The sequence below is a fragment of the Streptomyces sp. NPDC043876 genome, assembly GCF_056435825.1.
The window spans coordinates 1-115,343 of the sequence record NZ_JBWKDV010000006.1; the positions used below are offsets into that span (position 1 = coordinate 1).

At 73.1% G+C, this 115,343-nt stretch carries 88 protein-coding genes, 1 tRNA gene, 1 rRNA gene and 1 pseudogene (1 of these 91 running past the window's edge); 62 read left to right on the top strand and 29 right to left on the bottom strand.

The features are described from left to right. From rrf to AC0693_RS19725, 3 genes are all read left to right on the top strand, one after another. Positions 1 to 93 (top strand): 5S ribosomal RNA (gene rrf, locus AC0693_RS19715); the annotation flags it as partial. A 5-nt stretch (positions 94 to 98) separates the two neighbouring features. Further along, a tRNA-Thr gene (locus AC0693_RS19720) sits at positions 99 to 174 on the top strand. A gap of 160 nt (positions 175 to 334) precedes the next feature. Then, entirely contained in the window at positions 335 to 526 is a 192-nt protein-coding gene (locus AC0693_RS19725) for a hypothetical protein (protein ID WP_478742237.1), read from the top strand. 16 nt (positions 527 to 542) lie between these two features. On the opposite strand, the gene AC0693_RS19730 is transcribed toward AC0693_RS19725, so the two are convergent. Beyond that, the gene (locus AC0693_RS19730) at positions 543 to 3,101 is read right to left on the bottom strand and encodes a SpoIIE family protein phosphatase (protein WP_468465150.1); all 2,559 of its coding nucleotides are present in this window, start codon (positions 3,099 to 3,101) and stop codon (positions 543 to 545) included. A gap of 188 nt (positions 3,102 to 3,289) precedes the next feature. Here AC0693_RS19730 and AC0693_RS19735 point away from each other — a divergent pair, with 188 nt between their 5' ends. The 8 genes from AC0693_RS19735 (at position 3,290) to AC0693_RS19770 (ending at position 17,309) form a co-directional block, all read left to right on the top strand. Further along, positions 3,290 to 8,848, top strand: a complete 5,559-nt coding sequence (locus tag AC0693_RS19735) for a HAMP domain-containing protein (protein WP_469318955.1) — start codon at positions 3,290 to 3,292, stop codon at positions 8,846 to 8,848. 274 nt (positions 8,849 to 9,122) lie between these two features. After that, positions 9,123 to 9,803, top strand: coding sequence for a response regulator (locus tag AC0693_RS19740; RefSeq protein WP_356406015.1), 681 nt, complete (start codon positions 9,123 to 9,125; stop codon positions 9,801 to 9,803). Between the two features lie 189 nt (positions 9,804 to 9,992). Beyond that, entirely contained in the window at positions 9,993 to 12,809 is a 2,817-nt protein-coding gene (locus tag AC0693_RS19745) for a DNA translocase FtsK (RefSeq protein WP_469318956.1), read from the top strand. 249 nt (positions 12,810 to 13,058) lie between these two features. Then, the gene (locus AC0693_RS19750) at positions 13,059 to 13,943 is read left to right on the top strand and encodes a helix-turn-helix domain-containing protein (protein ID WP_356406019.1); all 885 of its coding nucleotides are present in this window, start codon (positions 13,059 to 13,061) and stop codon (positions 13,941 to 13,943) included. A 136-nt stretch (positions 13,944 to 14,079) separates the two neighbouring features. Continuing rightward, complete coding sequence (gene rimO / locus AC0693_RS19755) at positions 14,080 to 15,597, top strand: 30S ribosomal protein S12 methylthiotransferase RimO (protein WP_478742240.1); 1,518 nt, start codon at positions 14,080 to 14,082, stop codon at positions 15,595 to 15,597. Continuing rightward, positions 15,594 to 16,250 carry a CDP-diacylglycerol--glycerol-3-phosphate 3-phosphatidyltransferase gene (gene pgsA, locus AC0693_RS19760; RefSeq protein ID WP_478802415.1) on the top strand — a complete coding sequence of 219 codons (657 nt, stop codon included), beginning with the start codon at positions 15,594 to 15,596 and terminating at the stop codon, positions 16,248 to 16,250. Before rimO ends, pgsA begins: the two co-directional genes overlap by 4 nt. Before the next feature lie 77 nt (positions 16,251 to 16,327). Next, positions 16,328 to 16,816: a CinA family protein gene (locus tag AC0693_RS19765; protein WP_469319013.1), complete on the top strand. Its 489-nt coding sequence runs from the start codon at positions 16,328 to 16,330 to the stop codon at positions 16,814 to 16,816. A 109-nt stretch (positions 16,817 to 16,925) separates the two neighbouring features. After that, the gene (locus AC0693_RS19770) at positions 16,926 to 17,309 is read left to right on the top strand and encodes a helix-turn-helix domain-containing protein (protein ID WP_468465111.1); all 384 of its coding nucleotides are present in this window, start codon (positions 16,926 to 16,928) and stop codon (positions 17,307 to 17,309) included. Between the two features lie 353 nt (positions 17,310 to 17,662). Here AC0693_RS19770 and AC0693_RS19775 read toward each other — a convergent pair whose 3' ends face one another. From AC0693_RS19775 to AC0693_RS19790, 4 genes are all read right to left on the bottom strand, one after another. Next, positions 17,663 to 18,538, bottom strand: a complete 876-nt coding sequence (locus AC0693_RS19775) for an SDR family NAD(P)-dependent oxidoreductase (RefSeq protein ID WP_478802416.1) — start codon at positions 18,536 to 18,538, stop codon at positions 17,663 to 17,665. 32 nt (positions 18,539 to 18,570) lie between these two features. Further along, positions 18,571 to 19,362: an Fpg/Nei family DNA glycosylase gene (locus AC0693_RS19780; protein ID WP_468465107.1), complete on the bottom strand. Its 792-nt coding sequence runs from the start codon at positions 19,360 to 19,362 to the stop codon at positions 18,571 to 18,573. A gap of 83 nt (positions 19,363 to 19,445) precedes the next feature. Then, positions 19,446 to 20,129, bottom strand: coding sequence for a hypothetical protein (locus AC0693_RS19785; RefSeq protein ID WP_478802417.1), 684 nt, complete (start codon positions 20,127 to 20,129; stop codon positions 19,446 to 19,448). 141 nt (positions 20,130 to 20,270) lie between these two features. Continuing rightward, positions 20,271 to 24,887: an Lhr family helicase gene (locus tag AC0693_RS19790; RefSeq protein WP_478802418.1), complete on the bottom strand. Its 4,617-nt coding sequence runs from the start codon at positions 24,885 to 24,887 to the stop codon at positions 20,271 to 20,273. A 79-nt stretch (positions 24,888 to 24,966) separates the two neighbouring features. Between AC0693_RS19790 and AC0693_RS19795 the strand changes: the two genes are divergently transcribed. From AC0693_RS19795 to AC0693_RS19815, 5 genes and pseudogenes are all read left to right on the top strand, one after another. Next, positions 24,967 to 25,830, top strand: coding sequence for an AraC family transcriptional regulator (locus AC0693_RS19795; protein WP_478802419.1), 864 nt, complete (start codon positions 24,967 to 24,969; stop codon positions 25,828 to 25,830). Between the two features lie 274 nt (positions 25,831 to 26,104). Then, on the top strand, positions 26,105 to 26,911 hold the full coding sequence (locus AC0693_RS19800) for an AzlC family ABC transporter permease (RefSeq protein WP_478802420.1): 807 nt from the start codon (positions 26,105 to 26,107) through the stop codon (positions 26,909 to 26,911). Continuing rightward, positions 26,908 to 27,217, top strand: a pseudogene (locus AC0693_RS19805) (AzlD domain-containing protein). The gene AC0693_RS19800 and the pseudogene AC0693_RS19805 overlap by 4 nt, the downstream one beginning before the upstream one ends. A gap of 59 nt (positions 27,218 to 27,276) precedes the next feature. After that, positions 27,277 to 27,471, top strand: a complete 195-nt coding sequence (locus AC0693_RS19810) for a DUF3046 domain-containing protein (RefSeq protein WP_478802421.1) — start codon at positions 27,277 to 27,279, stop codon at positions 27,469 to 27,471. A gap of 157 nt (positions 27,472 to 27,628) precedes the next feature. Next, on the top strand, positions 27,629 to 28,783 hold the full coding sequence (locus tag AC0693_RS19815) for an AI-2E family transporter (RefSeq protein WP_468465146.1): 1,155 nt from the start codon (positions 27,629 to 27,631) through the stop codon (positions 28,781 to 28,783). Here AC0693_RS19815 and AC0693_RS19820 read toward each other — a convergent pair. Continuing rightward, positions 28,716 to 29,507 (bottom strand): Clp protease N-terminal domain-containing protein, encoded by a 792-nt coding sequence (locus AC0693_RS19820; protein WP_468465096.1) that lies wholly within the window; start codon positions 29,505 to 29,507, stop codon positions 28,716 to 28,718. The genes AC0693_RS19815 and AC0693_RS19820 overlap by 68 nt on opposite strands. 124 nt (positions 29,508 to 29,631) lie before the next feature. On the opposite strand from AC0693_RS19820, the gene AC0693_RS19825 reads away from it, so the two are divergent. The 3 genes from AC0693_RS19825 to AC0693_RS19835 all read left to right on the top strand — a co-directional run bounded on the left by AC0693_RS19825 (position 29,632) and on the right by AC0693_RS19835 (position 33,273). Then, entirely contained in the window at positions 29,632 to 30,567 is a 936-nt protein-coding gene (locus AC0693_RS19825) for a TIGR04222 domain-containing membrane protein (protein ID WP_478802422.1), read from the top strand. A gap of 72 nt (positions 30,568 to 30,639) precedes the next feature. Further along, a complete protein-coding gene (locus AC0693_RS19830) occupies positions 30,640 to 32,085 on the top strand; it encodes a glyceraldehyde-3-phosphate dehydrogenase (protein ID WP_468465092.1) in 1,446 nt (481 codons plus the stop codon). 342 nt (positions 32,086 to 32,427) lie between these two features. Then, positions 32,428 to 33,273 (top strand): S1 family peptidase, encoded by an 846-nt coding sequence (locus AC0693_RS19835; RefSeq protein ID WP_356406043.1) that lies wholly within the window; start codon positions 32,428 to 32,430, stop codon positions 33,271 to 33,273. 67 nt (positions 33,274 to 33,340) lie between these two features. On the opposite strand, the gene gap is transcribed toward AC0693_RS19835, so the two are convergent. Both gap and AC0693_RS19845 read right to left on the bottom strand, forming a co-directional pair. Next, the gene (gene gap / locus AC0693_RS19840) at positions 33,341 to 34,339 is read right to left on the bottom strand and encodes a type I glyceraldehyde-3-phosphate dehydrogenase (protein ID WP_469318967.1); all 999 of its coding nucleotides are present in this window, start codon (positions 34,337 to 34,339) and stop codon (positions 33,341 to 33,343) included. 101 nt (positions 34,340 to 34,440) lie between these two features. Then, entirely contained in the window at positions 34,441 to 35,406 is a 966-nt protein-coding gene (locus AC0693_RS19845) for a GlxA family transcriptional regulator (RefSeq protein ID WP_356406047.1), read from the bottom strand. A 155-nt stretch (positions 35,407 to 35,561) separates the two neighbouring features. Between AC0693_RS19845 and AC0693_RS19850 the strand changes: the two genes are divergently transcribed. The 3 genes from AC0693_RS19850 to AC0693_RS19860 all read left to right on the top strand — a co-directional run bounded on the left by AC0693_RS19850 (position 35,562) and on the right by AC0693_RS19860 (position 38,374). Continuing rightward, the gene (locus tag AC0693_RS19850) at positions 35,562 to 36,755 is read left to right on the top strand and encodes an NAD(P)/FAD-dependent oxidoreductase (RefSeq protein WP_469337793.1); all 1,194 of its coding nucleotides are present in this window, start codon (positions 35,562 to 35,564) and stop codon (positions 36,753 to 36,755) included. Beyond that, entirely contained in the window at positions 36,752 to 37,672 is a 921-nt protein-coding gene (locus AC0693_RS19855; RefSeq protein ID WP_478802423.1) for an RNA polymerase sigma-70 factor, read from the top strand. Before AC0693_RS19850 ends, AC0693_RS19855 begins: the two co-directional genes overlap by 4 nt. 84 nt (positions 37,673 to 37,756) lie before the next feature. Beyond that, complete coding sequence (locus AC0693_RS19860) at positions 37,757 to 38,374, top strand: TOPRIM nucleotidyl transferase/hydrolase domain-containing protein (RefSeq protein ID WP_478802424.1); 618 nt, start codon at positions 37,757 to 37,759, stop codon at positions 38,372 to 38,374. A gap of 83 nt (positions 38,375 to 38,457) precedes the next feature. Here the strand turns inward: AC0693_RS19860 and AC0693_RS19865 are convergent, their stop codons facing one another. Both AC0693_RS19865 and AC0693_RS19870 read right to left on the bottom strand, forming a co-directional pair. Next, positions 38,458 to 38,892, bottom strand: coding sequence for a hypothetical protein (locus AC0693_RS19865; RefSeq protein ID WP_478802425.1), 435 nt, complete (start codon positions 38,890 to 38,892; stop codon positions 38,458 to 38,460). Positions 38,893 to 38,965: 73 nt separating this feature from the next. Beyond that, on the bottom strand, positions 38,966 to 39,253 hold the full coding sequence (locus AC0693_RS19870; protein WP_469318972.1) for a hypothetical protein: 288 nt from the start codon (positions 39,251 to 39,253) through the stop codon (positions 38,966 to 38,968). 275 nt (positions 39,254 to 39,528) lie between these two features. Between AC0693_RS19870 and recA the strand changes: the two genes are divergently transcribed. After that, positions 39,529 to 40,665, top strand: coding sequence for a recombinase RecA (gene recA, locus AC0693_RS19875; RefSeq protein ID WP_356406057.1), 1,137 nt, complete (start codon positions 39,529 to 39,531; stop codon positions 40,663 to 40,665). A 2-nt stretch (positions 40,666 to 40,667) separates the two neighbouring features. Next, positions 40,668 to 41,240 (top strand): recombination regulator RecX, encoded by a 573-nt coding sequence (recX, locus tag AC0693_RS19880; protein ID WP_478802426.1) that lies wholly within the window; start codon positions 40,668 to 40,670, stop codon positions 41,238 to 41,240. Positions 41,241 to 41,319: 79 nt separating this feature from the next. Here recX and AC0693_RS19885 read toward each other — a convergent pair whose 3' ends face one another. The 8 genes from AC0693_RS19885 to AC0693_RS19920 form a co-directional block, all read right to left on the bottom strand. Continuing rightward, positions 41,320 to 41,733 (bottom strand): rhodanese-like domain-containing protein, encoded by a 414-nt coding sequence (locus tag AC0693_RS19885; protein ID WP_469337850.1) that lies wholly within the window; start codon positions 41,731 to 41,733, stop codon positions 41,320 to 41,322. Then, positions 41,724 to 42,278: a cupin domain-containing protein gene (locus AC0693_RS19890; RefSeq protein WP_469318979.1), complete on the bottom strand. Its 555-nt coding sequence runs from the start codon at positions 42,276 to 42,278 to the stop codon at positions 41,724 to 41,726. The genes AC0693_RS19885 and AC0693_RS19890 overlap by 10 nt, the downstream gene beginning before the upstream one ends. 63 nt (positions 42,279 to 42,341) lie before the next feature. Beyond that, positions 42,342 to 42,428 carry a putative leader peptide gene (locus AC0693_RS19895; RefSeq protein ID WP_311318651.1) on the bottom strand — a complete coding sequence of 29 codons (87 nt, stop codon included), beginning with the start codon at positions 42,426 to 42,428 and terminating at the stop codon, positions 42,342 to 42,344. Between the two features lie 40 nt (positions 42,429 to 42,468). After that, positions 42,469 to 44,076 carry an FAD-dependent oxidoreductase gene (locus AC0693_RS19900; RefSeq protein WP_469318980.1) on the bottom strand — a complete coding sequence of 536 codons (1,608 nt, stop codon included), beginning with the start codon at positions 44,074 to 44,076 and terminating at the stop codon, positions 42,469 to 42,471. Between the two features lie 164 nt (positions 44,077 to 44,240). Next, positions 44,241 to 45,137: an amino acid ABC transporter permease gene (locus AC0693_RS19905; protein WP_478802427.1), complete on the bottom strand. Its 897-nt coding sequence runs from the start codon at positions 45,135 to 45,137 to the stop codon at positions 44,241 to 44,243. Next, positions 45,134 to 45,808: an amino acid ABC transporter permease gene (locus AC0693_RS19910; protein WP_469318982.1), complete on the bottom strand. Its 675-nt coding sequence runs from the start codon at positions 45,806 to 45,808 to the stop codon at positions 45,134 to 45,136. Before AC0693_RS19910 ends, AC0693_RS19905 begins: the two co-directional genes overlap by 4 nt. Positions 45,809 to 45,891: 83 nt before the next feature. After that, positions 45,892 to 46,749 carry a glutamate ABC transporter substrate-binding protein gene (locus AC0693_RS19915; protein WP_468465070.1) on the bottom strand — a complete coding sequence of 286 codons (858 nt, stop codon included), beginning with the start codon at positions 46,747 to 46,749 and terminating at the stop codon, positions 45,892 to 45,894. Positions 46,750 to 46,831: 82 nt separating this feature from the next. Then, the gene (locus tag AC0693_RS19920) at positions 46,832 to 47,617 is read right to left on the bottom strand and encodes an amino acid ABC transporter ATP-binding protein (protein WP_356406070.1); all 786 of its coding nucleotides are present in this window, start codon (positions 47,615 to 47,617) and stop codon (positions 46,832 to 46,834) included. Between the two features lie 259 nt (positions 47,618 to 47,876). On the opposite strand from AC0693_RS19920, the gene AC0693_RS19925 reads away from it, so the two are divergent. After that, positions 47,877 to 48,593, top strand: coding sequence for a response regulator transcription factor (locus tag AC0693_RS19925; protein WP_469318983.1), 717 nt, complete (start codon positions 47,877 to 47,879; stop codon positions 48,591 to 48,593). Positions 48,594 to 48,604: 11 nt separating this feature from the next. Continuing rightward, positions 48,605 to 50,017 carry a sensor histidine kinase gene (locus AC0693_RS19930; RefSeq protein ID WP_356406074.1) on the top strand — a complete coding sequence of 471 codons (1,413 nt, stop codon included), beginning with the start codon at positions 48,605 to 48,607 and terminating at the stop codon, positions 50,015 to 50,017. A gap of 69 nt (positions 50,018 to 50,086) precedes the next feature. Here AC0693_RS19930 and AC0693_RS19935 read toward each other — a convergent pair whose 3' ends face one another. Both AC0693_RS19935 and AC0693_RS19940 read right to left on the bottom strand, forming a co-directional pair. Then, a complete protein-coding gene (locus AC0693_RS19935) occupies positions 50,087 to 52,201 on the bottom strand; it encodes an endo-beta-N-acetylglucosaminidase (RefSeq protein WP_478802428.1) in 2,115 nt (704 codons plus the stop codon). A 52-nt stretch (positions 52,202 to 52,253) separates the two neighbouring features. Then, positions 52,254 to 53,504 (bottom strand): glycoside hydrolase 5 family protein, encoded by a 1,251-nt coding sequence (locus tag AC0693_RS19940; RefSeq protein ID WP_478802602.1) that lies wholly within the window; start codon positions 53,502 to 53,504, stop codon positions 52,254 to 52,256. 356 nt (positions 53,505 to 53,860) lie between these two features. On the opposite strand from AC0693_RS19940, the gene AC0693_RS19945 reads away from it, so the two are divergent. The 3 genes from AC0693_RS19945 to AC0693_RS19955 all read left to right on the top strand — a co-directional run bounded on the left by AC0693_RS19945 (position 53,861) and on the right by AC0693_RS19955 (position 60,242). Then, positions 53,861 to 58,168: a glycoside hydrolase family 38 N-terminal domain-containing protein gene (locus tag AC0693_RS19945; protein ID WP_478802429.1), complete on the top strand. Its 4,308-nt coding sequence runs from the start codon at positions 53,861 to 53,863 to the stop codon at positions 58,166 to 58,168. Between the two features lie 11 nt (positions 58,169 to 58,179). Continuing rightward, positions 58,180 to 59,217 (top strand): LacI family DNA-binding transcriptional regulator, encoded by a 1,038-nt coding sequence (locus tag AC0693_RS19950; protein ID WP_356406080.1) that lies wholly within the window; start codon positions 58,180 to 58,182, stop codon positions 59,215 to 59,217. 101 nt (positions 59,218 to 59,318) lie between these two features. Then, a complete protein-coding gene (locus AC0693_RS19955; protein ID WP_356406303.1) occupies positions 59,319 to 60,242 on the top strand; it encodes an ROK family protein in 924 nt (307 codons plus the stop codon). A gap of 9 nt (positions 60,243 to 60,251) precedes the next feature. Here the strand turns inward: AC0693_RS19955 and AC0693_RS19960 are convergent, their stop codons facing one another. Further along, positions 60,252 to 61,247 carry a TAXI family TRAP transporter solute-binding subunit gene (locus AC0693_RS19960; protein ID WP_478802430.1) on the bottom strand — a complete coding sequence of 332 codons (996 nt, stop codon included), beginning with the start codon at positions 61,245 to 61,247 and terminating at the stop codon, positions 60,252 to 60,254. 99 nt (positions 61,248 to 61,346) lie between these two features. Between AC0693_RS19960 and miaB the strand changes: the two genes are divergently transcribed. Together miaB and AC0693_RS19970 are read left to right on the top strand one after the other, a co-directional pair. Then, the gene (miaB, locus tag AC0693_RS19965) at positions 61,347 to 62,840 is read left to right on the top strand and encodes a tRNA (N6-isopentenyl adenosine(37)-C2)-methylthiotransferase MiaB (protein WP_478802603.1); all 1,494 of its coding nucleotides are present in this window, start codon (positions 61,347 to 61,349) and stop codon (positions 62,838 to 62,840) included. Between the two features lie 653 nt (positions 62,841 to 63,493). Next, complete coding sequence (locus tag AC0693_RS19970; RefSeq protein ID WP_478802431.1) at positions 63,494 to 64,213, top strand: class III extradiol ring-cleavage dioxygenase family protein; 720 nt, start codon at positions 63,494 to 63,496, stop codon at positions 64,211 to 64,213. A gap of 87 nt (positions 64,214 to 64,300) precedes the next feature. On the opposite strand, the gene AC0693_RS19975 is transcribed toward AC0693_RS19970, so the two are convergent. Together AC0693_RS19975 and AC0693_RS19980 are read right to left on the bottom strand one after the other, a co-directional pair. Continuing rightward, on the bottom strand, positions 64,301 to 64,546 hold the full coding sequence (locus AC0693_RS19975; protein ID WP_356406086.1) for an antitoxin: 246 nt from the start codon (positions 64,544 to 64,546) through the stop codon (positions 64,301 to 64,303). 26 nt (positions 64,547 to 64,572) lie between these two features. After that, complete coding sequence (locus tag AC0693_RS19980) at positions 64,573 to 64,695, bottom strand: hypothetical protein (RefSeq protein WP_356406088.1); 123 nt, start codon at positions 64,693 to 64,695, stop codon at positions 64,573 to 64,575. Between the two features lie 259 nt (positions 64,696 to 64,954). On the opposite strand from AC0693_RS19980, the gene miaA reads away from it, so the two are divergent. The 6 genes from miaA to hflX all read left to right on the top strand — a co-directional run bounded on the left by miaA (position 64,955) and on the right by hflX (position 73,106). Further along, positions 64,955 to 65,893, top strand: coding sequence for a tRNA (adenosine(37)-N6)-dimethylallyltransferase MiaA (gene miaA / locus AC0693_RS19985; protein ID WP_356406090.1), 939 nt, complete (start codon positions 64,955 to 64,957; stop codon positions 65,891 to 65,893). Between the two features lie 126 nt (positions 65,894 to 66,019). After that, positions 66,020 to 66,604, top strand: a complete 585-nt coding sequence (locus tag AC0693_RS19990; protein WP_468465056.1) for a hypothetical protein — start codon at positions 66,020 to 66,022, stop codon at positions 66,602 to 66,604. Positions 66,605 to 66,638: 34 nt separating this feature from the next. Continuing rightward, positions 66,639 to 67,520: a diaminopimelate epimerase gene (dapF, locus tag AC0693_RS19995; protein WP_478802432.1), complete on the top strand. Its 882-nt coding sequence runs from the start codon at positions 66,639 to 66,641 to the stop codon at positions 67,518 to 67,520. Positions 67,521 to 67,661: 141 nt separating this feature from the next. Then, positions 67,662 to 69,767, top strand: coding sequence for a RelA/SpoT family protein (locus AC0693_RS20000; protein ID WP_478802433.1), 2,106 nt, complete (start codon positions 67,662 to 67,664; stop codon positions 69,765 to 69,767). Between the two features lie 199 nt (positions 69,768 to 69,966). Beyond that, positions 69,967 to 71,409 (top strand): M1 family metallopeptidase, encoded by a 1,443-nt coding sequence (locus tag AC0693_RS20005; RefSeq protein WP_478802434.1) that lies wholly within the window; start codon positions 69,967 to 69,969, stop codon positions 71,407 to 71,409. Positions 71,410 to 71,600: 191 nt separating this feature from the next. Next, the gene (hflX, locus tag AC0693_RS20010) at positions 71,601 to 73,106 is read left to right on the top strand and encodes a GTPase HflX (RefSeq protein WP_478802435.1); all 1,506 of its coding nucleotides are present in this window, start codon (positions 71,601 to 71,603) and stop codon (positions 73,104 to 73,106) included. A 120-nt stretch (positions 73,107 to 73,226) separates the two neighbouring features. Here the strand turns inward: hflX and AC0693_RS20015 are convergent, their stop codons facing one another. Continuing rightward, a complete protein-coding gene (locus AC0693_RS20015) occupies positions 73,227 to 74,408 on the bottom strand; it encodes a trypsin-like serine peptidase (RefSeq protein ID WP_469318989.1) in 1,182 nt (393 codons plus the stop codon). Between the two features lie 644 nt (positions 74,409 to 75,052). Here AC0693_RS20015 and AC0693_RS20020 point away from each other — a divergent pair. The 4 genes from AC0693_RS20020 (at position 75,053) to AC0693_RS20035 (ending at position 81,613) form a co-directional block, all read left to right on the top strand. After that, positions 75,053 to 76,600, top strand: a complete 1,548-nt coding sequence (locus AC0693_RS20020) for a diaminobutyrate--2-oxoglutarate transaminase family protein (protein WP_478802604.1) — start codon at positions 75,053 to 75,055, stop codon at positions 76,598 to 76,600. 23 nt (positions 76,601 to 76,623) lie between these two features. Further along, positions 76,624 to 78,633: an IucA/IucC family protein gene (locus AC0693_RS20025; protein WP_478802436.1), complete on the top strand. Its 2,010-nt coding sequence runs from the start codon at positions 76,624 to 76,626 to the stop codon at positions 78,631 to 78,633. A 105-nt stretch (positions 78,634 to 78,738) separates the two neighbouring features. Further along, positions 78,739 to 79,395 carry a GNAT family N-acetyltransferase gene (locus AC0693_RS20030; RefSeq protein WP_356406103.1) on the top strand — a complete coding sequence of 219 codons (657 nt, stop codon included), beginning with the start codon at positions 78,739 to 78,741 and terminating at the stop codon, positions 79,393 to 79,395. A gap of 247 nt (positions 79,396 to 79,642) precedes the next feature. After that, the gene (locus AC0693_RS20035) at positions 79,643 to 81,613 is read left to right on the top strand and encodes an ATP-dependent DNA helicase (protein ID WP_468465045.1); all 1,971 of its coding nucleotides are present in this window, start codon (positions 79,643 to 79,645) and stop codon (positions 81,611 to 81,613) included. Positions 81,614 to 81,733: 120 nt separating this feature from the next. On the opposite strand, the gene lexA is transcribed toward AC0693_RS20035, so the two are convergent. After that, positions 81,734 to 82,525, bottom strand: a complete 792-nt coding sequence (gene lexA, locus AC0693_RS20040) for a transcriptional repressor LexA (protein ID WP_478802437.1) — start codon at positions 82,523 to 82,525, stop codon at positions 81,734 to 81,736. 484 nt (positions 82,526 to 83,009) lie between these two features. Between lexA and nrdR the strand changes: the two genes are divergently transcribed. From nrdR to AC0693_RS20080, 8 genes are all read left to right on the top strand, one after another. Continuing rightward, on the top strand, positions 83,010 to 83,522 hold the full coding sequence (gene nrdR, locus AC0693_RS20045) for a transcriptional regulator NrdR (RefSeq protein ID WP_356406109.1): 513 nt from the start codon (positions 83,010 to 83,012) through the stop codon (positions 83,520 to 83,522). A gap of 116 nt (positions 83,523 to 83,638) precedes the next feature. Continuing rightward, the gene (locus tag AC0693_RS20050; RefSeq protein WP_478742266.1) at positions 83,639 to 86,524 is read left to right on the top strand and encodes a vitamin B12-dependent ribonucleotide reductase; all 2,886 of its coding nucleotides are present in this window, start codon (positions 83,639 to 83,641) and stop codon (positions 86,522 to 86,524) included. 175 nt (positions 86,525 to 86,699) lie between these two features. Continuing rightward, positions 86,700 to 87,392, top strand: coding sequence for a DUF6215 domain-containing protein (locus AC0693_RS20055; protein ID WP_478802438.1), 693 nt, complete (start codon positions 86,700 to 86,702; stop codon positions 87,390 to 87,392). Between the two features lie 78 nt (positions 87,393 to 87,470). Then, positions 87,471 to 88,301: an arylamine N-acetyltransferase family protein gene (locus AC0693_RS20060; protein ID WP_478802439.1), complete on the top strand. Its 831-nt coding sequence runs from the start codon at positions 87,471 to 87,473 to the stop codon at positions 88,299 to 88,301. A 33-nt stretch (positions 88,302 to 88,334) separates the two neighbouring features. Next, positions 88,335 to 88,940, top strand: coding sequence for a YdbC family protein (locus AC0693_RS20065; RefSeq protein ID WP_356406116.1), 606 nt, complete (start codon positions 88,335 to 88,337; stop codon positions 88,938 to 88,940). A 150-nt stretch (positions 88,941 to 89,090) separates the two neighbouring features. Continuing rightward, positions 89,091 to 89,750: a histidine phosphatase family protein gene (locus tag AC0693_RS20070; RefSeq protein WP_468465037.1), complete on the top strand. Its 660-nt coding sequence runs from the start codon at positions 89,091 to 89,093 to the stop codon at positions 89,748 to 89,750. 11 nt (positions 89,751 to 89,761) lie between these two features. Continuing rightward, entirely contained in the window at positions 89,762 to 90,676 is a 915-nt protein-coding gene (locus AC0693_RS20075) for an ADP-ribosylglycohydrolase family protein (RefSeq protein WP_356406120.1), read from the top strand. Between the two features lie 429 nt (positions 90,677 to 91,105). Next, the gene (locus tag AC0693_RS20080) at positions 91,106 to 92,680 is read left to right on the top strand and encodes a DUF4153 domain-containing protein (protein ID WP_478802440.1); all 1,575 of its coding nucleotides are present in this window, start codon (positions 91,106 to 91,108) and stop codon (positions 92,678 to 92,680) included. Positions 92,681 to 92,771: 91 nt separating this feature from the next. On the opposite strand, the gene AC0693_RS20085 is transcribed toward AC0693_RS20080, so the two are convergent. After that, positions 92,772 to 94,325: an MFS transporter gene (locus AC0693_RS20085; RefSeq protein WP_478802441.1), complete on the bottom strand. Its 1,554-nt coding sequence runs from the start codon at positions 94,323 to 94,325 to the stop codon at positions 92,772 to 92,774. 142 nt (positions 94,326 to 94,467) lie between these two features. On the opposite strand from AC0693_RS20085, the gene AC0693_RS20090 reads away from it, so the two are divergent. Genes AC0693_RS20090 through AC0693_RS20100 form a run of 3 tightly spaced genes read left to right on the top strand, consistent with a single transcriptional unit; the run spans position 94,468 to position 96,545 of the window. After that, positions 94,468 to 95,070 (top strand): TetR/AcrR family transcriptional regulator, encoded by a 603-nt coding sequence (locus AC0693_RS20090; protein WP_478802442.1) that lies wholly within the window; start codon positions 94,468 to 94,470, stop codon positions 95,068 to 95,070. Between the two features lie 57 nt (positions 95,071 to 95,127). After that, positions 95,128 to 95,838: a ribonuclease HII gene (locus AC0693_RS20095; RefSeq protein ID WP_469318999.1), complete on the top strand. Its 711-nt coding sequence runs from the start codon at positions 95,128 to 95,130 to the stop codon at positions 95,836 to 95,838. Positions 95,839 to 95,897: 59 nt separating this feature from the next. Then, complete coding sequence (locus AC0693_RS20100) at positions 95,898 to 96,545, top strand: hypothetical protein (protein ID WP_469338553.1); 648 nt, start codon at positions 95,898 to 95,900, stop codon at positions 96,543 to 96,545. A gap of 160 nt (positions 96,546 to 96,705) precedes the next feature. On the opposite strand, the gene AC0693_RS20105 is transcribed toward AC0693_RS20100, so the two are convergent. Continuing rightward, complete coding sequence (locus tag AC0693_RS20105) at positions 96,706 to 97,335, bottom strand: hypothetical protein (RefSeq protein WP_478802443.1); 630 nt, start codon at positions 97,333 to 97,335, stop codon at positions 96,706 to 96,708. A gap of 216 nt (positions 97,336 to 97,551) precedes the next feature. Beyond that, positions 97,552 to 99,711 (bottom strand): RecQ family ATP-dependent DNA helicase, encoded by a 2,160-nt coding sequence (locus AC0693_RS20110; protein ID WP_478802444.1) that lies wholly within the window; start codon positions 99,709 to 99,711, stop codon positions 97,552 to 97,554. A 111-nt stretch (positions 99,712 to 99,822) separates the two neighbouring features. Between AC0693_RS20110 and AC0693_RS20115 the strand changes: the two genes are divergently transcribed. From AC0693_RS20115 to AC0693_RS20145, 7 genes are all read left to right on the top strand, one after another. Next, a complete protein-coding gene (locus AC0693_RS20115) occupies positions 99,823 to 101,181 on the top strand; it encodes a DUF4192 domain-containing protein (RefSeq protein WP_478802445.1) in 1,359 nt (452 codons plus the stop codon). A 251-nt stretch (positions 101,182 to 101,432) separates the two neighbouring features. Then, the gene (locus tag AC0693_RS20120) at positions 101,433 to 103,400 is read left to right on the top strand and encodes a glycogen debranching N-terminal domain-containing protein (RefSeq protein ID WP_478802446.1); all 1,968 of its coding nucleotides are present in this window, start codon (positions 101,433 to 101,435) and stop codon (positions 103,398 to 103,400) included. A gap of 132 nt (positions 103,401 to 103,532) precedes the next feature. Beyond that, complete coding sequence (locus AC0693_RS20125; RefSeq protein ID WP_356406139.1) at positions 103,533 to 104,282, top strand: NUDIX hydrolase; 750 nt, start codon at positions 103,533 to 103,535, stop codon at positions 104,280 to 104,282. Positions 104,283 to 104,527: 245 nt separating this feature from the next. Then, positions 104,528 to 106,360, top strand: coding sequence for an ATP-binding cassette domain-containing protein (locus AC0693_RS20130; RefSeq protein WP_478802447.1), 1,833 nt, complete (start codon positions 104,528 to 104,530; stop codon positions 106,358 to 106,360). A 137-nt stretch (positions 106,361 to 106,497) separates the two neighbouring features. After that, complete coding sequence (locus AC0693_RS20135; RefSeq protein ID WP_469319006.1) at positions 106,498 to 107,439, top strand: FadR/GntR family transcriptional regulator; 942 nt, start codon at positions 106,498 to 106,500, stop codon at positions 107,437 to 107,439. Positions 107,440 to 107,804: 365 nt separating this feature from the next. Beyond that, a complete protein-coding gene (locus tag AC0693_RS20140; RefSeq protein WP_478802448.1) occupies positions 107,805 to 109,415 on the top strand; it encodes an RNA polymerase sigma factor in 1,611 nt (536 codons plus the stop codon). Between the two features lie 102 nt (positions 109,416 to 109,517). Next, entirely contained in the window at positions 109,518 to 110,357 is an 840-nt protein-coding gene (locus AC0693_RS20145) for a S1 family peptidase (RefSeq protein WP_478742503.1), read from the top strand. 160 nt (positions 110,358 to 110,517) lie between these two features. On the opposite strand, the gene AC0693_RS20150 is transcribed toward AC0693_RS20145, so the two are convergent. After that, a complete protein-coding gene (locus AC0693_RS20150; protein WP_330333066.1) occupies positions 110,518 to 110,751 on the bottom strand; it encodes a DUF7455 domain-containing protein in 234 nt (77 codons plus the stop codon). 444 nt (positions 110,752 to 111,195) lie between these two features. On the opposite strand from AC0693_RS20150, the gene AC0693_RS20155 reads away from it, so the two are divergent. From AC0693_RS20155 to AC0693_RS20165, 3 genes are all read left to right on the top strand, one after another. After that, positions 111,196 to 113,316: a DNA gyrase/topoisomerase IV subunit B gene (locus tag AC0693_RS20155; protein WP_356406151.1), complete on the top strand. Its 2,121-nt coding sequence runs from the start codon at positions 111,196 to 111,198 to the stop codon at positions 113,314 to 113,316. Positions 113,317 to 113,570: 254 nt separating this feature from the next. Further along, entirely contained in the window at positions 113,571 to 114,086 is a 516-nt protein-coding gene (locus AC0693_RS20160; protein ID WP_356406153.1) for a DUF485 domain-containing protein, read from the top strand. After that, positions 114,083 to 115,343, top strand: partial view of a solute symporter family protein gene (locus AC0693_RS20165; RefSeq protein WP_478802449.1) — the 5' portion only. It continues 332 nt past the right edge of the window; 1,261 of the gene's 1,593 nt are visible here — the first part of the coding sequence; its start codon is at positions 114,083 to 114,085; the stop codon falls past the right edge of the window. Before AC0693_RS20160 ends, AC0693_RS20165 begins: the two co-directional genes overlap by 4 nt.

A 115,343-nucleotide genomic window follows, 5' to 3' on the forward strand; every position in this document is an offset into this window, starting at 1 on the left:
ACGCCCGGTTACATTTCGAACCCGGAAGCTAAGCCTTTCAGCGCCGATGGTACTGCAGGGGGGACCCTGTGGGAGAGTAGGACGCCGCCGAACAACCCGCCCTTTTAGCTCAGTCGGTAGAGCGTCTCCATGGTAAGGAGAAGGTCAACGGTTCGATTCCGTTAAAGGGCTCCAACAAAGAAGGCCCCCGCCATTGGCGGGGGCCTTCTTGCGTTTCAGGCAGTATCCGTCCCGCGTGTCAAGCCCCGAACCTTCGGGCCGTGACGTGGGCCGGCGTTCGGGGCGCAATGGGAGCAGAGCAGCTCGCGTTCACCGAACCACGGAAGGACTCCCCATGAGCGTCGAACCGATCCGCCGACCCGTCCGTACGGCGATGACCGTCCACGCCGTCGCAGGCGCCTCCCCGCTGCCCACCGGGCCCGGCGGAGGGTCCGTCCACCACGTCGCCGTCAGGGGCAGTGAGCCCCGGTCGTGGCAGATGGCGGCGCCGTCCTTCATGATCCTGTCGACTCTGCCCCGGAGATAGCTGCCCGGGGGCGTGCTCAGTCGCCCTCGCGGGGCTGCGGGACGCGGAAGGCGAGGATGGCCATGTCGTCCGAGGCGGGTTCGGCGGCGAAGCGTTCCACCGCGCGCAGGACGCGGGCGGCCACCGCGCCCGCGGTGAGGCCGGTGCAGGTCGTGAGGACTTCGGCGAGGCCGTCGTCGCCCAGCATCCGGGTGCCCTCGCGGCGCTCGGTCACGCCGTCCGTGACGCAGAGCAGGACATCGCCCGGGTCCAGGGTGACGGTCTCCTCGTAGAGGTCCAGGTCGTCGATCACTCCGAGCAGGGGCTGCGGTTCCGCGGCCGGGACCACCTCGCCGTTCGGGCGCAGGCGCAGCGGGAGCGGGTGGCCCGCGCAGACGACCTTCATCAGGGCGCTGCCGTCGGGCTGCGGGTGCAGTTCGCCGTACAGCAGGGTGAGGAAGCGGCTGCGGGCGCCCTCGTCGAGGATGGCCGCGTTGAGGCGCTCCAGGACCGCCGGGCCGCCGAGGCCCTCGCGGGCCAGCAGGCGCAGCGCGTGCCGGGCGAGGCCGGTGACCGCCGCCGCCTCGGGGCCCGTACCGCAGACATCGCCGATGGCGAAGCCGTACACCCCGGTGCGGATCGGGAAGACGTCGTAGAAGTCGCCGCCCACCTCGTTGCCCTCGCCGGCCGCGCGGTAGATGACCTCGACCTCCATGCCGGGGATGGCGGGGGAGCCGGGCGGCAGGAGGCTGCGCTGGAGGGAGCGGCTGATCGCGGTGCGCTCGGAGTAGAGCCGGGCGTTGTCGAGGGCGAGGGCGGCCCGGCGGGAGAGGTCCTCGGCGAGTTCGAGGATCTCCTGGCGGAAGTGCTCCTCGCTGGGCTTGCCCAGGGTGAGCAGGCCGATGACGCGGTTGCGGGCCATCAGCGGCAGGACGACGGTCTCGCCGGCGACGGCGGCCGAAGCCTCGGGCCAGGGACGGGCGCCCGCCTCGCGCAGCGCCTCCGGCGGAGCGACGCGGGACAGCAGGACCTTGAGGTCGTCGATGCGTTCTTCGTCTTCGTGCAGGACGAAGGAGAGGAACGGCTCCGAGGACTGGTCGGCGATGGTGTAGACGGCGCACCAGGTGGCCAGGGTCGGGACGGTCATCTGGGCCATGAGGGCCAGGGTCTGGTCCCGGTCGAGGGTGCCCGCGAGCAGGTCGGAGGCTTCGACGAGGAAGGAGAGCGAGCCGCGGCGCAGGCGTTCCAGCTCGCCGAGGCGGGCGGATTCCACGGCGAGCGCGATCCGGTCGGCCGCGAACTGCAGGCGCAGGGCGTCCTCGTTCGAGTAGCGGCCCGGGCCCTCGGCGGCGATGCCGAGGGAACCGGTGAGGCGGCCCTCCACCTTGAGGGGGACGGTGACCGCGGAGCGCATGCCGGTGGATTCGAGGAGCGGGACGGCTCCGGGGACGGCGGCGAGGTCGTCGTGGACCGCGGGCATCCGGGCGGAGCCGTAGCGGTTGGTGCCCGCCTCGACGGGGACGCGGGCGAAGCGCTGGCGGGTGGAGGGCAGGCCGGTGGTGGCCCGTACCTCCAGTTCGGTCTCGTCGTCGGTGGCGAGCAGCAGGAAGGCGGAGTCGGCGTCCAGGAGGTCGCGGGCGCGTTCGACGGTGCGCTGGAGCAGGCCGTCGAGGTCGTCGGGGGCCGGAGAGCCGATGAAGATCTCGAAGGGGTCGGCGGCGCGAGGTTCGGTGAGCATGCCGCCGTCGGCGGGGATCCGGACCGGGCTCTGGAGCAGGGCCCGCTCGTCGTCATGGACGAGCAGGCAGACGATGGACGGCTCGCCGTGGGCGTCGCGGACGCGCAGGTGGGAGGCGTAGACGGGGATGACGCGGCCGTCGGCGCCGCGGATGCCGTAGCTGCCCTCCCAGCGCGACAAGCGCAGGGCTTCGGCGATGCCGGTGCCGGTGCCGGGGGTCTGCGGCCAGGCGGCGAGCTCGGCGAGGGGGCGGCCCACGGCCTTCTCGGCGGGGTGGCCGAAGATGTGCTCGGCGTCCTCGTTCCAGGCGATGACCTCGTCGGAGGCATCGATCTGGACGACGGCGACGCGGACGCGGCTGTCCGCGAGCGGCAGCAGCTGGTCCGGGACGACGGGGCCCGCCGAGCGGGTACCGACCGGACGGTCCGGGAGGTCCAGGCGGAACCACACGTGCTTGTGGGTGGCGGTGTACTCGACGCCCCAGCGGGTGGCCAGGGCGGCGCACAGCATGAGGCCGCGGCCGCTCTCGCGGTCCGGGTCCGCGTAGGGCCGCTCTCCCGGGTACTCCAGCGGGAGGGCGCGTTCCGGATAGCGGTCGGCTACCTCGACCCGTACGCCGTCCTCGGTGCGCAGGCACAGGACCTCGGCCCGGGTGCCGGCGTGCACCACGGCGTTCGTGACCAGCTCACTGGTGAGCACCACGGCGTCGTCGACGATGTCCGCGAAGCCCCAGCCCTGGAGGGTGTCGCGGACGAAGGCGCGGGCGGTGGCGACGGAGCGCCCGAGCGGATCGAAGCTGGCAGCGGCCCGTGCCGTGATCACAAGTCTCCTCCGACGCGGTTGGACATCGGGTGCCAGGTTACTTACCTTCGCGGTCGGCGCGGTGCGGTCGTCCGGTATTCCCCCCACAGGGTGTGGACCGTGTGCGAAGGTGCCGAAGTGTTATGGCCTGGTTCGGCCGGGGTGAAACACTGGACAGGCTTGGAGAGCCGGGTTGCGTGGAGTCAGGACCCGGCGGTGCGGTCGACCCTTTCGGGAGGGACACGGTGGAGTCTGGCGTAGCAGCGCGCAGGACAGGTGCGCGTGCGAAGGGCGGACGGTCCCGGCGGGGCAGCACGACCGAGGTCGATACCGCCGCGTTGAACCGTCTGGTCACGGCCCTGGTGTCGATGCGGGACGGGAACTTCCGCAAGCGGCTGACGGTGTCCGGCGACGGCGTGATGGCGGAGATCGCCGCCGTCTACAACGAGGTCGCCGACCGAAACCTGCACCTCACCGGTGAGCTGTCGCGGGTCCGGCGGATGGTCGGGCGCGAGGGCAAGCTGAGCGAGCGGCTGGAGACGGGGGCCTGCGAGGGCTCCTGGGCGGCCGCGATCGACGCCTCGAACCAGCTGGTGGACGATCTGGCCCGGCCGGTCTCCGAGGTCGGCCGGGTGCTCTCGGCGGTCGCCGAGGGCGATCTGGACCAGCGGATGGACCTGCGGACCCAGGCGGCCGAGGGGGCCGGGCATCCGCTGCGCGGTGAGTTCCTCAAGATCGGCCGGACGGTCAACAACCTGGTCGACCAGCTCTCGGCGTTCACCGACGAGGTGACCCGGGTGGCGCTGGAAGTCGGCACCGAGGGCAAGCTCGGCGGTCAGGCGCAGGTGCGCGGGATGTCGGGTTCCTGGAAGGACCTGACCGATTCGGTCAACACGATGGCCTACCGGCTCACCGCCCAGGTGCGTGACATCGCTCTCGTCACGACGGCGGTGGCGAAGGGCGACCTGTCGCGCAAGGTCACCGTGCACGTGGCCGGCGAGATGCTCCAGCTGAAGAACACCGTGAACACGATGGTGGACCAGCTGTCGTCGTTCTCCTCCGAAGTGACGCGGGTGGCCCGCGAGGTGGGCACCGAGGGCGAGCTGGGCGGCCAGGCGAAGGTGCCCGGGGTCGCGGGCGTGTGGAAGGACCTGACGGACTCCGTCAACACCATGGCGGGGAACCTGACCGCCCAGGTGCGCGGGATCGCGCAGGTCACGACCGCGGTGGCCAGCGGTGACCTGTCGCAGAAGGTGACGGTGAGCGCGCGCGGCGAGGTGGCCCAGCTCGCCGAAACGATCAATCAGATGACCGAGACGCTGCGGACCTTCGCGGACGAGGTCACGCGGGTGGCGAGCGAGGTCGGCGCCAAGGGGCTGCTCGGCGGCCAGGCGCAGGTGCCGGGGGCCGCGGGGACGTGGAAGGACCTCACCGATTCGGTGAACACGGTCTTCCGCAACCTCACCACGCAGGTGCGCGACATCGCGCAGGTGACCACGGCGGTGGCCAACGGCGACCTGTCGCAGAAGGTCACCGTGGACGTGGCCGGCGAGATGCTGGAGCTGAAGAACACCGTCAACACGATGGTGGACCAGCTCCAGTCCTTCGGTTCCGAGGTGACGCGGGTGGCCCGCGAGGTCGGCGTCGAGGGCGAGCTGGGCGGTCAGGCGCAGGTGCCGGGGGCGGCGGGGACGTGGAAGGACCTCACCGATTCGGTGAACACCGCCTTCCGGAACCTGACCGGCCAGGTCCGCAACATCGCCCAGGTGACCACGGCGGTGGCCAACGGCGACCTGTCGCAGAAGGTCACCGTGGACGTCTCCGGCGAGATGCTCCAGCTGAAGAACACCGTGAACACGATGGTGGACCAGCTGTCGTCCTTCGCCGACCAGGTCACGCGGATGGCGCGGGACGTGGGGACGGAGGGCCGCCTCGGCGGTCAGGCGCGGGTCGAGGGGGTGTCCGGTACCTGGAAGGAGCTGACCGACTCGGTCAACTTCATGGCCGGGAACCTGACGTCCCAGGTGCGCCAGATCGCCCAGGTGACGACGGCGGTGGCGCGCGGCGACCTGTCGCAGAAGATCGACGTGGACGCGCGGGGCGAGATCCTGGAGCTGAAGAACACCATCAACACGATGGTCGACCAGCTCTCCGCCTTCGCCGAGCAGGTGACCCGGGTGGCCCGGGACGTGGGCACGGAGGGCCGCCTGGGCGGTCAGGCGCAGGTGCCCGGCGTGGCCGGCGTATGGCGCGACCTGACCGATTCGGTGAACGGCATGGCCGGGAACCTGACCTCGCAGGTGCGCAACATCGCCCAGGTCGCCACCGCGGTGGCGCGCGGCGACCTGTCGCAGAAGATCGACGTGGACGCGCGCGGCGAGATCCTGGAGCTGAAGAACACCCTCAACACGATGGTGGACCAGCTCTCGAACTTCGCGGAGCAGGTGACGCGGGTGGCCCGCGAGGTGGGCACCGAGGGCATCCTGGGCGGCCAGGCCGAGGTGAAGGGGGTCTCCGGTACCTGGAAGGACCTCACGCAGTCGGTCAACTTCATGGCCAACAACCTGACCTCGCAGGTCCGCAACATCGCGGAGGTGACCACGGCGGTCGCGATGGGCGACCTGTCGAAGAAGATCACGGTCGACGCCAAGGGCGAGATCCTGGAGCTGGTGACGACCGTCAACACCATGGTCGACCAGCTGTCCTCCTTCGCGGAGCAGGTCACGCGGGTGGCGCGCGAGGTGGGCTCCGAGGGCATCCTCGGCGGCCAGGCGCGGGTGCGCGGGGTGACCGGCATCTGGAAGGACCTGACCGACAACGTCAACCTGATGGCCAACAACCTGACGTCGCAGGTGCGCAACATCTCCCAGGTCTCGGCGGCGGTCGCCAACGGCGATCTGACCAAGAAGGTCACGGTCGAGGCGCGCGGCGAGGTCGCGCAGCTCGCGGACACGGTCAACACCATGGTCAAGACGCTGTCGTCGTTCGCCGACGAGGTGACCCGGGTGGCCCGCGAGGTGGGCACCGAGGGCCGCCTCGGCGGTCAGGCGCACGTGCCCGGGGTCTCGGGGACCTGGAAGGACCTCACCGACTCGGTGAACTTCATGGCCTCCAACCTCACCGGTCAGGTGCGGCAGATCGCCATGGTCACGACCGCCATCGCCAAGGGCGACATGACCAAGAAGATCGACATCGACGCCCGGGGCGAGATCCTGGAGCTGAAGACCACCATCAACACCATGGTCGACCAGCTGTCGTCCTTCGCCGACCAGGTCACCCGGGTGGCCCGCGAGGTGGGCACCGAGGGGATCCTGGGCGGTCAGGCCCGGGTCCGGGACGTGGACGGCACCTGGCGCGACCTCACGGAGTCCGTGAACGAGATGGCCGGGAACCTCACCCGGCAGGTACGGGCCATCGCGGCCGTGGCCACGGCGGTGACCCGCGGCGATCTGAACCTGAAGATCGACGTGGACGCGGCGGGCGAGATCCAGGTCCTCCAGGACAACATCAACACGATGATCGCCAACCTGCGCGACACCACCCTGGCCAACAAGGAGCAGGACTGGCTCAAGGGCAACCTGGCCCGGATCTCGGCGCTCATGCAGGGCCGCCGGGAGCTGGACGACGTGGCGTCGCTGATCATGAGCGAGCTGACCCCGGTGGTCTCGGCGCAGCACGGCGCGTTCTTCCTGGCGCTGCCGTCCGGCGGAGCCACCGAGATCGGCGCCGACGGCGTTCACGACGGCCCGTACGAGCTGCGCATGCGCGGCAGCTACGCGTACGCGGGCGGCTCCATGCCGACCTCGTTCCGGCCGGGGGAGGGGCTGATCGGGACGGTCGCCGAGGAGAAGCGGACGATCCTGGTCGAGAACACCCCGCCGGGCTACCTGAAGATCTCCTCGGGGCTGGGCGAGGCGCCGCCGGCCCATGTGATCGTGCTGCCGGTGCTGTTCGAGGGGAACCTGCTCGGCGTCATCGAGCTGGCGTCCTTCCAGCCGTTCACGCAGATCCAGAAGGACTTCCTCAGCCAGATCGCCGAGATGATCGGTACGAGCGTCAACACCATCAGCGTCAACTCCAAGACGGAGATGCTGCTCAAGCAGTCGCAGGAGATGACCGAGCAGCTGCGCGAGCGCTCCGACGAGCTGGAGAACCGGCAGAAGGCGCTCCAGGCCGCCAACGCGGAACTGGAGGAGAAGGCCGAGCTGCTGGCCCAGCAGAACCGGGACATCGAGGTGAAGAACACCGAGATCGAGGAGGCCCGGCAGGTCCTGGAGGAGCGCGCCGAGCAGCTCGCGGTCTCGATGCGCTACAAGTCGGAGTTCCTGGCCAACATGTCGCACGAGCTGCGCACCCCGCTCAACTCGCTGCTGATCCTGGCCAAGCTGCTCGCGGACAACGCGGACGAGAACCTCTCGCCGAAGCAGGTGGAGTTCGCCGAGACGATCCACGGCGCGGGTTCGGACCTGCTCCAGCTGATCAACGACATCCTGGACCTGTCGAAGGTCGAGGCGGGCAAGATGGACGTCTCGCCGACGCGGATCGCGCTGGTCCAGCTCGTGGACTACGTGGAGGCGACCTTCCGGCCGCTGACGGCGGAGAAGGGCCTGGACTTCTCGGTGCGGGTCTCGCCGGAGCTGCCGGCCACCCTGCACACCGACGAGCAGCGGCTGTTGCAGGTGCTGCGCAACCTGCTGTCCAACGCGGTGAAGTTCACCGACGGCGGCGCGGTGGAGCTGGTGATCCGGCCCGCCGGGGCGGACGTACCGCAGGCGATCCGGGAGCAGTTGCTGGAGGCCGGGTCGCTGCGGGAGGCGGACGCGGACCTGATCGCCTTCTCGGTGACCGACACCGGGATCGGGATCGCGGCGAGCAAGATGCTGGTGATCTTCGAGGCGTTCAAGCAGGCGGACGGGACGACGAGCCGCAAGTACGGCGGTACCGGGCTCGGGCTGTCCATCAGCCGGGAGATCGCGCGGCTGCTGGGCGGCGAGATCCACGCGGCCAGTGAGCCGGGACGCGGTTCCACCTTCACGCTGTACCTGCCGCTGCACCCGAGCGAACTGCCGCCGCAGGGGTACTCGCCGCCCGCGCCCGGTGGCCGCGGGGACCTGTACCGCAGGGCGGCCGAGGTCGCGTCCGCGCTTCCGGTGATGCCGTCGCTGCCGGCGGCGCCGACGACTCCGGCGGGGCCGGCCGTGCCCGTACAGCCCGTGGCGGCTGCGCCCTCCGGTACGCCGGGGGCCGGCGGGCAGCACGCGGGGCAGGGGCACGGGGCGGCGACGCTGTTCCGGCGGCGGCGCAAGGCGGCCGGCGACCAGGGAGCGCGGCCGGGGATGCCGGGTGCGCAGAACGGGGCGCAGGGGTCCGAGGACGAGTGGGGCGGCGCGCTGGACGAGCTGCCGGTGGTGCCCCGCACCTACGACTTCCACGGCGAGAAGGTGCTGATCGTCGACGACGACGTGCGCAACGTCTTCGCGCTGACCAGTGTGCTGGAGCAGCACGGCCTTTCGGTGCTGTACGCGGAGAACGGGCGCGAGGGCATCGAAGTCCTGGAGCAGCACGACGACGTGACGGTCGTTCTGATGGACATCATGATGCCGGAGATGGACGGCTACGCGACGACGTCGGCGATCCGGCGGATGCCGCAGTTCGCGGGGCTGCCGATCATCGCGCTGACGGCGAAGGCGATGAAGGGGGACCGGGAGAAGGCGATCGACTCCGGAGCGTCCGACTATGTCACCAAGCCCGTCGATCCCGACTTCCTGCTGTCGGTGATGGAGCAGTGGATGCGCGGGAAGTGATCGATACGGGAACGAAGACGTATCGATTGCTGACGCACTGTGTCCGCATCGGTGTGGGAGGGCGGTATACGGGGAACCTTCTGCTCCCCCACACCGTTTCTGCTTCGTGCACAGTGACATCTTGGTGACAGGGTGTGGCGATCTCGGGACTGGGGCTACGATGACCGGCACAAGGACGGACGGCGCACGGAAGCCGCCTGCTGGGGCGGGCCCCGGGCTGAGCGCTGGAGCCAGGAGCCGGGGAGGCCCCATGCCGGGGCGAGGAGGACAGGGCATGGTGCAGAAGGCCAAGATCCTCCTGGTCGACGACCGGCCGGAGAATCTGCTGGCGCTGGAGGCCATCCTCTCCGCGCTCGATCAGACACTGGTCAGGGCGTCGTCGGGGGAGGAAGCGCTCAAGGCGCTGCTGACAGACGATTTCGCGGTCATCCTGCTGGATGTGCAGATGCCCGGGATGGACGGTTTCGAGACGGCCGCGCACATCAAGCGGCGGGAGCGGACCCGGGACATCCCGATCATCTTCCTGACCGCGATCAACCACGGTCCGCACCACACCTTCCGCGGCTATGCCGCCGGGGCCGTGGACTACATCTCCAAGCCCTTCGACCCGTGGGTGCTGCGGGCCAAGGTCTCGGTCTTCGTCGAGCTGTACACGAAGAACTGCCAGCTGCGGGAGCAGGCGTCGCTGCTGCGGCTCCAGCTGGAGGGCGGCGGGTCCGGCGGCGTCGAGGGCAAGGAGACGGCGGGCCTGCTGGCCGAGCTGTCGGCCCGGCTCGCGGCGGTCGAGGAGCAGGCGGAGGCGCTCACCAAGCAGCTCGGCGAGGAAGCGGCCGATCCCGCGGTGGTGGCGACCGCCGCCCATCTGGAGCGGAAGCTGACCGGTCTGCGCCGGGCGCTGGACGCGCTGGAGCCGGGCACCGGCGGCGGATCGACGATGCTGCCCGCGCAGGCCTGAGCCGGGGCGCACCGCAAGGAGACCGGGCGGGCCGCGACGAGCGGCCCGCCCGGTCTCTTTGCGTGGTAACGGCGCTGAGGGGCTGTCAGCTCTGGCCGTACGTCAAATGACGCACCGGGACGACGACACGAACGGGTGAAGGGGTGGGCACGCGTGTCCACCGGGGTGCGCACCGGTAACCTCGGGGCCATGGCCTCACGTACGTCCGGCAAGGGTTCCCAGAGCGCCGCGGGTGCCGCGAAGGCCCGCACCGGCCGTACGACGGCGCCGGCGAAGAAGGCTGCGTCGCCTGCGGGCAGGCCGCCCGCGAAGAAGGCCGCGGCCGCCAAGCGCGCCCCGGTCCGCAAGACCGCGCCCAAGCCCGCACCGTCCCCGACCGGGGGCGTGGTGCGCCTGGTGCGCGCCGTGTGGCTCGGCCTCGCGCACGCGGTGGGCGCCGTCTTCCGCGGCATGGGACGCGGCGCGAAGAACCTCGACCCGGCCCACCGCAAGGACGGGGTCGGGCTGCTCCTGCTCGCCCTCGCGCTGATCGTCGCCGCCGGAACCTGGTCGAACCTGAGCGGTCCCGTCGGGGATCTGGTCACGATGCTCATCACCGGGGCGTTCGGACGGCTCGACCTGCTGGTGCCGGTCCTCCTCGGGGTCATGGCGGTGCGCTTCATCCGCCACCCCGAGCAGAGCGACGCCAACGGCCGGATCGGCATCGGCCTGACCGCGCTGGTCATCGGAGTCCTGGGGCTGGTCCACATCGCCTGCGGCGCGCCCGGCCGGGACGAGGGCACCACCGCCATGCAGAACGCGGGCGGCCTGATCGGCTGGGGCGCCTCCAAACCCCTCATCTTCACCATGGGCGCGCCCCTGGCCGTGCCGCTGCTCGTGCTGCTCACCGTCTTCGGGCTGCTGGTGGTCACCGCCACCCCGGTCAACGCGATCCCGCAGCGGCTGCGCCGGCTCGGGATCCGGCTCGGGGTGATCGCGCCCAACGAGTACGACACCGCCTACGCCGAGCAGGAGGGCGACCGCCACGACCCCGAGCGGTGGCGGGCCAACGAGCAGGCCGGCGCCGCGGTCCGCCCGGACCCGGCCACTCCCGCGGCCTCCGCCGAGGAGGAAGCCCTCGCCGCCCGGCGGCGCAGGCCCCGGCGCGCTCCGGCGCGGCCCGCCATGGACCGCGGGATGGACGCGGTGGACGTCGCCGCCGCGGCGGCCGCCGCCCTGGACGGGGCGGTGTACGGCGGCATGCCGCCCTCGCCGCTCGTCGCCGACCTGACCCACGGGGTCGCGCCCGCGCGGGAGGACGTCGAGATCACGGCCCCGGTGCCGCCCGCCCGCGAGCAGCGCGGCGAGCCGAAGGAAGCGGGCGCCCCCCAGGGCTCCCCGGCCGCGGCCCCGCCCGTCCCCGCCGCGCCGCCCGCCCCGGCGGCCGCGCCCGCCCCGGCCGCCGGGCCGGTGGGCGTACCCGATCTGACCAAGGCTCCGCCGCGGACCGAGGCGCTGCCGCCGCGCGCCGAGCAGCTCCAGCTGCGCGGGGACATCACGTACGCGCTGCCCTCGCTCGACCTGCTGGAGCGCGGCGGCCCCGGCAAGACCCGCAGCGCCGCCAACGACGCGGTGGTCGCCTCGCTGAGCAACGTCTTCATGGAGTTCAAGGTCGACGCGAGGGTCACCGGCTTCACCCGGGGCCCGACGGTCACCCGCTACGAGGTGGAGCTGGGCCCGGCGGTCAAGGTCGAGCGGATCACGGCCCTGGCCAAGAACATCGCCTACGCCGTGGCCTCGCCCGACGTGCGGATCATCAGCCCGATCCCGGGCAAGTCGGCGGTCGGCATCGAGATCCCGAACACCGACCGCGAGATGGTCAACCTCGGCGACGTCCTGCGTCTCGCGGACGCGGCGGAGGACGACCACCCGATGCTCGTCGCGCTCGGCAAGGACGTCGAGGGCGGCTACGTCATGGCCAACCTCGCCAAGATGCCGCACGTCCTGGTCGCCGGTGCCACCGGTTCCGGCAAGTCCTCCTGCATCAACTGCCTCATCACCTCGGTGATGGTGCGGGCGACCCCGGAGGACGTCCGGATGGTGCTGGTCGACCCCAAGCGGGTCGAGCTGACGGCGTACGAGGGCATCCCGCACCTGATCACGCCGATCATCACCAACCCGAAGCGGGCCGCCGAGGCCCTCCAGTGGGTCGTGCGCGAGATGGACCTGCGCTATGACGACCTGGCCGCCTTCGGCTTCCGGCACATCGACGACTTCAACAAGGCCATCCGGGACGGCAAGATCAAGCTGCCGCCGGGCAGCGAGCGGGAGCTGAGCCCCTATCCGTACCTGCTGGTGATCGTCGACGAGCTGGCCGACCTGATGATGGTCGCCCCGCGCGACGTCGAGGACTCCATCGTCCGCATCACCCAGTTGGCCCGCGCGGCCGGCATCCACCTGGTGCTAGCCACCCAGCGTCCCTCGGTGGACGTGGTGACCGGCCTGATCAAGGCGAACGTGCCCTCGCGGCTCGCCTTCGCCACCTCCTCGCTCGCCGACAGCCGGGTCATCCTCGACCAGCCCGGCGCCGAGAAGCTCATCGGCAAGGGCGACGGGCTGTTCCTGCCGATGGGGGCCAACAAGCCGGTCCGGCTCCAGGGCGCCTTCGTCACCGAGGACGAGATCGCCGGGATCGTCCAGCACTGCAAGGACCAGATGGCGCCCGTCTTCCGGGACGACGTGACGGTCGGCCAGAAGCAGAAGAAGGAGATCGACGAGGAGATCGGGGACGACCTCGACCTGCTGTGCCAGGCCGCCGAACTGGTCGTCACCACGCAGTTCGGCTCGACCTCCATGCTCCAGCGCAAGCTGCGCGTCGGCTTCGCCAAGGCCGGACGGCTGATGGACCTCATGGAGTCACGCGGCATCGTCGGGCCCAGCGAAGGGTCCAAGGCGCGCGACGTGATGGTCAAACCGGACGAGCTGGACGGGGTCCTCGCGGTCATCCGGGGCGAGACCGGACCGTGACCGGGTCGTGAAGAAAACGGGGGCAACCGTTTCCCCCGGCCGCTCGTCAAGTTGAGGAAAGGGGTGGCGCCGTGTGCGCCCGCGCCGCGCGTCCGCAGGGAAACGGGGCGCGTATCCGCGGGGAAGCGGGGCAAGCGTCCGGATGCCATACGGATGGCGTACGGAGGCCACCCTCCGGTTGCTCCACCCTTTCGTCACCCCCCTAGACTGGACATCCAGCAGGTGGCTACACGCTCGAAAGGCGCCCCCGTGTCCATCGGCAACTCCAATTCCCCCGAAGATGACCGGCCTTCGACCGACGACCTGATCGTCGAGCGGCCCGCCGCCGGTCCGTCCATCGGGACGGCCCTCCAGCAGGCCCGGATCGCCGCCGGGCTCACCGTCGACGAGGTCAGTTCCACCACCCGCGTGCGCATCCCGATCGTGCACGCGATCGAGCAGGACGACTTCACGCGCTGCGGCGGCGACGTCTACGCCCGCGGTCACATCCGTACCCTCGCCCGCGCCGTGCACCTCGATCCGGAACCCCTGGTCGAGAGCTACGACGCCGCCCACGGGGGCCGCCCGGCGCCGACCCCCGCCGCTCCGATGTTCGAGGCGGAACGGATCCGTCCCGAGCGGCAGCGGCCCAACTGGACCGCCGCCATGGTCGCGGCGATCGTCGCCGTGATCGGCTTCGTCGGCTTCACCGCGCTCAAGGGCGGCGACGCCGACACCAAGCGGCCGGTGGCGGAAGGTTCCGCCTCCCCGCAGGCCACGCCCAAGCAGTCCGGTGCCAAGCCGGCCAAGCCGGCCGCACCGACCCCGCAGGCACCCAAGCCGGAGCCCTCCGACAGTGCCATCGCCGCGGCCCCGAAGGACCTCGTCACCGTGGTCATGACGGCCACCACCGGTGAGAGCTGGATCTCCGCGAAGGACCACAGTGGTCGCCTGCTCTTCGACGGAACCCTCCAGCCGGGAGAGACCAAGACCTTCACCGACAAGCAGTCCATCGATCTCGTGCTCGGCGACGCCGGGGCCGTCCAGCTGTTCGTGAACGGCAAGGAGATCAAGGGCGGCTTCCAGTCGGGACAGGTGGAGCGCCTCACCTACACCAAGGACGATCAGCGCCAGGGCACCGCGCAGGCGGGCTGACCGGCCGTTTCACCGTCATCCACGCACCCATCCGGCGGACCCCGGGGAGCCCCGCGCACCCCGGGGTCCGCGCTGTCCCGGGCGCGGCGACGGACGGGGGCGGGGGCCGGTGCCGGGACGAAGTAGTCTTGAGTCCATGCCCGAACGCCGTACCGTCGCCCTTGTCACTCTTGGCTGCGCCCGTAACGAGGTGGACTCGGAGGAGCTCGCAGGCCGCTTGGCGGCGGATGGCTGGGAGCTCGTCGAGGACGCCGCCGACGCGGACGTAGCCGTCGTCAACACCTGCGGCTTCGTCGAAGCCGCCAAGAAGGACTCCGTAGACGCCCTGCTGGAAGCCAACGATCTCAAGGATCACGGCCGCACGCAGGCCGTCGTAGCCGTCGGCTGTATGGCCGAGCGCTACGGCAAGGAACTCGCCGAAGCGCTCCCCGAAGCCGACGGAGTCCTCGGTTTCGACGACTACGCCGACATCTCCGACCGCCTCCAGACGATCCTCAACGGCGGCATCCACGCCTCCCACACCCCCCGGGACCGGCGCAAGCTGCTGCCGATCAGCCCGGCCGCCCGCCAGGACACCGACGTCGCCCTGCCCGGGCACGCCCAGGAGCCGGTCGCCGAAGCCCCCGCGGACCTGCCGGACGGGCTCGCGCCCGCCTCCGGGCCGCGCGCGCCCCTGCGCCGCCGCCTCGGCAACAGCCCCGTCGCCTCCGTGAAGCTCGCTTCCGGCTGCGACCGCCGCTGCTCCTTCTGCGCCATCCCGTCCTTCCGCGGCTCCTTCATCTCCCGCCGCCCCAGCGACGTGCTGGGCGAGACGCGCTGGCTCGCGGAGCAGGGCGTCAAGGAGATCATGCTGGTCTCCGAGAACAACACCTCGTACGGCAAGGACCTGGGCGACATCCGCCTGCTGGAGACCCTGCTGCCCGAGCTGGCCGCCGTGGACGGCATCGAGCGCGTCCGCGTCAGCTACCTCCAGCCCGCCGAGATGCGGCCCGGCCTGATCGACGTGCTCACCTCGACCCCCAAGGTCGTCCCGTACTTCGACCTGTCCTTCCAGCACTCCGCGCCCGACGTGCTGCGCGCCATGCGCCGCTTCGGTGACACCGACCGGTTCCTGGAGCTGCTCGACACCATCCGCTCCAAGGCGCCCACGGCCGGCGTGCGGTCCAACTTCATCGTCGGCTTCCCCGGCGAGACGGAAGCGGACTTCGCCGAGCTGGAGCGTTTCCTCACCCACGCCCGCCTCGACGCCATCGGCGTCTTCGGCTACTCGGACGAGGACGGCACCGAAGCCGTCACCTACGAGAACAAGCTGGACGAGGACACCATCGCCGAGCGGCTCGCGCACATGCAGCGGCTGGCGGAGGAGCTGACCTCGCAGCGCGCGGAGGAGCGGATCGGAGAGACCCTGGAGGTACTCGTCGAGACCGTCGTCGCGATGGACGGCGGGCACGACGAGAACGGCGACGACGCGGGTGCCTACGGGCGAGCGGCGCACCAGGCGCCCGAGACCGACGGCCAGGTCGTCTTCACCGACGGCGCGGGCCTGGTGCCCGGGCGGATCGTCACTGCGAAGGTGGTCGGCACGCTGGGCGTGGACCTGGTGGCCGAGCCGCTGGGGATCGGGATCGGGAACCTTGAGGAGGCGGCCGGATGACCGGAGTCCCGGCACCCGCGGCGGGCGGGACCGGCCGCCGGCCGGCGCCCGGCGCGAAGCTGGGGGCGGCGGCCGTCAACCAGGCCAGCCTGTGGAACATCGCCAACATCCTGACGATGATCCGGCTCGTGCTCGTGCCGGGGTTCGTCCTGCTGCTGCTCGCCGACGGAGGCTACGACCCCGTCTGGCGGGCGCTGGCGTGGGGGGCGTTCGCCGTGGCAATGATCACCGACATCTTCGACGGCCACCTGGCCCGGACCTACGACCTGGTCACCGACTTCGGCAAGATCGCCGACCCCATCGCCGACAAGGCGATCATGGGGTCGGCTCTGGTGTGTCTGTCCTGGCTCGGCGACCTGCCCTGGTGGGTCACCGGCGTGATCCTGGGGCGCGAGCTGGGGATCACCCTGCTGCGGTTCTGGGTGATCCGCTACGGGGTGATCCCGGCGAGCCGGGGCGGGAAGCTCAAGACCCTCGCCCAGGGGACGGCGGTCGGCATGTACGTGCTGGCGCTGACCGGGCCGCTGGCGACCTTGCGGTTCTGGGTCATGGCGGTGGCCGTACTTCTCACAGTCGTCACCGGTTTGGACTACATCCGCCAGGCCGTCGTGCTGCGCCGGCAGGGCATCATCGCGGAGCGGACCGCGAGGTGACGCACGCGAGCGCGGGGTCCGCGGGGTCCCCGCAGGGGCCGCAGACGGCGGCGGACGCCGCCGCCACGGCTGCGGAAGTGCTCGGTCTGCTCGCGGAGAGTGACGGGACGCTCGCCGTCGCGGAGTCGCTCACGGGCGGACTGGTCGCCGCCGAGCTGACATCGGTTCCCGGTGCCTCGCGCTCCTTCCGCGGCTCGGTTACGGCGTACGCCACCGAGATCAAAGAGCGGGTGCTCGGCGTCGACGCCGAGCTGCTCGCGGCGCACGGAGCGGTGAACGCGCAGGTCGCGCAGGAGATGGCGGCGGGAGTGCGGCGCCTGCTGGACGCGACCTGGGGGATATCGACCACCGGAGTCGCCGGTCCGGAGCCCCAGGACGGGCAGCCGGTGGGGACGGTTTTCATCGCCGTCGCGGGGCCCGCGGGCAGGAAATCGGCCCGGCTGAGGTTGAACGGCTCACGGGCGGAAATTCGTAGGGAGAGTGTACGGACAGTGCTCGAACTTCTCTCGAGCGAACTCCGCGAGAATCTCCGAAGGCAGGACACGGAACGGAACGGGGGGATTTGATGTTTGCAGCCCTGAGTGAACACGACATCGCTCCCCGCACGGCCGCGGCGCGAGGCGGTACGGTGGGGCGTGAAGGTTACGGCTACACGGTCAGAGGAGGGAGCCACCGATGATTCTGCTCCGTCGCCTGCTGGGTGACGTGCTGCGTCGGCAGCGCCAGCGCCAGGGCCGTACTCTGCGCGAAGTCTCCTCGTCCGCCCGAGTTTCGCTCGGCTATCTCTCCGAGGTGGAGCGGGGGCAGAAGGAGGCATCCTCCGAGCTGCTCTCCGCGATCTGCGACGCGCTGGACGTACGGATGTCCGAGCTGATGCGCGAAGTGAGCGACGAACTGTCGCTCGCCGAACTCGCGCAGTCGGCCGCGGTGAGCGAACCGGTCCCGGCACCGGTGCGCCCGATGCTCAATTCGGTCTCCGTGGCTTCGGTCACGGGTGGCCCGCCGGAGCGGGTGACCATCAAGTCGCCCGTGGAAGCGGTGAACGTCGTCGCCGCTTGATGTTCAGAGCGTGAGTGTGGCCGGAGCCCCGGTCGGCGTGTGATGCGCCGGCCGGGGCTCCGTGCCGTTGCGGACCGCCGGCGCGGTCGGGCGGCTCCGCGGACCGCTTCTGGGTGCGGGCGCGCGGGGGGTGCGGGAGGATGGGGCGAGTCCATCCCGGCCCTGGGAGGCTGCCGTGCGGCGGTTACGGAACCTGTGGATACCCCTGGCCCTGGTCCTGGGCGCGCTGTGGTGGTGGGCGGTGCTCCGGCTCGCGCTGGCGCCCGCGGCCGCCGGGCCGGTCGAGGGGGCGGTGGCCGCGGGCGGCTGGGGGCTGGGGCTGCTGCCGGTGCACTGCGCCCGCCACGGCGCAGCTACCAGGGCATCGCGACGCCGCCGTTCGGACGCAGGATCTGCCCCGTCATGAACGACGAGGCCTCCGAGGCGAGGAAGAGCACCGCCTGCGCGACGTCCTCGGGCTCGCCGACCCGGCGCAGCGGGGACATGCGGACCATCGCCGCCTCCGTCCGCTCCTGGACCTCCCGGCCGTGGCGGGCGGTCATCGGGGTACGGACCCACCCGGGCGCGACCGCGTTGACACGGATGCCGTGCGGGCCCGCCTCGGTCGCCAGGGTCTTGGTCAGCTGGACCACCGCGGCCTTGGCCGCGCTGTAGCAGAGCAGGCCGGGCTGGGCGGCGTCGACCGCTCCGGAGGCCATGGTGACGATCGAACCGGGCCGCCCGGCCGCGATCAGGGCGCGGGCCGCCTCCTGGCAGGTGAACAGGATCCCCTTGAAGTTCACGTTCATCACCCGGTCCAGGTCCTCGTCCCGGGTCTCCAGCACGGTGCTGGTGTGCATGATCCCGGCGACCGCGGCGGTGATGTCCGGTGGTCCGGCGACCTCCACCACGGCGCGCAGGGCGGCGCGGTCGGTGACGTCGAGGACGTGGACGGTGGCGGGCGGGCCCCCGCCCTTGGCCACGAGGGCGGCCGTCTCGTCCAGGCCCCGCGCGTCCAGGTCCACGCAGCGCACGGCCGCGCCCGCCTCGGCGAGGAGCACGGCGGTGGCGCGGCCTATGCCGCCGGCCGCTCCCGTGACCAGCGCGGTGCGGCCGGTGAGGTCGTACGCGGGCAGGGGCGGGGGAGGGGCCGGTGCGGCGGCCGGGGCGGGCACGGGCGGAGGTGCGGGTGCGGGCGCCGGTGCGGCGAGGGGGGCGGCGGGAGCGGGCAGCGGGTGGGGTGAGGACATGCCGGGACCGTACGACCGTATCTGACGGAGCGTCAACTGGTCGGGCCCGATTGGCAGCGCGGGCACCAGTAGGTGGGCCGGCCGTCCTGCGGGGCCTCGCGGATCGGGGTGCCGCAGCGCAGGCAGGGGCGGCGCAGCCGCCCGTACACGAAGAGTTCCTGGCCGCGCCGGGGGCTGCCGGTGGTGTTGCGGGACCGGTCCTTGTTGGCGTCCAGGAGGCGGTGCGCGGCGGCCGCCACGCGCGGCAGGGTGCGCTCCGGTTCGGCCAGGGCGCCGACCGGGGTCCAGGGGGTCACCTGGGCCAGGAAGCACACCTCGGCCTTGAAGATGTTGCCGATCCCGGCGAGGTTGCGCTGGTCGAGCAGGGCCTCGCCGAGGGGGCGGTCCGGGTCGGCGAGCAGGTTGCGGGCGGCGAGCTGCGGATCCCAGTCCGGGCCCAGCAGGTCGGGGCCGAGGTGGCCGACGACGCGGTGCTCGTCGATGGTGCGGAGCAGGTCCAGTACGGGCAGGCGGTAGCCCACGGCCGTTCGCTCCGCCGTGCCGAGGACGGCGCGGATCTCGTACTCGGGGCCGCCGCGCCAGGGGGCGCCGGGCTCGAACACCCGCCAGGAGCCGTCCATCCGCAGGTGGCTGTGCAGGGTGAGGCCGCCCTCGACGCGGTGCAGGAGGTGCTTGCCGCGCGGGACGACGTCCAGGGTGGTGCGGCCGGTGAGGTCGACGGTGGCCAGGCGCGGGACGCGCAGGTCGCTCACGACCAGGGGGTGGCCGGCCAGGGCGGTGCGCAGGCGGTGGGCCGCGCGCCAGATGCTGTCACCTTCGGGCATGGGGCCATTGTGGCCCCGTGCCCGAAGGTGCGCCGGGCGTCGGCGCCGGGCGAATGCGCCGGGCGTCACGGCCGGCTCGCGCCTCACTTCCAGACGAGGCCCTTGCCCAGGGTGAACGGGTCGCCCCAGTATTCGGCGGAGGCGACCTTCGTCTCGGCGGACGGGGCCAGCGCGACCGCGCAGCCCGACATGACCTGCCCGTTGGTGAAGCCCTTGGGCAGGGAGTTGTTCGGGCACTTCTCGAACTTGCCGATGACGGTGAGTTCCTGGGCCTCGCTGTCGTCGCCGAGGTGGCCCTTGATGTGGCCGACCGAGGCGAACGACAGGTCCGTGGTGCCGACGTTCTTGACCTGGTAGCGGATGTAGTACGGAACCATCCCCTTCACCTTGTCGCCGAGCTTGAACGGCGCGAGGTCGGCCGGCTGGCCCTTCTCGATGGCCGTGACGGCGAGCGTGATGGTGCCCTTGGTGCTGCCGGAGGTGAACGGGAACTGCGCCTGCTCGCCGAGGGCGAACTTCTGGCCCGCCGTGGCCGTGGCGCCGCTGCCGCCGGCGGCGGGCGCGCTCGCGGAGGCGCTGGGCGCGGTGCTCGCCCCGGGCTGCTGGGCGGACTGCGACGGCTGGGCGGAAGGCGCGGCCGTCTTCGCCGCGTCCGCCTCCTCGTTGCCGCTCTTGCAGCCGCTCAGGGCCAGGACGGCGACGACCGCCAGGCCCGTGGCCGCCAGGGTGGTTCGGCGCATGCCGGTGGTGCTCACTGTGTCCCCCATGAATGTGACTGTGCATGGTCAATCGGATGATCAGCGAGCAGCGTAAGCGGCCGGGCGGGCCGGATTGCGCCGGCCGCGTCCCAAGACCGTCTCAGCCTGGTACCAGACCCTCCGCTTACGACGGCACACGCCGTGGCCCGCTCACGGCCGCAGCCGCAGCCCCCTCGGGGTCGCGTGGAAGCCCGCGGCCTCCAGGCCCGGGCCCAGCGGCGAGGCCAGCGCCGGGGAGGCGTTGATCCGCTCCACCGTCAGCGGCGCCACCGTGCCGGCCCGGCACGCGGCCGCCAGGACGCCCACCGCCGCCGTCAGCCGTGGATCGTCCACCCCGGGCCACGCCAGCAGGGTCTTGCCGCCCCGCTCCAGATAGAGCGTCAGTTCCCCGTCCACCAGCACCACCAGCGAGCCCGCCTTGCGGCCCGGCTTGTGGGCCGAGCCGGCCGGGGGCTCCGGCCACGGCAGGGCCGCGCCGTACGCGGAGGCCGGATCGGCCGCCGCCAGCACCACCGCCGCCAGCGGGGGCGGGTTCCGCTCGGCGGCCCGCAGCCGGTCCACCGCGCCGTCCATCGCGAACTGGGCCGCCCCCAGCCCCTCCACCACATAGCCGCGCCGGGCCTGCCCGCTGTCCTCGAAGGCCGACAGGATCCGGTAGACCGCGCTGAACCCGCCCTCGACGCCCTCCGCGGCGACCGCCCCCCGCGTCACCACCCCGTGCCGGTCGAGCAGGGTCCGGGCCAGCGCGTGCGCCCGGTGCGTGGGATCGGCCGCGCGGGCGGGCAGCAGCGACCAGCGCCCCGAGACCGTCGGCGGACCGGTCCGCGAGACCTGCGCGCCGAGCGTGCCGTACCGCCCGCGCGGCACCGTCCGCCGGGCGCGGTGGGCGGTCGCGCCCGCCGTCCGGCCCGAACCGAGCAGCGCGCGCAGCGGCGCCAGGCTGTCGTTCGTCAGCCGCCCCGACCAGGCCAGGTCCCACAGGGCCTCGGACAGCTGGACGTCGCTCACCTCGGGCAGCGGGCCGCTCCGCAAGGACTCCGCGATCTGCCGGAAGAACAGGCCGTACCCGCCGGAGAGGGCGTCCAGGACCCCCTGGTGCAGCGGGGACGGATCCAGCGGGTGCGGCGGCGGCAGCAGCAGCGGCGCCGCGTCCGCCAGGTAGAGCGAGACCCAGCCGTCCTTGCCGGGCAGCGCTCCGGCGCCCGCCCAGAGCACCTCGCCGCTGGTCGTCAGCTCGTCCAGCAGCGCGGGGGAGAAGCCGCTGACCCGCGACGGCAGGATCAGCCGCTCCAGCGCCGACGCCGGGACCGGCGCGCCCTGGAGCTGCTCGACCGCCCGGGCCAGGCCGTCGATCCCGCGCAGCGCGCCGCCCAGGTGCTGCCACTGGGGGAGGAAGGTGGCCAGGGCGGTCGGCGGGACCGGTTCCAGCTCCTGGCGCAGCGCGGCCAGCGAGCGGCGGCGCAGCCTGCGCAGCACGGTCGCGTCGCACCACTCCTGGCCGATGCCCGCCGGGTGGAACTCGCCCTGGACCACCCGGCCCGCCGCGGCGAGCCGGTGCAGGGCCCCGTCGGCGGTGGCCGTGCCCAGGCCGAAGCGGGCGGCGACGGCCGCCGTGGTGAAGGGGCCGTGCGTACGGGCGTACCGCGCCAGGAGATCGCCCAGCGGGTCCTTGACCGGCTCGGTGAACGCCTCTGGCACGCCCACCGGCAGCGCGGTCCCCAGCGCGTCCCGCAGCCGCCCCGCGTCCTCGATGGAGGCCCAGTGCTCCGCGCCGCCGATCCGCACCGCGATCACCCGCCGGGCCGTGGCCAGGGACCGCGCCCAGGCCGGCTCGGCGCCCCGCTCGGCCAGCTCCGCCTCCGTGAGGGGGCCCAGCAGCCGCAGCAGGTCGGCCACCGACTCCGCGTCCCGGGCCCGGCGCTCCGCGGTCAGCCACTGCAGCTCCCGCTCCAGCTCGGCCAGTACCTCCGCGTCCAGCAGCTCGCGCAGCTCCGCCTGGCCGAGCAGCTCGGCCAGCAGCCGGGAGTCCAGGGAGAGCGCGGCCGCCCTGCGCTCGGCCAGCGGCGAGTCCCCCTCGTAGAGGAACTGGGCGACGTAACCGAACAGCAGGGAGCGGGCGAAGGGCGAGGGCTCGGCGGTGGTGACCTCCACCAGGCGGACCCGGCGGGACTCGATGTCCCCCATCAGCTCGGTCAGCCCCGGAACGTCGAAGACGTCCTGGAGGCATTCGCGCACCGCCTCCAGGACGATCGGGAACGAACCGAACTCGGAGGCCACCTGGAGGAGTTGCGAGGCCCGCTGACGCTGCTGCCACAGCGGGGTGCGCTTCCCGGGATTGCGCCGCGGCAGCAGCAGGGCGCGCGCCGCGCACTCGCGGAAGCGGGACGCGAACAGCGCCGATCCGCCGACCTGTTCGGTGACGATGCCCTGGACCTCGCCGTGGTCGAAGGTGACGTCGGCCGCGCCCAGCGGGGCCTTCTCGTCGTCGAACTCGAAGGCGGTCGCGGAGCTCGCCGGGGCCGGGTCGTGGTCCAGCAGGTCGAGCGGTTCACCGCCGAGGCCCAACAGGTCGGCGTCCGGCAGGCGCAGCACGATGCCGTCGTCGGCGTGCATGACCTGCGCGTCCATCCCGTAGCGCTCGGCGAGGCGGGCGCTCAGCGCCAGCGCCCACGGCGCGTGCACCTGGGCGCCGAAGGGGGAGTGGACCACCACCCGCCAGTCGCCCAGCTCGTCGCGGAACCGCTCGACCACGATGGTCCGGTCGTCGGGCACGTGCCCGCAGGCCTCGCGCTGCTCGGCGAGGTACGCCAGCACGTTCTGCGCGGCCCAGGCGTCCAGGCCGGCGGCGAGCAGCCGCAGCCGCCCGTCCTCCTCGGACAGGGCGCCGACCTCGCGGACGAACGCGCCCACCGCGCGGCCCAGTTCCAGCGGGCGGCCCAGCTGGTCGCCCTTCCAGAACGGCAGCCGCCCGGGCACCCCGGGCGCCGGGGTCACCAGGACCCGGTCCCGGGTGATGTCCTCGATGCGCCAGGAGGTGGTGCCGAGGGTGAAGACATCGCCCACCCGGGACTCGTAGACCATCTCCTCGTCCAGCTCGCCGACCCGGCCGCCGCCCTTCTTCGGGTCCGAGCCCACCAGGAAGACGCCGAACAGGCCGCGGTCCGGGATGGTGCCCCCGGAGGTGACCGCGAGGCGCTGGGCCCCCGGCCGGCCCGTGACCGTACCCGCCACGCGGTCCCACACCACGCGCGGCCGCAGTTCCGCGAACGCGTCGGAGGGATAGCGCCCGGCCAGCATGTCCAGCACCGCGGTGAACGCCGACTCCGGCAGCGCGGCGAAGGACGCCGCCCGCCGCACCAGGGCGAGCAGGTCGTCCACCTGCCAGGTGTCCATCGAGGTCATGGCGACCAGCTGCTGCGCCAGCACGTCCAGCGGATTGGCGGGGACGCGCAGGGACTCGATGGACCCGCTGCGCATCCGCTCGGTGACCACGGCCGCCTGCACCAGGTCGCCGCGGTACTTCGGGAACACCACGCCGGTGGAGACCGCGCCGACCTGGTGTCCGGCGCGGCCCACGCGCTGGAGGCCGGAGGCCACCGACGGCGGCGACTCCACCTGCACGACCAGGTCCACCGCGCCCATGTCGATGCCCAGTTCGAGACTGGACGTGGCGACGACGGCGGGCAGCCGGCCGGCCTTCAGGTCCTCCTCGACCAGTGCCCGCTGCTCCTTGGACACCGAGCCGTGGTGGGCGCGGGCGAGCAGCGGCGGGGCGCCCTGCGCGGCGCCCGACTGGGCCATGATCTCGGCGGGGGGAGAGCCCGAGGGCAGCGGCTCGCCCATCGCCCGCTCGTAGGCGATCTCGTTGAGCCGGTTGCACAGCCGCTCGGCCAGGCGCCGCGAGTTCGCGAACACGATCGTGGACCGGTGGGCCTGCACGAGGTCCGCGATCCGCTCCTCCACATGCGGCCAGATCGACGGCTTGTCGCCGCCCTCCTTGCCCTCGGTGGCGGGCGAGCCGCCCAGCTCGCCCATGTCCTGCACCGGGACGACCACCGACAGGTCGAACTCCTTGGTCGAGGGCGGCTGGACGATCTCCACCTTGCCGCGCGGGGCCAGATAGCGGGCCACCTCGTCCACCGGCCGGACCGTCGCCGACAGCCCGATCCGGCGGGCCGGGCGGGGCAGCAGTTCGTCGAGCCGCTCCAGGGACAGTGCCAGGTGGGCGCCGCGCTTGGTCGCGGCGACCGCGTGCACCTCGTCGACGATGACCGTCTCGATCCCGGTGAGGGCCTCGCGGGCGGCCGAGGTCAGCATCAGGAACAGGGACTCGGGGGTGGTGATGAGGATGTCCGGCGGGCGGGTCGCCAGCGCCCGGCGCTCCGCGGGCGGGGTGTCACCGGACCGGATCCCGACCCGGATGTCGGGCTCGGGCAGCCCGAGCCGCAGCGACTCCTGCCGGATCCCGGTCAGCGGGCTGCGCAGATTGCGCTCCACGTCCACCGCGAGGGCCTTGAGGGGCGATACGTACAGCACCCGGCAGCGCTTCTTCGGCTCGGCGGGCGGGGGTACGGCCGCCAGCCGGTCCAGCGCGGCGAGGAACGCGGCGAGGGTCTTGCCCGAGCCCGTGGGCGCCACCACGAGGACGTCCGAGCCCTCGCCGATGGCCCGCCAGGCCCCTTCCTGCGCGGCGGTGGGCGTACGGAAGGCCCCCGTGAACCAGGAGCGGGTCGCGGGGGAGAACGAATCGAGCGCGGAGCCGGCCATGCCCCCATCGTGCACCCCGCCACTGACAACGGCCCGGACCTGCGCGAACCCACCCGGAAGGAGGGCGCAGAATGGAGGAATGGCGGCAGCGGAGGGCGGCGCGCGGCGCAGCGCGGGCGGGACCGGCGAGTGGGCCCGGCACTGGCAGTACGCCGAGCTGCCCGGACTGGACCTGCTGCGCGCCCACTACGTGCGCCACACCTTTCCGCGGCACGCGCACGACGGGTACGTGATCGCGGCCGTCACCGGCGGCGTCGAGGAGATAGGGCTGCCCGGCGGGGTCGTGCGGGCGGGCCCGGGCAGCGTGGTCCTGATCAACCCCGAGGTCCCGCACTCCGCGCGCGCCGGGGTACCCGAGGGCTGGGCCTACGCCACCCTCTACCCCTCGCGGGAGCTGATCGCGGAGGTCGCCGAGGACGACGGCGCCCCGCGCGGCACCCCCGGATTCACCCCCGACATGGTCATGGACCCGCGGGCCGCCCGGATGATCGCGGACGTGCACCGGGCGGCCGAGGCGGGCAACCCGCTCGCGGCCGACACGCTGCTGCGGGGCGTGGTGGCGCGGATGCTGCGCCGGCACGCCGGCCCGCTGCCCGCCCGTGCGGCCACCGCCGCGGGGGCCGCCGACGCCGAGCGGGCCCGGGAGGTCCTGGAGGCGCGGATGTGCGAGCCGCCGTCGCTGGAACAGCTCGCGGCGCAGCTCGGCACGAGCCCGTTCGCGCTGCTGCGGGCCTTCCGGGAGCGGTACGGGATGCCGCCGCACACCTGGCTGACGGACGCCCGGGTCCGGCGGGCCCGGCTGCTGCTGGAGGCGGGGACCCCGCCCGCCGAGGCGGCCCTCGCGGTCGGCTTCACGGACCAGCCGCACCTGAACCGGCACTTCACCCGGATCGTGGGGGTGCCGCCGGGGGCGTACCGCCGGGGCCGGGCGGGCGCCGCGTGAGCGCCCGCGGGGCGCGGAGCGTGTCCTGCCGTACCGGGTCCTGCCGTACCGGGTGCCCCGCCGGGGCCGGGCCGCCGGGGCGGGCGCAAGAACGTACAAGACGGGTCGGTGGGCGCCGCCATAGCGTCGCCGGGTGAGAGAGCAGCGGACAGTGGAAGCGGATCCGGCCGGGCCGAGGGCCGACGGCGACGCCCGGGCGGCCGGGCCCGGGGGGCGTGACCGGGGTGACCGTAGGGACCGCAGGGACTGGAGTGACGAGTACGGACCGACCGGCGTGGACGGCCCGAGTGGCCCGGGTGACCCGGGTGGCCAGGACGGACCGGCTCCTGCGGACGGCACGCGCGGCGCGGCCGGCGGGGGCGGCCCGGACGGACCGGGTGACCCGGACGGGCCCGACCGCCGGGCCGGGCGGCGGGCCGTCGTGCGGGACGCGCTCGGCGTCGGGGTGGCCGTGGGGCTGTCCGGCTTCGCCTTCGGCGTGACCGCCGCCGGAGCCGGCATCAGCACCGCGCAGGCCTGCGTGCTGAGCCTGCTGGTCTTCACCGGAGCCTCGCAGTTCGCCCTGGTCGGGGCGCTCGCCGCGGGCGGCAACCCCTTCACGGCCGCCGCCGGGGCCTTCTTCCTCGGGACCCGCAACGCCTTCTACGGGCTGCGGCTGTCCCCGCTCCTGCAGCTGCCTCGCGCCGTGCGCCCGCTCGCCGCGCACTGGGTCATCGACGAGACCACGGCCGTCGCCCTCGCGCAGCGCGGCCGGTCCCACGCCCGCCTCGGCTTCACCGTCACCGGGCTCACCCTCTACCTGCTGTGGAACCTCACCACCCTGCTGGGCGCGCTCGGCGCCGAAGCCATCGGCGACACGAACGCCTGGGGCCTGGACGCGGCCGGGCCCGCCGTCTTCCTCGCGCTGCTCGCGCCGATGCTGCGCACCACCACCGAGCGGGCCGTGGCCCTGCTCGCCCTGGTGCTCGGGCTCGGCTTCCTGCCGGTGCTGCCCGCCGGGGCGCCGGTCCTGGTGGCGGCGCTCGCCGCGCCCGCCGTCCTCTTCCTCACCGGCCGCCGCACGAAGGGACGCCGCTCGTGAACGTCTGGATCGCCATCGGGCTCACCGCCCTCGGCTGCTACGCCGTCAAGCTCGCCGGGCTGCTCGTACCGGCCGGGGTGCTGGAGCGGCCCCTGGTCCGGCGGCTCTCCGCGCTGCTGCCGGTCGCGCTGCTGGCCGCGCTCACCGCGCAGCAGGACCTTCAGCACCGGCTCCGCCCTGGTGGTCGACGCCCGCGCCGCCGGGCTCGTGGGCGCCGGGGTCGCGCTGCTGCTGCGGGCCCCGTTCCTGGTGGTCATCGCCGTCGCCGTCGCCGTCACCGCGGGGGTGCGGGCCCTGGGCGGCTGAGCCCGGCGCGGGCGGCGGGACGGCCGGGGTGCACTCGGCGGGGGCGGGATAATGGACGCATGCGGTTGACGATTTTCTGGGAACGGATGGCGGAGCACTTCGGAGCGGTCTACGCGGAGTCCTTCGCCCGCGACCACGTGATGGCGGAGCTGGGCGGGCGCACGGTGGTCCAGGCGCTGGAAGCGGGCTGGGAAACGAAGGACGTGTGGCGGGCGGTCTGTTCGGCCATGGACGTGCCGGCCTCGCTGCGCTGACCGCGCCGGTCCGCGGCGCCGCCGCCGGTGCGGGAGACTGGTCGGTGTGGCAGCCACTGACCAGTTCGACACCGACCCGACGGATCCGACGCCCCCGCCCGGTGCGCGCCCGCCCGCGGGGTGGCCGGCCGCTTCCGGCGGCGCCGCCCACGAGCGGATGCCGCGCTGGCTGCCGCGCGCGGTGGTCCTCGTCCTCGCGCTGATCGCCTGCTTCCAGCTCGGCAGCTGGGCGTTCCACCAGCTCATCGGGCTGCTCATCAACATCCTGATCGCGTTCTTCCTCGCGCTCGCGATCGAACCGGCGGTGGCCCGGATGGCGGCCCGCGGGATGCGCCGCGGGCTGGCCACCTTCCTGGTCTTCCTCGGGGTCTTCGTCGCGGCCGCCGGTTTCGTCGTCCTGCTCGGCTCGATGCTCGCCGAGCAGATCGTGGCGATGGTGGGCGGTTTCCCCGGCACCCTCGACTCGGTGATCGGCTCGATCAACCGCACCTTCCACACCGACCTGTCCCGCCTGGACATCCAGGACAGCCTGCTGCACTCGGACTGGCTGCAGAAGTACGTGCAGAACAGCGCGTCCGGCGTGCTGGACGTCTCCGCCACGGTGCTCGGCGGGCTCTTCCAACTGCTGACGGTCGGGCTGTTCGCCTTCTACTTCGCCGCCGACGGGCCGCGGCTGCGGCGCGCGCTGTGTTCCGTCCTGCCGCCCGCGAAGCAGTCGGAGGTGCTGCGCGCCTGGGAGATCGCCGTCGCCAAGACCGGCGGCTACCTCTACTCGCGCGGCCTGATGGCGCTGGTCTCCGGGGTCGCGCACTACGTCGTCTTCGTGGTGCTGCACGTGCCGTACGCGCCCGCGCTCGCGGTGTGGGTGGGCCTGGTCTCCCAGTTCATCCCCACCATCGGCACCTACCTGGCGGGCGCGCTGCCGATGCTGCTCGCCTTCACGGTCGACCCCTGGTACGCGCTGTACGTCCTCGGGTTCGTGGTGGTCTACCAGCAGTTCGAGAACTACGTGCTCCAGCCGAAGCTGACCTCGAAGACGGTCGACATCCACCCCGCGGTGGCCTTCGGGTCGGTCATCGCGGGGACGGCCCTGCTCGGCGCGGTCGGCGCGCTGATCGCGATCCCGGCCGTCGCGACACTCCAGGCCTTCCTCGGCGCCTACGTACGGCGGTACGCGGTGGTCGACGAGGAGGGCGAGGGCGAGGACGCCGGGTCCGGCGCGGGACCCGGGCCGTTCGCGGGTGTCACGGGGCGGGCGTCCCGGGCTGCTGCTGCCTGGTCGCGGCGAGTACGGCGTCCACGGCCTCGGTGACGTGCGCCTCGGCGGCGGCCTTGTCGACGCCGAGCCCGCTGAGCACGCCGTCGCCGTCCTCCAGTTCGAGGAGGGCGAGCAGGATGTGCTCGGTGCCGACGTAGTTGTGGCCCAGGCGCAGGGCCTCGCGGAAGCTGAGCTCCAGGGCCTTCTTGGCGTTCGCGTCGAAGGGGATGAGGTCGGGGATCCGGTCCGCGGGAGGCGGCAGGGTGGCGGTGGCGGCGGCCCGTACGGCGTCCGGGTCGATGCCCTGGGCGCTCAGCGCGAGGGCCGCGAGGCCCTCGGGTTCGGCGAGGAGGCCGAGGACGAGGTGCTCGGGGCGGATCTCGGCGCCGCCGGCCGCGCGGGCCTCGCTCTGGGAGGTGACGACGACGTTGCGGGCCCGCGGGGTGAAGCGGGAGAAGCCCTGGCTCGCGTCGAGGTCCCCGTCGCCCTTGGGCACGAAGCGCTTCTGGGCGGCCTGGCGGGTGACGCCCATGCTCCGCCCGATGTCGGTCCAGGAGGCGCCCGAGCGGCGCGCCTGGTCGACGAAGTGGCCGATGAGGTGGTCGGCGACGTCCCCGAGGTGCTCGGCGACGACGACGGCCCCGCTGAGCTGTTCCAGGGCGTCGGGGTGGGTCTGCTTGATGCCCGCGATCAGGTCGTCGAGGCGGACGGGGTTGGTCATGCGTGCGGGGGCCGCGTTCTCTGCGGAGCCCGCCGGAGGGTTCGTCGGGTGCGTCATAGCGCAACCGTAGGTTGACAGCCGAAGGGGTGTCAACCCTGGGTTGTCACTTCGCTGGGAGATTGCCCCGGGTGCTGCGCCGGCCGCACACTCGTCCCCAAGGAGACTGCTGTGGGGGGTAGTTGTGTGGATCTTCCTCTTCGTCGCCGCTGCCGCGCCGCTGCTTGCGGCGGTCGGATGGCGCCTGCGCGCCCACCGGGCGCTCGTCCCGCCCGCCGATCACGAGCCGCTCACGCTGTACGAGGCGGCGTACCTGCGGGGCGGCCGGACCGCCGTCGCCGACGTGGCACTGGTCTCCCTGTACCTGGCCGGGCGGCTGGAGGTGCGGGAGGGCAAGCGGCTGGCCCCGCTGGACGGACCCGCGCCGGGCGACCCGGTCCGGGCGGCGGCGTACGCGGCTGCGGGGGACGCGGGCCGGGGCGAGCCCGCCGCCGAGGTCAGGCGGCGGGCGGCGCTGAGTGCGCCGGTGCGGCGCGTCGAGGAGGTGCTGGGCGGCCGCGGCCTGGCACCGGGAGGCAAACGGGCGCGGCCGGCGGGGCGGCTCGACGACCTGGTGGGCGTGCTCGCGGTGCTCGCCGCCCTGCTGGGCATCGCGGCCCTGGTCACCGACTCGCTGACCGGGCAGGGCAGCGGGCTCGCGCCGCTGATCGCCTTCGGGGTGCTGGGCGTGGTCGCTCTGGGGGGCTGGCTCGCCCCCCGGCGCCTGGTGTGCGCCCCCTCTCCGCACGCGACGCGGGCGGGGTTGCGGCGGCTGCGGGAGGTCGTGCAGGACCGTACCTGGCAGCCGCGGCCGGCGGCCGGGGAGCCGGTCGCGGGCGCGGGGGCGGGCGTACTGGCGGACGTCGCCCGGCACGGCTCCGGCCGCGCGCCCGCGGCGCTCGTACCCCTGCTGACCGCCCCGTGGCCACTGGTCCCGGTGGTCGCCGGCGCGGCCGGGTCCTCGTCCGCGCACGCCTCGGACTCCTCCGCCTCCAAGGCGGCGGGCAGTTGCGGCGGCGGGTGCGGGAGTGGCTGCGGAGGCGGGTGCGGCGGGGGCTGCGGAGGGTGCGGGTGCGGATAGGGGGCACCGTTTGAACGATCAAAAGAGGAGGGGGATAGCATATGAGCGCCCCCTAGCTCGAAAGATAAACCTGTGACTGTCAAAGACGACGCGTTCACCAACTGGAAGAACCGCGAGGAGATCGCGGAGTCGATGATCCCGATCATCGGGAAGCTGCACCGCGAGCGGGACGTGACCGTCCTGCTGCACAGCCGCTCCTTGGTGAACAAGTCGGTGGTCAGCATTCTCAAGATCCACCGATTCGCCCGGCAGATAGCCGGTGAGGAACTCTCGGTCACCGAGACGCTTCCCTTCCTGCAGGCGCTCACCACCCTCGATCTCGGCCCTTCGCAGATCGACCTCGGGATGCTCGCCGCGACGTACAAGGCCGACAGCCGCGGCCTCTCCGTCACGGAGTTCACCGCCGAGGCCGTCGCCGGCGCCACGGGCGAGGACAAGATCGAGCGCCGTGAGGCGCGGGACGTGGTCCTCTACGGCTTCGGCCGCATCGGCCGCCTGGTCGCCCGCCTGCTGATCGAGAAGGCCGGCTCCGGCAACGGCCTGCGGCTGCGCGCCATCGTGGTGCGCCAGGGCGGCGACCAGGACATCGTCAAGCGCGCCTCGCTGCTGCGCCGCGACTCCATCCACGGTCAGTTCCAGGGCACGATCACCGTTGACGAGGCGAACAACAAGATCATCGCCAATGGCAACGAGATCAAGGTGATCTACGCCAACGACCCGTCGGAGATCGACTACACGGCGTACGGCATCAAGGACGCCATCCTCATCGACAACACGGGCAAGTGGCGTGACCGCGCGGGCCTCTCGAAGCACCTGCGCCCCGGCATCGACAAGGTCGTCCTGACGGCTCCGGGCAAGGGCGACGTCCCCAACATCGTGCACGGCGTCAACCACGACACGATCAAGCCGGACGAGCAGATCCTGTCCTGCGCCTCGTGCACCACCAACGCGATCGTCCCGCCGCTGAAGGCGATGGCGGACGAGTACGGCGTCCTGCGCGGCCACGTGGAGACCGTCCACTCGTTCACCAACGACCAGAACCTGCTGGACAATTACCACAGCGCCGACCGCCGCGGCCGCTCCGCGCCGCTCAACATGGTGATGACCGAGACCGGCGCCGCCTCGGCCGTCGCCAAGGCGCTGCCCGACCTCAAGGCGCCGATCAGCGGCAGCTCCATCCGCGTCCCGGTGCCGGACGTCTCGATCGCGATCCTGAGCCTGCGGCTCGGGCGCGAGACCACCCGCGAGGAAGTCCTCGACTACCTGCGGAACGTCTCGCTGACCTCGCCGCTGAAGCGCCAGATCGACTTCACCACCGCCCCCGACGCGGTCTCCAGCGACTTCATCGGCTCGCGGCACGCCTCGATCGTCGACGCGGGCGCCACCAAGGTCGACGGCGACAACGCCATCCTCTACCTCTGGTACGACAACGAGTTCGGCTACTCGTGCCAGGTCATCCGGGTCGTCCAGTACGTCTCCGGCGTGGAGTACCCGACCTACCCGGCTCCGGCGGTCTGATCCGCCCTCCGTCCGGCCCGCTGCCCGTCCGGCCCCCGTCCCGCACCGCGGGACCCGGGCCGGGCGGGCAGCGGTTTTCCGGGGGTTCCCGGGGGGTGTCGCCGCGCGCGATCCGGCCGAGAGGTGACTTGTGCCGGAGCGCGGCGGCGTCCGTACGTCCCTGATCGCGCCCGGTGGCGGCGCGGCCCGCGCGGGCGGCCCGCGCGGCCGGGATGATCATGGCCGGATCGGGTGGTTCCGCAACGCCCGCCGCCCTCTTGCCAGTTGAGGCGGGGGTCCCAACAATGCGCATGACAACCGAAGGATCTTCGGTTGCACCGTCATGCAGAGGGGAACCCCCACATGAAGAAGCCTCTCGTCGGCGCACTGCTCTCGCTGCTCCTGATCGGCGCGGCGGCAGCACCGGCCGTGGCCTCCGGCCCCCGGGCGGACACCGAGAAGGCCGCGCCGGCCGTCACGGTCAACTTCGCGGGAACGGTCGCGCTCAGCAACTGTTCCGGCTCGGTCGTCCGGACGCCCAACTCCCTGGCGAGCGACCCCGCGCTCGTGCTCTCCAACGGCCACTGCCTGGAAACCGGTTTCCCGGCCGCGGGCGAGGTCATCAAGGACCAGCCGTCCAGCCGGTCGTTCTCGCTGCTCAACGGGGCCGGTACCAAGGTCGCGACGCTGCGGGCCAGCAAGGTCGCGTACGCCACGATGACCGACACCGACATCTCGGTCTACCAGCTGACCAAGACGTACGCGCAGATCCAGAGCCAGTACGGCATCGGCGCGCTCACCCTCAACGACGCGCACCCGGTGCAGGGCACCTCGATCAAGGTCGTGTCGGGGTACTGGAAGCGGATCTACACCTGCAACGTGGACGGGTTCGCCTACCGCCTCAAGGAGGGCGACTGGACCTGGAAGGACTCGATCCGCTACACCTCGTCCTGCAACACGATCGGCGGGACCTCCGGCTCGCCGGTGATCGACACCGCGACCGGCCGCGTCGTCGCCGTCAACAACACGGGCAACGAGGACGGCCAGCGCTGCACCGAGAACAACCCGTGCGAGGTCGACCAGAACGGCAACGTGACGGTCCGCCAGGGCATCAACTACGGGCAGGAGACCTACATCATCGTCCCCTGCATAGGTGCCGGCAGCAAGATCGACCTGACCCGCCCCGGCTGCACCCTGCCGCGGCCGTAACCCGCTCCGCGCGCCGGCCGCCCTCTCGCGGGCGGTCGGCGCGCGGTCGGCGCACTCTCCGGCGAGGTCAGCCGGCCGCGAGGAGTTCGAGGGTGTCGATGACGCGGTGCGAGAAGCCCCACTCGTTGTCGTACCAGGCGACCACCTTGACGTGGCGGCCGTCGACGCGGGTGAGCGCCGAGTCGAAGATCGACGATGCCGGGTTGCCGGTGATGTCGGAGGAGACGAGCGGGTCGTCCGAGTACTCCAGGACGCCCGCGAGCGGTCCGTCCGCGGCGGCGCGGTACGCCGCCAGCACGTCCTCGCGCGTCACCTCGCGCGCCACCGTCGTGTTGAGTTCGACGATCGACCCGACCGGTACCGGCACCCGGATCGAGTCGCCCGACAGCTTGCCCGCGAGGTTCGGCAGCACCAGCCCGATCGCCTTCGCGGCGCCCGTCGTGGTCGGCACGATGTTGACGCCCGCGGCGCGGGCGCGCCGCGGGTCGCGGTGCGGGCCGTCCTGCAGGTTCTGCTCCTGCGTGTAGGCGTGCACCGTCGTCATGAAACCGTGCTCGATGCCCGCGAGGTCGTCCAGGACCGAGGCCAGCGGCGCGAGCGCGTTGGTCGTGCACGAGGCGTTCGAGACGATGGTGTGCGCGGCCGGGTCGTAGGCACCGGTGTTCACCCCGTAGGCGAGCGTCACGTCGGCCCCGTCCGCAGGCGCGCTGACCAGCACCTTCTTCGCGCCCGCGGTGATGTGGGCGCGCGCGGCGGTGGCGGACGTGAAACGGCCGGTCGCCTCCAGCACGATGTCGACCCCGAGCTTCTCCCACGGCAGCTGCTCCGGCTCGCGCTCGGCGAGGACGGTGATGCGGCGCCCGTCGACGACGAGGTCGTCCCCGTCGACCCGCACCGGGCGGCCGAGCCGTCCCGCGGTCGTGTCGAAGGCCAGCAGCCGCGCCAGGGTGGCGGGCTCGGTGAGGTCGTTGACGGCCACGACCTCCAGGTCGCTGTCGCGTTCGAGCAGCGCGCGCAGCACGTTGCGTCCGATGCGGCCGAATCCGTTGATGGCGATGCGGGTCATGAGTATCGGTATCCCTTCGGGTTCCCCTCCAGCTTCGCGCGCGGCGCCGCCCGGTGACAGCGGCGTGATCGCCACGGTCCGCAAGGATCGCGCCAGGTGCGCTACTCGCCGCGGGCGAAGGTGCGCCGGTACTCGCTCGGAGTGGTGCGCAGGATCCGCTGGAAGTGCAGCCGCAGGTTCGCCCCAGTGCCCAGGCCCACGTCGGCGGCGATCCGCTCCACACTGCGCTCCGAGCGTTCCAGCAGCTCACGGGCCGTGTCGAGGCGGGCGCGCATGACCCACTGCATCGGCGTGTAGCCGGTGTCCTCGGCGAAGCGCCGCGAGAAGGTGCGCGGCGACACCCCCGCCTGCCGGGCGAGCGCCTCCAGCGTCAGCGGCTCGCCGAGGCGGTGCAGCGCCCACTCGCGGGTGGCGGCGAACCGCTCGCCGAGGGGCTCGGGCACGCTGCGCGGTACGTACTGTGCCTGGCCGCCGCTGCGGTAGGGGGCCGCGACCAGCCGCCGGGCCGTGTGGTTCGAGGCCGCCACCCCGAGGTCGCCGCGCAGGACGTGCAGGCACAGATCGATGCCCGAGGCGGCGCCCGCCGAGGTCAGCAGGCTGCCCTCGTCGACGAACAGCACGTTCTCGTCGACCCGCACCCGCGGCCACTTCGCCGCGAGCGCCCGCGCGTAGTGCCAGTGGGTGGTGGCGCGCTTCCCGTCGAGCAGACCGGTGGCGGCCAGCGCGAAGGCGCCGGTCGAGATGGCGGCGAGCCGCGCGCCCCGCGCGTGCGCCGCGACCAGCGCGTCGACGACGGCCGGCGGCGGATCGTCGCGGTCCGGGAACCGGTAGCCGGGGACGAAGACGATGTCGGCCCACGCCAGCGCGTCGAGACCGTGGGCGACGGCGTACGAGAGCCCGTCGCCGCCGGTCACGAGGCCCGGCGCCGCCCCGCAGACACGGACCTCGTACGGCATGCTCGCCCGGGCCGAGAAGACCTGCGCGGGGATGCCGACGTCGAGCGGCTTGGCCCCTTCGAGGACCAGGACGGCGACGCGGTGCGGACGGGAGGCGGGCGGGACGGGCACGGCCTTGAGCCTACGCGGGGACGGCCGGCCCGCGGTGACCGGCCGGCAAGGACGCGTGACGGGGGTCACACCACACCCGTGTCACGAACGGAGGCCCTGCTCGCGTCTGGTGGTCGTCCGCACGGCGGGAACGGCCCCACGAAAGAGGCAGAGCGATGAACACGACGACAGCGCGGCAGCACGAGGTCCTGGTCCTGGGCGCCGGTTACGCCGGTCTCGCCGCGGCGGTCCAGCTCGCGGCCCGCACCAGGAAGCGTGGGAACCTGCGCGTGACGCTGGTCAACCCCCACGACCACTTCACCGAGCGGCTGCGGCTGCACCTGACCGCCACCGGCCAGCAGACGGCCGAGATGAACATCCCCGAGCTGCTGGAGGGCACCGGCGCCGCCTTCGTCCGCGGCTGGGTCACCGCCGTGGACGCCGGGGCGAAGACCGTCCGGATCGACGACGACCGGGTCCTGCGCTACGACACCCTGGTCTACGGCCTGGGCAGCGTCGCGGACACCGCCACCGTCCCCGGCGCGGACGACCACGCCTACACCCTGGACGGCCCGCAGGACGCCGCCCTCCTCGCCGACCGGCTGGCCCGGCTCGACGGCGGGACCGTCGTGGTCGGCGGCAGCGGCCTCACCGGCGTCGAAGCCGCCGCGGAGATCGCCGAGCGGTACCCGCGGCTCACGGTCGAACTGCTGGGCCGGCAGGCGCCGGGCACCGGCCTCCACCCGAAGGCCAGGGCCCACCTGGACGCGGCGCTCGCCCGGCTCGGCGTACGGGTGCGCGGCGGCGTCGAGGTGACCGAGGTGCTGCCCGACGGTGTCCGGCTCGCGGACGGGACCGCCATCCCCGCCGCCGCGGTGCTGTGGACCAGCGGCACCCGCGTCCCGCCGCTGGCCGCCGCCGCGGGCCTGAGCGTCGACGAGCGCGGCCGTGTGGTCACCGACGGCGCGCTGCGCTCGGTCTCCCACCCGGACGTCTACGCCGTGGGCGACGCGGCGGCGGTCCGCCAGCGCTACGGCGTGATGCACGGGACCTGCCAGGGCGGCATGCCCACCGGGGTGCACGCGGCCCTCTCCATCCTGCGGGTGCTGGCCGGCAAGGAGCCCAGGCCCTTCCGCTTCGGCTACTACCACACCCCCGTCAGCCTGGGCCGCGCCGACGCCGTCGTACAGTTCACCCGCCCCGACGACAGCCCGCGCCGGCTCGTCCTGACGGGCAAGCGGGCCGCGACGTACAAGGAGGCGGTCACGGCCGCTCCGTGGGCCACCTTCGCCCGCATGAAGAAGATGCCCGCCTCGGGCGCGTTCTGGCCGCACGGCGGCCGCCACACCAGGATCCGGAGTGCCAAGTGACCCAGCCGCAGGGACCCGAGCTGCCGGACCAGGCCGCCTTCCAGCAGTACCGCACGCTGCTCTTCTCCGCCGCCTACCGCCTCCTCGGCACCGCCGCCGACGCCGAGGACGTGGTGCAGGACGCCTGGCTCAAGTGGTCGGCGGCGGACCGGTCCCAGGTCGCGGACCCCAAGTCGTACCTGACCCGGATCGTCTCCAACCTGTCGATGGAGCGCCTGCGTTCCACCCGCCGGCAGCGCGAGACCTACGTCGGGCCGTGGCTCCCGGAGCCGGTCCTGACCGCTCCGGACACCGCCGACGGCGTCGCCGCGGCGGACTCGGTCTCCCTGGCGCTGCTGGTCGTCCTGGAGTCGCTGAGCCCGCTGGAGCGCGCGGTGTTCGTCCTGAAGGAGGTCTTCGCCTTCAGCCACGCGGAGATCGCCGAGGCGGTGGAGCGCTCGGAGGCGGCGGTGCGGCAGGCCGCGCACCGCGCCCGCGAGCACGTCCGGGCCCGGCGGCCGCGCTTCCCGGCGGACCGCGCCCGCCAACGCGACGTCACGGAGCGCTTCTTCGGGGCGGTCTCGGGCGGCGACCTCAACGCGCTCATGGAACTGCTCGCCCCGGACGTGACGTTGTGGACGGACGGCGGCGGCAAGGTCCGCCAGGCCTTCAAGCCGGTCATCGGCCAGGAGAGCGTGGCCCGTTGGTTCGCCGCGCTCGGGACCGCGACCTACCAGGGCATCGAGCCCGGGCGGATGCGGGCGGAAGTCACCTGGATCAACGGCGGCCCCGGCGTGGTCTTCCACGGCCCGGACCGCGTGATCGCCACGCTGACCTTCGATTTCGACGTGGAGGGACGCATCACGGCCCTCCACAACGTCGCCAACCCGGACAAGCTCCGCGCCGTCACGGGCGGCACGCGGTACGACCTGTCCTGAGCCGGTCCGGGCCGGGCCGGCCGTCGTCGGGCGCCCCGGCGATATTTCCTGTCGTAGCGGTCCGCGGGCGGGCAGACTCGCTCCATGACGGACATGTGCGCATTCCGGGAGGCGGTCGGCCGCTGGGCGGCCGGGGGTCCCGGCGAACCGGCGGGCGAACTGGCCGGGAGGCTGGGGCTGCGGACGGCCGTCCTGCTCGAAGGGCCCAGCGACCGGGAGGCCGTCGAGGCGGTGGCCGCACGGCGCGGCCGGGACCTGGCCGCCGAAGGGGTGTGCGTCGTCCCGATGGGCGGGGCGATGAGCATCGCCCGCTACGCGGACCTGCTCGGGCCGCCCAGCCTCGGCCTGGATCTGCGGGGCCTGTGCGACGCGGGGGAGCAGGGCTTCTACGACCGCGGGCTGAAGCGGGCCGGGGCTCCGGCGGGCGGTTTCTTCGTGTGTGTCGCGGACCTGGAGGACGAGCTCGTCCGCGCGCTGGGCACGGGAGCCGTCGAGGAGATCATCCGGGACGAGGGCGACCTGCGGTCCTGGCAGACCTTCCTGCGCCAGCCCGCCCAGCACGGCCGGCCGCGCGAGCGCCAGCTGCGGCGCTTCCTCGGCACGAAGAAGGGCCGCAAGATCCGCTACGGCCGCCTCCTGGCGGAGGCCCTGGACCCGGGGCGGGTACCGGCCCCGCTCGACGAGCTCCTCGGGAGCCTGTGAGCCCGGCGTCCGGGGTGCGGCCCGGCGCCCCCGGCCTGGGTACGGCCCAGTGCCCGGGGCGCGGCCCGGTGCCCGCATACGGATCAGCGCCCGGCGGGCGGCGGTCCGGCACCGGCGGACTCCCCGCGGGAGCGCCGCGCGGCGGCCGCCTCCTCGATCAGGGTCCATCCGTCGACCTCCACCGGCCCCCGCACCTCGGGCCGCCAGCCGAGGGCCAGTGCCGCATCGAGCAGGGCCCGGACGGCTCCCGGCTCGTGCAGGTTCAGGGACGCGCCCCGCAGGAGGCCCACGTCCCCCGAGCCCGTGTAGCCCCCGCCCGGGACGAACCGGCCCGGGCCCGCGGCGAAGACGACGCGCAGCGGCCCGCCGGTGCCCGCGGGCTGCGGGGACAGGGTCAGGGTCTGGCGGCAGTCCACGGGCCGGCCGGCGTCGTCCGCGCGGTGGCCGTGGCGCACCGTCCACCGGTACGCGCGTCCGTCGGCGACCAGGCGGCGGGGCGTGTTCTCGCGGCGCGGCATGGGCCGAGGGTACGCGGCGCCGCGGGCGCGCCGGGGTCCTGCCCGGCCCGTCGGCCCGGCAGGGCGCGCCCGGCTACTTGGCGGCCAGCCGGCAGGCGGTCACCGAGGTCGCGTGGGTGACGTGGCTCTCGGCGAGGCCGGACACGCACTCGTCCTGGGCGCCGGCCACCCCGACGTAGCACGCCGCGCGGACGGCCTCCGGAGCCTCGCCGCCCTTCAGTTCGCGCTCGACCTGGTTGATGCAGGAATTGACGTCCGCGTGGGCGGCGGGGGCCGTGAGGGCCGCCCCGCCGAGGGCCAGGGTCAGGCCGGTGAGGACACTCGCGAGACGGACGCTCGCGCTACGGATCGACGTACGCATGGGACGTACCTGCTCTCCGGGATCAGGGGATTTCCTCCCTCTTCCGACGCTAGATCAGCCGCATGCCGCCCGCACCCGCTGGGGGTGCGGCCGGATACTGGAAGGGGAAGCGTGCCGGGCGGGCCCGCTCCCGGGGGGCCGGGCGTGGCGCGCTTGACACGGAAATCGAACATCCATTCTGATGGGTTATCCACAGGCGAACCGTGCGTGGAGGCGCGTTGTCAGTGGCAGGCGTTAGCGTCAATGGCGTGAAGCGATCGACTCAAGCAAATCGGGTGGAACCCATGGCAGGCACCGACCGCGAGAAGGCGCTCGACGCAGCGCTCGCGCAGATTGAACGGCAGTTCGGCAAGGGCGCGGTCATGCGTCTTGGCGACAAGCCGAATGACCCCATCGACGTGATCCCCACGGGGTCGACCGCGCTGGACATCGCCCTCGGTGTCGGCGGGCTGCCGCGCGGCCGCGTGGTGGAGGTGTACGGGCCGGAGTCCTCCGGTAAGACGACCCTGACCCTGCACGCCGTGGCCAACGCGCAGAAGGCCGGCGGCACCGTCGCCTTCGTCGACGCCGAGCACGCCCTCGACCCCGAGTACGCCAAGGCCCTGGGCGTCGACACCGACAACCTCATCCTGTCCCAGCCGGACACCGGTGAGCAGGCGCTGGAAATCGTGGACATGCTCGTCCGCTCCGGCGCCCTCGACCTCATCGTCATCGACTCCGTCGCGGCGCTCGTGCCGCGCGCGGAGATCGAGGGTGAGATGGGCGACTCGCACGTGGGTCTGCAGGCCCGTCTGATGAGCCAGGCCCTCCGCAAGATCACCGGTGCGCTCAACCAGTCCAAGACCACCGCGATCTTCATCAACCAGCTCCGCGAGAAGATCGGTGTGATGTTCGGCTCGCCGGAGACCACCACCGGTGGCCGCGCGCTGAAGTTCTACGCCTCGGTGCGTCTGGACATCCGCCGGATCGAGACCCTGAAGGACGGCACGGACGCGGTCGGCAACCGCACCCGCGTCAAGGTCGTCAAGAACAAGGTCGCGCCGCCCTTCAAGCAGGCCGAGTTCGACATCCTCTACGGCCACGGGATCAGCCGCGAGGGCGGCCTGATCGACATGGGCGTGGAGCACGGCTTCGTCCGCAAGGCCGGTGCCTGGTACACGTACGAGGGCGACCAGCTCGGCCAGGGCAAGGAGAACGCGCGCAAGTTCCTGTGCGACAACCCCGACCTCTCGGACGAGATCGAGAAGAAGATCAAGGAGAAGCTGGGCGTGGGCATCCGCAAGACCCCCGACGCCGAGCCCGGTCCGGACGCGGCGGGCGGCGTGGCCCCGGCGGCCGATGACGCGGCCAAGACGGTTCCCGCCCCGGCGACGAAGGCCAAGACGGCCAAGGCCGCCGTAGCCAAGAGCTGACCGTGCGGGAGCAGCAGGGGGCGGCCGGTTCCGGCCCGCCGAGGGCCGAGCGGGGACTGCCGCCCCAGAGCCCCGAAGAGCAGGCGCGGGCGATCTGCCTGCGCCTGCTCACCGGGTCCCCGCGTACCCGGCAGCAGCTCGCGGACGCCCTGGCCAAGCGGGAGATCCCCGAGGAGGTGTCGCAGCAGGTCCTCTCCCGGTTCGAGGAGGTGGGCCTGATCGACGACGCCGCCTTCGCCGGGGCGTGGGTCGAGTCCCGGCACCACAGCCGCGGCCTCGCCCGCCGGGCGCTCGCCCGCGAACTGCGCACCAAAGGGGTGCACGTCACCCTGGTGGACGAGGCCCTGGAACAGCTGGACTCCGAGCAGGAGGAGCAGACCGCCCGCGAGCTGGTGGAGCGCAAGCTGCGGGCCACCCGCGGCCTGGAGCGGGACAAGCGCATCCGCCGCCTCGCCGGGATGCTGGCCCGCAAGGGCTACGGGGAGGGCATGGCCCTGCGGGTGGTGCGGCGCGCCCTCGAAGCCGAGGGCGAGGACGCGGACGAACTCGACGGGCCGGAGTACCGGGCGTTCTGACCGCCCGGCCGCGCCGCCGGTCCGTCAAGGGCGTCCACCGCCCCACCACCGCGCGGTCGTCCCGCGGGGCGAGGCGGCGTCAGCCGGGGGCGGTCACGGGGAGCCCGGCGGCCTTCCATGCCTGGAAGCCGCCGGTCAGGTCCGTGGCGCCGGTCAGGCCCAGCGCGTGCAGGGAGGCCGCGGCCAGCGTGGAGGCGTACCCCTCGTTGCAGATCACCACGATCCGCAGGTCGTGGGAGGTGGCCTCGGGGACGCGGTGGCTGCCGCGCGGGTCCAGCCGCCACTCCAGTTCGTTGCGCTCGATCACCAGCGCGCCCGGGATCAGTCCGTCGCGCTCCCGCAGCGCCTGGTAGCGGATGTCCACCAGCAGGGCCCCCTCGCGGGAGGCGGCGTGTGCCTCGGCCGCCCCGATCCGCGCGTACGTGGCGCGGACCCGCTCCAGCAGCTCGTCGATCCCGACGGGGACGTCGGCGGCGCCCGCGCTCACTGCCAGTCCGCCGGACGCTCGACCTGCTCCAGCGTCAGCACGGCCCCGCTGCGGCTGAACCGGCGGATCAGCGGGAGCGGCGGATAGTAGGCGTGCACCGAGACGGCGTGCTCGGTCGGGGACCCGTTCAGCACCTCGTGCACGTGGTGTTCGCCGAAGGCGCGCCCCGCGCCCGCCTCCAGGGTCCGGGTGCGGTCCAGGCCGGAGGCCAGGTGCAGGGACCGCCAGCCCTCCGACGGCAGCCGCACGGACAGGGAGTGTTCGGTGAGGCGGCCGCGCGCGGTGGCGAAGGCGCCGCGCGACTCGGCGTGGTCGTGCCAGCCGGTGCCGGTACCCGGCGGCCAGCCGATCAGCCAGGCCTCGCTGCCGCCCGGGCCGTCGAGACGCACCCAGGTGCGGCCCTCGGGGTCGAGGGGCAGGGAGGCGATCAGCGCCGGGTCGGCGGCGGTGCGGAGGGCGAAGTCGAGGAGTTCCGCCGCGTCCGGCCCGGCGGCACGGGAAGGGCCGGAACCGGTCGGGGCAGGGCTCAGCAGGGATGCGGATGCAGACATGGGGGATGACCGTCCTGGAGTCGCGAAGGCGCGGCGCACGGGCGCGCGCGATAGGGAAGCGAGTCAGCAGGAGGGGCGACAGACGCAGCCCGCATAGCGGAGGAGGTCCATATGGACCCTCCGCCACAGGCGCACGTCGTTACCGGTCATGGTCGCGAGTGAACCACGGGCGGACTTGAGGGTCAATCGATCACGGGTGGGGTGTGGCGGACGCCTCGGGCAGGGCCCGCGGCGCGGGCGCCGGCAGTGCGGGCAGTGCGGCGCCGGGCGCGCCCGCCCGCACCGCGTCGGCCGCCTCGTACAGCTCGGCGGGCCGGACGCCCGCGAAGGTGGCCGCGAGGTGGCCGTCCGGGCGCAGCAGCAGCACGGTGTGCGCGGCGGCCCCCGGATAACCGTCGGCGACCAGCAGATCGGCGCGCACCGGCAGGGCGCTGACCGCGGCCGCCAGCCGCGGCATCAGACCGGCGCCGACCCAGTGCCGCCGGTCCCACACCCCGGTCCCCGGAGCGACGAGGAGCACCAGGAGCCGCCCCCGCCCCAGCAGGTCGCGCAGCGGGACGGTCGCCCCGTCCGGTGCGGTCACGGGTACGTTCGCCGCCGCGCCGCCCGGCTCGGTGTCGGTCGGCACCTCCCGTACGGCGACGGGCGGGGCGTACGCCGGGGGCGCGCCCAGCGGCCCGCGCCCCAAGTGCCCGTCCGTGAGCAGCGTTTCGTGGCTGCGCGTGGCGCCCGGGACGTACGTGCGCAGCCCGCCCCCGCCGCGCAGCACGGGCATGGCCTGGTCGGCGGCGCGCAGCCGGGCCGCGACGGCGGTGCGCCGTTCGGCCTCGTACCCGTCGAGGAGGGCTTCGGAGGCGCCCTGGTGCCAGGCCAGCGACAGCCGCCAGGCCAGGTTCTCGGCGTCCCGCAGCCCCTCCTCCACCCCTTGCGTGCCCAGGGCGCCCAGCAGGTGGGCCGCGTCCCCGGCGAGGAAGGCACGGCCGTCGCGCCAGCGCCGGGCCAGCCGGTGGTGCAGCGTGTACACGCCGGTGTCGATCAGGTCGTACGGGGGCGTGCTGCCCCCGCACCAGGCGGCGAGGGTGTCGCGGATCATCCCGATCAGGGCATCGGGCGTGACGAGGTCCCCGCGCGGCGGCAGCAGCCAGTCCAGCCGCCACACCCCGTCGGGCAGCGGCCGCGCCGTCACCTCGGGAGCCTTCGCGGAACGGCCGCGCTGGAGCACGGCCTCGCCGGGCCAGGGGAGTTCGGTGCGCAGCGCGGCCACGGCGTGCCGCTCGACGGCGGTGCGCCCGGGGAAGCGGATGCCCAGCAGCTTGCGGACGGTCGAGCGGGCGCCGTCGCAGCCGACCAGGTGGCTGCCGCGCCACCAGGTGGTGGCGGCGCCCCGGGTGTGCGCGGTGACCCCGAGGGCGTCCTGTTCCAGGGCGTCGAGGCGGCTGTCGGTGACCAGTTGGACGAGCGGGTGCGCCGCGGCGGCGTCGCGCAGGCCCCGGGTGAGGGCGTGCTGCGGCAGGTGCAGCGGGGCGGTGGCGTCCTCGAAGGTGGTCCGGCGGGTGTCCCGGCCGCGCCGCACGGTGCGCCAGGCGGCGAAGTGCGCGCCCTCGTCGCGCAGGGTCGTGCAGCCGAGGCGGTGCGCCATCGCCGCGGTGTCGGCGTGCAGGACGACCGTACGGGCGGGGCGGGACTCCTCCTTGCCCGGACCCTCGTCGAGGACGACGGAGGGCACGCCCGCGCCGGCCAGGGCGAGCGAGAGGGTCAGCCCGACCGGTCCCGCGCCCACGACGATCACCGGGTCCACGGCACGGCTCCCGATGTCCGGTATGTGATCACAGAACGTATGCAACCCACTGAATGCGCATGCGTCAAGTGACACTGGTAGGTGTGACGCCTTGTGGTGCGACGGAAGACTTCCGCCGCACCACAGGGATCACGCCATCATACTGACCGGGCGTCAGGCCGGTGTCAGACCACGCCGCCGCCGGGGCCGGTGGTGCCCATGGTCCCCTCCGTCACGTCGGTGATGTCCACCGTCGCTCCGGTGCTCTTCTTCGACTTGCGCAGTCGCGACTCCAGGGCCGAGGCGGCCGTGGTCAGCGCGAAGTTCAGGGCGATGAAGAGGAGGGCGATCACGACCAGGGACGGGATCGTGTTGCTGTAGTTGGCCGAGATCTGCCGGGCCATCGACAGCAGCTCGGCCAGGCCGAGCAGCGACCCGCCGAGCGCGGTGTCCTTGAGGATCACCACGAGCTGGCTGATCAGCGCCGGGAGCATCGCCGTCACGGCCTGCGGGACCAGCACGTAGAGCATGGTCTGGCCCTTGCGCATGCCGATAGCCTTGGCGGCGTCCGTCTGACCGGAGGGCAGTGAGAGCACGCCCGCCCGGACGATCTCCGCGATGACCGCGGCGTTGTACAGGACCAGTCCGGTCACCACGGCGTAGATGGGCCGCAGTTCCGAGCTGACGTCGCTGAACCGCACGTACAGGGCGGACCCGAAGAGCATCAGCATCAGCACCGGGATGGCGCGGAAGAACTCGACGAACGCGCCGACGGACGTGCGGACCCACGCGTGGTCGGAGAGGCGCCCGATGCCCAGCACCGCGCCCAGCGGGAGCGCGATGACCATCGCGATCAGACCGGCCTTGAGGGTCTCCAGCAGACCCGGAATCAGCCAGGTCGACCAGATGTCGCCCTCGGTGACGAAGGGGGACCACTTGTCGCCGTCGAGCTGGCCCTTGTCCGACATGGTGGACAGGACCCACCACATGCCGAGCCCGAGCAGCACGAGGAAGACGGCGGAGTAGATCCAGTTGCGCGCCTTGGCCTTGGGGCCCGGCGTGTCGTACAGCACGGAGGTCATCGCTTCACCGCCACTCGCTTGGCCACCCAGCCGAGGATCAGGCCGGTCGGCAGGGTCAGCAGGACGAAGCCGAGGGCGAAGATCCCGAAGACCGTGAAGAGGGCCTGCGCCTCGTTCTCGATCATTTCCTTCATCAGCAGGGCCGCTTCGGCCACGCCGATGGCCGCCGCCACCGTGGTGTTCTTGGTGAGGGCGATCAGTACGTTCGTGAGCGGCCCGATGACCGCCCGGAAAGCCTGGGGGAGCACGATCAGGGTGAGCACCTGGAAGAAGCTCAGGCCCAGCGCACGGGCCGCCTCGGCCTGGCCGACCGGCACGGTGTTGATGCCCGAGCGCAGCGCCTCGCAGACGAAGGTGCCGGTGTAGGCGGTCAGCGCGAGGACGGCCAGCCGGAAGCCGATGACCTTGAAGTTGTCGCCGCCGAGCGTGACGCCGAGCGTCTGGTTGAGACCCAGGGAACAGCCGATGATCAGCACGGTCAGCGGCGTGTTGCGCACCACGTTGACGTAAGCGGTGCCGAAGCCCCGCATGAGCGGGACGGGACTGACCCGCATCCCGGCCAGGACGGTGCCCCAGACCAGGGATCCGGCCGCCGAGTAGAGGGTGAGCTGAACCGTCACCCAGAAGGCTCCGAGCAGGTCGTACTGCCCGGAATCAAGAAAATCGAACACGATGCCCTGCGCTCTCCCCAGGATGGCCGGTGAGGCACGGCGCCGCCCGCGGCAGGCGGGCGGCGACGCACCTCACCGATGAATCAGCTGCCTTCGGTGATCTGCGGGGCCGGCTCGTTCTTGTAGTTGGCCGGACCGAAGTTCTTCTTCACGGCCGCTTCCCAGGCACCGTCCGCTTCCATCTTCTTGATCGCGGCGTTGATCTTGGTCTGAAGGTCCTTGTCGCCCTTCTTCAGACCGATGCCGTAGTTCTCGTTGCTCAGGCTCAGCCCGACCAGCTTGAACTTGCCCTTGTTCTTCTCCTGCGAGGCGTAACCGGCCAGGATCGAGTTGTCCGTGGTCAGCGCGTCGAGCGCCTTGCTCTCCAGGCCGGTCAGGCACTCGGAGTAGCCCGGCAGCTGCTGGAGGTCGGCCTTGGGAGCCAGCTTCGTCTTGACGTTCTGCGCCGAGGTGGAGCCGGTGACCGAGCACAGCTTCTTGCTGTTGAGGTCCTCGGGCTTGGTGATGCTGGTGTCGTCGGCGCGGACCAGCAGGTCCTGGTGCGCGAGGAGGTACGGGCCGGCGAAGTCGACCTTCTCCTTGCGCTTGTCGTTGATCGAGTAGCTCGCCACGATGAACTTGACGTCGCCGTTGGAGATCAGGTTCTCGCGCTCGGCGCTGATGGCCTGCTTGAACTGGATCTGGTCGGGCGCGTAGCCCAGTTCCTTGGCGACGTAGGTGGCCACGTCGACGTCGAAGCCCTCGAACTTGCCGTCGGGGGTCTTCAGCCCCAGACCCGGCTGGTCGAACTTGATGCCGATGACGATCTTGTCCTTCTTGGCACCGCCCGAGGCACCCGCGTCGCTCGCGGTGTCGTCCTTCTTGTCGCTGCCGCAGGCGGTCGCGGTGAACGCCAGGGCGACGGCGATGGCGACGGCCGCGCCGGCCTTCAGAACCTTCATGGTGAACTTCCCTCGGATGAGACGTTGTTGTACGACGGGCGACGATGTTCCCCGTCGACCGGATCACTACCAGACGAAGTCGTCAGTGGTGCAGGATCTTCGACAGGAAGTCCTTGGCGCGGTCGCTGCGCGGATTGCTGAAGAACTGGTCCGGCGTGGCCTCTTCGACGATCTTTCCGTCCGCCATGAAGACCACCCGGTTGGCCGCAGAACGGGCGAAGCCCATCTCGTGCGTGACGACGACCATCGTCATGCCCTCACCGGCGAGCTGCTGCATGACCTCCAGCACCTCGTTGATCATCTCCGGGTCGAGCGCCGACGTCGGCTCGTCGAAGAGCATCACCTTCGGGCCCATCGCCAGCGCACGGGCGATCGCCACGCGCTGCTGCTGGCCGCCGGACAGCTGCGCCGGGTACTTGTCGGCCTGCGTGCCGACGCCCACCCGGTCCAGCAGGGCCCGCGCCTTCTCCTCGGCCGCCGCCCGGTCCGTCTTGCGGACCTTCAGCTGGCCGAGCATGACGTTCTCCAGCACCGTCTTGTGCGCGAAGAGGTTGAACGACTGGAACACCATGCCGACGTCGGCGCGCAGCCGGGCCAGCTCCTTGCCCTCGGCGGGCAGCGGGCGGCCGTCGAGCGTGATGGTGCCCGAGTCGATGGTCTCCAGCCGGTTGATCGTCCGGCACAGCGTGGACTTGCCCGACCCGGAGGGGCCGATCACCACGACGACTTCGCCGCGGGCAATGCTCAGATCGATGTCCTGAAGCACGTGCAGCGCGCCGAAGTGCTTGTTGACGTTGCTCAGTACGACCAGGCCGTCCGCGGCCGGCGCCGCGTCCTGCGTGCCTTCGGTCACTGATACTCCGCTCATCGGCCTCTTGCTCCGTCCACCTCGGTTGGGGAGGAGAGTAATGAGGTGATCCGCACACCGTCATCACATCTGAGCGAGAATTGAGGATAACGATACGGCCTCGCCCCGCCACGCTGCGTGTACGGTCTCGACGTGCCCGTACCGGGTGCATAACGGTAGGCGCGCCGGACCGGAACCCCCTTGACGTGGGCCCCCCGCATCCGCGTGGATGCAGGGTGGCCATGTTTGCCCACATCGCGAGACGAGGAAAGGGGGACGCATGAGACTGCTGCTCGTCGAGGACGACGACCACGTCGCCGCGGCCCTGTCCGCGATCCTCGCCCGCCACGGCTTCAAGGTGACCCACGCGCGCAGCGGCGAAGAGGCCCTCCAGGCGCTGCTGCCCGCGGGCGCCCCGCCCAGCGTCTCGCCCTACGGGGTGATCCTGCTGGACCTCGGCCTGCCCGACCAGGACGGCTACGAGGTCTGCGGCAAGATCCGCAAGCGCACCAGCACCCCCGTGATCATGGTGACCGCGCGGGCCGACGTCCGCTCGCGCATCCACGGCCTCAACATGGGCGCCGACGACTACGTCACCAAGCCCTACGACACCGGTGAGCTGCTCGCCCGGATCCACGCCGTGGCCCGCCGCACCGGGGTCTCCGACGACGGCTCGGCGGCCCCCGGCGGCGCGCCCGCCATCGTCCGCTTCGGCCGCGTCAGCATCGAGCTGCCCACCCGGCGCGTCTGCGTGGACGGCACCGACGTACCGCTCACCCGCAAGGAGTTCGACCTGCTCGCCCTCCTCGCGCAGCGCCCCGGCGTGGTCTTCCGGCGCGAGCAGATCATCAGCGAGGTGTGGCGCACCAGCTGGGAAGGCACCGGGCGGACCCTGGAAGTGCACGTCGCCTCGCTGCGCTCCAAGCTCGCGATGCCCGCGCTGATCGAAACCGTCCGCGGGGTGGGCTACCGGCTCGTCACCCCGGCCGCCCCGTAGCGGACCCGGCCGTGCGCACCCGGCTGCTGCCCCTGCTCGTCATCCTGATGGCGGGCACCCTGCTCGCCCTCGGCTTCCCCCTCGCGGTCAGCCTGGCCGCCGCGCAGCAGCAGCGGGTGGTCGTCGACCGGATCGACGACAGCGCCCGCTTCGCCGCCCTCGCCCAGTTCGTCATCGACTCCGAGGGCTCCGGGGACAAGGGCGCAGGCGACCGCCGCGAGACCCTCCAGCTGGAACTCGCCCGCTACCAGGGGCTGTACGGGATCCGGGCCGGCATCTTCTACCGCGACGACAACGCCATGGCCCGCGCCCCCGGCTGGTGGCAGCTCCCGGAGACCGGGGAGGGGCGGCGCGCCTTCGAGGAGGCGCTCGCGGGCCGGCGCAGCCACGACCCGGCCCAGGTCTGGCCCTGGCAGCGCGGCGGCAAACTGCTCGTGGCCTCCCCGGTGGTCCTCGACGGTGACGTCGTCGCCGTCGTCGTCACCGAATCGCCCACCGACCAGATGCGCGCGGGCACCGTGCGCGGCTGGCTGTTCATCATCGGGGGACTGGCCGCCGCGATGCTCGTCGCCTTCGGGGCGGCCCTGCGGCTGACCAGCTGGGTGCTGAGGCCCGTGCGGACCCTGGACGCGGCCGCCCACGGGATCGCCACCGGGCGGATGAACTCGCGCGTCGCGGCCGGCGGGGGACCGCCGGAACTCAGGCGCCTGGCCCGGTCGTTCAACGAGATGGCCGACAACGTCGAAGAGGTACTGGAGCAGCAGCGGGCGTTCGTCGCGGACGCCTCCCACCAGCTGCGCAACCCGCTCGCCGCGCTGCTCCTGCGCATCGAACTGCTCGCCCTCGAACTCCCCGAGGGCAACGCGGAGATCGCCTCGGTGCGCACCGAGGGCAAGCGCCTGACCCAGGTCCTGGACGACCTCCTGGACCTGGCGCTGGCCGAACACGCCTCCGCCGAGATCAGCCTCACCGACATCGGGGAGCTGGCCGGCGAGCGCGTCGCCGCCTGGCGCCCGCTCGCCGAGGAAAAGGGCGTGCGGCTCACCGAGGACGGCCGCACCGCCGTCACCGGCTGGGCCGACCCCATCGCGCTGTCCAGCGCCCTCGACGCGGTCATCGACAACGCCCTCAAGTTCACGCCCGCGGGCGAGGAAGTGCGGGTGTCGGTGACCGCCGAGGCGCGCTCGGTCCACGTCAGCGTCGCCGACCGGGGGCCCGGCCTGACCGAGGAGGAGCTGGCCCGCGTCGGCGACCGCTTCTGGCGCAGCGGCCGCCACCAGAACGTCAAGGGCTCCGGGCTCGGCCTGTCGATCTCCCGGGCCCTGCTGGCCGCGGGCGGCGGGTCCCTCTCGTACGAGACGAACCCGCCGCACGGGCTGCGCGTCACCGTCACGGTGCCCCGGACCGGCCCGCACGCGGGCTGAGCGCACCGCCGTCGAGCGCGCCGAGGTCGAGCGCGCTCAGGCCGGGCGCGCCCCGGCCGGTGCGCCGCGTCACCAGGTGTACGACGCCCCCGCCGCCTCCGAGACCGCGTACAGCTCGCTCACCGTCCGCACCTCCAAGGCGGTCTTCCGCTCCTGCCCGGACCGCGTCAGCCCCGGTACGTACAGCGCCGTACCGCAGGTGCCGCCGAGGAAGGCGCGGGTTCCGTCCGCGAGGACCCGGTACAGCTCGTAGTGGCGCGCCGCGCCCGGCGCCCGCCGCCACGACAGGCGCAGCGACACCTCCGCGCCCCCGCGGACCGCCGCGTCCACGCGCAGGGCGCCCGGCGCGGCGGGCTGCTCCGCGCCGTCGGCCACCGCGAGCGACCCCAGCCGCCAGCGCACCGGCGCCGTACCGCGCCGGGTCAGCCGGACCGCCAGGCCGTGCGCCGTCCTCCCGGCCAGCGCGCCCAGCGGCACCCGGGCGGTCCGCCAGCCCCGCCCGCCGCCGGAGGCTCGCGCCGCCAGCCAGGTGTACGGGACGGACCCGCCCGGCGCCGACGGCTCGCGCACGGCCACCCCCACCTCCACGTCCACCGCCCCCGCATCCGTGCGGTACACCAGCTCCAGCGTGCTCGCCGCCGTCAGCGGCAGCCGCGTCGCGTGCAGGGCGACGGCGGCCGGGGCGGTCAGCGCCCCCGCCACCAGCAGGCTGGAGCCGCCGCGCCAGGCGTCCGCGAAGTCCAGCGTGACGGCGGGCCGCGGACCGGCGCTCTCCACGACCCAGCGGCGCCCCGGCAGTCGGTCCTGGAGCCCGAGGTGGTTCCAGGGGGCCTGCGATACGGCCGTGCCGTTGTCGTACCAGCGCAACCCGTGCCCGGTGTTGAAGGTGGTGGCGAAGGGCAGCGCGGAGACCGTGGACCGGTCGGCGACCACGGTGGCCGGAGCCCGCCAGGCGCTGTCCGCCGCGGGCCGGGACGGGTCCAGGGACTCACCGGTCCAGAACCGGTCGTCGGCCGCGTGGAAGGCGCCGGGGGAGCGGTCGGTGAGGTGGTTGCGGGTCCACTCCGGCCGGTAGAAGCCGTAGCTGACGACGTGGTCGCGCCCGCGCGGCACGATAGCGTCCCAGCCGGGGTCCGTGTTCCACCCCGCGGACTCGACGTCCACGCCCGCCCACAGCTCGTACCGGTCGCGCCCCAGCCGCTGCGCGAGGGCGCCCGAGGAGGCCAGCGAGCCCGCGGTCCAGCGGAAGTCGACGAACAGGGTGTCGGCGACCTTGCCCTCGCGGTCCTCGAAGAACTCCTGGTTGAGCGGGTTCAGGGCGCCCTGCCAGCCGACCCGGCCCGTGCTGTTCATCGCGTCGTACCAGGTGATCCGCAGCCCGTGGGGCTCCCCGGCCGCGCGCAGCGCCCGCAGGAAGCCCCGCATGGCGGTGGCCAGTTCGCTGTCGCCGCCGTCGGTCTCGGCGTTGACGAACCAGCCGTCGAAGCCGTACGCCGTCGCCACCTCCACCAGCTTGTGCGCGAGCGGGTAGCGGCCGTAGGCGTCCTGCTGGACCAGGTCGCGGGTCCAGCGCAGGTCGCCGCCGTAGGCCACCGGCGGCAGGAACACGTTGCCCAGCACCCGTACGCCGTTGCGGTGCGCGGCGTCGATGACGGGCGCGTTGGGGGCGAGCACGATGCCCTCGCCGGAGGAGCCGCCCCAGAAGACCAGCTCGTCGAGGTAGGCCCAGTGGGTGAGCGCGTAGAAGTCGGCGCTGGCACCGCCCTGGGAGGGGTTCTGGGCCGTCGGCCCGAAGGAGACCAGGGAGGAGATCCGGGCCTGTCCCGCGCGGGCCGTCGTATTGGCCGCCACCGGCGTGAACCGCGCGGCCAGCGGCACGCTCGCCGTGTTGTGGGCGAGGTCGGGATCGCTCTCGGGCCGCCACTGCTTCAGCGAGCGCCACACGATCCCGGGGCCGGGCGTGCCCGCCGGGAGGGAGTCCGGGAACCAGTACGAGGCGTACGGGGCCCCGCCGGCCGGGTCGGCGAGCGGTGCCCGGGGGGCCGCCGCGGCGGCCCCGCTCACGGCGGGGCCGCCCAGCACGGCTCCGGCTCCGGCCCCGGCGCCCGCGAGCAGCAGCCCGCGCCGGGTGGGACGGGTCGGGCGCAGCGGACGGGCGTCGGCGCCGTGGTCGGTCTCGCGCATGAGGTCTCCTCAAGGGGCAGGCGGTGGACGGGAGCGGTGCGGTGAGGTGCGGTCAGCGGACGTCGGTGACGTGGACCAGCTCGGTGATCCCGCGCGCGGCCAGGTGGGCCGGGTCCCCGGCGCGGTCGGCCAGGACCACCGCGGGGCGGACCCCCTGGGCGGCCAGCGCGGCCCAGGCCTCGAACACCGGCCCGCCGGGCGCGCAGACCGAGCGCCGGGGCGCGTCCCGCGCCCCGCCGACGTCGGCCACGAGCGCGGTGGAGCGCGGCGGCGGGCGGTGTTCGCGGCCCCGCCACTCCTTGGCGATCCGGGCGACGGTCTCGCCCGCGGGCTTGGGGGCGCGGTCGTTGGTGAGCAGGCCGAGGCCGTACTCCAGCTCGGGGAAGTCGGCCAGCTCGCGGCTCACGTCGTGCGAGCACCACCAGGTCACGCCCCAGAGGTCCGGGCAGTCCAGGGCGGCCGCCACGGTGGCCTCGGTGAAGGCGGCGGCGTGCTCGGGCGGTATCAGGGGGGCCGGGGCCCCCACCTCCTGGAGCCAGACCGGGCGGTGCGGATCGGTGGCCCAGGCCTTGGACGTCTCGATCATGTAGGCCGCGTGCTGCTCGGTGGCCGTACCGGCGCTGCCGTGGCGCTGGGCGGTGCCGTTGAACACCCAGGAGTGGACGGCGGTCGCCGCGCCGAGCCGGGCCGCCTGCCCCACCGTGAAGGGGTGCCCGTCCTGGTACCAGGCGGCGTCGTAGGCGGCGTGCAGGTGGAACCTGCCCGGCGCCCCGCGCTCGCAGGCCGCCAGCATCCGCTCCAGCCAGCGGTCCGCCTGCTCCCGCGTGATCCGGTCCGGATCGGGGTGCGGGTCGTCGGAGAACTGGTCGATCTCGTTGCCCACCGTCATGCCGAGGAAGTGCGGCCGGTCGGCGAGGGCGGCGGCGAGGGTGCGCAGGTACTCCTCCTGCCCGGCGACGACCTGCGGATCGGTGAAGAGGTTGCGGCGGTGCCAGGTTCGGGTCCAGGCGGGCAGGAAGTCGAAGCTCGACAGGTGGCCCTGGAGGCCGTCCACGGCCACGTCGAGCCCGCGCTCGCCCGCCGCGTCGGCCAGTTCCACGAGCTGTTCGACCGCACGCGGGCGGATCAGGGCGCGGTTCGGCTGGAAGAGCGGCCAGAGCGGGAAGACCCGGACATGGTCCAGGCCGAGGCCGGCGAGGGAGTCGAGGTCCGCCTTCACCTCGTCGAGGTCGAAGTCCAGCCAGTGGTGGAACCACCCGCGCGTCGGAGCGTAGTTCGCGCCGAAGCGCGGGCTGCGCGGGATGCGAGGGCGGGCCGCCGGGGCGGGGTCCGCGGCGGCGGGGACATCGGGCACGGGGACATCGGGGACGGGGACGGCAGCGGAGTGCATGAGTGTCCTGGAGTCGGAGGAACCGGGGCGTCGCGGGGCTCGGGAATTCACCGGGCGCCCCACGCTGCCGCTCTTCCGCAGGGAAAGTCAACAGGGCCCATATCCGAGACCGACCCAGTTTCGACGGCTCGAAGTCCCTGACCTCTGCACATCGGGTACTTATGCGCTTCAGTCCCGTTGACAGGCGGGTGTGAGGGCGTGAAGCTGTGGCGACTAATGCGCTTTAGTGAGCGCGCTGGTCAATGGCCCCACAAGGAAGTGTGCGGAAAATGGACAGCGGCAGCGACAGCGGTATCACGGTCACCTCCGTCACCACCCCGGCGCTCTTCACCGGATCCTGCGGCGATCCGCTCCAGGTGATCCGGGTCCGGATCCGCCGCACCCGGCCCGCCGGACCGCTCCACGTCCAGGTGCGCGGCCCGGGCGTCACCACCCCGCACCCGCGGATCCTGCGCGCGGACACCGACGAACCCGCGGGCACGGACGGAACCACCGTCGAGGTGGCCGTCCGTACGCCCGGCACCGCCCCCGGCGAGCGGCTGCCCGCCACCGTCACGGTCACCACCCCCGACGGCCGCCCGCTCGCCGCCCGCCCCTTCCCCCTGACGGTCGCCGAACCCGGCTGGACCGTGCGCCTGGTCCCGCACTTCCACTACGACCCCCTGTGGTGGAACACCCAGGCCGCCTACACCGCCCTGTGGGACGCCCCGGCCGCGCCCGGCGCCCCCGCGCGCGGCTGGGAGTACACCGGCGTCCCCGCCTTCACCCTCCTCCCGCTCCACCTCCAGCAGGCCCGCGACGACCCGGCGTACGCCTTCGTCCTCTCCGAGGTCGACTACCTCAAGCCCTGGTGGGACAGCCATCCCGAGGACCGCGCCGAACTGCTCGCCCTGATCGCCGCGGGCCGCGTGGAGATCGTCGGCGGCACCTACAACGAACCGAGCACCAACCTCACCTCCGCCGGATCCACCCTCCGCAGCGCCGTCCACGGCCTCGCCCTGCACCGCGGCACCCTCGGCGCCGATCCGCGGACCGCCTGGCAGCTCGACGTCTTCGGCCACGACCCGTCCTTCCCGGCCCTGATGGCGGGCGCGGGCCTGGACTCGGCGGTCCTCGCCCGCGGCCCCCACCACCAATGGGGCCCGATGACGGACACCTGGGGCGCCCCGCTGCGCCCGCCGACCGCGATGCAACTGCCCGCCGAGTACGAGTGGATCGCGCCCAGCGGCGAGGGGCTGCTGCTGCACTACCTGCCCGCTCACTACTCGGCGGGCTGGCCCTCCGACGCCGCCCCCGATGCGGAGAGCGCCGCCGGTCAGCTGCTGGAGCTGTACGAGCTGCTGCGCCCGAGCGCGGCGACCCGCAACGTCCTCGTCCCGCTGGGCACCGACTTCTCCTGGCCGCACCGCTGGAGCCTGGACGTCCAGCACGCCTGGAACCGCCGTTACTGCTGGCCGCGCATGGAACACACCGGCCCCCGCGCCCACTTCGACGCCGTGCGCGCCGAACTCGCCGCCCGCGGCCGGGAACCGCTGCCCGTCACCCGCGAGATGGGACCCGTCTACACCGGCAAGGACGTCAGCTACGCCGATGTGAAGCAGGCCCACCGGGCCGCGGAGAACCTGGTCGAGGAAGCCGAGGCCTTCGCCGCCCTGGCCTGCGCCGAAGGCCTCGCCGAGCACCCGCGCCAGAGGCTCGACAAGGCCTGGCGCCACCTCCTGCACGCCGCGCACCACGACGCCGTCACCGGCACCTTCTCCGACCAGGTCTACCTGGACCTGCTCCCCACCTGGCGCGAGGCCCAGGACCTCGCCGAGGGCGTACGGGCGGACGCGCTGCGGGTCCTGACCGCCGCGGCCGACACCCGCGCGCCGGACCTCGGCGCCTCCCGGACCGAGGACTCCGTCCCGCCGCCCGCAACCCTCGCGGTCACCGTGCACAACCCGCTGTCCTGGACCCGGACCGACCTCGTCCGCACCACGGTCGACCTAGCGGCGCTGGGCTCCGGCGGCGCCGCCGCCGACCCGCGCCGGATCGCCGTGTGCGACGCCGGCGGCCGCCGCGCCCCCGTCCACCTGGAAGCCGTCGCCGGCGGCACGGCGGAGATCGCCTTCCTCGCCGCGGACGTGCCGGCGCTCGGCCACCGCACCTGGTGGCTCACCGCCGACGGCCCGGCCCGGTCCGGCGGCTGGGCGCCCGCCCCGGGCCTCACCATCGAGAACGGGACCTTCCGCGCCGAGGCCGACCCCGCGCGCGGCGGCGGCCTGGCCTCGCTGGTCGACCGGCGCACCGGCCGCGACCTGCTCACCCGGGGCCAGGTCGACGAACTCGTCGTGCAGGACGAGTACGGCCAGCACCCCTTCTTCGGCGAGGGCCCCTGGCACCTGCTGCCCCGGGGCCCCGGCACCGGCTCGGCCGCCGCGCCCGCCGACACCTGCCGCGCCGAACGCGGCCCGCTCGGCGCGCGGATCGTGTCGACCGGCCGGACCGGACCCGTCCGCTGGACCCGCATCACCACCCTCTGGGACGGCCTGGACCGGGTCGAACTCACCACTCGCGTGGACGCCTTCGACGGCAGCGACCAGTTGCTGCGGCTGCGCGTCCCCGCCGACGTGCCCGGCGCGCTCCCGGTGGCAGAGACCGCCGCCTCGGCCGTGGGACGTGGCTTCGCCTTCCCCGAGGTGGACGCCGGAGCCGACCACACCCGGGCGCCCTGGACCCTGGACAGCCCCTGCCTCAACTGGTTCGCCCTGTCTTCCACCCTCCGCGCGGCGCTGACCGGGCCCGGCGGGGACCCGGCCGGGCAGCGGGCGCTGGGCGCGGCCGAGATCGTCATGCCGGACGCGGGCGCCCCCGAGGGGCTGCGCGCACTGGTCACCGCCCTGGGGCGGTTCGGCGTCACGGCCGCCCCGACCCGGGCCCGGGGGCCGCGGTGGGGGGACCTGGCCGTGGACAGCAGCCTCCCCGACGTCCGGATCGCGCTCGGCGGGCCCGCGGAGAACGCCTTCACCGCCCGGGTGCTGGGCGCCTGCGACCGTAGCTACGCCGAGGCCGTCCGCGACCACCCGGTCGTGTGGATCCCGGCCCGGGCGGCCCTGCGCGAGGTGTGGCGGCCCGGCTGCGACCTGACCGGCGTACGGGACCTGCCCGTCCTGGTGGTCACCGGCGGCCCGGCCGCCCTCGCGCGGGCCCTCGCCGAAGCCGGGCGGATCGAGGCCCACCACCCCCGGCCGGCCGAAGGCGCGGCCGAACACGCCGCCTTCGAGGACCGCACGGTCGCCCTGCTCGGCCGCGGCACCCCCGGCTTCGCCGTCGACACGGCGGGCCGCCTGCACGCCTCCCTCATGCGGTCCTGCACCGGCCGCCCCAGCGGCGCCTGGATGGACCCGCCCCGGCGCACCGCCCCCGACGGCAGCTCCTTCCAGCTCCAGCACTGGACCCACGTCTTCGAACACGCCCTGGTCGCCGCTGACGGCGACTGGCGCGCGACCGATCTGGTGCGCAGAGGGCGCGCCTTCAACAAACCACTCACCGCAGTCACCGCCGCGCCCGGCGCGGGCCCGCAGCCGTCCGCCCGCTCCCTGCTCGGCGTGGAACCCGCCGACCGGGTCCTCGTCGAATCCGTGGCCCGGGCCGCCGCGGGGGACGCCCTCGCCGTCCGGCTCCGCGAAACCCACGGCCGCCCCGCCCCCGCCCGCCTCCTGCGCCCCACCGGACCCACCGGCCCGGACCCGCTCCAAGCCGACCTCCTCGACCGCCCCCTCGGCCCCTTCCGCGGCGAGGTCCGGGGCGCCGCGACCACCACCGTCCTGCTCCCCACCCCCTTCCCGCTGCCGGAGCGGCGCGGCGAACAGGAGCCCCACCAGCCCGTGTTCAGCCGCTACTGGCTCCACAACACCGGCACCGCCCCGCTCGGCGACGCCCCCTACACGGTCACCGTCGAGGGCGCCGCGCGCGAAGCCCGGGTCACGCTCGCCGCCCACGGCGCGGGCGGCCCCGTCCGCCTGGAGGTCCACCCGCCCGAGGGCTGGTGGACCGCCTGGACGGTCCACGAGGCCGAGCTGCCCGACGGCGGCCACGTGCGGCGGACGCTGGCGGTCGCCCCCGATCCGGCGGCCGCGCCCGGTGACCACCTGGTGCGGGTCCTCGCCTTCACCCCGGCGGGCCGCTTCGAGGACGTCCTCACCGTGACCGTGCCCGGCGGCGAGACCCCGGCCGGGCTGTGGGTGGCGGCCCCCGACGCCGAGGTGCGCGTCACCGTGGGCGCGCGGGCCGTCGTACGGGCGGTCGTCGGCAGCACCGGCACGCGCTCCCCGCTGACCGGCCGGGCGTACGTCGTCTCCCCGCACGGCACCCGCGCGCTGATCGGCCCCGCCACCCTGCCCCTGCGCGTGCCCGACGGAGCGCCGGCCGAGCTGGAGTTCGAGGTCCACCCGCCGCCCGCGACCCCGCCGGGGAGCTACTGGGCCGTGGTCAAGGCGGTGTGCCAGGGCAGGATCGCGTACGGTCCGGCCATTGCCATCCGTGTGGCCGGCGCCCCTCCCGCGCCCGCCGCACCGCACGTACCCGAAGGATGATGAGGCAGGCCATGGCCCGCAGACCCACCATCAAGGACATCGCCCGCCAGGCCGGGGTGTCCGAAAGCGCCGTGTCCTTCGCGCTCAACGACCGCCCGGGCGTCTCCCAGGACACCCGCGCCCGGATCCGGCGCGTCGCCGAGGAACTGGGCTGGCAGGCCAGCATCGCGGCCCGAGCCCTGTCCGGCGAACGCTCCGGCGCCGTCGGCCTGGTCCTGCCCCGGCCCGCGCACACCCTGGGCGTCGAGTCCTTCTTCCTCCAGCTGGTCTCCGGAATACAGGAGGTCCTGGCCGCCCAGCGCACGGCCCTGCTCTTCCAGGTGGTCGACGACCTCGACGCCGAATGCGCCCTCTACCGCCGTTGGTGGGCCGAACGCCGGGTCGACGGCGTGCTCGTCGTCGACCCGCGCACGGACGACCCCCGCCCGGCGCTCCTCGACGGGCTGGGCCTGCCCGCCGTCACCGTCGGCGCGCCCGGCGGCCCCGGACCGGCCGTGCTCTCCTCGGTCTGGGCCGACGACGCCGGGGCGATGGCCCGCGTCCTGGACCACCTGCACGCCCTCGGCCACCGCCGGATCACCCACATCGCGGGCCTGCCCGGGCTCGCCCACACCGAGCGCCGGATCGCCTCGCTGCGCGCCGAGGCGGACCGGCGCGGGCTCACCCCGGCCGAGGTGTCCTCGATCACCACCGACTACTCCGACGCCCAGGGCGCCGAGGCCACGCGGCGGGTGCTGCGCGGGCCGCTGCCGCCGACCGCCCTGGTCTACGACAACGACGTGATGGCGGTCGCCGGGCTCGCCGTCGCCGCCGAGGCGGGCATCGCCGTGCCCGGCAGCCTGTCGGTGGTCGCCTGGGACGACTCGGCGCTGTGCAGGGTCACCCACCCCCGGCTGACCGCGCTGGTCCGCGACACCGCCGCCTTCGGCCGGCTCGCCGCCGAGGAGCTCCTCGCCGTCCTCGCGGGCGGCGCGCCGCGGGCCCGGCAGGGGGAGCAGCCGAGGCTGGAGCCCCGTGAGAGTACGGCCCCGCCCACGGCGGCATACTGACGTACGAACCCCAGGAGCCTCCCGTGACCACTCCCGCCTCAGCCCTCCCGGCCCCGCCCCCCACGGCCGCCCGGGCCGCCGGGCCCACCGTCGCCCTCGACATCGGCGGTACGAAGATCGCCGGTGCGCTGGTGCACCCCGACGGCACGATGACCGCCACCACCCGGCGGCCCACCCCGCGCGGGACCGACGGGGAAGCCGTGATGGCGGCGGTCGCCGAGGTCGTCGCCGACCTCGCCGCCTCCCCGCAGTGGTCCTCGGCCGTGCGGTGCGGGATCGGCAGCGCTGGCCCCGTGGACACCTCGCGCGGCACGGTCAGCCCGGTGAACATCGGCGCCTGGCGGGAGTTCCCGGTCCTGGACCGGGTGGTCGCCGAGCTGGCCCGCCACGGAGCGGACCTGCCGACCGTCCTCGCGGGCGACGGCGTGGCCATGACCGCGGGCGAACACTGGCTGGGCGCGGCCCGCGGGCACGCCAACGCCCTGTGCATGGTCGTCTCCACCGGCGTCGGCGGCGGCCTGATCCTGAACAACCAGCTCCACCCCGGCCCCACCGGCAACGCCGGACACATCGGCCACATCAGCGTCGCCTTCGACGGCGACCCGTGCGTCTGCGGCGGACGCGGCTGCGTGGAATCCCTCGCCTCCGGCACCGCCATCGCCCGCCGCGCCCTGGACCAGGGCTGGACCCCCGGGCCCGGCGCGGACCGCAGCGCCGCAGGCGTCGCGGCGGCAGCCGACGCGGGCGATCCCGTCGCCCTGGCCGCCTACGACCGCGCGGGCCGCGCCCTGGCCGCCGCCATCGCGGCCACCGCCACCCTGGTCGAGACGGACATCGTGGTCATCGGCGGCGGCGTCGCGGCCGCCGGGGACACCCTCTTCGGCCCGGTCCGGGCCCACCTGGCCTCGTACGCCACCCTGTCCTTCGTCCAAGGGCTGAAGGTCGTCCCGGCCGCCCTCGGCACGCACGCGGGCCTCATCGGCGCGGCCGCCTCGGCGGCCATGCTGCTCCCCGCCGGGAGCTGACCGGCAGCCTCAGGGCTTGACCGACCGGTAGTACCGGCGGGCGCCCTCGTGCAGGTCCAGCGGCTCCGTGTAGATCGCCGTCCGCAGGTCCACGAGCTGCGCCGCGTGCACCTCGTGGCCGATCCGGTCCCGGCTGTCGATCACGGTCCGGGTGAACCGCTCGGTCAGCTCCGCGCCGGTGCGGTCCGTGGTGACCAGCAGGTTCGGCACCGCCAGGGTCGCCACCGCCGAGGTGTTGCGGGCCCGCGCGTAGGCGTCCTGCGGCATCACCGCGGCGCGGTAGTAGTGCGTCGGACTGCCCGCGTTCTGCAGCTCGGGCACCAGGTCCCCGAGCGGCACCAGCCGGATCTCGAAGCGCTCCGAGAGCCCCCGCACCGCGCTGGTCGGCAGCCCGCCCGACCAGAAGAACGCGTCGATCCGCCCCGCCTCCAGCTCCGCGGGCATCGTGTCGATGCCGATCGGCACGGCCGTGACGTCCCGCTCCGGATCCAGCTTCGCCGCCGCCAGCATCCGGTCGGAGATCAGCCGCACCCCGGACCCCGGCTGGCCGACCGCGACCCGCCTGCCCCGCAGGTCCTTGGTCGACTGGATCTTCGACACCGCCGGGACCACCAGCTGCACGTAGTCGTCGTAGAGCCGCGCGACCCCGCGCAGGCGGTCCGCCCCCGGCTTCCCGTCCCGCTGGTACTTGGCCACCGCGTCCGCGGTGGCCACCGTGAAGTCCGCCTGGCCGTTGGCCACCCGCTCCAGGTTCTGCTGCGAGCCCTCGCTGGTCACCAGCCGTACGTCGACCCCCGGCACGTCGGTCGCCAGCTCCTGCTGGAGCAGCTCCCCGTAGCGCTGGTACACCCCGCTGCGCACGCCCGTACTGAAGACCAGCGTCCCGCGCAGCTCCTGCTGCCCGAACGGCCACAGCCACCAGAGCAGCAGGCCGGCCCCGGCCAGCGCGGCCACCAGGCCCCGCAGCGCGCGGCGCCTGCCGACCGGGTCCAGTGCGAGGGGCATGGCGGCGATCCTGCCAGCCGACCGGCGTCCTGTCACGGTGCGCCGAGCGCCTACCCTTGTCACATGAGCAGCGCGGAGCCGGGTGGAGCAGTGGACGTCATGGATGCCAAGGGCACGTACGAGGTGCGCACGTACGGGTGCCAGATGAACGTGCACGACTCCGAGCGGCTCTCGGGCCTGCTGGAGGACGCCGGGTACGTCCGCGCGCCCGAGGGCTGCGACGGCGACGCCGACGTCGTGGTGTTCAACACCTGCGCCGTCCGCGAGAACGCCGACAACAAGCTGTACGGCAACCTCGGCCGCCTCGCGCCCATGAAGACCAAGCGCCCCGGCATGCAGATCGCCGTCGGCGGCTGCCTCGCCCAGAAGGACCGCGACACCATCGTCCAGCGGGCCCCCTGGGTCGACGTGGTGTTCGGCACGCACAACATCGGCAAGCTGCCGGTGCTCCTGGAGCGCGCCCGCATCCAGGAGGAGGCGCAGATCGAGATCGCCGAATCGCTGGAGGCGTTCCCCTCCACGCTGCCGACCCGCCGCGAGTCCGCCTATGCGGCCTGGGTCTCGATCTCCGTCGGCTGCAACAACACCTGCACCTTCTGCATCGTCCCGGCGCTGCGCGGCAAGGAGGAGGACCGCCGCCCCGGCGACATCCTCGCCGAGATCGAGGCCCTCGTCGCCGAGGGCGTATCCGAGATCACCCTCCTCGGCCAGAACGTCAACGCCTACGGCTCCGGCATGGGCGACCGCGAGGCCTTCTCGAAGCTGCTGCGCGCCTGCGGGAAGATCGAGGGCCTGGAGCGGGTCCGCTTCACCTCGCCGCACCCGCGCGACTTCACGGACGACGTGATCGCGGCGATGGCCGAGACCCCGAACGTGATGCCGCAGCTGCACATGCCGATGCAGTCCGGTTCGGACACCATCCTGAAGGCGATGCGCCGCTCCTACCGGCAGGACCGGTTCCTCGGCATCATCGAGAAGGTCCGCGCCGCCATTCCGCACGCGGCCATCTCCACCGACATCATCGTGGGCTTCCCCGGCGAGACCGAGGAGGACTTCCAGCAGACGATGCACGCCGTGCGCGAGGCCCGCTTCGCGAACGCCTTCACCTTCCAGTACTCCAAGCGGCCCGGGACCCCGGCGGCCGACATGGAGGGGCAGATCCCCAAGGAGGTCGTCCAGGAGCGCTACATGCGCCTGGTCGCCCTCCAGGAGGAGATCTCCTGGGAGGAGAACAAGAAGCAGGTCGGCCGGACCCTGGAGGTCATGGTCGCGGAGGGCGAGGGCCGCAAGGACGGGGCCACGCACCGGCTGTCCGGGCGCGCGCCCGACAACCGCCTGGTCCACTTCACGAAGCCCGACGAAGAGGTCCGCCCCGGTGACGTGGTGACGGTGGACATCACCTACGCCGCCCCGCACCACCTCCTGGCCGAGGGTCCGACGGGCGCGGTGCGGCGCACCCGCGCGGGCGACGCCTGGCAGAAGCGGAACGCCGCCCCCGCCCAGCCTGCGGGCGTCATGCTCGGCATCCCCACCCTGGGCGTCCCGACCCCCCTCCCGCCCACCGCCTCGCCCTGCGCGACCCCCACCCCCTGACGGCCCCACCCCCGGCCACGGCGATGCGGTGGCCCCACGCCGGGGACCGCCTAAAACGCCGGCGAGGCTGAATCGTGCCCGCGCCGCGGGTCGCCTCCGGCGGCGCCTCAAACGCCGGCGGGGCTGATGTGTGCCTTCCCGCCGTACGTCGAGTGCGGCCACTCGCTGGGCGAATCCAGCCCGCCGGGGCCAAATCCAGCCCCGCCGGCGTTTGAGGCGCCGCCGGAGGCACCCGGAGCGAATGCCGGGCACGCGCTCTGGCTGCCCACGGTTCACGGTTGAGTCCGGCGGCCGGGCTTTGCTCTGCCCGCCCGCCGGGGCCAAATCCAGCCCCGCCGGCGTTTGAGGCGCCGCCGGAGGCAGCCCGGGCGGAAGCCGGGCATCGCGCTGCCCACCCCGGGGCCTCCCGGGCGAGGCCGTGCCCGGGGGTCGGCGTACCCACTCCAGCCTCGCCGGCGTTTGAGGCGCCGCCGGAGGCAGCCCGGGCGGAAGCCGGGCATCGTGCTGCCCGCCCACCGGCACCGGAACGGGCACGGGCACGGGCTCGGCCCGACCCCGCGTCGCGGGCGGCGCCGGATGCGGACCCCGGCCAGGGGACCGGCGGAGCCGGAAGGGACCGCCACCCCCCGCCGCACGGCGGCTACGCTTCGATCATGCTCGTAGCCGCAGCCGTCTGCCCCGCCCCGCCCCTCCTCGTGCCCGCGGTGGCCGCCGGAGCCGCCGGTGAACTCGCCGACGCCCGCACCGCCTGCTCCGACGCCCTCGCGGTGCTCGCCGCCTCCCGCCCCGACCGGCTGGTCGTGGTCGGCCCCGCCGACCCGGGCGCGGGGGGCCCGTACCCGCAGGGCACCCCCGGCGGCTTCCACGGCTTCGGCGTCGAGAGCGACGTACGCCTGGGTGGGGGCGAGGCCGGCGCCCCGCAGGACACGCGCCCGCTCCCCGCCCCCCTCGCCGTCGCCGCCTGGCTGCTGCACCACACCGCCTGGTCCGGCGCCCCCGTCGAGGGCCTCGGCGTGGAGGAGCACCTGGACACCGCCCACTGCCTGGCGGCGGGCCGCGAGCTGGCCGCCCGCGCCGACCGGATCGCCCTGCTGGTCATGGGCGACGGCAGCGCCTGCCGGACCCTCAAGGCCCCCGGCTACCTGGACGACCGGGCTGCCGCCTTCGACGAGGCCGCCGCCCGCGCCCTCGGCAGTGCGGACGTGGCCGCCCTGACCGCCCTCGACGCGGGTCTGGCGGCCGAGCTCAAGGCCGCGGGCCGGGCCCCCTGGCAGGTGCTGGCCGGCGCCGCCGAGGACGCGGGCCTGGAAGGCCGCCTGCTGTACGAGGACGCCCCCTACGGCGTCGGCTACTTCGTCGCCGCCTGGTCCTAGCCCTCAGGGCCGAACGGGTGAGCGGCACCCCGACCTGACATACGAAAGGGGCGCGGGGAAGTCCCCGCGCCCCTTTCCCGGATCACGTCAGGCAGACGCCGGCGGTGTCGGCCCGCCGGGGCTGTCCTTGTGCGCGACCTTGCCCAGGGCGTCCTTCGCCTTGCCCGTGCCGGAGGAGATCTGGCCGCTGTACTTGCCCTTGGTCTTGGAGTCCACGACCTTGGCGACCTTGTCCAGACCCTCGCCGATCCTGCCCTCGTGCTGCTGCGCGAGGTCACCCAGCTTGTCCTTGGCCGGCGTGAGCTTGGCCTTCAAATTGTCCAGCAGGCCCATGGCACACCTTCCAGTCGCAGCGACTCCTACGTGCGGGCGCCCTCACCGGCCTCGCTGTCCGCGGCTTCCTCCGCGCACTGCTGCTTGGGGATCTCCACGCCCTCCGGCGCGGGGGTCTCCGTCGCGGCCGCGGGGGCCTCGTCGCTCACCGCGGCTTCCACCGCTGCGGCCGACTCGGCACCCTCCGCCGGAGCGTCGGCGGTAGCCTCCGCGGTCTTCCGGCGAAACCGATCAAAAACGCCCATGTCTACTCCCATAACGTTACTCGTGCGGGTGAAGTTCCGCCTCGGCCGGACCGGCCGCAGCCGGGCGCACGCCGGGCGGAACCTCGCCAGGGCAACGACCCCGTTCGCGGCCCGTCACGTAGCTCGATCGGGTACACGCCCAGGGGTTTGCGAGACTGGGACGGTGAGAAGCCCAGCCCCCGCACCGCGGGTCATCGCCGTCGTCGGCCCCACGGCAGCCGGAAAGTCCGATCTGGGCGTCGCCCTGGCCCGCCGTTTCGACGGCGAAGTCGTCAACGCCGACTCCATGCAGCTCTACCGTGGGATGGACATCGGGACCGCCAAACTGACGCCCGCCGAGCGCGGTGGCGTCGTCCACCGCCTCCTCGACGTCTGGGACGTGACGGAGACCGCCAGCGTCGCCGAGTACCAGCGCCTCGCGCGGATCGAGATCGACCGGCTGCTCGCCGAAGGGCGCACGCCCGTCCTCGTCGGCGGCTCCGGGCTGTACGTCCGCGGCGCCCTGGACGCCATGGAGTTCCCCGGGACCGACCCCGAGGTCCGCGCGCGGCTGGAGGAAGAGGTCACCCTGCGCGGCCCCGGCGCCCTGCACGCCCGCCTCGCCGCCGCCGACCCGGCCGCCGCCCTCGCGATCCTGCCGAGCAACGGCCGCAGGATCGTCCGGGCCCTGGAGGTCATCGAGATCACCGGACGCCCGTACACGGCGAACCTGCCCGGCCACGAGTCCGTCTACGACACCGTGCAGATCGGTGTGGACGTGGCCCGGCCCGAGCTGGACGAGCGGATCGCCCTGCGCGTGGACCGGATGTGGGAGGACGGGCTCGTCGAGGAAGTGCGGGCCCTGGAGGCCCGGGGGCTGCGCGAAGGGGTCACCGCCTCCCGGGCGCTCGGCTACCAGCAGGTGCTGGACGCGCTGGCGGGACGCTGCACCGAAGCGGAGGCCAAGGCCGAAACCGTCCGCGCCACCAAGCGGTTCGCCCGCAGGCAGGACTCCTGGTTCCGCCGGGACCCGCGGGTGCACTGGCTCAGCGGGGCGGCGTCCGACCGCGGGGAACTCCCCGGACTCGCGCAGTCGTTGGTCGAACGAGCGGTCACAGCCTGATCACGTGATGGCATCGGGACGCTCCGGGCGCCTGTTCGGGGGCCGGGGGCGTGCCATCATCAAACTCCGGCCGGTGTGGACACCGGCGGTGATCAACAGCGTACGAAGTCCGAGTGGGGAGGGCGCGTGGCGATGGAGGCCGGCCCTCGAGACACCGGGCGGGACAGCGACCGGCAGGAAACGGATCCGCTGCTTCAGGGCGGACTCGGCCTGCCCGCCGAACCGGTGCGGTTGACTCCCGACGGCCCGGACGGGCCCGACGTGCTGGCGGGCCTGGACGGTCTGGCGGGCATCGACGGCCGCCCGGGCGGCCTGGACGACCTGCCCGGCCTGTCCGGCCTCGACAGCGCGGACGCCGCGGCCGCGCAGGCCCCCGAGTTCGAGGTCGAACTGCGCCCGCAGCGGCGCCTGCGGATCTGGCAGATCGCGCCCATCGTGATCCTGGCCGCCGCCGGATCCCTGATGTTCGCCTTCCCGCTCGCCTTCGAGTTCGGGGACGGCGGAGCCGTCGTCGCCATGCTGGGACTGCTGATCAGCTCCTGCGCCGGAGGCTGGGGCATGATGGCCGCCCGCCGCGTCGGCTACACCTGGCCGGGGCTCCCGGCCCGCGGCTCCGGCCGCCGCCCGGACTGGCGCATCGCCGCCCTCTACGCGCTGGTCGTCCTGACCGTCGTCGCCCTGGCCGTCCTGCGCGTGGCCCGGCTCCGCTGACCCCTCGCGCGGCGAGGGTTTGTACGATGTGGACGTGACCACCACCTCCGCGCCGCTGGCGTTCCTCAAGGGCCACGGAACCGAGAACGACTTCGTGATCGTCCCGGACCCGGACAACGCCATCGAGCTGCCCGCCGCCGCCGTCGCCCGGCTCTGCGACCGCCGGGCCGGGATCGGTGGTGACGGAGTGCTGCACGTGGTGCGCTCCGCCGCGCACCCCGAGGCCCGGTCGATGGCCGACGAGGCCGAGTGGTTCATGGACTACCGCAACGGGGACGGCTCCGTCGCCGAGATGTGCGGCAACGGCGTCCGCGTCTTCGCCCGCTACCTCCAGCACGCCGGGTACGCCGAGGCCGGCGACCTGTCCGTCGCCACCCGCGGCGGGGTCAAGCGCGTCCACCTCCACAAGGACGGCCCCGTCACCGTCGCCATGGGGCGCGCGGCCCTCCCCGAGGGCGAGGTCACCGTGGCGGTCGGCGCGAAGAACTGGCCCGCCCGCAACGTGAACATGGGGAACCCGCACGCCGTCGCCTTCGTTGAATCCCTCGACGACGCCGGGACCCTGCTCACCGCCCCCGCCTTCACCCCGGCGTCCGCCTACCCGACGGGGGTCAATGTCGAGTTCGTCGTCGACCGCGGCCCCCGGCACGTCGCCATGCGCGTCCACGAGCGCGGCTCCGGCGAGACCCGCTCCTGCGGCACCGGCGCCTGCGCGGTCGCCGTGGCCACCGCCCGCCGCGACGGGGCCGACCCCGCCGTCACCGGCGAGCCGGTCACGTACACCGTCGACCTGCCCGGCGGCACCCTGCTCATCACCGAACACCCCGACGGTTCGGTGGACATGACCGGACCGGCCGTCATCGTGGCCGCGGGCGAGTTCGATCCGGCCTGGCTCACCGAAACGGCTTTCGGCTAGAGCTTCCCTCTAATGGGTGATCCGTTTCACGCTGTGCGGGAGCTGGACTGCGCCACGTGGTGGGGTCGGTAGCATCAGGCACCGGCCCTGAGGGCTCACCGCATGCCCACCACCGCCGGTCGAAGCCGCCGGAGGTGCCCCATGAGTGCAGAGGCCACGAACCCCGACGCACGCCCCGAGTTCCGCAGACGTGACCGGACCCGGCTCGATCTGCTCCGGCTGGGACGTGCGGCCCTGCTCGGGCCGACGTCCCGGGACCGGCTCCCCGATGCCATCGGCCACGTCGCCGAAGCCCACCGCGCCCACTATCCGGACGCGGACCTGTCCGTACTGCGCCGCGCCTACATGCTCGCCGAGAGCTCGCACCGCGGCCAGATGCGCAAGAGCGGCGAGCCCTACATCACCCACCCCCTCGCCGTCACCCTGATCCTGGCCGAACTCGGCGCCGAGACCACCACGTTGACGGCCTCCCTCCTCCACGACACCGTCGAGGACACCGACGTGACCCTCGATCAGGTCCGCGCGGAGTTCGGCGAGGAGGTCTGCTTCATCGTCGACGGCGTCACCAAGGTCGAGCGGATCGACTACGGCGCCGCCGCCGAACCCGAGACCTTCCGCAAGATGCTCGTCGCCACCGGCAACGACGTCCGCGTGATGTCCATCAAGCTCGCCGACCGGCTGCACAACATGCGCACCCTCGGCGTGATGCGCCCGGAGAAACAGGTCCGCATCGCCAAGGTCACCCGGGACGTCCTCATCCCGCTCGCCGAACGGCTCGGCGTCCAGGCCCTCAAGACCGAGCTGGAAGACCTCGTCTTCGCGATCCTGCATCCCGAGGAGTACGAGCGCACGCGCGCCCTCATCGCCGCCCACGCGGGCGAGCGCGACCCGCTCCCCGGCATCGCCGACTCCGTCCGCGCGGTCCTGCGCGAATCCGGCATCCAGGCCGAAGTACGGATCCGCCCCCGCCACTTCGTCTCCGTCCACCGCATCTCCCTCACCCGCGGCGAACCGCGCGGCTCCGACTTCGGCCGCCTCCTCGTGCTCGTCGCCGAGAACGCCGACTGCTACGGGGTGCTGGGGGAGCTGCACACCTGCTTCACCCCGGTCGTCTCCGAGTTCAAGGACTTCATCGCGGTACCCAAGTTCAACCTCTACCAATCCCTGCACACCGCCATCGCCACGCCCGAGGGCAGCGTCGCCGAGGTCATCGTCCGCACCCACCGCATGCACCGGGTCGCCGAAGCCGGAGTCGTCGCCCTCGGCAACCCCTACACCTTCGGGGAGGGCGGAGCCGTCGGCTCCCCGGCCGGCGCCGCCGACGGCGAGGGCGACGAGGAGCGGATCGACCCCACCCGGCCCGGCTGGCTCTCCCGGCTGCTCGACTGGCAGCAGGCGGTGCCGGACCCCGACACGTTCTGGAGCTCGCTGCGCGCCGAGCTGGCCCAGGACCGCGAGATCACCGTCTTCCGGGCCGACGGCGGGGGCGCCGACGGCACGATCAGCCTGCCCGCCGGGGCCACCTGTATCGACGCGGCCTACGCCCAGTACGGCGAGGCCGCGCACGGCTGTATCGGAGCCCGGGTCAACGGGCGCCTCACCTCGCTGGCCACCCGGCTGGCCGACGCCGACACCGTGCAGCTGCTGCTGGCGCACGACGCCTCCTCCGGGCCCGCCGCCGACTGGCTCGACCACGCGCGCACCCCGGCCGCCCGGATCGCCATCAGCACCTGGCTCCAGTCCCATCCCGCCGCGGTCAAGCCGCCCACCGCGCCGCCCCGGGCGCCGCTGCCGATGGTGAGCCTGCGGCCCGGCGGGCGCAACGCCGTCGCGGACCTGCCGGACGCGCCCGTCCGGCTCGCGGGCTGCTGCACGCCGGTGCCGCCCGACGCGGTCGCCGGGTTCGTCGTACGGGGCGGGGCGGTCACGGTGCACCGGATCGCCTGCCCGGCCGTCGAGCAGATGCGCTCCGTGGGCCGGACCCCGGTCGCCGTGCACTGGCGGGCCACCACCGACTGCCGGGTGACCCTGGTCGCCGAATCGTTCGGCCGGCCCCACCTGCTGGCCGATCTCACCGAAGCCATCGCCCACGAGGGCGTCGAGGTCATCTCGGCCACCGTCGAACCGCCCGTCGAGCAGCGCGTCCGGCACACCTACACCCTTCACCTGCGCGACGCGACCGGGCTGCCGGGGCTGATGCGGGCCATGCGGGACGTGCCGGGGGTCTACGACGTGAGCCGCGTGTAGCGCGCGCCGGGGAGATGCGGGGCCGGTGACGGGGCGCGGGGGAGCGTACGTGAGGGGGCGGGCGGGGGCGCGTAACAAAGGGGCGGGGGCGCGTACCGACGGGCCCGGTGCGGAGCCGGAGTCACCCCTTCGGGTGGGGCCGTCCGGGTCCCCGACGCGTCGCGCGGGGACGTGCGGCGGGCGCTGGTATGCGGTGGGGATGCGCCTCACCTCCTCCCGCCCGCGCGCCGCCCTGCTCGCCGCGGCCTCCCTCACCCTCGTCGCCGCCGTGCTGCCCCCGCCGACCGCGCTGGGCATCGGCGACCGGCTCTTCCCGGAGCTGGGCAACCCCGGCTACGACGTCCGCTCGTACGACCTGTCCTTCACGTACAAGGACAACCGCACCCCGCTCGACGCGGTCACCGTCATCGACGCCCGCACGCTGACGTCGCTGGAGCGGATCAACCTCGACTTCACCCGCGGCACGGTCCTGTCCGCCGAGGTCAACGGCCGGCCCGCGCCCTTCGCGAGCACCGGGGAGGACCTCGTCCTGACCCCCGAGCGCCCCCTCGCCGCCGATGCGCCGCTGCACATCACCATCCACCACACCAGCGACCCGCGCGGGGGCGGGGACGGCGGCTGGGTCACCACCGCGGACGGCCTGGCGATGGCCAACCAGGCGGACGCGGCCCACCGGGTCTTCCCCTGCAACGACCACCCCGCCGACAAGGCCTTCTACACCTTCCACATCACCGCCCCGAACGGGACTACCGCGGTCGCCAACGGCCTGCCGGTCCTCTCGGCGGGCCGCTCCGCCGGCGCGACCACCTGGACCTACCGCACCGTGCACCCCATGGCGACCGAGCTGGCCCAGGTCTCGCTCGGGGCCTCCTCGGTGGTCCACCGCGAGGGACCGCACGGGATGGAACTGCGCGACGTCGTCCCCACCGCGGACCGGGCGCGGCTGGAGCCCTGGCTGAAGAAGACCCCCGACCAGATCGCGTGGATGGAGAAGCGGGTCGGCCGCTATCCCTTCGAGACGTACGGGGTGCTGATCGCCCACGCCAGCACCGGCTTCGAGCTGGAGACCCAGACCCTCTCGCTCTTCGAACGCGGAATCTTCACCGGGCCCGGCTACCCCGAGTGGTACGTCGAGTCGATCATGGTCCACGAGCTGGCCCACCAGTGGTTCGGCGACAGCGTCAGCCCCCGCACCTGGTCCGACCTCTGGCTCAACGAAGGACACGCCACCTGGTACGAGGCGCTGTACGCCGACGGCCTCGGCACCTACTCCCTGGAACGCCGCATGCGCGAGGCGTACCAGCGCTCCGACCAGTGGCGGGCGGCGGGCGGCCCCCCGGCCGCGCCCAAGGCGGCGGCGCCCGGGCAGAAGATCGGACTGTTCCGCCCGGTGGTCTACGACGGAGCCGCTCTGATCCTCTACGCACTGCGCCAGGAGATCGGCGCGGCCGCCTTCGAGCAGGTCGAGCGCCGCTGGGTGAGCGAGCACGCCGACGGGGTGGCGGGTACGGACGATTTCGTACGGCTGGCCTCGGACGTGGCGGGGCGGGACCTGGCCGCCTTCCTGAAGCCGTGGCTGTACGGGAAGACCACGCCGCCCATGCCCGGACATCCGCAATGGAGCGCCCCGAAGGCCGGCTGACGGGACCGGGCAGGGGGAAAAGGGTGTGACTGCCGGGGAACGGGCATGTCACCATCGACAGGTCGGCGACGCGGCCGCCGGACCGGGTGCCCCGTAGGGAATCTCCGGCCGGTGTGACACGTTGTACGTACAGGCCGCGCTCCCACCCCGTGGGCGGCGCGGGAACCATCCGAAAACGACGTAAGGATCCAATGACCTCCTCTTCTTCCCCTTCCCAGGACGCGCAGGACTCGCCCGCGGCGACGGACGCGCAGAGCTTCACCGAGAGCCTTCGGGCCGATGCCCTGATGGAAGAGGACGTCGCCTGGAGCCACGAGATCGACGGCGAGCGTGACGGCGAGCAGTTCGAGCGCTCCGAGCGCGCGGCGCTGCGCCGCGTCGTCGGCCTCTCCACCGAACTCGAAGACGTCACCGAGGTCGAGTACCGCCAGCTCCGTCTGGAGCGCGTGGTCCTCGTCGGCGTGTGGACGACCGGCACCGTGCAGGACGCGGACAACTCCCTCGCGGAGCTGGCCGCGCTCGCCGAGACCGCGGGCGCCCTCGTGCTCGACGGCGTCATCCAGCGCCGCGACAAGCCCGACCCGGCCACTTTCATCGGTTCCGGCAAGGCGCGGGAGCTGCGCGACATCGTCACCGAGACGGGTGCGGACACCGTCGTCTGCGACGGCGAACTCAGCCCCGGCCAGCTCATCGCCCTCGAAGACGTCGTCAAGGTCAAGGTGGTCGACCGGACCGCCCTGATCCTCGACATCTTCGCCCAGCACGCCAAGTCCCGAGAGGGCAAGGCCCAGGTCGCGCTCGCGCAGATGCAGTACATGCTGCCGCGACTGCGCGGCTGGGGTGCCTCGCTCTCCCGGCAGATGGGTGGCGGCGGCGGTGGCGGCATGGCCACGCGCGGTCCCGGTGAGACCAAGATCGAGACCGACCGGCGCCGGATCCGCGAGAAGATGGCGAAGATGCGCCGCGAGATCGCGGACATGAAGACCGGCCGGGACATCAAGCGGCAGGAACGGCGCCGCAACAAGGTGCCCTCGGTCGCCATCGCCGGCTACACCAACGCGGGCAAGTCCTCGCTGCTCAACCGCCTCACGGGCGCGGGCGTCCTGGTGGAGAACTCGCTGTTCGCCACCCTCGACCCGACCGTGCGCCGGGCCGAGACGCCGAGCGGCCGGATCTACACCCTGGCCGACACCGTCGGCTTCGTCCGGCACCTGCCCCACCACCTCGTCGAGGCGTTCCGCTCCACGATGGAGGAGGTCGGCGACTCCGACCTCATCCTGCACATCGTGGACGGCTCGCACCCGGCGCCGGAGGAGCAGCTGGCGGCGGTGCGCGAGGTGATCCGCGAGGTCGGCGCCGTCAAGGTGCCCGAGATCGTGGTCATCAACAAGGCGGACGCCGCGGACCCGCTGGTCCTGCAGCGCCTGCTGCGCATCGAGCGGCACTCCATCGCCGTCTCGGCCCGCACGGGCCAGGGCATCGAGGAACTGCTCGCGCTGATCGACCGCGAACTGCCGCGACCCGAGGTCGAGGTGGAGGCGCTCGTGCCGTACACCCACGGCGGTCTGATCGCCCGGGCACACGCGGAGGGGGAGGTCATCTCCGAGGAGCACACCCCGGAGGGCACCCTGCTGAAGGCGCGGGTCCACCAGGAACTGGCGGCGGACCTCGCTCCGTACGTCCCCGCGAAGCACTGACCGACGGCGCGACCCGGTAGCACCGGCGACGTCACCGACAGAGAGGGCCCCCGCATCGCGGGGGCCCTCTCTGTTGTCGGCACCTACTGCTTGACCACGTCCGCTACTTGACCGTGTCGGCTACTTGAACTTGCCGCTCACCGCGTCGAAGACGCCCTTCGCCTCCGGACCCAGCCGCGGGCCGGCCAGCCAGCCCGCCTTGACCGGACCGATCGAGGTGTTGGACACCAGTGCGCGCTTGCCGTCGGCGCCCGTGGCGACCCAGCCGCCACCCGAGGAACCGCCGGTCATGGTGCAGCCGATGCGGTACATCACCGGCGCCGAAGCGGCCAGCGAGAACCGGCCCGGCTTGTCGGTGCACTGGTAGGCCTTCTGGCCGTCGAACGGCGTCGCCGCCGGGAAGCCGGTCGCCGTGATGCTCGCGACCTTGGCCACGGCCGGCGCGTTGAAGTCCACCGGGAGGGCCGAACCGACCGTCTCCTCCAGGGACTTGCGGCCGCCGCCCTCCTCCGGGGTCACGTGCAGGACCGCGAAGTCGTACGGAGCGCCCGCGCCGCCGGACGGACCGCCCTGGGCGATCCACTGGTCCGAGGTCTGCGCCCAGTCGCTCCACCACACGCCGTACGGCGCGACCTGCTCGCGGCTCGCGCCCTTGAGCTGCGCGGAGGACTTGCCGGAGTTGTTGTAGGAGGGCACGAAGGCGATGTTGCGGTACCAGCCGCCGCTCTTGCCCGCGTGCACGCAGTGGCCCGCCGTCCAGACCATGTTGGACTTGCCGGGGTGCGCCGGGTCCTTGACCACGGTCGCCGAGCAGACCATCGAGCCCTCGGGGCCGTCGAAGAAGACCTTGCCGGCCTCCGGGACGCTCTGGTGGAAGGGCGGAGCGGCCGCCTTCGCGGTGACCGGCGCGGGCGCGGGGTCGGTGACGCCCTGGTCCGCGCCGATGTTCGGGTCGGTGACCGGGCGGTCCGGCGGGACGTCGGCGTCACGCATGCGGTCCGGGTCCCACAGGCCCGCGATGATGGGGTTGATGTAGTCGCCCGCCTCGCGGAGCCAGTCGTCCTTCTGCCAGTTCTTCCACTCGCCCCCCTTCCACTTGTCCATGTCGAAGCCGTGCTGCTTGAGCTTGTCCTTCAGCTCGTCCGGGATCTTGATGGTTCCGGATCCGGACGGAAGGCTCGCCGCAGCGGTCGGCTTGGCGTCGCCGCCGGCCTCACCGTTGCCGGGTCCGCAGGCCGCGGCGGTCAGCGCGAGCGCGGCCGCGCACAGTACGGCGGTGACCGGTCGGTTCGGTCGTCGCATGTCGTGAATCCCCCTGGGTGGGTCGAGGCGTGGAGTGCAGCCCCCCACTATGCCGATGCCCTGGGGGACGACACCGGGCGGGGCGGCGGTTGCGGCTCGGACGGACCCTCCCCGCAAGGATCTTGGCGCCCGCCCGTGATCAGCCGTCGTCATCGTCGTTGGTACGGGCGGGGGATGAGCGAACGGCGCTCGCGTGCGAGACGCGTTCCGCGAGCGAGCAGCCGAGCAACCGAGCACCTGAGCACGTGCGTACGCGACGACGACGTGACAGGGCGATCCGAGTGGGAGGACCGACACCCGTGGCCTTGACCGAGCCGGCCGCGGCGGTGGCACGAACCGCCCCCGTGCCGTTCGCCCCCGCCCCTGCCCCCGGCCCCGACCGCGACGACGCCCCTCACCCTGGGGCCACGAGGGGCACGCCGTCCCACGAGCCGGCGCCGCAGGGGGCCGGGTCGCCCGCGGCCGTACCGCCTGAGCCGGAACGGGACGAGCCGGAACCGGACGAGCCGGACGCTCGCGGGCCGGAAGCGCACGAACCCGAACGGCACTGGCAGCAAGCGCACGCCCCGGCCCCGCACGCCCCGGCCCCGCACGACCCGCAAGCGCACGCCCCCGAAGGCGACCCGCACGCTCCCGAGCCGCACGTGCCGGCGCAGGGCGCACCGGGTGGGCGGTCCGGGTCCCAGGCCATCCTGCGCCGGCAGTCGCTCAGGGAGTCCGCCGCCCGAACCTACGCCCGCGCGCTGCCCATCGTCCCCGTCCGCGCCCGTGGGATGACGATCGAGGGCGCAGACGGCCGCCGGTACCTCGACTGCCTCTCCGGCGCCGGAACCCTCGCCCTGGGGCACAACCACCCGGTGGTGCTGGAGGCGATCCGCAAGGTCATCGACTCCGGCGCCCCCCTGCACGCCCTCGACCTGGCCACACCGGTCAAGGACGCCTTCACCACCGAGCTGTTCGCCCACCTGCCGCCCGCGCTGGCGGCCGACGCGCGGGTCCAGTTCTGCGGGCCCGCCGGTACGGACGCGGTCGAGGCGGCCCTCACCCTCGTGCGCACCGCCACCGGGCGCACGGGTCTGCTCGCCTTCACCGGCGCCTACCACGGCATGACGGCCGGAGCCCTGGCCGCCTCCGGCGGGGCCCGGGACGTGACGGTGACCCGGCTGCCCTACCCCCGCGACCGCGACTGCCCGTTCGGCGTCGGCGGGGCCGAGGGCGCCCGGCTCGGGGCCCACTGGACCGAGAGCTTGCTGGACGACCCCAAGAGCGGCGTCCCCGCCCCCGCCGGCATGATCGTCGAACCGGTCCAGGGCGAGGGCGGGGTCATCCCGGCCCCGGACGCCTGGCTGCGCCGGATGCGCGAGATCACCGCGGCCCGCGGCATCCCGCTGATCGCCGACGAGGTGCAGACCGGCGTGGGGCGTACCGGCGCCTTCTGGGGGGTCGACCACGCCGGGGTGGTCCCGGACGTGATGGTGCTGTCCAAGGCGATCGGCGGCAGCCTGCCGCTCGCCGTGATCGTGTACCGGTCCGAACTGGACGTCTGGGAGCCGGGCGCCCACGCCGGCACCTTCCGCGGCAACCAGCTCGCCATGGCCGCGGGCACGGCCACCCTCGCCTTCGTCCGCCGTAACGGCCTGGCCACCCGCGCGGCCGAAGTCGGCGACCGCATGCTCACCGCCCTGCGCGCGCTGGCCGCCGAGCACCCCTGCATTGGCGACGTCCGCGGCCGCGGCCTGATGCTGGGCGTCGAACTCGTCGACCCCGAGGCCCGCGAGGCCCGCGCCACCCCCGAGCCCCACGTCACCGACGACCTCCTCGCGACCCCCGACGCCACGGTCGACGCCGGGTTCACGGCCGGCGCCGGGCCCGGGGTCGGCGCGGGGCCCACGGTCGGCTCAGGCGCCGCGTCCAGGTACGGAGCGGGACACCAGGCGGGATACGGGGCGGGACACCGGGCGGGAGCAGCGGGGGGTGGGGCCCCGCTCATCGCCGCGGCCGTGCGCCAGGAGTGCCTGGACCGGGGGCTCATCGTCGAGCTGGGCGGACGCCACTCCAGCGTCGTACGGCTGCTGCCCCCGCTCACGATCACCGACGAGCAGGCCGCCGCAGTCCTGGACCGCCTCGCCGACGCCCTGACCGCGGCCGTACGCACCCGGCACCCCCGAACCGCAGCACCGGGCCCCCGCTGACCGAGCCACTCCAAGGAACCCCCGTGACCTCCACCCCCGATCCGCAGCCGCACCAGCCCCAGGACCCGGCCGACCGCACCCAGCCCCCCGCCGCGCCCCCGGGGTCGGTCCCCGGCCCGGCTCCCGAGGCCGTGGCACCGCAGGCCGCGGTGGCACCCCCGGCCACCGTCCCCCGGCAGAAGGACGGCACCCCCAGACCCTTCCCGGCACCCCTCGCCCCGGGAGCGGACGGGGCGGCCGGGAGGGGGGCGCCCGGAGCCGGCTTCGGGGCGGGCCTGTCCGGACCCGACCCGCTGGCCCTACCCGACCTGCTGGACCACCCCGACCCGGCCATCGCGGCCGAAGCGGCGGCCGTGGAGAACCTGCTGCGGTGCTGGGTCCGCGAGAGCGGGACCGGCCGCCCCGTCGGGCCCCTCGGAACCCTGCTGCGCATCCCCCTCCCCGCCTCCGGCACGGCCCTGCTCGTCGCGGTGCGGCACTGGTCCCCGGCGGGCTGGCACCGCTTCTCCCCGGCCCGTCTCGAGGGGGCTCCGTCCGACGCCCCCGCGCTGAACGCCGTCACCCTCGCCGGACTCCTCGCCCGCGAAGGCGGCGGGCGAGGCGGCGCCGACCTGGTGGGCCGCGTCGCCGACTCGGTCCGCCGCACCGCCGAATTCATCGCCGACCGGCGCGTGCGTCCCCTGGCCCCCGCTCCGGTCGCGGGAGACCTCTTCCTCACCGCCGAACAGTCCCTTCTCCTCGGTCACCCCCTCCACCCCACCCCGAAGAGCCGCGAGGGACTCTCCGAGGCGGACATCCGCCGTTACTCACCGGAACTGCACGGCTCCTTCCCCCTGCACTGGACCGCCGTCGACCCCTCGGTCCTCGCCACCGACTCGGCGTGGACCGAACGCGGCCGCCTCGTCCCCGCCGAACGACTGCTCGCCCGCCTGGCCCCCAGGCTGCGGTTCCCCGACGGCACCACCCCCCTTCCCCTGCACCCCTGGCAGGCCCGTGACCTCTTCCAGCGCCCCGCCGTCGCCGCCCTCCTCGACGCGGGCCTCCTGCACGACCTCGGTCCGTACGGCGACCCCTGGTTCCCGACCTCCTCCATCCGCACCGTCCACCGCCCCGGCGCCCCGGCGATGATCAAGCTGTCGCTGGGCCTGCGCATCACCAACTCCCGCCGGGAGAACCTCCGCAAGGAACTCCACCGCGGCGTCGAGGTGCACCGGCTGCTGCGCTCCGGCCTGGTCGAGGAGTGGCAGGCGGTCCACCCCGGCTTCGACATCGTGCGCGACCCCGCCTGGGTCGCCGTCGACGCCCCGGACGGCACCCCCGTCCCCGGCCTCGACGCCCTCCTGCGCCACAACCCCTTCCGTCCGGGCGACGACGCCGTCTGCGTCGCCGCACTCACCTCCCCCCGACCGAGGCCCGGCCGCACCACGATGCGTTCGCGCCTGTCCGACCTGATGGCCCGGCTCTCCCTCGCCACCGGACGCTCCGCATCCGCCGTCGCCGCCGAGTGGTTCCTGCGCTACCTCGACCACGTCGTCCGGCCGGTGCTGGCCCTCGACGCCCTTGCGGGCATCGCCCTCGAAGCCCACCAGCAGAACACCCTGGTCCTGCTCGACCCCGCGGGCTGGCCCGTCGGCGGCCGCTACCGCGACAACCAGGGCTACTACTTCCGCGACTCCAACCGCGCGGAACTGGAGCACCGGCTGCCCGGCATCGGCAGCGTCAGCGACACCTTCGTCTCCGACGCCGTCACCGACGAGCGCTTCGCCTATTACCTGGGCATCAACAACGTCTTCGGCCTGATCGGAGCCTTCGGTTCCCAGCGGCTCGCCGACGAGCGCGTCCTGCTCGCCGCCTTCCGCCGATTCCTCCACAAGGCAGCCGGCCTCGGGCCGCTTCCCGCGCAGCTCCTCGACTCACCCACCCTGCGGTGCAAGGCGAACCTGCTCACCCGCCTCGGAGGCCTCGACGAACTCGTCGGTCCCGTCGACACCCAGTCCGTCTACGTCACCATCGCCAACCCCCTTCACGACTGACACGCCTTTCCCGACTGACACCGCTCCACGGCTGACACGCCTGCACCGGCTGTCGCCCCCTCGCGACGAACACCCCCTTCACGACTGACGCGGAGAAGAGCCCCCATGCCCTCCACCCACGCCGGCTCCACCGCCGACGCGACCATCGACGCGCGCTTCCCCGCCGAGCTGCTGCCGCTGCTCGCCGAAGCCGACCTCCTGGAGTCACCGGCCGCCTGGGGAGCCGCCGTCACCCCGGCCGGTGCCTTCCGCCTGGAACCCGTACGACTGGAACGCGATCTGGAGCTCCTCACCCGGTGGATGAACGACCCGGAGGTGGCCGCCTTCTGGGACCTCTCCGGACCCGCTTCCGTGACCGCCGCGCACGTGCGCGAGCAGCTCGACGGCGACGGCCGCAGCATTCCCTGCCTCGGCATCCTGGACGACACCCCGATGAGCTACTGGGAGATCTACCGGGCCGACCTCGACCCGCTCGCGCGCCACTACCCGGCGCGCCCCCACGACGCCGGTATCCACCTGCTCATCGGAGACGGAACGAACCGCGGCAAGGGACTCGGCACCGCCCTGCTGCGGGCCGTCGCCGACCTGGTGCTCGACCACCGTCCCCGTTGCACGCGCGTCATCGCCGAACCGGACATGCGCAACACCCCCTCCGTATCAGCCTTCCTCAGCTCCGGTTTCCGCTGCTGCGCGGAGCTCGACCTCCCCGGAAAGCGCGCCGCCCTGATGGTCCGCGAGCGGGCCCTGCGCACTCTCCTCTGACCCAATAAACTCTGCGTCGCGCAGCTAAGTTCCCGGCGCTCGAAAATTTGCGGCGCGCGTTCTTCCCCGCCGCGGCTCTTGTCGGCTCCTGCCGCCTGCTCTCCGGTCGTCGCTCATTCGGGCGGATACCGGGCAGCGGGAGGTTCCGCATCCCCGGGCCGGCGGAGCCGCATCCCGCTCCCTCCTCCGTCGTGACCACTCGCCGGTGCCGTCGCTGTCGGTGGCGCCCCGTAGGGTTGGCAGTGCTATGACGAAGCCCTCTCTCACCGACCTGCTGCACGCCGCCGTCACCGCCGTCGGCGGCACGGAGCGTCCCGGCCAGGTGGCCATGGCGGAAGCCGTCGCCGAAGCGATCGACGACAACTCCCACCGGCTCATCCAGGCAGGCACCGGCACCGGAAAGTCCCTCGGCTACCTGGTGCCCGCCCTCGCCCACGGCGAGCGCGTGGTCGTTGCCACCGCCACGCTCGCGCTCCAGCGTCAGCTCGTCGAGCGGGACCTGCCGCGCACGGTCGAGGCGCTGCACCCGCAGCTGCGCCGGCGGCCCCAGTTCGCCATGCTCAAGGGCCGTTCCAACTACCTCTGCCTGCACCGCCTGCACGAAGGCGCTCCGCAGGACGAGGAGGAAGGCCTCTTCGATCAGTTCGAAGCGGCGGCCCCCACGAGCAAGCTCGGCCAGGACCTGATCCGGCTGCGCGACTGGTCCGACGAGACCGAGACGGGCGACCGGGACGACCTGACCCCCGGCGTCTCCGACAAGGCCTGGTCCCAGATCTCCGTCTCCTCGCGCGAGTGCCTGGGCGCGACGAAGTGCGCGTACGGCGCCGAGTGCTTCGCCGAGGCGGCCCGCGAGCGCGCCAAACTCGCCGACGTCGTCGTCACCAACCACGCCCTCCTCGCCATCGATGCGATCGAAGGCGCACCGGTGCTCCCGTCGCACGAGGTGCTGATCGTCGACGAGGCCCACGAGCTGGTCTCGCGGGTGACCGGCGTCGCCACCGGCGAACTCACCCCCGGCCAGGTCAACCGCGCCGTGAAGCGGTCCGCGAAGCTGGTCAACGAGAAGATCGCCGATTCCCTCCAGACCGCCGCCGAGACCTTCGAGCGGGTGATGGAGCTGGCCCTGCCCGGACGCCTCGAAGAGATCCCGGAGGACCTCGGCTACGCGCTGCTCGCCCTGCGCGATGCCTCGCGCAACGTGATCTCGGCGATCGGCGGCACCCGCGACAAGTCCGTCCAGGACGAGGACGCGGTGCGCAAGCAGGCCCTCGCCGCCGTGGAGAGCATCCACGGCGTGGCGGAGCGGATCACCCTGGGCTCCGCGTACGACGTGGTCTGGTACGAGCGGCACGACCGCTTCGGCGCGACGCTGCGGGTCGCCCCGCTCTCGGTGTCCGGCCTGCTGCGCGAGAAGCTGTTCGAGGACCGCTCCGTGGTCCTCACCTCCGCGACCCTCAAGCTCGGCGGCGACTTCAACGGCGTCGCGGCCTCCATGGGTCTGTCCCCCGAAGGGGTCGAGGGCGACGAGGCACCGGTCTGGAAGGGCCTGGACGTCGGCTCGCCGTTCGACTACCCGAAGCAGGGCATCCTCTACGTCGCCAAGCACCTGGCCACCCCCGGGCGCGAGGGCACCCGCGGGGACATGGTCGACGAGCTGGCCGAACTGATCGAGGCGGCGGGCGGCCGGACGCTGGGACTGTTCTCCTCCATGCGCGGAGCCAAGGCGGCCGCCGAGGAACTGCGCGGGCGCCTCGACCACCCGATCCTGCTCCAGGGCGAGGAGACGCTCGGCGAGTTGATCAAGGCCTTCGCCGCCGATCCGAAGACCTGCCTGTTCGGCACGCTCTCGCTCTGGCAGGGCGTCGACGTGCCCGGACCCAGCTGCCAGCTGGTGGTCATGGACCGCATTCCCTTCCCCCGGCCCGACGACCCGCTGATGAGCGCCCGGCAGAAGGCGGTCGAGGAGCGGGGCGGAAACGGCTTCATGGCGGTCGCCGCGACCCACGCGGCCCTGCTCATGGCCCAGGGCGCGGGCCGGCTGGTACGGGCTTCCGGCGACCGCGGCGTGGTGGCGGTGCTGGACCCCCGGCTCGCCACCGCCCGCTACGGCAGCTTCGTGCGCGCCACGCTGCCCGACTTCTGGTACACCACGGACCGCAACCAGGTGCGCCGCTCACTGGCCGCCATCGACGCGACGGCGAAGGCCGACGGAAAGTAGAGCCGGCCACCTGCAAGTAGAGCCGACCACCTGCGCCGACGGCGGGCAAAGCAGCGTGGACAGGAAGCAGCCCCGGGACACGGCGCAGTGAGTCCCGGGGCCGGATGGTGGCAGCGGCTGTCAGAGCCGCCGCAGTACCGCGACCACCTTGCCGAGGATCGTCGCCTCGTCACCCGGGATCGGCTGGTACGCGGAGTTGTGCGGGAGCAGCCAGACGTGGCCGTCCTCGCGCTTGAAGCGCTTGACCGTGGCCTCGCCGTCGAGCATCGCGGCGACGATGTCGCCGTTCTCCGCCACGGGCTGGCGGCGGACCGTGACCCAGTCGCCGTCGCAGATGGCGGCCTCGATCATGGAGTCGCCGACCACCTTGAGGACGAACAGCTCACCGTCGCCGACGAGCTGCCGGGGGAGGGGGAACACGTCCTCGACCGACTCCTCGGCGAGGATCGGGCCGCCGGCGGCGATCCGGCCCACCAGGGGGACGTACGACGCGGCGGGCTTGCCGGTGGTGTCCGTGGGCTGCGAGCTGGGCTGGTCGGAGCCCCGTACCTCGTACGCACGCGGCCGGTGCGGGTCACGGCGCAGGAAGCCCTTGCGCTCCAGGGCCATCAGCTGGTGGGCGACCGAAGACGTGCTGGACAGGCCGACCGCCTGGCCGATCTCCCGCATCGACGGCGGGTAGCCGCGGCGCTGCACCGAGTCGCGGATCACCTCGATGACCCTCCGCTGCCGGTCCGTGAGTCCGGAGCTGTCGGCGCGGATGCCTGGAGGGCGCCCCGGCAGCGAGCGCGCGGCGCGTGCGGGCTCCACCTCCGGGTTCAGGCTTGAGTCGTTCATTGCATGCACCGGCTCGAGTCGGCTCTGGGAGCGGTTCTGGGCAGTGATGGTGGCACTGTCTGCGGTGGTGGTCACGTCTGCGGCCCCTCTCGAAATGTTCTCCCTCGCTGGACAACGGTAGTTGCTTTCGAAAGGTTGCGCCAAACACACGTTCGAGTGAAAAATCGCGGATCGCTCATCTTGGCGGTATTGAGAGGTGTATAGGCGAGCGTCCGACCGAACGCAGGTTCGGTCCCGCATCTTCCGCTTACGGTACCCTTGCCGGTTGAATCGCCCCGCCCGGGTCCGCGCCCAGTGTGGCACTCCCAGCCCCTGGATCAGGCCATCGCGGGCCGCGACACGCGGAACGCCGTAAATCCTCCACAACCCAAGATCTAGTGGTTGGATGGGCGAAGTCACCCAGAGGTTGTGGTCCCCGGGTCTGCCGGGCTCCCCGACATCGCATATGCTGGTGGCTGCTTCCCGAGCCCGTGACAGAGCCCTGACTCTGTTGTCGGCCGCTGCTCACCGGGCTTTCCGGGAAGTGATTCAGTCGTGCCGAGAAGGAGGGTTGGGAGCCGTGCACTGCCCCTTCTGCAGGCACCCCGACAGCCGCGTCGTCGACAGCCGCACCACGGACGACGGAACGTCGATCCGCAGGCGCCGTCAGTGCCCGGACTGCTCTCGCCGTTTCACCACGGTCGAGACCGCGTCACTGATGGTGATCAAGCGGAGCGGGGTGACCGAGCCCTTCAGCCGTACCAAGGTCATCTCCGGCGTCCGCAAGGCGTGCCAGGGACGACCGGTCACCGAGGACGCCCTCGCCAAACTCGGCCAGCGGGTCGAGGAGGCGCTGCGCGCCACCGGAAGCGCCGAGCTGACCACCCACGACGTGGGCCTGGCCATACTCGGACCGTTGCAGGAGCTGGACCTGGTCGCGTACCTGCGGTTCGCGTCCGTGTACAAAGCGTTCGATTCGCTTGAAGACTTCGAGACCGCCATCACGGAACTCCGTGACCGGCGGGCTCAGCCCCGAGAGTGCGAGCCCGGCGGGACCTCCCCGGTCCCCGTGCCCGCCTCCGCCGCCGACTGACCGGGCGGCCGCTGCGCGGCCGGGATCAGCCAGGCAGCGTACGTAGATCACACAACACCGTGCCACGGAATTTCACTGGCACATCAGGGCGTTTCGCCCGCATATGGGAGGCGGCAATGACAGAGACGGCGAGCGGCTCGGCACGAGGTTCCCGCACCAAGGGAACCAAGGCAGCCAAGAGCGGCCTTCGGATCGAGCGCATCCACACGACGCCCGGCGTGCACCCGTACGACGAGGTGGCCTGGGAACGTCGTGACGTCGTCATGACCAACTGGCGCGACGGCTCGGTCAATTTCGAGCAGCGTGGCGTCGAGTTCCCCGACTTCTGGTCGGTGAACGCGGTCAACATCGTCACCAGCAAGTACTTCCGCGGGGCCGTCGGCACCCCGCAGCGCGAGACCGGTCTCAAGCAGCTGATCGACCGGATCGTGAAGACCTACACGAAGGCCGGCGAGGACTTCGACTACTTCGCGTCGCCCGCCGACGCCGAGATCTTCGAGCACGAGCTGACCTACGCGCTCCTGCACCAGATCTTCAGCTTCAACTCGCCGGTGTGGTTCAACGTCGGCACGCCCCAGCCGCAGCAGGTCTCCGCCTGCTTCATCCTTGCCGTCGACGACTCCATGGAGTCGATCCTCGACTGGTACAAGGAAGAGGGCATGATCTTCAAGGGCGGCTCCGGCGCCGGCCTGAACCTCTCCCGCATCCGCTCCTCCAAGGAGCTCCTCTCCTCCGGCGGCAACGCCTCCGGCCCGGTCTCCTTCATGCGCGGCGCCGACGCGTCCGCCGGAACGATCAAGTCGGGCGGCGCCACCCGCCGTGCGGCCAAGATGGTCGTCCTGGACGTGGACCACCCGGACGTCGAGGACTTCATCGCCACCAAGGTGAAGGAAGAGGAGAAGATCCGCGCCCTGCGCGACGCGGGCTTCGACATGGACCTGGGTGGCGACGACATCACGTCCGTCCAGTACCAGAACGCCAACAACTCCGTCCGCGTGAACGACGAGTTCATGACGGCCGTCGAGAACGGCACCGAGTTCGGCCTGCGCGCCCGCATGACCGGCGAGGTCATCGAAAAGGTCGACGCCAAGGCGCTCTTCCGCAAGCTCGCCGAGGCCGCGTGGGCCTGCGCCGACCCGGGCATCCAGTACGACGGTGTGATCAACAACTGGCACACCTGCCCCGAGTCCGGCCGCATCACCGCCTCGAACCCGTGCAGCGAGTACATGCACCTGGACAACACGTCCTGCAACCTCGCCTCGCTGAACCTGATGAAGTTCCTCAACGACGACGGCAAGGGCAACCAGTCCTTCGACGCCGAGCGCTTCTCCAAGGTCGTCGAGCTGGTCATCACCGCGATGGACATCTCCATCTGCTTCGCGGACTTCCCGACCCAGAAGATCGGCGAGAACACCCGCGCCTTCCGCCAGCTGGGCATCGGCTACGCCAACCTCGGCGCCCTGCTGATGGCCACCGGCCACGCGTACGACTCGGACGGCGGCCGCACTCTCGCCGCTTCGATCACCTCGCTGATGACCGGCACGGCGTACAAGCGCTCCGCCGAGCTGGCCGCGATCGTCGGTCCGTACGACGGTTACGCCCGCAACGCCGAGTCGCACAAGCGCGTCATGCGCCAGCACGCCGACGCCAACGCGGTCGCGCCGCGCACCGAGGACCTGGACAACACGATCTGGGCCGCGGCCACCGAGGCCTGGCAGGACGTGATCCGCCTCGGCGAGAAGAACGGCTTCCGCAACGCGCAGGCCTCCGTGCTCGCGCCGACCGGCACCATCGGTCTCGCGATGTCCTGCGACACCACGGGCGTCGAGCCGGACCTGGCCCTGGTCAAGTTCAAGAAGCTCGTCGGCGGCGGCTCGATGCAGATCGTCAACGGCACCGTGCCGCAGGCCCTGCGTCGCATGGGCTACCAGGAAGAGCAGATCGAGGCGATCGTCGCCCACATCGCCGAGCACGGCGTGGTCGTGGACGCCCCGGGCCTCAAGCCGGAGCACTACTCGGTCTTCGACTGCGCGATGGGCGAGCGTTCCATCTCCGCGATGGGCCACGTGCGCATGATGGCCGCGATCCAGCCCTGGATCTCCGGCGCGATCTCCAAGACGGTCAACATGCCGGAGACGGCGACCGTCGAAGAGATCGAGGAGATCTACTTCGAGGCCTGGAAGCTCGGCGTCAAGGCCCTCGCGATCTACCGTGACAACTGCAAGGTCGGCCAGCCCCTCTCCGCGAAGAAGAAGGAAGAGGAGAAGGCCGAGGTCACCGAGAAGGCCGAGGAGATCATCCGCACGGCCGTCGAGAAGGTCATCGAGTACCGTCCGGTCCGCAAGCGCCTGCCCAAGGGCCGCCCGGGCATCACCACCTCCTTCACGGTCGGTGGCGCCGAGGGGTACATGACGGCGAACTCCTACCCGGACGACGGTCTGGGCGAGGTCTTCCTGAAGATGTCCAAGCAGGGTTCGACCCTCGCGGGCATGATGGACGCCTTCTCCATCGCGGTCTCGGTCGGTCTGCAGTACGGCGTTCCGCTGGAGACGTACGTCTCCAAGTTCACGAACATGCGCTTCGAGCCGGCCGGCATGACGGACGACCCGGACGTGCGGATGGCGCAGTCGATCGTCGACTACATCTTCCGTCGCGTCGCGCTCGACTTCCTGCCCTTCGAGACCCGCTCCGCCCTCGGCATCCACTCCGCCGAAGAGCGCCAGCGCCACCTCGACACCGGTTCGTACGAGCCGCTGGAGGAGGACGAGCTGGACACGGAGTCGCTGGCTGCGGCCGCCCCGCTCACGGTCGTCCCGGCCGCGCCGAAGCCCGCGGTGGAGGTGCCCGCTCCCAAGCAGGCGCACTCGAGCGCGGAACTGGTGGAGATGCAGCTCGGCGTGAGCGCCGACGCACCGCTGTGCTTCTCCTGCGGTACGAAGATGCAGCGCGCGGGGTCCTGCTACATCTGCGAGGGCTGCGGCTCGACCAGCGGATGCAGCTGATCGCGGATTCCGCTTGATGTGATCTCGGTCGAGGGCGGTGGAGCCGAAAGGGCTCCACCGCCCTCTGCGTTTCCCACGCCCTTACCGGCGGGTACGTTTATCCGTTTCCCCCGAAACGATCACCGGTTAGGCTCCATCGGCGCGCCATGCGGGCGCGAACGCCGAGGTGGGGGACATGGCCGACGAGAATGCGGTAAGCGGCAAGGGGATGAGCGCGGGGGCGCAGGTGATCGCCGCGGTGGTGACGGTCGGGGGACTCTTCGGCGCGCTGTGGGGCCTCCAGGGCGCGACCGGCACCACGCGGGGCGCGAACGAACCGGCGGCCTGCTCGCCGGCGCGGAGTGCACCGCCCGCTTCGCAGTACGTCTCCGGAGCGCAGATCTGCGCGGCGCTGAACCGGGCCGACCTGGCGACGCTGCTCGGCACGCCGGGGGAGCATGCGGTGACCGCCTGGGGCAGCGACGGGGCGATCGAGCACGCCGACGGCACCAGGACGGCCACCCCCGCGGCGGAGGTCGAGCTGAAGACCCACCACGTGAAGCTGACGTCGTCCTACGACCGTTTCCCGGTCGCCCAGCTGGCCGGCCTGCTGGGGGCGAGCGCGCAGCAGCAGACCGTCCTGGGACACCAGGCGGTCCTCTCCTCCGACCGGACCATGGCCCTCACCCTCAACCTCGCGGGCGGCAAGGGCAGCGCCGCCCCCGGCGTGATGGCCCGCAGCCTGCTGGTCGCCAAGGACGGCAAGGACGGCGGCGGCTCCTTCGAACTGGTCGTCTGGCGCCAGGACGGCCTGCTGCCCGACGACGCCGCGCTGCTCCGCCTCGCCGAGCAGGTGCTGCCGACGGTCCCGGGCTGGAGCGCCGCCTGACGGAGGGGACCATGGTGCGGGGGCGCGCCGACCCGGTCGCGCGCCGACGGGGAAGCGGACGAATGAAGCGGGGGAGACATGTGGAGCGGTGACGCACTCGATCTGGATGCCTATCTGGACCGGATCGGATACGCCGGGGAACTCGTCCCGGACCTGAACACGTTGTACGCGGTGCACAGGGCGCACACCGCCGCCATCCCCTTCGAGAGCATCGACGTCCTGCTCGGCCGCCCCCTCGCGCTCGACGTCAAGAGCATCGAGGACAAGCTCGTGCGCAGCCGCCGCGGCGGGTACTGCTACGAGCAGAACACGCTGCTCGCCGCCGCTCTGGAGCGGATCGGCTTCACCGTCGCCGGGCGCGGTGCCCGCAACCGCACCCGCGGCGACGTGCTGCTGCCCGTCACGCATGCCGTTCTCGTGGTCACCGTGGACGGCGAACCGTGGCTGTGCGACGGGGGTTTCGGTCACCAGGGGCCGCGCGAGCCCGTCCCGATGAGCCGGCCGGGCGCCGAAGCGCGCCAGGGGGAGTGGACGTACGGCATCCGGGAGGAGGCCGACGGCGTGCTCGTCCTGACCTTCCTGCGCGAGGGCGCCTGGCGGGATCTGTACGCCTTCGGCCCGCAGGCCGCCTACCCGGTCGACTACGTCCTGATGCACCACTACAGCTCCTCGCACCCGCGCTCCGCGTTCATCGGGCAACTGGTCGCGCACCGACCCACGGTGCCCGGGGCCGACCACCGGATCTCGCTCGTCCGCGACGAGTTCACCCGGCTCCACCCAGACGGGCGGACCGAGCGGAGGCGCGTCCCGCCCGAGGAGCTGATCACGGTCCTCGACCGGGAGTTCGGGATCCGGCTCTCCGAGCGGGACGCGGGCGAACTGGTACGGATGTACCGGGCCGAGTACTGACCCGGGCCGTGCCGGGCACCGTACGATGGCGCGGTGCTGGTCAAGTGGATTCGCTGCACGGTGACGGACCGACGCGGGTTCGAGCGGGGGCAGCGGAAATGGGCGGGGCTGCCGGGTGAACCCGGATTCCGGGGGCAGGGCGGCGGCTGGAGCCGGGGCCGGCAAGGGGTCGCGCACGTCTTCACGTTCTGGGAGAGCCGTTCGTTCTACGACTCCTTCATGGCGCGTTCGCACGACCGGCTGGCCGCGGCCCAGCACGGCACGTTCACGAGTCCGCGGGTCACCCTTTTCGACCACCGCTTCGACGTGAAGACGGGGTTCGAGCCGCGCTTCACCGACGCCGACGTGGTGCGCGTGGCGCACTGCAAAGTGCGGGAGGGGCGGACGGACCACTTCGCCCTCATGCAGGAGAAGGTGTGGAATCCGGCCATGGCGGGCTCGCCCGGGATGCTGCGCGGGCTCTTCGGCGAGGCGCCGGGCCGGGAGTTCCTGGTGCTGTCCATGTGGCACGCGGCGGCCGAACACGGCAAGTACCGCCAGGAACGGGTCGAGCGGCTCACCCTGCGGGCGCAGACCGAGGCCGACGTCGAGGCGCTGACCGGGGACGTCGTCGACCTGGAACCGTCCTGGACGGTCTGATCGCGTGGCCGCTGGGCTGTCCGGCCGCGTGGCCGCGGCCCGGGCGCCCGTGGTCGGGTGGCGGTGTGACCGTAGGAATGTCACCAGGACCACAGGCGTGATCGGCGCGCTCCGCTCGTTCCGCGGCGATGGCCGGATTAGGGTCGTGGGATGGCACGACCGCGGCGCATCGTCCTCGTCCGGCACGGGGAATCGGAGGGCAATGCCGACGACTCGGTGTACGAACGGGAACCCGACCACGCCCTGCGCATGACCCCCACCGGGCACGAGCAGGCGGCCGCCACGGGCGAGCGGCTGCGGGCCCTCTTCGGCGACGAGACGGTCAGCGCGTACGTCTCCCCGTACCGGCGCACCCTGCAGACCTTCCGCGACCTCAAGCTGGACCCGGCCCGCGTCCGCGTGCGCGAGGAGCCGCGGCTGCGCGAGCAGGACTGGGGCAACTGGCAGGACCGCGACGACGTCCGGCTGCAGAAGGCCTACCGGGACGCCTACGGGCACTTCTTCTACCGCTTCGCGCAGGGCGAGTCGGGGGCGGACGTCTACGACCGGGTCGGAGCCTTCCTGGAGAGCCTCTACCGCAGCTTCGAGGCCCCGGACCATCCGCCGAACGTGCTGCTGGTGACCCACGGGCTGACCATGCGGCTGTTCTGCATGCGCTGGTTCCACTGGTCGGTGTCCGAGTTCGAGTGCCTGTCGAACCCCCCGAACGGTGACTTCCGGGTACTGCGGCTGGGGGACGACGACCGCTACCGGATGGACCGCCCTTTCGAACGGTGGACCACACCCGAGCCCTACGATCTGGACGGCTAGAGTGACCCGCGATGACCCCTGAACCCGCTTCCGACCGGCGCTACGCACGCGCCATGGCCAGCCTGCGCGGGCTGGCGCTGGGTGACGCGCTGGGCTCCCAGTTCTTCGTCCCCGTCAACTACCCCCTGCTCAAGCGGCGCGAGCTGCCGCCCGGTCCCTGGCAGTGGACCGACGACACCGAGATGGCGTGCTCGGTCGCCGCCGTCCTCGCCGACCACGGGCGGATCGACCAGGACGCGCTGGCCCGCTCCTTCGCGGAGCACCACGACTTCGACCGCGGCTACGGGCCCGCCGTCAACCGCATGCTGCGGCTCGTCCGCGAGGGACAGGACTGGCGCGAGCTGTCCTCGGCCCTCTTCAACGGGCAGGGCTCCTGGGGCAATGGCGCCGCGATGCGCATCGCACCCCTCGGAGCCTGGTACGCCGACGACCCCGAGCAGGCCACGCACCAGGCGGAGATCTCCGCCTACACCACCCATCAGCACCGCGAGGCCGTGTGCGGGGCGATGGCGGTGGCCGCGGCGGCCGCGCTGGCGGCCGCGCCGGCCGGACCGCCGACGCCCGGCGCGCTGCTGGACGGGGTGATCGCCCTGGTGCCGCGTAGTGCGGTCGGGGCCGGACTGCGCCGCGCGCGGGACATGCTGGACTACGCCGACGCCACCACGGTCGCGGCCGTACTGGGCTGCGGACGGCGCACCAGCGCTCACGACACGGTGCCCTTCGCCCTGTGGTCGGCGGCGCGTTCGCTGCACGACTACGAGCAGGCGTTCTGGACGACCGCGCAGGTCGGCGGGGACGTCGACACGACCTGCGCCATCGTCGGCGGGGTGCTGGGCGCGCGCGGGGACGAGGTGCTGCCGACGGCCTGGACGGCGCAGACGGAGGCACTGCCCGCCTGGCTGCCGGAGGCCGCGGCGGCGGTCTAGGACCGGCGCGTCGCGTCCGTCCAGGGCGCGGAGGCGGTGAATCCGCTTCCGCGCGTCACCTCCGCGGTGCTCGCATGGCTTTGTCACGGTCCTGCCACAGGCGTCTCCCCGATCCGCTGAAAGTGCACGTCAGGCCCCTACTCTGACCGCTTCGCCGCCCCTCTGCCGAGCGATCGGGGGCGGTTGTCGGGAGGGGATCGCATGACGGAAAACATCACGGGCGGGGCCAATGAGCCTGATGAGCCCAAGGGTGCAACTGAGGCCACAGGGGCGGCCGGGGCCAAGAAGGCCGACGCAGCCGCTGCACCGGGCCCCGGGACTTCGGCGGGAGCTGCCGCGCAACGAGGCGGTCAGCACGTCGGGCAGGGGCCCGCGCCGCAGCCCGCCGCACAGTCGGCGGCCCCGCGACCGAGCGTCGAGCAGGCCAGGATGGCCCAGCACGTGGAGCGCCAGCGGTACTGGGAGGCGCAGCAGGCCGCCCGCCAGGCGGAGCGCCTGGCCAGGAAGCGGGCCCGGACCATCGACTGGTCCGCCGCGCTGCGGCCCGTCGAGCCGGCGCCGATCCGCACCGAGACCCTGATCGCCGCCCTGGCGAGCGGCCTCGTCGCCGCCCTGCTGCTCGGCGACGGGGTCGGCCCGGGGCTCCTGATCGCCGCCGTGCCCGCCGTCGCGGCGGCCTACGTCGCCGCCCGTGCCGCGGGGCGCCGGCCCCGGCCGTGGACCCTGGTGTGGGGGGTCGGCAGCCTGGCGCTGCTCGTCGTACCGGCGCTGCGGGAGTCCGCTTGGCCCTCCACACTGGCGATCCTGGCCGCCATCGGTCTAGGCGCCCTCGCCCTCTTCGGCAGCCGCACTTGGCCCGGGGTGCTGCTCAGCCCCCTCGGACTCCTCGAAGCGGCGCCGACCGGGGTCCGGTGGGCGTGGCAGGGAGTGCGGGCGCGGCGTACCGGGAACGCCCGGAACGTGTGGCCCGTTGTGAAGGCAGCGGGTGTGGGAATCGCCCTGCTGGTGGTCTTCGGAGCACTGTTCGCGTCCGCCGACGCGGCGTTCGCCGATGTCCTCGGCGGGATGGTTCCCGATGTGTCCGTGTCGGACGGTCCGGTGCGGGTGGCGCTCTTCGTGCTCGGCGTGGTCGTGGCCCTCGCGGCCGCCCGAGCCGCGGGCGCACCGCTGCGCTGGGACCGCGTCACCGTGGCTCCCGGCACGCCCCGGTCCCCGGTGGAGTGGGCGCTTCCACTGGTGCTGCTCAACCTGCTCTTCGCCGGCTTCATCGGTGTCCAGCTCGCCGTCCTCTTCGGCGGGTACGGCAACGTGAAGGAGCGCACCGGTCTGCTCCCGGCCGAGTACGCCCGGCAGGGGTTCTGGCAGCTGCTGTGGGCCACGGTTCTCACGCTCGTGGTGATCGCCCTCGCCCTGCGCTGGGCGCCGCGTTCGGGACCGCGGGACAGGCGGCTCGTGCGCGGTGTGCTGGGTGCGCTGTGCCTGCTCACGCTGGTCGTGGTGGCCTCCGCGGTCCGCCGCATGGACTTCTACGTGCACGCCTTCGGACTCACCCGGCTCCGGGTGTCGGTGGTCACGATGGAGCTGTGGCTCGGCGTGGTGATCGTACTGATCATCGCGGCCGGGGTCTTCGGCGCGCGGTGGCTGCCCCGGGCCGTGATGGCGAGCGCGGGGGTGACCGTACTGGCCTTCGGGCTGCTGTCACCGGACGGAATGGTCGCGGAGAGCAACGTCGGACGCTACACGGAGCAGGGCAAGATCGACCTCGCGTACTTCCAGTCGCTGTCCGCGGACGCCGTGCCCGCGCTGGACCGGCTGCCGGAACCACTGCGTTCCTGCGCGCTGCGCGGCATCAACGACGACCTGGCGGACGAGGGCGAGGTGCCGTGGTACGGCATGAGCCTGGGCGACCGCCGGGCCCGCGAGATCCTGCGGGAGCGTCCGGTGAAGGCATCCTTCAAGACGTGCGCGGGGCTCGGCACCTTCAGGAGCCGGAGCGAGTACTGATCGGCCGGACGCCTGGCCCAAGCCGAGGCCGGAGGCCGGGGCCTGCGCCGGGAGGCCGTACGGGCTGTCCGTACGGCCTCCCGGCGCGCCGTCAGGCCGCCGGACCCGCCTGCGCGGCCACGCCGTTGAGAGCCTCCAGGTCGCTCGCGCGGACCCGGATCACCAGGGTCGCCGACAGCAGGGCGACGGCCGCCATGGCGACGGCGGCGATGAACGCCGTGGAGATGCCCTGGGTCAGCACCGCGTGCCCCCAGGCCCCGGGCAGCCGTCGGCTCTCCTTGAACGCGGCCAGCTGGTCCGGGTCGGCGCGGGCCAGGAAGTCGGGGATCTGCCGGTCTGCCTCCGTCCGGCTCGCGGTGCCGAAGACGGTGACCAGGATGGAGAGGCCCAGCGAGCCGCCCACCTGCTGGCTGGCGTTGAGGAGCCCGGACGCCGCGCCCGCTTCCTCGGGGGCCACTCCGGAGACGGCGGTCAGGGTGAGGGTCACGAAGTTCAGGCCCATGCCGAAACCGAAGAGCAGCATGGGTCCGAGGACGCCGGACACGTACGAGGAATCGGTCCGGATGAAGGTCAGCCAGGCCAGGCCGCAACCGACCAGCGTGGAGCCGACGACCATGAACGGCTTGGGGCCGAAGCGCGGCAGCAAGCGCTGCGAGAGGCCGGCGGCGGTGCCGATCGCGACGGTCACCGGCAGGAAGGCGAAGCCGGACCTGATCGGGGAGAAGCCCAGGACGTTCTGGACGAACTGCACGATGAAGAAGAACATGCCGAACATCGCAGCGGCGAGGCTGAGCATGATCAGGTAGGTGCCCGCGCGGTTGCGGTCGGCGAACATCCGCAGGGGCGTGATCGGTTCGCGCGCCCGGGACTCGACGAGGGCGAAGAGCGCGAGCAGGACGACGGCGGCGGCGAAGGAGCCGAGGGTCAGCCCGTCGCGCCAGCCGTTCTCGGAGGCCCGGATGAAGCCGTAGACGAGCGAGGCCATGCCGCCGGTGGAGGTGAGCGCGCCCGCGAGGTCGAAGCGGCCGGGGTGGCGTTCGGATTCGCTGATGTACAGCGGGGCGAGGACCACGATCAGGGCGCCGATGGGGACGTTGACGAAGAGCACCCAGCGCCAGTCGAGCCACTCGGTGAGCATGCCGCCGGTGAGGAGGCCCAGGGCGCCGCCGCCCGCGGAGACGGCGGCGAACACCCCGAAGGCCCGGTTGCGTGCGGGCCCTTCCGGGAACGTCGTCGTGATCAGGGCGAGGGCGGTGGGGGAGGCGATGGCCCCGCCGGCCCCCTGGAGGGCGCGGGCCGCCAGCAGGTGCCAGGGTTCCTGAGCGAAGCCGCCGAGCAGGGAGGCGAGGGTGAAGAGCAGGATTCCGGCCATGAACACGCGGCGCCGGCCCAGGATGTCGCCCGCCCGGCCGCCGAGCAGCAACAGGCCGCCGAAGGTCAGGGTGTAGGCGCTCAGCACCCAGGAGAGGTCGGTGGTGGAGAAGGACAGGGCGTCCTGGATGTGCGGGAGCGCGATGTTCACGATGGTGGCGTCCAGCACCACCATGAGCTGGCACGCGGCGATGACGGCCAACGCCACTCCGGGGCGGCCCTCGCGCCGGGCGGCGCCCGGTATCCGGGGCTTGGCGAGTTGCGGACTTGTCACTGAGGATCCCCCCAAAGTGAAATAGTGAACGCATTCGTTCACTGCGGGGCCCACGGTAGGAGCTGCGATCTAGTGAACGCAAGCGTTCATTAAGGCTGGAAACATGTGCGACCGGCGGGTGGATCGGGCGGAGGTGGCGGCAGTGGTGGATTCGAGCTGGTCAGCTCGGTCACCGGGGCGCAGACGGGGGGCCGAACTGGACTCGGCGATTCTTGACGCGGCCCTGGAGCAGTTGAGCACCGTCGGCTGGAACGGGCTCACGATGGAGGGGGTGGCCGCGGGGGCCCGTACCGGCAAGGCCGCCGTCTACCGGCGCTGGTCCTCGAAGGCGGACCTCGTCGCGGACGTGCTGCGGGCGGGGCTGCCGCCGCTCGGTGAGATCCCCGATCACGGCTCCATCCGGGCGGACCTCGTCGTCCTGTGCCGTGGCATGCGGGACGCGATGATCTCGCGCGCCGGAACCGCTCTTCGCTCGGTCCTTCACGAATGCGACACGGTGAGTGCGGACCGGTTCCACGAACTGATCCGGACCGGGCTCACGGAACCCTCCCACCGGCTCTTCCTCGCCTTGGTGCAGCGTGGAATCGAGCGTGGTGACGTCCGGCCGGATGCCACCGGGGCCTTCGTCGCGGACGTCATCCCGGCGCTCATGATGTACCGGTCGAAGGTGTGCGGCAGCGAATGGGGGGACCCGGACATCCGGGAAATGATCGACCAGGTCCTGATGCCGCTGCTCCGTGCGTGAGCCAGGACCGGCCCGGGGTGTGCAGGCGGCGCCGGGCGGCGTAACCTTGCTGGCGCCATGCCGTACGAAGCACCCACACACGCCGTCGAACGCTCCCTCCGCGCAACCACCGGCGCCAAGGTCGTAGCCGGGGTCGACGAAGTCGGACGAGGGGCCTGGGCCGGACCCGTCACCGTGTGCGCGGCCGTCACCGGCCTGCGCCGCCCGCCCGAAGGCCTCACCGACTCCAAGCTGATCACTCCCAAGCGGCGCGACAAGCTCGCGCTCGTCCTGGAGGGCTGGGTGACGGCCCACGCCCTCGGGCACGCCTCCCCGCAGGAGATCGACGAGTTGGGGATGACCGCCGCGCTGCGGCTCGCCGCGGTGCGCGCCCTGGAGGCGCTGCCCGTGCGGCCCGACGTGGTGATCCTCGACGGCAAGCACGACTACCTCGGCGCTCCGTGGCGGGTCCGCACGGTGATCAAGGGGGACCAGTCCTGCGTCGCCGTCGCCGCGGCCTCGGTCATCGCCAAGGTGTGGCGCGACCGGATGATGGCCGGACTCGGCGAACCGGGCGACGGCATCGAGGACTTCGCCTTCGGCGCCAACGCCGGATACCCCTCGCCCGTGCACCGGGCGGCGCTCGAGGAGCGGGGGCCCACCGCGTACCACCGGCTCTCGTGGTCCTATCTGGACGCACTGCCCCGGTGGCGCCACCTCAAAAAGGTGCGCCGCAGCGAGGAATCGCTCGAACTGGAAAACGGAGGCCAGCTCGGCTTCGAATTCTGATCGCACTCACGTGCGGCCCACCGGTACGTTTCGCACCGGTGTTTGAAAGATGTCCACTCATGCCTCTCACCCACGAGGAGCCTCAGATTCACGAGAGTGCCCAGGGTCCCCGCGTCACCCCGGCCGCGAGCCGCACCGCGCAGACCCCCCGCCCCGTACCTGGTCCGCGTCCGGCCGCCGTACCCCGGCCCGGGCGTCCCGGTCCCGTCCGGCCCGCTCCGCCCGCCCAGCGCGTGCCGCAGCAGGCCACCCCCGGAACCCCCTCCGTCACCCCGGCCGCGCCCGCGGCCCCCACCGCACCGTCGGTCTCCGCCGCGGTGCCGCAGATCCAGCTGATCCCGGCTTCGGCCGAGGGCGCGCTGGACGCGGCCGAAGAGGCCGTGGACCTGCTGCTCGACACCGGCCGCGCGCCGGGCGACATCCTGGTGCTCACCAGCGGCGACCCGCACCCGTGGGCGGCGCACGAGCTGTCCTTCGGCGAAAGCGCGTACTGGGCCCAGCAGGACGCCCGGGACGACGTCTTCTACGCGGACGCGGCGCACGTACAGCGCGCCACCGGCCGCCCGGTCGTGGTCTTCGCGGCCAACGGCGGAACGGCCGACGCGATCGCGGCGGCCCTGCCGGTCGCGCTCACGCGTGCCGGTGCGCTGCTGGTCGTGTGCGGCGACCCGGAGCGGATCAACTCGGTGCTGGGCGCGGGCGTCTGACGTCCCGTTCCCGGCCGCCCGAGGGCGAGCAGCGGGGCGGGCCCTGTGCCGGCCCCGCCGCGGCCCGCGGTTCCCGCGCTGCCCAGCGCCGCGTGCGCACGCCAGTCCGCGCGCGCATGCGGTGCGGGGCAGGCGTGGGGCGCGGCGCCTTGGCCGGGGTTCAGCGGGCGGCGGTACGGCGCTGTGCCTCGGCCGCGCCCCCACCGGTGCGCAGGGTCAGCGGAGCCGGATCCGACACGATCTCGCCGATCCGGGCCGGCCGGGAATCCGAACTGGGCTGCCGGCCGCCCCGGCCCTCGCCCAGCACCTGCCAGCCGCCCCGGGTCAGGGTGATGTACGCACCGCAGCGCAGCCCGTGCAGGGTGCAGGCGTCCCGCAGCCCCCACATCCAGGCCCCGTCCTCCTCGGTCCAGCGCTCGTCGCCGTCGCGGCAGTAGAGCAGCACGGCCGTCCGCACCGGCGTCCGTCTGCGCAGGTCGTGCGGCAGCACCCGGCGCAGCCGCGCCAGCAGCGCGTTGCGGTACTCCCAGCCGTCCGCCGACACGGCGCCCTGGACGAACGAGGCACTGGCGACCAGCCGTTCCTCGGGGCCGAGCACCGCGATCACGGCGGTCGAGGGCACCGGAGCGTGGCGGGAGTGCAGCCCGCTGACGACCTCGCGCGGATTGCGCAGCAGGGGGATCCCGGCGGCGGTCCATTCGGCGGGCTCCAGCAGTCTGCCGTGCCGGCTGGGCCCGCCGGTGACCACGCCCGGCGAGGTGGTCGCGGGCGGGGCGAATCCGAAGGTCACGGTCCTCCCTCCGGGTACACGAGCCGCTGATGGGCACGGCTGGGTTGCGGGCACGCCGCAGCGCGGCCATCACGAGCGCCGACGGGCCGAGCGGGAACACTGCAATTCTCGCGCGGCCCGCGAGCATGCGGCAACGAGCAATCGGCACCGCGGACCGTAATTGGCCGGTATGCCGTTCATATCCTTGCCCCGCCACGCCGACGATGACGCATCCGGTTACGGCTGGACCGCCAGTACCAGCGGGAACACCTCCTGAGCGCCGGCCCGCCGGAGCAGTCGGGCGGCGACGGCCAGGGTCCATCCGCTCTCCGCGCGATCGTCCACGAGGAGCACGGGACCGGGAGTCTCCGCGAGCGTCGCAGCGAGCTCAGGAGGCACGGTCAAGGCCTGGTGGAGTCCCCGCACGCGCTGAGCGCTGTTGGAGGAGGGCAGCCCGTACTCCGGCACCTGATCGGTGTACGCGAGCGACCCGAGCAGGGGCATGCGGCCCACCTCGGCGATCCGCGCGGCCAGCGATCCGATCAGCTGGGGCTTGCTCCGCGAGGGCAGGGCCACCACCCCCACGGGCCGCGCGGGCGCGCCCGGCGCCCCCGAGGCCCAGCCACCGGGTCCTCGCGCCCAGTCCGCCAGCACGGCCACCACGGCCTGGGCGACATCGTCCGGAATCGGTTGGTCGGCGGTCTGCGCCGCCAGCATCGGGCGCAGCCGGTTGCCCCACCCGATGTCGGACAGCCGCCCCAGGGCCCGCCCCGTCGAGGCCTGCTCCCCGGCGGGGATGCGCCCCTTGAGGTCCACCCCGACCGCCGCCAGACCGGTCGGCCACATCTTGCGCGGATCCAGCTCCACGCCGGGGCGCCCCAGCTCACCGCGCGCGGTGTCCAGCGCCGTCGAGGACACCTCCACCGTGAAGCGGGCCCCCGCGCAGTTGTCGCAGCGGCCGCACGGAGCGGCCTGCTCGTCGTCCAACTGGCGCCGCAGGAACTCCATCCGGCATTCGGTGGACGCCGCGTAGTCGCGCATCGCCTGCTGTTCGGCCGCGCGCTGGCGCGCCACCCACGCGTACCGCTCGGCGTCGTACGCCCACGGCTCACCCGTCGAGGTCCAGCCGCCCTTCACCCGATGCACCGCCCCGTCCACGTCGAGCACCTTGAGCATGGTCTCCAGCCGGGTCCGACGCAGGTCGACCAGGGGCTCCAGCGCGGGCAGCGACAACGGCCGCCCGGCCTGGGCCAGCACGTCCAGAGTGCGGCGGACCTGCTCCTCCGGCGGGAAGGCCACCGACGCGAAGTACTGCCAGATCGCCTCGTCCTCGCGGCCGGGCAGCAGTAGCACCTCGGCGTGCTCCACGCCGCGGCCGGCCCGGCCGACCTGCTGGTAGTAGGCGATCGGCGACGACGGGGAACCCAGGTGGACCACGAAGCCGAGGTCGGGCTTGTCGAATCCCATGCCCAGCGCGGAGGTCGCCACCAGGGCCTTGACCCGGTTGGCCTGGAGGTCGTTCTCCGCCTGCTCTCGGTCCGCGTTCTCGGTCTTGCCCGTGTACGAGGAGACGGTGTGCCCGCGGTGCCGCAGGTACGCCGTCACCTCCTCGGCGGCGGCCACCGTCAGCGTGTAAATGATCCCGGACCCCGGCAGATCGCCCAGGTGGTCGGCGAGCCACGCCAGCCGGTGCGCGGCGTCGGGCAGCGCGAGCACGGCCAGGCTCAGGCTCTCCCGGTCCAGCGGACCGCGCAGGACCAGCGCGTCCGTGCCCGCTCCGGTGCCCAGCTGCTCCGCGACGTCGGCCGTCACCCGCGCGTTGGCCGTCGCCGTCGTCGCGAGCACCGGCACGCCGGGCGGCAGGTCCGCGAGCATCGTGCGCAGCCGCCGGTAGTCGGGCCGGAAATCGTGCCCCCAGTCCGAGATGCAGTGCGCCTCGTCCACCACCAGGAGACCGGTGGCGGCGGAGAGCTTGGGGAGCACCTGGTCGCGGAAGTCCGGATTGTTCAACCGCTCGGGGCTCACCAGCAGGACGTCCACCTCTCCGGCGGCCACCTCGGCCTGGATCCCCTCCCACTCCTCCGGGTTGGCGGAATTGATGGTGCGGGCCCGGATCCCGGCGCGGGCCGCCGCTTCGACCTGATTGCGCATCAGCGCGAGCAGGGGGGAGACGATCACGGTGGGTCCGGCCCCGCTCGCCCGCAGCAGCGAGGTCGCGACGAAGTACACGGCGGACTTGCCCCAGCCGGTCCGCTGGACCACCAGAGCCCGGCGCTTGTGCGCGACCAGGGCTTCGATCGCCCGCCACTGGTCCTCACGCAGCCGAGCGGTGCCCGTCGGATCGCCGACGAGGCGGGCGAGAACGGAATCGGCGGAAGACCTCAGGTCAGGGTTCATGCCCCCATGCAACCCGATGCCTGTGACATCGCGCCAATGGCACCTCCGTGCCTGTGGATAAAGTTATCCACAGGGGTTTCCCGATCGGAGAGATCACGGGACCGTCGAGCCATGACGAAGAACCAGGAATCACCCGACCCGTCCGGAATCAGGCCCCGCAAGGCGTCTCCCGGAAAGCCCCCGACCAAGGCCGGCGCCCGGCGCACCAACCAGTCCGTCGTCCGGCCCGCCGTCAACCACTCCGCTCTCGCGGGCGCGCCGGCCGCTCCGGCCGGCGACCCGCAGATCACCCTGCGCAGCCCGGCCGAGCTGGCCGACGCCCTGCCCTACATGCTCGGCTTCCACCCCACCGACTCCCTCGTCATGGTCGCCGTGCACGGCGAGGGCGGCCGCTTCGGCGGCCGGCTGCGGGTCGGCATTCCCGCCGACCACGGGGAATGGGAGGACACCGCCCGCCAGGTCGCCGACTGCCTGGTGCTCGGCAGCGAACGGCGCGGGGGCAAGCCCGACGGCATCGTCGTCTTCCTCTGCCAGGATCCGCGGGGCGGGGAGAGCGGGCAGCGCGTGATGACCCGGCTGCGCCCCTTCGCCCAGCGCATCCGACTGGCCTGCGGATCGCTGGACGTGCCCGTGCTGGAGGCCCTGTGCGTCTCCGGCGGGCGGTACTGGTCCTACTGCTGCCCCGACGCCCGGTGCTGCCCGGCGGAGGGGACCGCCCTGAGCGTGCCGGGAACCTCGGTCATGGCAGCGGCCGCGACCTACGCCGGGCTCCGGGTCCGCGGTTCGCTGCAGGAGATCGAAGGCCGCATGGCACCGCTGCGCGGGCCGCTCGCCGACGAGCAGGAGCGGGCCCTGGACCGGGCCGCCACCGCCCTGGTGCCGAAGATCCTCGACGGAGCCACCCGGGAGGAGGTGGGCGCGGACACCTTGGACCTCGCCCGGACGGTGATGCGGCGGCTCACCCTCGCCCCGCCCGCCGACGGCGGGCCCTGCGCCGAGGACTGGGACGACGCGCTCCTCGGACACGACGAGGCGGCTTCCCTCATCCTCGGCCTCCAGGACCGCGAGATCAGGGACATCGCCGCGGAGTGGATGGAGGACGAGGAAGCGGCCCCGGCGCTGCGTCTGTGGCGCGCCCTCGCCCGCCGCTGTGTCGGCGCCTACGGCGAGCACGCGGCCGCCCCGCTGACCCTGGCGGGCTGGGTCTCGTGGTCCACCGGCGACGAGCCGACCGCCCGCATCGCCCTGGGACTGGCCCTGCGGGCCGATGCCGACTACCGCTTCGCCCAACTCCTGCACCACGCCTGCAACGAAGGCCTCGACCCGGAAGACCTCCGCGCCTGCTTGCGCGCGGAACGGGGCCGCCGGGAGCCGCGCCGCAAGCGCGCCGCCGCCGTCACCCGCCCGCCGGGGCGCCGCACCCGGGCCACCCGTCGCGAGCCGCGCCGCACGGCGGGGAGCGAGCAGTGAACCGGCACCGGGCTGCCCGGCACCGCGCACCGCGGCGCGGTCTGGGCGACGCGGCGGCCGTACGACGTGCGGCGCACCGCTGGTGGAGCGCGGCGGGCGCCGCCTTCGGCCGCCGCGAAGCCGCGGCCCGCGCGCAGCCGCCCCCATCGGCCGTGTCCCGGGCGGGGGTGAGGGCGTTCAGCTGTGGGGTGGCGGGGCCCTGGTCGAGCCGCCGCCCTGCGCAACCGACCGGAACGCAGACAAGGCGACGCATGGTGCACCCCGTTCCCCCCGCCCGACGGCCCGAGTTGCCGCCCGTGCACGGCGCCCTCATCTGCGTCGCCGCTCCCTGTCTCGTCATCTCGCCCGAACACGGGCAGCTGACCGGGCACGGGGTGGACGGGATCTACCGTTCCGGCCGCCGGCTGCTGTCCCGCTGCGTGCTGCGGATCGGCGGCCGCGACCCGGTCGCCGTGCAGGGCCGCAGCCTCGGCGCCGACCGGGCCGCCTTCACCGCGACCGTCCGCATCGGCGCGGAACCGGGGCCCGACCCGGACATCGGCGTGGAGCGGATCCGGCACGCCGACGGCACCGAGCGGATCACCCTGCGCAGCTACACCGCCCGCCGGGTGCGGCTGCCCGTGGAGATCTCGCTCGCCACCGACCTGGCCGAACTGGCCGCTATCACCGCCGGGCGCGGGGGGCCCGAACTGCCCGCCGCCGTCCACGCCGGGGGCCTGCGCTGGAGTACGGGCCAGGTCCAGGCGGTCACGACGGCGGACCCCGCTCCCGATGACGCGCTCGCCGCGACCGGCCTGCTGCGCTGGCAGCTGGAGCTGGCGCCCGGGGAGTCCCACACCATCGAACTGCGGACCTCCCAGGACCGGGGCGCGCGGGCCTCCGCCGGGCAGGTCGCGAACCCCCTCGCCCCCGCCAGCGCCGAGTGCGACGACCCCAGGGTCGGCCCCTGGCTCCGGACCGGCATCGACGACCTGGGAGCCCTGCTGCTCAGGGATACCGGGGATCCCTCCGACGCCTTCGCCGCGGCAGGTGTCCCGTGGCGCTGCGGGCTGGCTCCGGCCGAATCGCTGTGGGCCGCCCGGATGGCGCTTCCCCTCGGCACCGGCCTCGCCGCAGCGACCCTGCGCGTCCTGGCCCGGACCCAGGAGACCGGGCAGGGACCCGGCGCCGGGAAGATCCCGGGGCCGTTGCGGGCCGCCGGGCCGCAGCTACCGCCCGGCTGCACCGGCACGGAGGCGACGCTGGCCTTCCCCGCGGTGCTCGCCGAGGCCCGGCGCTGGGGGCTGGCGGAACCGGAGGTGGAGCGGCTGCTGCCCACGGCGGAGCGGTGCCTGGACTGGCTGCGCGGGGCACTGTCCGAGGACGGTTTCCTGGCCGACCCCGATCCCGGGCCGCGGCGCTGCGAGACACAGGCCCACGCGCACCGGGCCGCGCTGCTCGGGGCGGACCTGCTCGACGGGTGCGGGCGGCCCGGCGCCGAGGAATGGCGCGAGTGGGCCGCCGCCCTGCGGAGCCGCTTCGCGCGGGCCTTCTGGCTCGACGGTCCGGACGGGGGCCGGCCCGCGGCGGCGCTGCATCCGGACGGGAGACCGCTGCCCCGGCTGACCGGAGCGGCGGCGCACCTGCTGGACACCGGACTACTGGGCGGCGGGCGGCTCGCGCCCGGCCTGCTGGACCGGATCCGGACCGAGCAGCTGGCCCGCCTGCTGAGTGCGCCGGCGATGGACTCCGGCTGGGGGCTGCGCAGCATGGCGGTGCGGGAGCCGGGACACAACCCGTTCGGTCACCACTCGGGCGCCGTGCGGGCGTACGAAAGTGCCGTCGCGGTGGCGGGGCTGGCGGCCGCCGGCTTCGAGAAGGGGGCGGTCGGGCTGCTCCGGGGCCTCCTGGACGCGGCGGAGCGCTTCGGGTACCGGTTGCCCGAGATGTACGCCGCCGAGCAGCGCACGGCGGGCAGCGCTCCGCTACCGCACCCGGCGGCCTGTCGGCCGGCCGCCGTCGCCGCTGCCGCCGCGATCCACGTACTGGCCGCGCTGGCCGGGATCCGCCCCGACGCCCCCGCGGGCACGGTGGCGCTGGCTCCGCTGCCCGGTGCGCCGCTCGGAGAGCTGCGGCTCTCCGGACTGCGGGTGGCGGGGGAGCCCTTCGCGGTCCGCATCAGCCGGCTGGGTCTGGGCATGGTGGAGGAGGCCTCCGATGCACTGCAACTGGGCGTCTGACGCCCTTCGGATGCGGCGCACGGCCCGCGCCGCACCCCCGAGGGCGGGCCACGAGGAGTCCGGCCTGTCGGCAGTGGTCTTCCGGATCACCAAAGCGCTGTTTATCGTCAGGCAGACGACTATGATCGCCGCATGTCGCCCTACGACCCGTCGGCCTTTCCGCCCTTCGCCGTCACCGTCGACCTGGTCGTGCTCACCGTGCGGCGCCACGCGCTCTGCGCGCTGGTCGTGCGACGGGGTGAGCAGCCGTTCCAGGGACGATGGGCGCTGCCCGGCGGCTTCGTCCGCGGCGACGAGGACCTGGCGGCCGCGGCCGCGAGGGAGCTCTCGGAGGAGACCGGACTGTGCGCCCACGAGTCGGCCGCAGGCGGCGACGCCGGGCACGGCGCGCATCTGGAACAGCTCGCCACCTACGGTGACCCGCGGCGGGATCCGCGGATGCGGGTGGTCAGCGTGGCGCACCTGGTGCTGGCCCCCGACCTGCCCGCGCCCCGGGCCGGAGGGGACGCCAACAGCGCGCGCTGGGCCCCCGTCGACGAAGTGCTCGCCACCGCCGAGGAGGCGTCCACGGGACTCGCCTTCGACCACGCGCGGATCCTGGGGGACGGGGTGGAGCGGGCCCGGTCGAAGATCGAATACTCCTCGCTGGCCACGGCCTTCTGCCCGCCCGAGTTCACCGTGGGTGAGCTGCGCCGGGTGTACGAGGCGGTGTGGGGCGTGGCTCTGGACCCGCGCAACTTCCACCGCAAGGTCACCGGCACGCCGGGGTTCCTGGTCCCGGCCGGAGGAACGACGACCCGTCAGGGCGGTCGGCCCGCCCAGCTGTTCAGGGCCGGGGGAGCCACCCTGCTCAACCCGCCGATGCTGCGGCCGGAAGTCTGACACCCGGAAGTCTGATACTCGGACGTCTGATTCCCCGGAGCCCGACACCCGGGAGTCCGCCGTCCGGGAGACCGCCCCCGGGCAGTGCCTCCCTGGGGAGACCGCCCTCCCGGCTTCTGGTGGGCGAAAGTCAGACGATCCGACACCGCCGCGGTGCGGTTCCGGGGCAAAAAGGACATATCGCGTTATCTTTCCCGTGGTACTCACACTGCCGCACAGTGGTCTCACACCCCGCGAGAGAAGCGATGCTCCAGGCCATCGGACTCACCAGTGCACCCCGCCGAGACCTTCCGCCCAGGGTGGACGACCTCACCTTCGAGGCCCGCCCCGGTCAGGTCACCGCCCTGTTGGGCGCGCCCGGTTCGGGCAAGACCACCGCGCTCCGGCTCATGCTCGAACTCGAACCGGGCCGGGGCGTCACGTACTTCCGCGGGCGCCCCCTGCACCGGATTCCGCACCCGGGGCGCGAGGTCGGCGTCCTGCTCGGCGATGTGCCCGGGCACCCCGCCCGCACGGTCCGCGGGCAGTTGCGGATGCTCTGCGCCGCCGCCGGGGTCCCGGCCTCCCGGGCGGACGCCATGCTCGAAGTCGTCGGCATCGCGGGCCTGCGCGACCAGCGGCTCGGGTCGCTCTCGCTCGGCATGGACCGCCGGGTCGGGATCGCCGCCGCCCTGCTGGCCGATCCGTGCACCCTGCTCCTCGACGAGCCCGCCGCCGGGCTCTCCCCCCGGGAGCGGAACTGGCTGCACGGGCTGCTGCGCGGGCACGCTTCCCTCGGTGGAGCGGTGCTGTTCACCACCGACGACGCGAAGGAAGCCGCCCGCAGCGCCGACCGCGTGGTCAGCATCGAGGCGGGGCGCCTCGTGGCCGACCAGGACGCCGCCGACTTCGCCCGGACCAGGCTGCGCCCCCGAGTGGCCGTAAGGACCCCGCACGCCGCCCGGCTCGCCGACGTACTGGGCCGCGAGGCGCGGGCCGCCCAGCGGGCCGTCGAGGTCGTCGAGGAGAGCGGCAGCCGCCTCTCCGTCTACGGCAGTACCTGCGCCGAAGTCGGCGAGGCCGCCTTCCGGCACGGCGTGCTCGTCCACCAGCTCGCCGACGAGACCGGCGACAGCGGGACACCGGTACCTCAGGCCCGTACCGCGACCGCCCCGGGCGCGACCGCCTCGGGCGCTACCGTCACGGCCGCGGCCGGTGGACAGGAGGCCGCGGTCCCCGGTGCCCGCGTCCCGGCCCGCACCGGGGGCGTCGAAGGGCGCGGGGGCCGGGCGGGCTCCCCGCGGCCCGCGTCACCCGTTCGGCGCGTGGGCGGGCCCCTGCGGCCGCTGCGCTACGAGCTGCGCCGCGCCTTCGGCACCGCCACCCCGCTGCTGACGGCCGCCGTGGTGGTGGCCATCTCCGTGGTCACCGCCCTGCTACTCGCCCGGCTCGGGCACACACCGCAGAACCGCCTGCTCGCCGCGTGGCCCGAGCCGTTCCCGCTGCCGCCCGCCGCCCTCGGAGCCGGACTGCTCGGCGCCCTGGCCTTCGGCGAGGAGTACCGGTATCCCGCGCTCGCCGCCGACCGCGGCACCGTGCCGCGCCGACTGGGCCTGCTCATCGCCAAGCTCGGGGTCTGCGGGGCTCTCGCGCTGCTGCTCGGCGCCCTCGCGGTCACGGCCGACGCGGCCGCCCTCGCGCTGGTCTTCGACCGGGGGCCGCTGCGGCCCCCGGCGCAGTGGATCGCCCCCGCCGCCGCGTGGGCCGGCCTGCTCGTCGGCTGTGCGTGGTCCGGGGTGCTGGCCGCCGGGGTGTTCCGCTCCGCCCTGGCGGGCCTGGGCGCGGTGGTCTCCGTACCGCTGCTCGTCGTACCGCTCCTGCGCAAGGCCCTCGACGGTCCGTCCGCCTACCCCGCGTCCGGGCTGGCGGCCCGACTGCGCGGCCTGTCCTGGGCGCAGTGGCCCCCCGAGGCCGACCGGCTCGTGCTCGGGGCCCTGCGCGTGATGGCCCAGCCCGTGGGCGCGGCCCTGACGCTGTCCCTGCTGGTCCTGTTGTGCGCCTACGGGTTCACCGGCCTGCGCGGCCGCGTCCGTTGGTGACCGGTGCGGGGCGCAACCGGGACGCCGGGCGACCGTTGGAGCCCGGTTCACTCGGACAGGATCGCAAGTCCCTGTAAAAAGCCCGGTTCTTTACGATAAGTCGTCAATTGCGTAGGGGGCACCGATCACCCTTTCGTGTGCTTTTCACCAAAGACCTCAAGGGTCGCCGGAGCACGGCCGACAAAGGATTCGTGAGTACCCTTGCGCACACCATGATGACCGCCGCCCGCCACGCCGACACCGGCCTCGCCGGCCCGGGCGAGCTCGACCGCTACCCCTACGCGGAGGCCTCCGGCACCGATCGCGTCGGTGCACCCCACTGGGACGGAGCCGACGTCGAGTTGAGCCGGGTGGGCCGCCGCACGGCGGGCAGCCGTGGCCGCGGGCTGCACGGCCAACTCGTCCAGCAGCTCGGCCAGATGATCGTCTCCGGCGACCTCGGAGCGGACCGTCCGCTGGTCCCCGAGGAGATCGGGCAGCGTTTCGAGGTCTCCCGCACGGTCGTCCGCGAATCGCTGCGGGTCCTGGAGGCCAAGGGCCTCGTCAGCGCCCGCCCCAACGTCGGCACCCGGGTCCGCCCGGTCGCGGACTGGAACCTGCTCGACCCCGACATCATCGAGTGGCGCGCCTACGGACCCCAGCGCGACGACCAGCGGCGCGAGCTGAACGAGATGCGCTGGACGATCGAGCCCCTCGCCGCCCGCCTCGCCGCCGGCCACGGCCGCCCCGACGTCCAGCAGCGGCTCGCCGACATGGTGGAGATCATGGGCCACGCCCTCGGCCAGGGCGACGGGATCACCTTCGCCCGCGCGGACAACGAGTTCCACTCCCTGCTCATCCAGGTCGCCGGCAACCGGATGCTGGAGCACCTCTCGGGCATCGTCTCCTGCGCCCTCCAGGTGTCCGGCAGCCCGATCACCGCCTGCGAGCGCCCGAGCGAGAGCGGCGTCGCGCACCACGCGCGGATGGTCGAGGCGATCGCCGCGGGCGACGCCACCGGCGCGGAGACCGCTATGCGCCAGCTCCTGACGGTCCATCCGGAGGTCGAGCGCGTGGTTCCCGCACCGCGCGAGCACTGACGCACCGGGCCGCGGACCGGCGCGAGGAGCGCGAGGATGGGATGGACGCATGTCGCCGGGCCCGGTCGGGTCCGGCGACACCGGCGTCCGGGCGACGTGAACTCGGGGACCCGTGCCCGAATGACCGGCATGGGAGCACGCGGGATGTGACTCGGGCCACGAAGATTGGGCGTAACGCTCTGCGAGGTCACGCGATGACCTAAGAGGTGATGGCCGACGGAAGGAACACAGCAGCCGTTCCCGGTGCTGTGCAGCTCCCCGGCCGTTCCCCGCGCCGCCGGCCCATCCCCAGTCGGTGGTCGTCGGCTCCGGTTCAGGACCAGGCCGGGGTCGGAAGCCGTTTCCATCGTTCCGAGAGGTTGTTCGTGTCGGCCAGCACATCCCGTACGCTCCCGCCGGAGATCGCCGAGTCGGATTCCGTGATGGCTCTCATCGAGCGGGGCAAGGCCGAGGGGCAGATCGCCGGCGATGACGTGCGTCGGGCCTTCGAGGCTGACCAGATTCCGCCGACCCAGTGGAAGAATGTTCTGCGCAGCCTCAACCAGATCCTCGAGGAAGAGGGTGTGACGCTGATGGTCAGTGCCGCGGAGTCGCCCAAGCGCCCTCGGAAGAGCGTGGCGGCGAAGAGCCCCGCCAAGCGGACGGCCACGAAGACGGTCACGGGGAAGACTGCGGCCGCTCCCGTCGCTCCCACGGCCCCCGGGGCCGAGGCGGCGGACCCGGAGCAGGCGGACGCGCTCGCGGCGCTCGCGGAGGGAAGCGGCTCGCAGGACGTGACGGCGGCGGGGACCGAAGCCGAGCCTCCCGCGCCCGCCAAGAAGGCGGCGGCGAAGAAGACCGCGGCCAAGAAGACGGCGGCCAAGAAGACCACCGCCAAGAAGACCGCGGCGAAGAAGACGGCGGCCAAGAAGGACGGCGACGACGCGGCCGACGACGAGTCCGCCGAGGGCACCCCCGGCGCCGCCAAGGCCGAGGACGGCGAAGAGGAGGAGGGCGGCGAGGCCAAGGGCTTCGTGCTCTCCGACGACGAGGACGACGCCCCCGCCCAGCAGGTCGCGGTCGCGGGAGCCACCGCCGACCCGGTCAAGGACTACCTCAAGCAGATCGGCAAGGTCCCCCTCCTCAACGCGGAGCAGGAGGTGGAGCTGGCCAAGCGGATCGAGGCGGGCCTCTTCGCCGAGGACAAGCTGGCGAACTCCGACAAGCTCGCCCCCAAGCTCAAGCGCGAGCTGGAGATCATCGCCGAGGACGGCCGCCGGGCCAAGAACCACCTGCTGGAGGCCAACCTCCGCCTCGTGGTCTCGCTCGCCAAGCGCTACACCGGCCGCGGCATGCTCTTCCTGGACCTGATCCAGGAGGGGAACCTGGGCCTGATCCGAGCCGTTGAGAAGTTCGACTACACCAAGGGCTACAAGTTCTCCACCTACGCCACGTGGTGGATCCGCCAGGCGATCACCCGCGCCATGGCCGACCAGGCCCGCACCATCCGCATCCCGGTGCACATGGTCGAAGTGATCAACAAGCTGGCCCGCGTCCAGCGTCAGATGCTCCAGGACCTGGGCCGCGAGCCCACCCCGGAGGAGCTGGCCAAGGAACTCGACATGACCCCCGAGAAGGTCATCGAGGTCCAGAAGTACGGCCGCGAGCCGATCTCGCTGCACACGCCGCTCGGCGAGGACGGCGACAGCGAGTTCGGTGACCTCATCGAGGACTCCGAGGCAGTCGTCCCGGCCGACGCGGTCTCCTTCACGCTCCTCCAGGAGCAGCTGCACTCGGTCCTCGACACCCTCAGCGAGCGCGAGGCGGGGGTGGTCTCGATGCGCTTCGGCCTCACCGACGGCCAGCCGAAGACCCTCGACGAGATCGGCAAGGTGTACGGCGTCACGCGCGAGCGGATCCGCCAGATCGAGTCGAAGACGATGTCGAAGCTCCGGCACCCGTCGCGCTCGCAGGTGCTCCGCGACTACCTCGACTAGCAGCCCCGTCGGGGGCGGTGTCGGAGGCCGTGCGCGGGTGCGCGCGGCCTCCGGGCATTCCACTCTGGGTGGAGTCGTGTACACACAGAGTCAGGAGGCCCTATGCGTCGTCCCTTTGCCCGTGCTCTGGCAGGTGTGCTGACCCTGGTGGCGGGGGCGGGTGTGGCCCCGCTGGTCCAGGCACCGCGCGCCCTCGCGGACGGGGTGGTGATCGGCGGGCAGCCCGTGAAGGTGGCCGACAGTCCCTGGGTGGTGGCACTGGCCAGCCGTGACCGGTTCGGGCGTACCCGGGCCGGGCAGTTCTGCGGGGGCGTGATCGTCGGGCCGACGAAGGTGGTCACGGCGGCGCACTGCCTGGGCGACAACGTCCTGGGCGGGCCGGTGGCCTCGGTGCCCGATCTCGTGGTGATCGCCGGCCGGACCGAGCTGACGGGCACCGAAGGCCGTGAGATCAAGGTGCGGGCGGCGCGGGTGAACCCCGCCTACGACCCGGTGACCAATGCCGGGGACATCGCCGTACTGGAACTGGGCGAGGCCGTCCCCGCCGCGTACGTGCTCGCGATGGCCGCCGCCGGGCATCCCGGCTACGCCCCCGGTGCGGACGCGACCGTATACGGCTGGGGGGACACCAGCGGCTTCGGTGACTACGCGTACGCCCTGCATGCCGCCCCGGTCACGGTGCTGGCGGACGCGGAGTGCCGCCGCGCCTACCCGGGGGACGCCGACGGGCAGTACCAGGAGGCGTCCATGGTCTGCGCCGGGGTCCGGGAAGGTGGCAGGGATGCCTGTCAGGGGGACTCCGGGGGGCCTCTGGTGGCCCAGGGGAGGCTCATCGGGCTGGTGTCCTGGGGGAGGGGCTGCGGGCGCGCTGACAGCCCCGGTGTGTACACGAGGATCGCCCCGCTGATCGGTTTCGTCGGCGGGACGGGTCGGCGGGGCTGAGCGGGCCGGCCGCCCGGAGCCGCCGACGGGCGCCACGGGAGGCGCGGGTCGCCCCGTACCCGGACATGAGAACGGGCGGTCCCCCTGGGTCTCAGGGGTGCCGCCCGCTGACCGGCCTGGGCCGGTCCTGGCTCGTCGGGATGCGAGGTCAGGCCCTGTGTCAGCGGTCCTCGGGGTCGGCCACAGCGGCCGGAGCGGTCGTGAGCCGCTCAGTCTCATCCTGTATTTCCGCGGCGATCTTCTTGAGTTCCGGCTCGAACTTGCGACCGTGGTGGGCGCAGAAGAGCAGTTCACCGCCGCTCAGCAGGACGACGCGCAGGTATGCCTGGGCGCCGCAACGGTCGCATCGATCAGCGGCCGTCAGCGGGGTCGCGGGTGTCAGAACAGTAGTCACGTCGCCTCTTCTCTAGCTCGACGAGCTGTCGTACCAGGGTCAACATCCAACCAGGCCGAAAACGTTCCCGCTCGCGGCTTTTCCTCGAAACTTCCTTCCGAAGCTGGCCGGCTGTTGCCGGTTGGCGGCGAAGGAGCCGTATTGCTTTGCTTTACGGTTTCGCGTTGTCTGTCGTTGCTTCTTGCAGGTTCGGCCCTCTCCGGCGAAGCGCCGGTTGTTCATGAGGACGTGCCCGAACACTAAATGGTTCATGCCTGGAAGGGAACGTGATGTTTGCTTCACTCCCGCGAGCGATCGAACATCCGTGCGGGCCTGCACTAGGCTGAAGGATCACGAGGGTGGCGTTACATCGGCTCTACCAGGCCTCGGTACCCTCTGACCGGCACCCGAGCCACCCCTGCGCCCGACCGGGCCAGAAAAGAAATTCAGCGAGGAGCGAACTGCGTGACCGCCGACACGTCCGTGCCTTCCAGCGCGCTGCTGTCCGGAGCAGACCGGGACGGTTCCAACTACACCGCGCGGCACCTGCTCGTCCTCGAGGGCCTCGAGGCCGTCCGCAAGCGCCCCGGCATGTATATCGGGTCCACGGACAGCCGTGGCCTCATGCACTGCCTCTGGGAGATCATCGACAATTCCGTCGATGAGGCCCTCGGGGGCTACTGCGACCACATCGAGGTGATCCTCCACGAGGACGCCTCCGTCGAGGTGCGCGACAACGGCCGGGGCATCCCGGTCGACGTCGAGCCGAAGACGGGGCTGTCCGGCGTCGAGGTCGTGATGACCAAGCTGCACGCCGGCGGAAAGTTCGGCGGTGGCTCGTACGCGGCCTCCGGCGGCCTGCACGGCGTCGGCGCCTCCGTCGTGAACGCGCTCTCCGCCCGCCTCGACGTCGAGGTCGACCGCAACGGCTCCACGCACGCGATCAGCTTCCGGCGCGGCGTTCCGGGGATGTTCACCGAGCCGGGCCCCGACAGCCCCTTCGATCCGGCCAACGGCCTGCGCAAGGTCAAGCGCGTCACCAAGGGCCGCACCGGCACCCGGGTGCGCTACTGGGCCGACCGCCAGATCTTCCTCAAGGACGCCCGGCTGACCCTGGACACGCTCTACCAGCGTGCCCGGCAGACCGCCTTCCTCGTGCCCGGCCTGACCATCGTCGTCCGCGACGAGCGGGCCCTGGAGGGCGCGGGCAAGACGGAGGAGACCTTCCGCTTCGACGGGGGCATCAGCGAGTTCTGCGAGTACCTCGCCCAGGACAAGGCCGTCTGCGACGTGCTGCGGCTGACCGGCTCGGGGACCTTCAAGGAGACCGTCCCGGTCCTGGACGAGCGCGGACACATGACCCCCACCGAGGTCACCCGCGAGCTGGGCGTCGACATCGCCCTGCGCTGGGGCACCGGGTACGAGAGCACGGTCCGGTCCTACGTCAACATCATCGCCACCCCCAAGGGCGGCACCCACATCTCGGGCTTCGAGCGCTCCGTCACCAAGACGGTGAACGAGGTGCTCCGCTCGGCGAAGCTGCTGCGCGTGGCCGAGGACGACGTGGTCAAGGACGACGCGATGGAGGGCATGACCGCGGTCGTGACCGTCCGGCTCGCCGAACCCCAGTTCGAAGGCCAGACCAAGGAGGTCCTCGGGACCTCGGCCGCCACCCGGATCGTCGCCGCGGTGGTCGCCAAGGAACTCAAGGCGTTCCTGACCTCCACGAAGCGCGACGACAAGCAGCAGGCGCGCTCCGTGATGGAGAAGATCGTCGCGGCGGCGCGGACCCGCATCGCGGCCCGCCAGCACAAGGAGGCGCAGCGCCGCAAGACCGCGCTGGAGTCCTCCTCGCTGCCCGCGAAGCTGGCCGACTGCCGCAGTGACGACGTGGACCGCAGCGAGCTGTTCATCGTCGAGGGCGACTCCGCCCTCGGCACCGCCAAGCTCGCGCGCAACTCCGAGTTCCAGGCCCTCCTGCCGATCCGCGGCAAGATCCTCAACGTCCAGAAGTCGTCGGTCTCGGACATGCTCAAGAACGCCGAGTGCGGCGCGATCATCCAGGTCATAGGAGCCGGGTCGGGCCGCACCTTCGACATCGACGCCGCCCGGTACGGGAAGATCGTCCTGCTCGTCGACGCCGATGTGGACGGCGCCCACATCCGCTGCCTGCTGCTGACCCTCTTCCAGCGCTACATGCGCCCGATGGTCGAGGCGGGCCGGGTGTTCGCGGCCGTACCGCCGCTGCACCGGATCGAGCTGGTCCAGCCCAAGAAGGGCCAGGACAAGTACGTCTACACCTACTCCGACAACGAGCTGCGCCAGACGCTGCTGGAGTACCAGCGCAAGAACATCCGCTACAAGGACACCATCCAGCGCTACAAGGGTCTGGGCGAGATGGACGCCGACCAGCTGGCGGAGACCACCATGGACCCCCGCTTCCGCACCCTGCGCCGGATCAACATCGGTGACCTGGACGGGGCCGAGCAGGTCTTCGACCTGCTCATGGGCAATGAGGTCGCCCCCCGCAAGGAGTTCATCACCAGCTCGGCGGCGACCCTGGACCGCTCGCGGATCGACGCCTGACCCGCGGGCGCACCCGCGCCCGCTCCCCGGGGGCCGTCCACGCCGGCTCCCGGGGGCTGCCCGCGCCCGGTCTCCGGAGCCCCTCCCGCGACCCGTCCGCGGGTGGGCCCCGCACGGATCGACCCGCGTTTCCGCGCGCCACGCCCGGCCATCACCTAATGGAGTGAAGAGGGCCCTGAGATTGGTTTCGGGCCCTTCCCTCCCGCCATCCTTGGCGGTACGCGGCTACTGCGGCCGCGGACAAGGAGAGCCCGGTGGACAAGCAAGAAGGGCCAGACGCCGGAACGATTATCCGGTACGACGACCCCTGGTACGAGGCCCTCGCCGCGGGCTGGGGCGAGGGCGAGGGGGAGAGCGACGGGGCAGTCCCGGGCGTCCCCGGACCGCGTCCGGCCGGCGGTGCGGACGACGGACGGTACGGCCCCAGGGCGGCCGACATCTACCTCGAGGTGCAGCGCAGCGCCGCCTTCCAGGAGGTCCGCGGCCGCTACCGCGGATTCGTGGTCCCCGCCACCGTCGGCTTCTTGCTCTGGTACCTCGCCTACATCATCGCGGCGACCGTCGCGCCGGACCTGATGGCCCGTCCCGTCGTCGGCGCCGTCAACGTGGCCCTGCTCGCCGGACTCGGCCAGTTCCTCAGCACCTTCCTGCTGACCTGGGCCTACACGCGGCACGCGCGGCTGCGCCGGGACCGGGCGGCCCTCGACCTGCGCTGGACCGTCTTCGAGCAGGAACGGGACCAGGAGCGCACGCGGGGGGCCGGCCGGTGACCACCGAACACCAGACGCTCGCCCTCATCCTCTGCAGCCTCTTCATCGCGGTCACCCTCGGCATCACCACCTGGGTGAGCCGCAACCGGCACGGTTCGGCGGAGGAGTTCTACGCCGGGGGGCGGTTGTTCTCCCCCATGGAGAACGGATTCGCCATCGCGGGCGACTACATGTCCGCCGCGTCCTTCCTCGGGATCTCCGGTCTGATCGCCCTCTTCGGCTACGACGGCATGCTGTACTCCGTCGGCTTCCTCGTGGCCTGGCTCGTGGTGCTGTTCCTCGTCGCCGAACTGGTGCGCAACTGCGGCCGGTTCACCCTCGCCGACGTGGTCGCGTCCCGGATGAGCGAGCGGCCGGTGCGGATCGCCGCGGGCGTCTCGTCCGTCACCGTCTCGGTGCTCTACCTCGTCGCGCAGATGGTCGGCGCGGGCAGCCTGATCGGGCTGCTGCTCGGCGCTTCGAGCACCGGCGCCCGGACCTGGACCGTGATCGGGGTCGGTGCGCTGATGGTGATCTACGTGTCCTTCGGCGGCATGCGCGCCACCACCTGGATCCAGATCGTCAAGGCGGTCCTGCTGATGGGCGGGGCCGTGGCGCTCACGGTGCTCGTGCTGATCCGCTTCCACGGCGACTTCAACCAACTGCTGACCACCGCCGCCGACCGCAGCGGCCACGGCAGGAAGTTCCTGGGCCCCGGTCTGCGGTACGGCGGGGACTGGGCCGCGCGCCTGGACTTCATCAGCCTCGGGCTCGCGCTGGTCCTCGGTACCGCCGGACTGCCGCACATCCTGTCGCGCTTCTACACGGTGCCGACCGCGCGGGCGGCCCGCCGCTCGGTGGTGTGGGCGATCGGGCTCATCGGGGGCTTCTACCTGATGACCATCGTGCTCGGCTTCGGCGCGGCCGCGCTGCTGGGCCCCGACCAGGTCCGGGCCTCCAACGCCTCGGGGAACACGGCCGTTCCGCTGCTCGCGGCCCATCTCGGCGGCGGGGCCGACTCCACCGGTGGCGCCGTGCTGTTCGCGATCGTCGCCGCCATCGCGTTCGCGACGATCCTGGCCGTGGTCGCCGGGATCACGCTGGCCTCCTCCGCTTCCGTCGCGCACGACCTGTACGCCTCGCTGAAGCGGCGCCACGCCCGCCAGCGCGGCGAGGTGGCCGTGGCGAGGGCGGCGGCGGTGGGCATCGGGGCGGTGGCGATCGCGCTCGGACTGCTCGCCCAGGACCTGAACGTGGCCTTCCTGGTGGGGCTGGCCT

Coding starts and splice junctions, on each gene's coding strand:
- AC0693_RS19725 (WP_478742237.1), top strand. CDS start 335: ATGAGCGTCGAACCGATCCGCCGACCCGTCCGTACGGCGATGACCGTC.
- AC0693_RS19740 (WP_356406015.1), top strand. CDS start 9,123: ATGGTGCAGAAGGCCAAGATCCTCCTGGTCGACGACCGGCCGGAGAAT.
- AC0693_RS19745 (WP_469318956.1), top strand. CDS start 9,993: ATGGCCTCACGTACGTCCGGCAAGGGTTCCCAGAGCGCCGCGGGTGCC.
- rimO (WP_478742240.1), top strand. CDS start 14,080: ATGCCCGAACGCCGTACCGTCGCCCTTGTCACTCTTGGCTGCGCCCGT.
- pgsA (WP_478802415.1), top strand. CDS start 15,594: ATGACCGGAGTCCCGGCACCCGCGGCGGGCGGGACCGGCCGCCGGCCG.
- AC0693_RS19770 (WP_468465111.1), top strand. CDS start 16,926: ATGATTCTGCTCCGTCGCCTGCTGGGTGACGTGCTGCGTCGGCAGCGC.
- AC0693_RS19775 (WP_478802416.1), bottom strand. CDS start 18,538: ATGTCCTCACCCCACCCGCTGCCCGCTCCCGCCGCCCCCCTCGCCGCA.
- AC0693_RS19780 (WP_468465107.1), bottom strand. CDS start 19,362: ATGCCCGAAGGTGACAGCATCTGGCGCGCGGCCCACCGCCTGCGCACC.
- AC0693_RS19785 (WP_478802417.1), bottom strand. CDS start 20,129: ATGGGGGACACAGTGAGCACCACCGGCATGCGCCGAACCACCCTGGCG.
- AC0693_RS19790 (WP_478802418.1), bottom strand. CDS start 24,887: ATGGCCGGCTCCGCGCTCGATTCGTTCTCCCCCGCGACCCGCTCCTGG.
- AC0693_RS19795 (WP_478802419.1), top strand. CDS start 24,967: ATGGCGGCAGCGGAGGGCGGCGCGCGGCGCAGCGCGGGCGGGACCGGC.
- AC0693_RS19810 (WP_478802421.1), top strand. CDS start 27,277: ATGCGGTTGACGATTTTCTGGGAACGGATGGCGGAGCACTTCGGAGCG.
- AC0693_RS19815 (WP_468465146.1), top strand. CDS start 27,629: ATGCCGCGCTGGCTGCCGCGCGCGGTGGTCCTCGTCCTCGCGCTGATC.
- AC0693_RS19820 (WP_468465096.1), bottom strand. CDS start 29,507: ATGACGCACCCGACGAACCCTCCGGCGGGCTCCGCAGAGAACGCGGCC.
- AC0693_RS19835 (WP_356406043.1), top strand. CDS start 32,428: ATGAAGAAGCCTCTCGTCGGCGCACTGCTCTCGCTGCTCCTGATCGGC.
- gap (WP_469318967.1), bottom strand. CDS start 34,339: ATGACCCGCATCGCCATCAACGGATTCGGCCGCATCGGACGCAACGTG.
- AC0693_RS19850 (WP_469337793.1), top strand. CDS start 35,562: ATGAACACGACGACAGCGCGGCAGCACGAGGTCCTGGTCCTGGGCGCC.
- AC0693_RS19860 (WP_478802424.1), top strand. CDS start 37,757: ATGACGGACATGTGCGCATTCCGGGAGGCGGTCGGCCGCTGGGCGGCC.
- AC0693_RS19865 (WP_478802425.1), bottom strand. CDS start 38,892: ATGCCGCGCCGCGAGAACACGCCCCGCCGCCTGGTCGCCGACGGACGC.
- AC0693_RS19870 (WP_469318972.1), bottom strand. CDS start 39,253: ATGCGTACGTCGATCCGTAGCGCGAGCGTCCGTCTCGCGAGTGTCCTC.
- AC0693_RS19890 (WP_469318979.1), bottom strand. CDS start 42,278: ATGTCTGCATCCGCATCCCTGCTGAGCCCTGCCCCGACCGGTTCCGGC.
- AC0693_RS19895 (WP_311318651.1), bottom strand. CDS start 42,428: ATGACCGGTAACGACGTGCGCCTGTGGCGGAGGGTCCATATGGACCTC.
- AC0693_RS19905 (WP_478802427.1), bottom strand. CDS start 45,137: ATGACCTCCGTGCTGTACGACACGCCGGGCCCCAAGGCCAAGGCGCGC.
- AC0693_RS19915 (WP_468465070.1), bottom strand. CDS start 46,749: ATGAAGGTTCTGAAGGCCGGCGCGGCCGTCGCCATCGCCGTCGCCCTG.
- AC0693_RS19920 (WP_356406070.1), bottom strand. CDS start 47,617: ATGAGCGGAGTATCAGTGACCGAAGGCACGCAGGACGCGGCGCCGGCC.
- AC0693_RS19925 (WP_469318983.1), top strand. CDS start 47,877: ATGAGACTGCTGCTCGTCGAGGACGACGACCACGTCGCCGCGGCCCTG.
- AC0693_RS19935 (WP_478802428.1), bottom strand. CDS start 52,201: ATGCGCGAGACCGACCACGGCGCCGACGCCCGTCCGCTGCGCCCGACC.
- AC0693_RS19945 (WP_478802429.1), top strand. CDS start 53,861: ATGGACAGCGGCAGCGACAGCGGTATCACGGTCACCTCCGTCACCACC.
- AC0693_RS19950 (WP_356406080.1), top strand. CDS start 58,180: ATGGCCCGCAGACCCACCATCAAGGACATCGCCCGCCAGGCCGGGGTG.
- AC0693_RS19960 (WP_478802430.1), bottom strand. CDS start 61,247: ATGCCCCTCGCACTGGACCCGGTCGGCAGGCGCCGCGCGCTGCGGGGC.
- miaB (WP_478802603.1), top strand. CDS start 61,347: ATGGATGCCAAGGGCACGTACGAGGTGCGCACGTACGGGTGCCAGATG.
- AC0693_RS19970 (WP_478802431.1), top strand. CDS start 63,494: ATGCTCGTAGCCGCAGCCGTCTGCCCCGCCCCGCCCCTCCTCGTGCCC.
- AC0693_RS19975 (WP_356406086.1), bottom strand. CDS start 64,546: ATGGGCCTGCTGGACAATTTGAAGGCCAAGCTCACGCCGGCCAAGGAC.
- AC0693_RS20000 (WP_478802433.1), top strand. CDS start 67,662: ATGAGTGCAGAGGCCACGAACCCCGACGCACGCCCCGAGTTCCGCAGA.
- AC0693_RS20005 (WP_478802434.1), top strand. CDS start 69,967: ATGCGCCTCACCTCCTCCCGCCCGCGCGCCGCCCTGCTCGCCGCGGCC.
- hflX (WP_478802435.1), top strand. CDS start 71,601: ATGACCTCCTCTTCTTCCCCTTCCCAGGACGCGCAGGACTCGCCCGCG.
- AC0693_RS20015 (WP_469318989.1), bottom strand. CDS start 74,408: ATGCGACGACCGAACCGACCGGTCACCGCCGTACTGTGCGCGGCCGCG.
- AC0693_RS20030 (WP_356406103.1), top strand. CDS start 78,739: ATGCCCTCCACCCACGCCGGCTCCACCGCCGACGCGACCATCGACGCG.
- AC0693_RS20035 (WP_468465045.1), top strand. CDS start 79,643: ATGACGAAGCCCTCTCTCACCGACCTGCTGCACGCCGCCGTCACCGCC.
- AC0693_RS20050 (WP_478742266.1), top strand. CDS start 83,639: ATGACAGAGACGGCGAGCGGCTCGGCACGAGGTTCCCGCACCAAGGGA.
- AC0693_RS20055 (WP_478802438.1), top strand. CDS start 86,700: ATGGCCGACGAGAATGCGGTAAGCGGCAAGGGGATGAGCGCGGGGGCG.
- AC0693_RS20060 (WP_478802439.1), top strand. CDS start 87,471: ATGTGGAGCGGTGACGCACTCGATCTGGATGCCTATCTGGACCGGATC.
- AC0693_RS20070 (WP_468465037.1), top strand. CDS start 89,091: ATGGCACGACCGCGGCGCATCGTCCTCGTCCGGCACGGGGAATCGGAG.
- AC0693_RS20075 (WP_356406120.1), top strand. CDS start 89,762: ATGACCCCTGAACCCGCTTCCGACCGGCGCTACGCACGCGCCATGGCC.
- AC0693_RS20080 (WP_478802440.1), top strand. CDS start 91,106: ATGGCCCAGCACGTGGAGCGCCAGCGGTACTGGGAGGCGCAGCAGGCC.
- AC0693_RS20095 (WP_469318999.1), top strand. CDS start 95,128: ATGCCGTACGAAGCACCCACACACGCCGTCGAACGCTCCCTCCGCGCA.
- AC0693_RS20100 (WP_469338553.1), top strand. CDS start 95,898: ATGCCTCTCACCCACGAGGAGCCTCAGATTCACGAGAGTGCCCAGGGT.
- AC0693_RS20110 (WP_478802444.1), bottom strand. CDS start 99,711: ATGAACCCTGACCTGAGGTCTTCCGCCGATTCCGTTCTCGCCCGCCTC.
- AC0693_RS20115 (WP_478802445.1), top strand. CDS start 99,823: ATGACGAAGAACCAGGAATCACCCGACCCGTCCGGAATCAGGCCCCGC.
- AC0693_RS20120 (WP_478802446.1), top strand. CDS start 101,433: ATGGTGCACCCCGTTCCCCCCGCCCGACGGCCCGAGTTGCCGCCCGTG.
- AC0693_RS20125 (WP_356406139.1), top strand. CDS start 103,533: ATGTCGCCCTACGACCCGTCGGCCTTTCCGCCCTTCGCCGTCACCGTC.
- AC0693_RS20130 (WP_478802447.1), top strand. CDS start 104,528: ATGCTCCAGGCCATCGGACTCACCAGTGCACCCCGCCGAGACCTTCCG.
- AC0693_RS20145 (WP_478742503.1), top strand. CDS start 109,518: ATGCGTCGTCCCTTTGCCCGTGCTCTGGCAGGTGTGCTGACCCTGGTG.